This is a genomic window from Burkholderia sp. Bp9015 (assembly GCF_003853505.1).
Taxonomy (GTDB): domain Bacteria; phylum Pseudomonadota; class Gammaproteobacteria; order Burkholderiales; family Burkholderiaceae; genus Burkholderia.
The window spans coordinates 1-87,141 of sequence record NZ_QTPZ01000034.1 but is presented as its reverse complement, the minus strand read 5'-3'; the positions used below and the strand labels follow the sequence as shown (position 1 = coordinate 87,141).

The 87,141-nt window shown below is 65.0% G+C and carries 75 protein-coding genes, 2 tRNA genes and 3 pseudogenes; 54 read left to right on the top strand and 26 right to left on the bottom strand.

The annotated features are described in order from the left end of the window. The first annotated feature begins 278 nt into the window (after window positions 1-278). Window positions 279-1,055, top strand: coding sequence for an SDR family oxidoreductase (locus DIE12_RS29350; protein WP_044846058.1), 777 nt, complete (start codon window positions 279-281; stop codon window positions 1,053-1,055). Window positions 1,056-1,087: 32 nt separating this feature from the next. Next, window positions 1,088-1,519, top strand: coding sequence for a thioesterase family protein (locus tag DIE12_RS29345; RefSeq protein WP_044846057.1), 432 nt, complete (start codon window positions 1,088-1,090; stop codon window positions 1,517-1,519). 99 nt (window positions 1,520-1,618) lie between these two features. Here DIE12_RS29345 and DIE12_RS29340 read toward each other — a convergent pair whose 3' ends face one another. After that, window positions 1,619-2,164 carry a LuxR C-terminal-related transcriptional regulator gene (locus DIE12_RS29340; protein ID WP_044846056.1) on the bottom strand — a complete coding sequence of 182 codons (546 nt, stop codon included), beginning with the start codon at window positions 2,162-2,164 and terminating at the stop codon, window positions 1,619-1,621. 223 nt (window positions 2,165-2,387) lie between these two features. Here DIE12_RS29340 and DIE12_RS29335 point away from each other — a divergent pair, with 223 nt between their 5' ends. Together DIE12_RS29335 and DIE12_RS29330 are read left to right on the top strand one after the other, a co-directional pair. After that, the gene (locus tag DIE12_RS29335) at window positions 2,388-3,092 is read left to right on the top strand and encodes a CoA transferase subunit A (protein ID WP_044846055.1); all 705 of its coding nucleotides are present in this window, start codon (window positions 2,388-2,390) and stop codon (window positions 3,090-3,092) included. Between the two features lies 1 nt (window position 3,093). After that, window positions 3,094-3,735 (top strand): CoA transferase subunit B, encoded by a 642-nt coding sequence (locus tag DIE12_RS29330; RefSeq protein ID WP_124488883.1) that lies wholly within the window; start codon window positions 3,094-3,096, stop codon window positions 3,733-3,735. A gap of 96 nt (window positions 3,736-3,831) precedes the next feature. On the opposite strand, the gene DIE12_RS29325 is transcribed toward DIE12_RS29330, so the two are convergent. The 3 genes from DIE12_RS29325 to DIE12_RS29315 are packed head-to-tail and all read right to left on the bottom strand — an operon-like array spanning window position 3,832 to window position 6,171. After that, the gene (locus DIE12_RS29325; protein WP_124522521.1) at window positions 3,832-4,545 is read right to left on the bottom strand and encodes an SDR family oxidoreductase; all 714 of its coding nucleotides are present in this window, start codon (window positions 4,543-4,545) and stop codon (window positions 3,832-3,834) included. Window positions 4,546-4,591: 46 nt separating this feature from the next. Beyond that, window positions 4,592-5,605: a polysaccharide deacetylase family protein gene (locus DIE12_RS29320; RefSeq protein ID WP_124522523.1), complete on the bottom strand. Its 1,014-nt coding sequence runs from the start codon at window positions 5,603-5,605 to the stop codon at window positions 4,592-4,594. 11 nt (window positions 5,606-5,616) lie between these two features. After that, window positions 5,617-6,171 (bottom strand): ester cyclase, encoded by a 555-nt coding sequence (locus tag DIE12_RS29315; RefSeq protein ID WP_124522525.1) that lies wholly within the window; start codon window positions 6,169-6,171, stop codon window positions 5,617-5,619. 138 nt (window positions 6,172-6,309) lie between these two features. On the opposite strand from DIE12_RS29315, the gene DIE12_RS29310 reads away from it, so the two are divergent. The 13 genes from DIE12_RS29310 (at window position 6,310) to DIE12_RS29245 (ending at window position 19,281) form a co-directional block, all read left to right on the top strand. Next, window positions 6,310-7,215 carry a LysR family transcriptional regulator gene (locus DIE12_RS29310; protein ID WP_124488887.1) on the top strand — a complete coding sequence of 302 codons (906 nt, stop codon included), beginning with the start codon at window positions 6,310-6,312 and terminating at the stop codon, window positions 7,213-7,215. Window positions 7,216-7,347: 132 nt separating this feature from the next. Then, a complete protein-coding gene (locus DIE12_RS29305; protein ID WP_124488888.1) occupies window positions 7,348-8,244 on the top strand; it encodes an alpha/beta fold hydrolase in 897 nt (298 codons plus the stop codon). A gap of 81 nt (window positions 8,245-8,325) precedes the next feature. Further along, complete coding sequence (locus DIE12_RS29300; protein WP_006758848.1) at window positions 8,326-8,679, top strand: RidA family protein; 354 nt, start codon at window positions 8,326-8,328, stop codon at window positions 8,677-8,679. 39 nt (window positions 8,680-8,718) lie between these two features. Next, window positions 8,719-10,953, top strand: coding sequence for a bifunctional (p)ppGpp synthetase/guanosine-3',5'-bis(diphosphate) 3'-pyrophosphohydrolase (locus DIE12_RS29295; RefSeq protein ID WP_044846048.1), 2,235 nt, complete (start codon window positions 8,719-8,721; stop codon window positions 10,951-10,953). A 96-nt stretch (window positions 10,954-11,049) separates the two neighbouring features. Next, window positions 11,050-11,126, top strand: a tRNA-Val gene (locus DIE12_RS29290). 272 nt (window positions 11,127-11,398) lie between these two features. Further along, complete coding sequence (gene thrS / locus DIE12_RS29280) at window positions 11,399-13,306, top strand: threonine--tRNA ligase (protein WP_124522527.1); 1,908 nt, start codon at window positions 11,399-11,401, stop codon at window positions 13,304-13,306. A 49-nt stretch (window positions 13,307-13,355) separates the two neighbouring features. Continuing rightward, window positions 13,356-13,880, top strand: a complete 525-nt coding sequence (infC, locus tag DIE12_RS29275; RefSeq protein ID WP_071734130.1) for a translation initiation factor IF-3 — start codon at window positions 13,356-13,358, stop codon at window positions 13,878-13,880. Window positions 13,881-14,070: 190 nt separating this feature from the next. Next, window positions 14,071-14,268: a 50S ribosomal protein L35 gene (gene rpmI / locus DIE12_RS29270; RefSeq protein WP_004191477.1), complete on the top strand. Its 198-nt coding sequence runs from the start codon at window positions 14,071-14,073 to the stop codon at window positions 14,266-14,268. 30 nt (window positions 14,269-14,298) lie between these two features. Next, on the top strand, window positions 14,299-14,658 hold the full coding sequence (gene rplT / locus DIE12_RS29265; RefSeq protein WP_004192938.1) for a 50S ribosomal protein L20: 360 nt from the start codon (window positions 14,299-14,301) through the stop codon (window positions 14,656-14,658). A gap of 149 nt (window positions 14,659-14,807) precedes the next feature. Continuing rightward, entirely contained in the window at window positions 14,808-15,821 is a 1,014-nt protein-coding gene (pheS, locus tag DIE12_RS29260; RefSeq protein WP_006753318.1) for a phenylalanine--tRNA ligase subunit alpha, read from the top strand. 96 nt (window positions 15,822-15,917) lie between these two features. After that, window positions 15,918-18,347 (top strand): phenylalanine--tRNA ligase subunit beta, encoded by a 2,430-nt coding sequence (pheT, locus tag DIE12_RS29255; RefSeq protein WP_124551440.1) that lies wholly within the window; start codon window positions 15,918-15,920, stop codon window positions 18,345-18,347. Between the two features lie 72 nt (window positions 18,348-18,419). Then, the gene (locus tag DIE12_RS29250; RefSeq protein WP_006486093.1) at window positions 18,420-18,806 is read left to right on the top strand and encodes an integration host factor subunit alpha; all 387 of its coding nucleotides are present in this window, start codon (window positions 18,420-18,422) and stop codon (window positions 18,804-18,806) included. Between the two features lie 61 nt (window positions 18,807-18,867). After that, window positions 18,868-19,281 carry a MerR family transcriptional regulator gene (locus DIE12_RS29245; protein WP_124488891.1) on the top strand — a complete coding sequence of 138 codons (414 nt, stop codon included), beginning with the start codon at window positions 18,868-18,870 and terminating at the stop codon, window positions 19,279-19,281. Window positions 19,282-19,363: 82 nt separating this feature from the next. On the opposite strand, the gene DIE12_RS29240 is transcribed toward DIE12_RS29245, so the two are convergent. Further along, window positions 19,364-21,574 (bottom strand): hypothetical protein, encoded by a 2,211-nt coding sequence (locus DIE12_RS29240; protein ID WP_124522529.1) that lies wholly within the window; start codon window positions 21,572-21,574, stop codon window positions 19,364-19,366. A 355-nt stretch (window positions 21,575-21,929) separates the two neighbouring features. Further along, a complete protein-coding gene (locus DIE12_RS29235) occupies window positions 21,930-22,691 on the bottom strand; it encodes a tyrosine-protein phosphatase (protein WP_260427341.1) in 762 nt (253 codons plus the stop codon). Between the two features lie 446 nt (window positions 22,692-23,137). Here DIE12_RS29235 and DIE12_RS29230 point away from each other — a divergent pair, with 446 nt between their 5' ends. The 3 genes from DIE12_RS29230 to bamC all read left to right on the top strand — a co-directional run bounded on the left by DIE12_RS29230 (window position 23,138) and on the right by bamC (window position 25,450). Continuing rightward, window positions 23,138-23,851, top strand: coding sequence for a methyltransferase domain-containing protein (locus tag DIE12_RS29230; protein ID WP_124488894.1), 714 nt, complete (start codon window positions 23,138-23,140; stop codon window positions 23,849-23,851). Window positions 23,852-24,024: 173 nt separating this feature from the next. Continuing rightward, window positions 24,025-24,101 (top strand) — tRNA-Pro (locus DIE12_RS29225). Window positions 24,102-24,241: 140 nt separating this feature from the next. Further along, window positions 24,242-25,450: an outer membrane protein assembly factor BamC gene (bamC, locus tag DIE12_RS29220; RefSeq protein WP_124522548.1), complete on the top strand. Its 1,209-nt coding sequence runs from the start codon at window positions 24,242-24,244 to the stop codon at window positions 25,448-25,450. Between the two features lie 712 nt (window positions 25,451-26,162). On the opposite strand, the gene DIE12_RS29215 is transcribed toward bamC, so the two are convergent. The 3 genes from DIE12_RS29215 to DIE12_RS29205 all read right to left on the bottom strand — a co-directional run bounded on the left by DIE12_RS29215 (window position 26,163) and on the right by DIE12_RS29205 (window position 27,775). Continuing rightward, on the bottom strand, window positions 26,163-26,420 hold the full coding sequence (locus DIE12_RS29215; RefSeq protein WP_006486090.1) for a hypothetical protein: 258 nt from the start codon (window positions 26,418-26,420) through the stop codon (window positions 26,163-26,165). Window positions 26,421-26,556: 136 nt separating this feature from the next. Further along, on the bottom strand, window positions 26,557-26,835 hold the full coding sequence (locus DIE12_RS29210; RefSeq protein WP_059608570.1) for a hypothetical protein: 279 nt from the start codon (window positions 26,833-26,835) through the stop codon (window positions 26,557-26,559). Between the two features lie 223 nt (window positions 26,836-27,058). Beyond that, complete coding sequence (locus DIE12_RS29205) at window positions 27,059-27,775, bottom strand: YdcF family protein (RefSeq protein WP_124522596.1); 717 nt, start codon at window positions 27,773-27,775, stop codon at window positions 27,059-27,061. A gap of 157 nt (window positions 27,776-27,932) precedes the next feature. Here DIE12_RS29205 and DIE12_RS29200 point away from each other — a divergent pair, with 157 nt between their 5' ends. Further along, window positions 27,933-28,250: a hypothetical protein gene (locus DIE12_RS29200; RefSeq protein ID WP_044846039.1), complete on the top strand. Its 318-nt coding sequence runs from the start codon at window positions 27,933-27,935 to the stop codon at window positions 28,248-28,250. A gap of 181 nt (window positions 28,251-28,431) precedes the next feature. Here the strand turns inward: DIE12_RS29200 and DIE12_RS29195 are convergent, their stop codons facing one another. Together DIE12_RS29195 and DIE12_RS29190 are read right to left on the bottom strand one after the other, a co-directional pair. Then, window positions 28,432-28,683, bottom strand: a complete 252-nt coding sequence (locus tag DIE12_RS29195; RefSeq protein WP_124522550.1) for a hypothetical protein — start codon at window positions 28,681-28,683, stop codon at window positions 28,432-28,434. A 202-nt stretch (window positions 28,684-28,885) separates the two neighbouring features. Continuing rightward, window positions 28,886-29,281: pseudogene (locus DIE12_RS29190) on the bottom strand (transposase); the annotation flags it as partial. Between the two features lie 431 nt (window positions 29,282-29,712). Between DIE12_RS29190 and DIE12_RS29185 the strand changes: the two are divergent. The 9 genes from DIE12_RS29185 (at window position 29,713) to truB (ending at window position 41,772) form a co-directional block, all read left to right on the top strand. Continuing rightward, window positions 29,713-30,615, top strand: coding sequence for a LysR family transcriptional regulator (locus DIE12_RS29185; protein ID WP_124488898.1), 903 nt, complete (start codon window positions 29,713-29,715; stop codon window positions 30,613-30,615). Between the two features lie 66 nt (window positions 30,616-30,681). Continuing rightward, complete coding sequence (locus tag DIE12_RS29180) at window positions 30,682-31,884, top strand: pyridoxal phosphate-dependent aminotransferase (RefSeq protein ID WP_124522552.1); 1,203 nt, start codon at window positions 30,682-30,684, stop codon at window positions 31,882-31,884. Between the two features lie 272 nt (window positions 31,885-32,156). Then, window positions 32,157-33,179 carry an SMC-Scp complex subunit ScpB gene (gene scpB, locus DIE12_RS29175; RefSeq protein ID WP_124488900.1) on the top strand — a complete coding sequence of 341 codons (1,023 nt, stop codon included), beginning with the start codon at window positions 32,157-32,159 and terminating at the stop codon, window positions 33,177-33,179. Between the two features lie 60 nt (window positions 33,180-33,239). Further along, window positions 33,240-34,949: a 23S rRNA pseudouridine(2605) synthase RluB gene (rluB, locus tag DIE12_RS29170; protein WP_124522554.1), complete on the top strand. Its 1,710-nt coding sequence runs from the start codon at window positions 33,240-33,242 to the stop codon at window positions 34,947-34,949. Window positions 34,950-35,367: 418 nt separating this feature from the next. Beyond that, the gene (rimP, locus tag DIE12_RS29165; protein WP_014897219.1) at window positions 35,368-35,826 is read left to right on the top strand and encodes a ribosome maturation factor RimP; all 459 of its coding nucleotides are present in this window, start codon (window positions 35,368-35,370) and stop codon (window positions 35,824-35,826) included. After that, the gene (gene nusA / locus DIE12_RS29160; protein WP_044846033.1) at window positions 35,826-37,301 is read left to right on the top strand and encodes a transcription termination factor NusA; all 1,476 of its coding nucleotides are present in this window, start codon (window positions 35,826-35,828) and stop codon (window positions 37,299-37,301) included. Before rimP ends, nusA begins: the two co-directional genes overlap by 1 nt. A gap of 91 nt (window positions 37,302-37,392) precedes the next feature. Further along, window positions 37,393-40,314: a translation initiation factor IF-2 gene (gene infB, locus DIE12_RS29155; protein ID WP_124522556.1), complete on the top strand. Its 2,922-nt coding sequence runs from the start codon at window positions 37,393-37,395 to the stop codon at window positions 40,312-40,314. 113 nt (window positions 40,315-40,427) lie between these two features. Continuing rightward, window positions 40,428-40,826: a 30S ribosome-binding factor RbfA gene (gene rbfA, locus DIE12_RS29150; protein ID WP_006495346.1), complete on the top strand. Its 399-nt coding sequence runs from the start codon at window positions 40,428-40,430 to the stop codon at window positions 40,824-40,826. A gap of 13 nt (window positions 40,827-40,839) precedes the next feature. Further along, window positions 40,840-41,772, top strand: coding sequence for a tRNA pseudouridine(55) synthase TruB (truB, locus tag DIE12_RS29145; RefSeq protein ID WP_124522558.1), 933 nt, complete (start codon window positions 40,840-40,842; stop codon window positions 41,770-41,772). A 92-nt stretch (window positions 41,773-41,864) separates the two neighbouring features. Here truB and DIE12_RS29140 read toward each other — a convergent pair whose 3' ends face one another. The 4 genes from DIE12_RS29140 to DIE12_RS29125 all read right to left on the bottom strand — a co-directional run bounded on the left by DIE12_RS29140 (window position 41,865) and on the right by DIE12_RS29125 (window position 46,797). After that, window positions 41,865-43,424 (bottom strand): DHA2 family efflux MFS transporter permease subunit, encoded by a 1,560-nt coding sequence (locus DIE12_RS29140; protein WP_124488903.1) that lies wholly within the window; start codon window positions 43,422-43,424, stop codon window positions 41,865-41,867. 27 nt (window positions 43,425-43,451) lie between these two features. Beyond that, window positions 43,452-44,669 carry an efflux RND transporter periplasmic adaptor subunit gene (locus DIE12_RS29135; protein ID WP_044846029.1) on the bottom strand — a complete coding sequence of 406 codons (1,218 nt, stop codon included), beginning with the start codon at window positions 44,667-44,669 and terminating at the stop codon, window positions 43,452-43,454. Window positions 44,670-44,721: 52 nt separating this feature from the next. Then, window positions 44,722-46,218, bottom strand: a complete 1,497-nt coding sequence (locus tag DIE12_RS29130; RefSeq protein ID WP_124522560.1) for an efflux transporter outer membrane subunit — start codon at window positions 46,216-46,218, stop codon at window positions 44,722-44,724. 87 nt (window positions 46,219-46,305) lie between these two features. Continuing rightward, window positions 46,306-46,797: a MarR family winged helix-turn-helix transcriptional regulator gene (locus DIE12_RS29125; protein WP_014897211.1), complete on the bottom strand. Its 492-nt coding sequence runs from the start codon at window positions 46,795-46,797 to the stop codon at window positions 46,306-46,308. Window positions 46,798-47,131: 334 nt separating this feature from the next. Between DIE12_RS29125 and typA the strand changes: the two genes are divergently transcribed. From typA to DIE12_RS29095, 6 genes are all read left to right on the top strand, one after another. Then, a complete protein-coding gene (gene typA, locus DIE12_RS29120) occupies window positions 47,132-48,958 on the top strand; it encodes a translational GTPase TypA (protein ID WP_044846027.1) in 1,827 nt (608 codons plus the stop codon). Window positions 48,959-49,274: 316 nt separating this feature from the next. Next, window positions 49,275-52,139, top strand: coding sequence for a 2-oxoglutarate dehydrogenase E1 component (locus DIE12_RS29115; protein ID WP_044846026.1), 2,865 nt, complete (start codon window positions 49,275-49,277; stop codon window positions 52,137-52,139). A gap of 136 nt (window positions 52,140-52,275) precedes the next feature. Continuing rightward, window positions 52,276-53,553: a 2-oxoglutarate dehydrogenase complex dihydrolipoyllysine-residue succinyltransferase gene (gene odhB, locus DIE12_RS29110; protein ID WP_044846025.1), complete on the top strand. Its 1,278-nt coding sequence runs from the start codon at window positions 52,276-52,278 to the stop codon at window positions 53,551-53,553. A gap of 81 nt (window positions 53,554-53,634) precedes the next feature. Further along, window positions 53,635-55,065 (top strand): dihydrolipoyl dehydrogenase, encoded by a 1,431-nt coding sequence (gene lpdA / locus DIE12_RS29105; protein WP_124551439.1) that lies wholly within the window; start codon window positions 53,635-53,637, stop codon window positions 55,063-55,065. 98 nt (window positions 55,066-55,163) lie between these two features. Beyond that, complete coding sequence (gene zapE, locus DIE12_RS29100) at window positions 55,164-56,261, top strand: cell division protein ZapE (protein WP_124488906.1); 1,098 nt, start codon at window positions 55,164-55,166, stop codon at window positions 56,259-56,261. 114 nt (window positions 56,262-56,375) lie between these two features. Further along, a complete protein-coding gene (locus DIE12_RS29095; RefSeq protein WP_124522562.1) occupies window positions 56,376-56,816 on the top strand; it encodes a transposase in 441 nt (146 codons plus the stop codon). 103 nt (window positions 56,817-56,919) lie between these two features. On the opposite strand, the gene DIE12_RS29090 is transcribed toward DIE12_RS29095, so the two are convergent. The 4 genes from DIE12_RS29090 to DIE12_RS29075 all read right to left on the bottom strand — a co-directional run bounded on the left by DIE12_RS29090 (window position 56,920) and on the right by DIE12_RS29075 (window position 62,372). Then, complete coding sequence (locus DIE12_RS29090; RefSeq protein ID WP_124488928.1) at window positions 56,920-57,381, bottom strand: DUF2147 domain-containing protein; 462 nt, start codon at window positions 57,379-57,381, stop codon at window positions 56,920-56,922. Window positions 57,382-57,547: 166 nt separating this feature from the next. Then, on the bottom strand, window positions 57,548-59,233 hold the full coding sequence (locus DIE12_RS29085) for a ShlB/FhaC/HecB family hemolysin secretion/activation protein (RefSeq protein ID WP_044846020.1): 1,686 nt from the start codon (window positions 59,231-59,233) through the stop codon (window positions 57,548-57,550). 144 nt (window positions 59,234-59,377) lie between these two features. Further along, window positions 59,378-60,718: a collagen-like triple helix repeat-containing protein gene (locus DIE12_RS29080; protein WP_124522564.1), complete on the bottom strand. Its 1,341-nt coding sequence runs from the start codon at window positions 60,716-60,718 to the stop codon at window positions 59,378-59,380. A gap of 40 nt (window positions 60,719-60,758) precedes the next feature. After that, window positions 60,759-62,372 (bottom strand): collagen-like triple helix repeat-containing protein, encoded by a 1,614-nt coding sequence (locus DIE12_RS29075; RefSeq protein WP_124551438.1) that lies wholly within the window; start codon window positions 62,370-62,372, stop codon window positions 60,759-60,761. 669 nt (window positions 62,373-63,041) lie between these two features. Between DIE12_RS29075 and DIE12_RS29065 the strand changes: the two genes are divergently transcribed. From DIE12_RS29065 to DIE12_RS29000, 14 genes are all read left to right on the top strand, one after another. Next, window positions 63,042-63,269, top strand: coding sequence for a Flp family type IVb pilin (locus tag DIE12_RS29065; protein ID WP_124522568.1), 228 nt, complete (start codon window positions 63,042-63,044; stop codon window positions 63,267-63,269). Between the two features lie 100 nt (window positions 63,270-63,369). Further along, complete coding sequence (locus tag DIE12_RS29060; RefSeq protein WP_124522598.1) at window positions 63,370-63,870, top strand: prepilin peptidase; 501 nt, start codon at window positions 63,370-63,372, stop codon at window positions 63,868-63,870. After that, entirely contained in the window at window positions 63,867-64,361 is a 495-nt protein-coding gene (locus tag DIE12_RS29055) for a TadE/TadG family type IV pilus assembly protein (RefSeq protein ID WP_124522571.1), read from the top strand. The genes DIE12_RS29060 and DIE12_RS29055 overlap by 4 nt, the downstream gene beginning before the upstream one ends. Window positions 64,362-64,431: 70 nt before the next feature. Next, the gene (cpaB, locus tag DIE12_RS29050) at window positions 64,432-65,367 is read left to right on the top strand and encodes a Flp pilus assembly protein CpaB (RefSeq protein WP_124522573.1); all 936 of its coding nucleotides are present in this window, start codon (window positions 64,432-64,434) and stop codon (window positions 65,365-65,367) included. Between the two features lie 64 nt (window positions 65,368-65,431). Beyond that, window positions 65,432-66,763: a type II and III secretion system protein family protein gene (locus DIE12_RS29045; protein ID WP_124522575.1), complete on the top strand. Its 1,332-nt coding sequence runs from the start codon at window positions 65,432-65,434 to the stop codon at window positions 66,761-66,763. Between the two features lie 60 nt (window positions 66,764-66,823). Continuing rightward, window positions 66,824-68,095 (top strand): fimbrial protein, encoded by a 1,272-nt coding sequence (locus DIE12_RS29040; RefSeq protein WP_124488913.1) that lies wholly within the window; start codon window positions 66,824-66,826, stop codon window positions 68,093-68,095. A 3-nt stretch (window positions 68,096-68,098) separates the two neighbouring features. Continuing rightward, entirely contained in the window at window positions 68,099-69,460 is a 1,362-nt protein-coding gene (locus DIE12_RS29035) for a CpaF family protein (protein WP_124522577.1), read from the top strand. Continuing rightward, on the top strand, window positions 69,453-70,445 hold the full coding sequence (locus tag DIE12_RS29030) for a type II secretion system F family protein (RefSeq protein WP_124522579.1): 993 nt from the start codon (window positions 69,453-69,455) through the stop codon (window positions 70,443-70,445). Before DIE12_RS29035 ends, DIE12_RS29030 begins: the two co-directional genes overlap by 8 nt. Before the next feature lie 4 nt (window positions 70,446-70,449). Beyond that, on the top strand, window positions 70,450-71,442 hold the full coding sequence (locus DIE12_RS29025) for a type II secretion system F family protein (RefSeq protein ID WP_124522581.1): 993 nt from the start codon (window positions 70,450-70,452) through the stop codon (window positions 71,440-71,442). A gap of 17 nt (window positions 71,443-71,459) precedes the next feature. After that, a complete protein-coding gene (locus DIE12_RS29020) occupies window positions 71,460-72,302 on the top strand; it encodes a pilus assembly protein (protein ID WP_124522583.1) in 843 nt (280 codons plus the stop codon). 20 nt (window positions 72,303-72,322) lie between these two features. Continuing rightward, entirely contained in the window at window positions 72,323-72,649 is a 327-nt protein-coding gene (locus DIE12_RS29015; RefSeq protein WP_124522585.1) for a DUF3613 domain-containing protein, read from the top strand. A 5-nt stretch (window positions 72,650-72,654) separates the two neighbouring features. Then, the gene (locus tag DIE12_RS29010; protein WP_124522587.1) at window positions 72,655-74,607 is read left to right on the top strand and encodes a pilus assembly protein TadG-related protein; all 1,953 of its coding nucleotides are present in this window, start codon (window positions 72,655-72,657) and stop codon (window positions 74,605-74,607) included. Window positions 74,608-74,619: 12 nt separating this feature from the next. Then, window positions 74,620-76,011, top strand: coding sequence for a sigma 54-interacting transcriptional regulator (locus DIE12_RS29005; RefSeq protein ID WP_044846007.1), 1,392 nt, complete (start codon window positions 74,620-74,622; stop codon window positions 76,009-76,011). Between the two features lie 54 nt (window positions 76,012-76,065). After that, a complete protein-coding gene (locus DIE12_RS29000) occupies window positions 76,066-76,773 on the top strand; it encodes a DUF2968 domain-containing protein (protein WP_124488921.1) in 708 nt (235 codons plus the stop codon). A gap of 83 nt (window positions 76,774-76,856) precedes the next feature. Here the strand turns inward: DIE12_RS29000 and hfq are convergent, their stop codons facing one another. Next, window positions 76,857-77,423: an RNA chaperone Hfq gene (gene hfq / locus DIE12_RS28995; RefSeq protein ID WP_044846005.1), complete on the bottom strand. Its 567-nt coding sequence runs from the start codon at window positions 77,421-77,423 to the stop codon at window positions 76,857-76,859. Window positions 77,424-77,718: 295 nt separating this feature from the next. On the opposite strand from hfq, the gene DIE12_RS28990 reads away from it, so the two are divergent. Further along, a complete protein-coding gene (locus tag DIE12_RS28990; protein ID WP_044846004.1) occupies window positions 77,719-78,003 on the top strand; it encodes a PXPV repeat protein in 285 nt (94 codons plus the stop codon). Between the two features lie 33 nt (window positions 78,004-78,036). On the opposite strand, the gene DIE12_RS28985 is transcribed toward DIE12_RS28990, so the two are convergent. From DIE12_RS28985 to DIE12_RS28970, 4 genes are all read right to left on the bottom strand, one after another. After that, complete coding sequence (locus DIE12_RS28985; RefSeq protein ID WP_124522589.1) at window positions 78,037-78,951, bottom strand: DUF1571 domain-containing protein; 915 nt, start codon at window positions 78,949-78,951, stop codon at window positions 78,037-78,039. Window positions 78,952-78,980: 29 nt separating this feature from the next. Further along, entirely contained in the window at window positions 78,981-80,735 is a 1,755-nt protein-coding gene (locus DIE12_RS28980) for an AMP-binding protein (protein WP_124522591.1), read from the bottom strand. A 380-nt stretch (window positions 80,736-81,115) separates the two neighbouring features. After that, window positions 81,116-81,934, bottom strand: a complete 819-nt coding sequence (locus DIE12_RS28975) for a TetR/AcrR family transcriptional regulator (protein ID WP_044849270.1) — start codon at window positions 81,932-81,934, stop codon at window positions 81,116-81,118. A gap of 216 nt (window positions 81,935-82,150) precedes the next feature. After that, a complete protein-coding gene (locus DIE12_RS28970) occupies window positions 82,151-83,371 on the bottom strand; it encodes an MFS transporter (protein ID WP_124488924.1) in 1,221 nt (406 codons plus the stop codon). Between the two features lie 279 nt (window positions 83,372-83,650). On the opposite strand from DIE12_RS28970, the gene DIE12_RS28965 reads away from it, so the two are divergent. From DIE12_RS28965 to DIE12_RS28955, 3 genes are all read left to right on the top strand, one after another. Beyond that, on the top strand, window positions 83,651-84,193 hold the full coding sequence (locus DIE12_RS28965) for a GNAT family N-acetyltransferase (protein ID WP_124488925.1): 543 nt from the start codon (window positions 83,651-83,653) through the stop codon (window positions 84,191-84,193). Window positions 84,194-84,318: 125 nt separating this feature from the next. Then, window positions 84,319-84,945 (top strand): ParB-like protein, encoded by a 627-nt coding sequence (locus DIE12_RS28960; protein ID WP_124488926.1) that lies wholly within the window; start codon window positions 84,319-84,321, stop codon window positions 84,943-84,945. 25 nt (window positions 84,946-84,970) lie between these two features. Further along, window positions 84,971-86,689 carry a SulP family inorganic anion transporter gene (locus DIE12_RS28955; RefSeq protein ID WP_124522593.1) on the top strand — a complete coding sequence of 573 codons (1,719 nt, stop codon included), beginning with the start codon at window positions 84,971-84,973 and terminating at the stop codon, window positions 86,687-86,689. Between the two features lie 47 nt (window positions 86,690-86,736). On the opposite strand, the pseudogene DIE12_RS38775 reads toward DIE12_RS28955, so the two are convergent. After that, window positions 86,737-86,856, bottom strand: a pseudogene (locus tag DIE12_RS38775) (carbohydrate kinase); the annotation flags it as partial. A 165-nt stretch (window positions 86,857-87,021) separates the two neighbouring features. Beyond that, window positions 87,022-87,141 (bottom strand): annotated as a pseudogene (locus DIE12_RS28945) (ABC transporter); the annotation flags it as partial.

Genomic DNA, 87,141 nt, shown 5'->3' with positions numbered 1-87,141 from the left:
TCGCGGCCGACAGCCCGGCCGGGCCGCCGCCGACGATCACGACGTCGTATTCCATCGATTCGCGCGGGCCGTATTGCTCGATGAGGCTTGCGGGGGTCATTGGCGTTCCTCTAACCGTTAGAATGCTTTTATTCGGGAGCGTATTGTCTGCGAAACGAAACGCTTGCCGCAACAGCATGCGGATACATTAGCACGATCGTTCTATTTTATGTGCTGGGGTTATGCTGCGTGGGACAGGGCGCCCGCGGCGGCGAAACGACATCGAAAGGGGATGTGCAATGGGTCGATCGATCAATCTGGAAGGCAAGGTCGCGTTGGTCACGGGCGCATCGAGCGGCCTCGGGCAACGCTTTGCGCAGGTGCTGTCGCAGGCCGGCGCGAAGGTCGTGCTCGCGAGCCGCCGCGTCGAGCGCCTGAAGGAACTGCGCGCGGAGATCGAGGCGGCGGGCGGTGCCGCGCACGTGGTGTCGCTCGATGTCACCGACGTGCAGAGCATCAAGGCGGCCATCGCGCACGCGGAGACGGAAGCCGGCACGATCGACATCCTCGTGAACAATTCGGGCGTCTCGACGATGCAGAAGCTCGTCGACGTCACGCCGTCCGATTTCGAGTTCGTGTTCGACACCAATACGCGCGGCGCGTTTTTCGTCGCGCAGGAAGTCGCGAAGCGGATGATCATGCGCGCGAACGGCAACGGCAAACCGCCTTACCGGATCATCAACATCGCGTCGGTGGCGGGGCTGCGCGTGTTTCCGCAGATCGGGCTGTATGCGATGAGCAAGTCGGCGGTCGTGCAGATGACGCGCGCGATGGCGCTCGAATGGGGCCGCCACGGGATCAACGTCAACGCGATCTGTCCGGGCTATATCGATACCGAAATCAATCATTACCTGTGGGAAACCGAGCAGGGCCAGAAGCTGCAGTCGATGCTGCCGCGCCGGCGCGTCGGCAAGCCGCAGGATCTCGACGGGCTGTTGTTGTTGCTCGCGGCCGACGAGTCGCAGTTCATCAATGGCTCGATTATCTCCGCCGACGATGGCTTCGGCCTCGCCTGACTGGATGACATTCAGCAACAAAGAAGACTGCAATGAGCGAATATTCCCCCGTATTTGAAATGTCGATGCCGATCCGCTGGGGCGACATGGATGCGTTCGGCCACGTGAACAACACGGTCTATTTCCGCTACATGGAACAGGCGCGGATCTCGTGGTTCGAGGAACTCGGCATCGCGGGCGGCAACGGCGAGGGGCAGGGGCCCGTGATCGTCACGGCGTCGATGGAGTTCCTGAAGCAACTGCACTATCCGGGCGACGTGATCGCGAAGATGTCGGCCGCGAAGCCGGGCCGCAGCAGCTTCGACACCGGTTTCGAGCTGACGCGCGCGGACGATCCGCAGCACGTGTATGCGCGCGGCAACGCGCGCTGCGTGTGGGTCGACTACGCGCTCGGCAAGTCGGTGCCGCTGCCGCAACTGCTGCGCGATACGATCGAGCGCGCGCTCGCGGCGCAGGTCGGCTGAGCGCGACGGCGCCGAAGCCGGCGCCCGGTGTGTCGCCATTTCCCGATGATCTCCCGAATCGGCCGCTTCACGCGGCCGATTGCCATTCCGGGGCGCGTCTTACTGGCCGAGCAGGCGCTGCAGCAGCTCCGGCGTATTGTTCGTGCCGTACTTGCGCATCAGCCGCGCCCGATAGATGTCGACCGTGCGCGAACTGATGTCGAGCACGCGCCCGATCTGCTTGCTGGTCTTGCCGGTCGCGAGCTGCGCGGCGATCTCGCGTTCGCGCGGCGTCAGCTCGACGGCGACCCGGCGCGTCGCGCTCAAGTCCTCGAAGGTCCAGACGCCCGCCGCGAGCGGCGCGGTGCGGTCGAGCGCGCGGCCCGTCACGTGGCACCAGAACAGCTCGCCGTCGGCCCGTTTCATGATTCTGTCATCGGCGTAGGTGCCGTTCGCGATCATCACGCGCGAGATGCGCTCGCCGATGCGCTGGAATTCGTCCGGCGACGGATACAGCACCTCGTACGACTTGCCGATCAGATCGGCCCGCGCGCAGCGGAAGATCGCCGCGAGCGCGTCGTTGCAGTCCTCGATCACGCGGTCGCGCGACATCACGAGGCCGAGCGGCGCGAGGTGAAAGGCAGTCTGGTAATCGAGAGCGGGCATGGCGCGGGCAAGCGGAGGCAAATGCTTATGTATTTTTGCGTATTGTGCCGTATCGGCGTCACATCGTACCCTTTCAGGCATCTCGCGGCGGTTTGCCGCGATATAAAAACAGCGCGCCTCGACGCAGGTATCGCCGTGCATGCATAGAATGATGCGGCGGGCTTGCGGCCCAGTGGGCGCGTGAACCGGTTTTGCTGGTTTCCATAGAGGAAGGGACATACAGATGAACAAAGTCTATCCAAGCGCGGCCGCCGCGCTGGAAGGGATCGTCCGCGACGGACAGACCTTCGCGGTGGGCGGCTTCGGCCTGTGCGGGATTCCCGAGGCGCTGATCGCGGCGCTGCGCGATTCCGGCGTCAAGGGCATCACCTGCATCAGCAACAACGCAGGCGTCGACGGCTTCGGTCTCGGCCTGTTGCTGGAAACGCGCCAGATCCGGAAGATGATCTCGTCGTACGTCGGCGAGAACAAGGAGTTCGAGCGCCAGTACCTGGCCGGCGAACTCGAGCTCGAATTCACGCCGCAGGGCACGCTCGCCGAGAAGCTGCGCGCGGGCGGCGCCGGCATCCCCGCCTTTTTCACGAACACCGGCTACGGCACCGTGATCGCGGAAGGCAAGGAAACGCGCCAGTTCGGCGATCGCCACTACGTGCTCGAGCCGTCGCTGACGGCCGACGTCGCGCTGGTGAAGGCATGGAAGGCCGACAAGTCCGGCAACCTGATCTATCGCCGCACCGCGCGCAACTTCAACCCGATGTGCGCGATGGCGGGCAAGATCACCGTGGCGGAAGTCGAGGAGATCGTCGAGAACGGCGAACTCGATCCGGACCATGTCCACACGCCGGGGATCTTCGTGCAGCGCATCGTGCTGAACGCGACGCCCGAAAAACGCATCGAACAACGCGTCGTACGCGCGAAAGGAGACTGACATGGCCTGGAATCGTGACCAGATGGCCGCGCGCGCGGCGAAGGAACTGCAGGACGGCTTCTATGTGAACCTCGGCATCGGCCTGCCGACGCTCGTCGCGAACCACGTGCCGGAAGGCGTCGAAGTGTGGCTGCAGTCGGAGAACGGGCTGCTCGGCATCGGCCCGTCGCCGACCGAGGACGAGGTCGACGCCGACCTGATCAACGCCGGCAAGCAGACCGTCACGACGTTGCCGGGCTCGTCGATCTTCTCGTCGGCCGATTCGTTCGCGATGATTCGCGGCGGCCACATCAACCTCGCGATCCTCGGCGCGATGCAGGTCAGCAAGAAGGGCGACCTCGCGAACTGGATGATCCCGGGCAAGATGATCAAGGGGATGGGCGGCGCGATGGACCTCGTCGCGGGCGTGAAGCGCGTCGTCGTGCTGATGGAGCATGTCGCGAAGGGCGACCAGCACAAGATCCTCGACGAATGCAACCTGCCGCTGACGGGTGTCGGCGTGGTCGACCTGATCATCACCGATCTCGGCGTGATCGAAGTGACGCCGGCCGGCCTGAAGGTGCTCGAACTCGCCGACGGCGTAAGCGCGGAAGAGATCCAGGCAAAGACGGGCGCGCCGCTCGACGTGAGCGCGGTCGCGTAAGCGCCGGCCTTTCGTCTCGACGCTCGACGCCCCGCGTTCCCCTGTGGAACGCGGGGCGTTTTGTCATGACCGCATACGTCACCCGAATCACGCTAATCACGCGATCGCGCCGCCGCCGTCGATCAGCACCGTCGAGCCGGTTGCATAAGGCGTTGCCGCCAGATACACGATCGCATTCGCGACGTCCTCCGGCTGGCCCACGCGGCGTGCCGGGAGGCGCTGCGCGGCGCCCGCGTACATCGCGTCGCGCGCATCGGGGGCGAGCTTGTCCCACAGCGGCGTCGCGATCAGGCCCGGTGATACGGTATTCACCCGCACGGGCGACAGCTCGAGCGCAAGGCCGCGGGCGAGCGCCTCGAGTGCCGCGTTGATGGCCCCCTGCAGTACCGACGACGCGTTCGGTCGCACGCTTAGGTAGCCCGACACGAACGTCAGCGAACCGCCGGGTGCGATATCGATCGAGCGTGCGACGCGGTATGCGCCCCAGAACTTGCTGTCCATCGCGGCCTGCGCGTCGGCAAGCGGCAGCGCGCGGATCGGGCCTGTCGCTGTCTTCGCGGCCGAAATCACGACGTGGTCGAACTGGCCGGCGCGCGCGCAGAACGCATCGACGGCCGCCGTATCCGTGATGTCGAGCGCTTCGGTGCGTACTTGCGCGCCCGGCGCGGCATCTGCATCGACCCTGTCCGGGTTGCGCGATGCGATCGTCACGACAGCGCCGAGTCGTGCGAATGCGGTCGCGGCGGCGGCACCGATGCCGGAGCTGCCGCCGACGACGAGTACCTTCTTTCCGTGGAGTGAATCGTTCATGGTGGTCCTTCCGAGGTGAGGAGGTGAGCAGGTGAGCGCAATCCGGTCAGATCGTTTCGGCTTCGCGCAACGTCGACGGGCTGCGCAGGGCAAAGCGGGCGATGTCGTCCTTGCGCATGAAGGCAACGCCCGGATGCGATCGAGCGTAGTGCAGGAACGCGTCCCAGGCGCGGACCATCTGCGGCGTGCCGCTGATCCGGTCGTGCGCGCTGATCGACATCAATCGTCGCCGCTGGCCGGCTTCCGCGTACAACTGGTCGAAATCGAGCTTGATCTGCTCGAGAAACATCGTCGGCGAGTAATTGCGGCCTTCGATCAGCAGGATGTCGTTGTTGCGCAACGTGTATGGAACGACCGCGAAATCGCGGCCGTCGACGGTTTCGATGAAGGGCTCGTCGCGGCTGACGTCGTCGATGTGATACACGTAGCCGAGTTCCTGCAGCAGCGGCAGCGTGTGCGGTCCGCGCCGCAGCCAGTTGCAGTTGTAGCCGATCGGGCGCCGTCCCGTCGCCGCTTCGACCATGTCGCGGGCTTCGGTGAGGAAGCGGCGCTCGTCGTCGCGGCTCATCGCGAATTGCGACCGCCAGGTCGGGCCGTGCGCGGCCGCTTCGTGGCCGCGCGACACGATCTCGCGTGCCAGTTCGGGATGCCGGCGCACGGCTTCCCCGATCATGTGCGACGTGACCTTCACGCCATGCCGGTCCCACAGGTCGAGAAGACGCGGGATCCCTTCACGGTAGCCATATGCGAACCACGTGGCCGACGCGAGGTCGACCGGGACCGACGGTGGAAACTCGACGGACGGGAACGGGCTGTCCGCGCCCTTGGGCGGTTGTCCGCCGGCCTCGAACTGCATCGAGATCGAGATGGCGAGCCGCGTGTTGTCCGGCCAGAACCCGCTGGCGTTCGTCCCGGCAGCATCCGATATCGGCGCGGCAGTTGCCGACCGGGAGGCGCCCGCGGCCATCGCGATGCCGGCGGCCGCCCCGGCGCCTGCTTGTGCAAGAAACTTGCGGCGCGCCGGACGCATCGCCGAAGAATCGTAGTCGCTGTCAGTCATCGTCCCCTCCGTCAGCCGACGAGCCCGAGCTGACGCATCAGCGTCAGGTTGTCCTCGATGTGCCAGTTTTCCGCTATCCGACCTTGGACGATGCGGTAGATGTCGGTCGCGATGAAGTCGATCGCCTGTCCGCTTCCGGTCGTTCCGTTGAACGTGCCGGTGAAATGGCCGCGAAAGTGCAGGTGCACGACGACACGGTCGCCCGCCACGATCATCTGTTCGATGTCGCAATGCAGGTCCGGGATGGCCGTGCGCATCGTCCTGGACGCCGCGAGTGGCCCCGCTACGCCTTGTTCACGGCCGGCCGGCAACGTCCGGTCGACGAAATCGGCCGCGAGTGCAGCGCGGGCGAGGGTCGCATCACCGGTATCCCAGAACGTGCCGTAGCGACGCGCGGCGAGGATCTGCGCGCGCGCCTGCGTAGCCGGCACGTCGGTCGCGACGGTCAGGCCGTGTGGGTCGAGAAGGTCGGCGGCGCGGGCCGCGACAGGCGACAGCGCGGCGACGCAGGCCGCCGCGGCGATGACGCGGGTGATCGGGCGCACGTTCGAAGGAAGGATCGACATGGTTTCGGATGTCCTGTGAATGGCGTCGCGGGACGACGCGGAACAGGTATGGTAGGTTTCCGTTCTGAACACAAATACGGTCTAAAAGCGAATGGATTATTCGAAAAAAAGAAAGGGCGAGGCGAAGCGGGTGCCGCGATGCTGATCGACGATCTCCCGGCGCTCGATACCTTCGCGAGAATCGTGTCGGCCGGTAGCCTGTCCGCGGCGGCGCGCGAGCTGGACTTGTCGCTGTCCGTCGTCAGCAAGCGGCTCGCGCATCTCGAGTCGCAGCTCGGCGTGCGTCTGCTGCACCGGACGACGCGACAGCAGACGCTGACCGACGACGGTGCGCAGTTCCATGCGCAGGTGCTGCGCATCCTGGCCGAGGTCGATCGCGCCGAAACGCTGATGAGCGATCGTCGCGGCACGGTCAGCGGCGTGCTGCGCCTGACGGCGCCCGGCGAACTCGGCCGGCTGCGGATCGCGCCGCTCGTCGCCGCGTTTCAACGGCAACATCCGGAGTTGACCGTGCACCTGATGCTGACCGACGCGATCGTGGATCTGCTCGCGCAGGACATCGACGTTGCCGTGCGGATCGGCAGCCTCGCCGATTCGACGATGATCGCGCGCGAGCTGGCGCCGAATCATCGCGTGCTGTGCGCGTCGTCGAGCTATCTCGCCGTGCACGGGCTGCCGGCCCATCCCGCCGAGCTTCGCATGCACCGATGCATCGTGATGGGCGACCAGCCGCGTGCGGAGTGGCGGTTCGACGGTGTACAGGGCGCGGTTGCGGTCGAAGTGACGGCCGCGCTGCTGACGAACGACGGCGGTGCGGCTCGTACGTTGGCGCTGGAGGGCGCGGGCATCGCGCTGAAGTCGATCTGGGATGTCGGTGCCGACCTCGACGCGGGCCGGCTCGTCCGCGTGCTGCCGGCATTCGCCGCACCCGCGGCGCCGCTTCATGCAGTCTATCCCGGCGGGCGTCACGTGCCGTTGCGCGTGCGGGCGTTCATCGACTTCCTGCGCGAGCAGTTGCGCGCCTCGTGGCGCCGCGGCGCGTGAGCCGGTGCGAACGATGCGCCGGATGACCGCAGGCGCGTGACGACCCGCCGTTAAGAAGCGGTTTACAATCGTTTGCATCGGGTGGTGCAAGCATTGCCCGCCGCACCGTCCACGTTCGACAGGATGCCAACGATGCCAACAACCTCAGCGAATCCTCCGGTTCCCCGTCAGCGACGGGTGCAGTGTGCGAGCGCCGCAGGCCTTCACCACGTCGCCTATACCGAATGGGGCGACCCCGCCAATCCGCGCGTGCTGCTCTGCGTGCACGGCCTGACCCGTTCGGGGCGCGACTTCGACCGGCTCGCCGCCGCGCTGTCCGATACGTATCGCGTCGTCTGCCCCGACGTCGTCGGGCGCGGGCGCTCCGACTGGCTCGCCGATCCGCGGCTTTATGCGATTCCGCAGTACGTGGCCGACATGGTGACGCTGATCGCGCGGCTCGACGTCGAGTCGGTCGACTGGTTCGGCACGTCGATGGGCGGGCTGATCGGCATGGCGCTCGCGGGGCTGCCCGGTTCGCCGCTGCGCCGGATGATCGTCAACGACGTCGGCCCGCGCATCGAACCCGATTCGCTGACGCGCATCGGCGAATACCTCGGCGTGCAGCCGCGCTTCGCGACGGAGCAGGAGGGCATCGACTATCTGACGTCGCTGTCGCTGCCGTTCGGCGCATTGAGCGGCGACGAGTGGCGCGAGATCAACGGGCCGTTGCTGCGCGAGTTGCCCGACGGCGGCTGGACGATGCGCTACGATCCGCGCATCGCGGAGCCGTTCAAGGCGACGACGCCCGAACTGGCCGCGCTCGGCGAGGCCGCGCTGTGGCGCGCGATCGAGACCACCGATGCGTCGCTGCTGGTCGTGCGCGGCGAGCGTTCCGACCTGCTGTCGCGCGACACGGCGGCCGAGATGGTGCGGCGCGGCCGGCACGTGACGCAAGCCGAGATCCAGGACGCGGGCCATGCGCCGGCGTTCATCAGTGCCGACCAGATTGCGCTCGCCCGCCGGTTTTTCGTCGAAGGCGGCGCATAAACGCGTCATAATATGCGGTTCGGCGGCACGCGGGCCGTGTCGTCGCCGATACTTCACCTACTCACACGACCGGAACATTCCATGGCAGTCATTCGTCACCACGTCGGGGCCCGTCTCTCCGAAACCGCGATCCACAACGGTACCGTGTATCTGGCCGGCCAGATTGCCGAAGACACCACCCAGGACATCAAGGGCCAGACGCGCGAAGTGCTCGGCCACATCGACCGCCTGCTCGCCGAAGCGAACAGCGACAAGGCGCATCTGCTGTCGGTGCAGATCTACATTTCGGATCTCGCGAACTTCGAAGGCATGAATGCGGAGTGGGACGCGTGGGTCGCGCCCGGCAATACGCCGCCGCGCGCGACCGTCGAGGCGAAGCTCGCGGATCCGGCGCTGCTCGTCGAGATCGTTGTCGTCGCCGCGCAGCGGAGCTGAGCGAAGCATCACGATGACCGCAATACGCCAGGCCGTGCAATGACCGAGTCCGTTTCCGCTTCTTCCGTCGCGGCGCCGTCGTTCGACGACGTGCTCGCGTTCGTGCGCGAGCGGGCCGGCGACGCGCGCCTGTCGACGGGCGAGTTGCTCGCCGATCATTCGGCGGGCACGGCGTCGATCATGCGCACGCTGAACGTCGACCCGCACGCGATGCAGGCGGCTGCGCTGTTCGTGCTGACGCCGCACCTGAACGACCCGGAGCGGGAGTTGACCGAACGCTTCGGCGAAGAGGTTGCGCGGCTCGTATCCGACGTGCGCAAGCTGCTGCGGCTCGGCACCGTGAGCCTGCGCGCCGCGCAGAACGCGATGCCCGACGCCGGGCGCGACGCCGCGGAAGAGCGGCGCACGCAGATCGAGGCGCTGCGCAAGATGCTGCTCGCGTTCGCGCAGGACATCCGCGTGGTGCTGATCCGGCTGGCGTCGCGGCTGCAGTCGCTGCGCTACTACGCGGCGGCGAAGATCGACCCGCCCCCCGACGTCGCGCGCGAGACGCTCGAGATCTATGCGCCGCTCGCGAACCGTCTCGGTATCTGGCAACTGAAGTGGGAGCTCGAGGACCTCGCGTTCCGCTTCGAGGATCCGGTCACCTACAAGCGCATCGCCAAGCTGCTCGACGAAAAGCGCATCGAACGCGAGGCGTACGTCGCGCAGGCGATCGAGCGGCTGCAGCACGAACTGGCGGAAGCGCACATCCCGGCCGACGTGAGCGGTCGGCCGAAGCACATCTACAGCATCTGGCGCAAGATGCGCGGCAAGGAGCTCGACTTCTCCGAGCTGTACGACGTGCGCGCATTCCGCGTGATCGTGCCGGACATCAAGGATTGCTACGCGGTGCTCGGCATCGTGCATCACCTGTGGCAGCCGGTGCCGAAGGAATTCGACGATTACATCTCGCGTCCCAAGCCGAACGGCTACAAGTCGCTGCATACGGTCGTGATCGGCGACGACGGTCGCGCGTTCGAAGTACAGATCCGCACGCAGGAAATGCACCGCTTCGCGGAGTACGGCGTCGCCGCGCACTGGCGCTACAAGGAAGCGGGCGCGCGCGGCTATGGCGGCCAGTTCTCGGCGAGCGACAAGTACGACGAGAAGATCGCGTGGCTGCGCCAGCTGCTCGCATGGAAGGACGACGTCGAGGACGGCACCGAAGTCTCGGGCGACAAGGCGTGGGCGCAACTGCGCGAGACATCGCTCGACGACGACCATATCTACGTGCTGACGCCGCAGGCGCGCGTGATCGCGCTGCCGCAGGGCGCGACGCCGGTCGATTTCGCGTATCACCTGCACAGCGAGCTTGGCCATCGCTGCCGCGGCGCGCGCGTCGACGGCGTGATGGTGCCGCTGAACACGTCGCTCGCCAACGGCCAGACGGTCGAGATCGTCGCGGTGAAGGAGGGCGGGCCGTCGCGCGACTGGCTGAACCTGCAGCTCGGCTACCTGAAGAGCCCGCGCGCGCGACAGAAGGTGCGTGCGTGGTTCAACTCGATCGAGCAGGAAGAGAACATCGCGCATGGTCGCGCGCTCGTCGAAAAGACGCTGCAGCGCGAGGGCAAGACGTCGGTCAACCTCGACAATTTGGCCGCGAAGCTCGGCTTCAAGTCGCCCGATGAGTTGTTCTCGGTCGTCGGCAAGGAGGAATTCAGCCTGCGCAACGTCGAGCACGCGCTGTCCGATGCGCCGCCGCCCGACCATGCGCCCGAGGCGCCCGCCGATTTCGAGAAGCGCAGCAGCGGGGCGAGCGTCGCGCACGGCGCGTCGACCGGCGTGCTGGTGGTCGGTGTCGATGCGTTGCTGACGCAGCTTGCGCGCTGCTGCCGTCCGGCGCCGCCCGACCCGATCAGTGGTTTCGTGACGCGCGGCAAGGGGATGTCGATCCACCGCAGCGACTGCCCGACGTTCCGGCGGATGGCCGAGCGGGCGCCGGAGCGCGTACTGCAGACGACCTGGTCGGCCGACGTGCTGGGCGGCCGTGGTGTGTCCGTCTATCCGGTCGACCTGATGATCGAGGCGAGCGACAGGCAAGGCCTGCTGCGCGATATCTCTGAAGTGTTCGCGCGCGAGAAGATGAACGTGGTGGGCGTGAAGACGCAGAGCCGCCGCAACGCGGCATTCATGCAGTTCACGGTCGAGGTGTCGAATTCCGCGCAGGTGCAGCGGGCGTGCACGCTGCTCGGCGAAGTGCCGGGCGTCGTGCGGGCGGGGCGCAAGGCTTGATGTCCCTGTAATGGGGTTGGAGCCCGATCATTTTGCTGCGGCCGCATAAAAACGCTTGCCAAGTCTGCGTTGGCTCCATATAATCTTAGCTTCTCTAGGCTCGTAGCTCAGCTGGTTAGAGCACCACCTTGACATGGTGGGGGTCGTTGGTTCGAGTCCAATCGAGCCTACCAACGAATTGAGAATGCCCGGTTTTTCGGGTGTTCGATGAAGTAAATAACTCAACGCGAACAAGGCGAATACGGTTATGACACCGCGAACGTTGACCGAAACCTTTTCGGAGCGACGCTAGTCGAGGAACGTTTTCGCCCTTTCAGTTTGAGTGAAGTATCGAATGCGGCCCCTCGAAAGCGGGGCCGCATTTTTTTTGTCGCGAAATTTTCGCGCGTGACTTTGATATCGCGTGCTTGGTTTGCCGCCCACTGTCGGCATCACGGAGATTGCTATGGTTTCGATACGCTTGCCTGACGGCTCAGTTCGACAATACGAGCATCCGGTGACAGTTGCCGAGGTTGCGGCCTCGATCGGTCCCGGCCTTGCGAAGGCTGCGCTTGGTGGCAAGCTCGATGGCGAGCTGGTCGATACGTCCACGGTCATCGATCGCGACGCATCGCTCGCGATCGTCACGGACAAGGATGCCGACGGTCTCGACATCATTCGTCACTCGACCGCGCACTTGCTCGCCTATGCGGTGAAGGATCTGTATCCGGATGCGCAGGTGACGATCGGTCCGGTGATCGACAACGGCTTCTATTACGACTTCTCGTACAACCGCCCGTTTACGCCTGAAGATCTGGAAAAGATCGAAAAGCGCATGCAGGAACTCGCGAAGAAGGACGAGCCGGTGACGCGCCGCGTCGTATCGCGCGACGAGGCGGCCGGCTATTTCCGCAGCCTCGGCGAGAAGTACAAGGCCGAGATCATCGAATCGATTCCGCAAAGTGACGAAATCAAGCTGTACTCGCACGGCGGCTTCACCGACCTCTGCCGCGGCCCGCACGTGCCGTCGACCGGCAAGCTGAAGGTCTTCAAGCTGATGAAGGTCGCGGGCGCGTACTGGCGCGGCGACTCGAAGAACGAGCAGCTGCAGCGCATCTACGGGACGGCCTGGACGAAGAAGGAAGACCAGGATCAATACCTGCACATGCTCGAGGAAGCGGAAAAGCGCGACCACCGCAAGCTCGGCAAGCAACTCGACCTGTTCCACATGCAGGAAGAGTCGCCGGGCATGGTGTTCTGGCATCCGAAGGGCTGGGCGCTGTGGCAGCAGGTCGAGCAGTACATGCGCCGCCGCGTGAACGAAGCCGGCTACCTCGAGATCAAGACGCCGATGATCATGGACCGCTCGCTGTGGGAAGCGTCGGGCCACTGGCAGAACTACCGCGAGAACATGTTCACGACGGAGTCGGAGAAGCGCGACTACGCGATCAAGCCGATGAACTGTCCGGGGCACGTCCAGGTGTTCAAGCACGGCCTGCGCTCGTACCGCGACCTGCCGCTGCGCTACGCGGAATTCGGTTCGTGCCATCGCAACGAGGCGTCGGGCGCGCTGCATGGCCTGATGCGCGTGCGCGGCTTCGTGCAGGACGATGCGCACATCTTCTGTACGGAAGACCAGTTCATTTCGGAATCGATCGCGTTCAACACGCTGGCCATGAGCGTGTACAAGGACTTCGGTTTCGATCACATCGACATCAAGCTGTCGCTGCGTCCCGAGCAGCGTGCGGGCACGGACGAGACGTGGGATCGCGCGGAGCAGGGCCTGCGCGACGCGCTGACGGCCTGCGGCCTCACGTGGGAAGAGTTGCCGGGTGAAGGCGCGTTCTACGGCCCGAAGATCGAGTACCACATCAAGGATGCACTCGGCCGTTCGTGGCAGTGCGGCACGCTGCAGCTCGACATGGTCCTGCCGGAGCGCCTCGGCGCCGAGTACGTTGCGGAAGACAACAGCCGCCGCCGGCCGGTGATGTTGCACCGCGCGATCGTCGGTTCGATGGAGCGTTTCCTCGGCATTTTGATCGAGCACCATGCTGGTGCAATGCCCGTCTGGCTCGCGCCGTTCCAGGCAATTGTGCTCAATATCGCCGAAAGTCAGGCCGAATATGCGCAGTCCCTGGCCCAATCGTTGCAAAAACAAGGGGTTAGAGTGGCGGCCGATTTGCGCAACGAGAAGATTAGCTATAAAATACGCGAGCACACGCTGGAAAAGGTGCCTTATCTCCTCGTCGTGGGCGATAAGGAGCGTGATGCGCAAACGGTAGCCGTGCGTGCCCGTGGCGGCGTCGATCTTGGCGTTATGCCGATCGAAGCCTTCGTTGAGCGTCTGCAGGAAGACCTGCGCTCGTTCAAGTAACCGCCCTGGCAGCGCGGCTCGTTTTTTTAATTTTTAGAGGAAACGTAACATCGCTACTGATAAGTCGTCGCACCGCATCAACGGTGAAATCACTGCGCCGGAAGTGCGTCTGGTCGGGATCGAGAACGAACCGCTCGGTATCGTAAAACTCGCTGATGCTTTCCGTAAATCGGAAGAACTGGATGTTGACCTGGTCGAAATCGCGCCGCAAGCGGTTCCGCCGGTTTGCCGTCTGATGGATTACGGCAAGTTCAAGTACCAGGAATCGAAGAAGCAGCACGAAGCGAAGCTGAAGCAAAAGGTCATCCAGGTGAAGGAAGTCAAATTCCGCCCGGGTACCGATGACGGTGACTACAACGTCAAGCTTCGCAATCTCGTGCGCTTCCTCGAAGAGGGCGACAAGACGAAGATCACGTTGCGTTTCCGCGGCCGCGAAATGGCTCACCAGGAGATCGGCATGCGGATGCTTGAGCGTCTGCGCACGGATCTCGAGGAAGTCGGCCAGGTCGAGCAGATGCCGAAGATGGAAGGGCGCCAGATGATCATGGTGCTCTCGCCGAAGAAAAAGAAGTAACGGGCCTGCGCGCCACGCGCGCAGGTTCGAAAGTGGTTCGGTGCGTGGCCCGGTCAGGGCGGCGCACCAACAATGACGGCGGCTGCGCAAGCGGTTCGCCGTACACAAGTGGACTGGGTTTCGAAGGGCGGGTCAAGGGCGCAAGCCAACCGCACACCCATCGCCATCAAATAAACTGGAGTTGTTCGTCATGCCTAAGATGAAGACCAAGAAGAGTGCTGCAAAGCGCTTCGTGGTGCGTCCGGGCGGTACCGTCAAGCGCGGTCAAGCCTTCAAGCGTCACATCCTGACCAAGAAAACCACGAAGAACAAGCGTCACCTGCGCGGCGCAACGGCAGTTCATGATTCCGATCTGAACTCCGTCCGCGCAATGCTGCCGTTCGCGTAACCCCTCAACTGATACTCCAAGGAGAGAAACATGCCTCGAGTCAAACGTGGGGTAACCGCACGGGCCCGCCACAAGAAGATCATCAACCTGGCCAAGGGTTATCGCGGCCGTCGCAATAACGTCTACCGCATCGCCAAGCAGGCGGTGATGCGCGCTGGTCAGTACGCGTACCGCGATCGCCGCAACAAGAAGCGTGTGTTCCGCGCACTGTGGATCACGCGTATCAACGCGGCAGTTCGCCAGCACGACATGACCTACAGCGTGTTCATCAACGGCCTGAAGAAGGCGTCGATCGAACTCGACCGTAAGGTTCTGGCCGACATGGCGGTGTTCGACAAGGCTGCTTTTGCTGCGATCGTCAAGCAGGTGAAAGCCGCCGTTGCAGCCTAATTGCGAAATTAGCACTGCGTGGTTAGTTGCAGCGACGTTCCGGTAGTCTCGGCCGCTGCAGCGAAAACGGGGCTCTTCCGAGCCCCTTTTTTGTTTGGTGGAGCAGTTTCGCTCGCCAAGACCGAATGACGTTGGAAATGATGGGATCTATGGATCTGGACCAGATTGTCGCCGACGCGCAGCAGTCCTTCGAACAGGCTGCCGACATCACCACGCTCGAAAACGAGAAAGCACGCTTTCTCGGCAAGTCGGGTGCGCTGACCGAGTTGCTCAAGGGCCTCGGCAAGCTCGATCCCGAAGCACGCAAGACCGAAGGCGCACGCATCAACGTCGCGAAGCAGCAGGTTGAAGCCGCGCTGACCGCACGCCGCCAGGCGCTCGCCGACGCGCTGTTGAACCAGCGCCTCGCCGCCGAGGCGATCGACGTGACGCTGCCGGGCCGCGGCGCCGGCGCAGGCAGCCTGCACCCCGTGATGCGCACGTGGGAGCGCGTCGAACAGATTTTCCGCTCGATCGGCTTCGACGTGGCCGACGGTCCCGAAATCGAGACCGACTGGTACAACTTCACGTCGCTGAACAGCCCGGAGAACCATCCGGCGCGTTCGATGCAGGACACCTTCTACGTCGAAGGCAAGGATGCCGACGGCCGCCAGCTGCTGCTGCGCACGCACACGAGCCCGATGCAGGTGCGTTACGCGCGCATGAACCGCCCGCCGATCAAGGTGATCGCGCCGGGCCGCACGTATCGCGTCGACAGCGATGCGACCCACTCGCCGATGTTCAATCAGGTCGAGGGGCTGTGGATCGACGAGAACATCAGCTTCGCCGACCTCAAGGGCGTCTATACCGACTTCCTGAAGAAATTCTTCGAGCGCGACGACATCCTCGTGCGCTTCCGCCCGTCGTATTTCCCGTTTACGGAACCGTCGGCCGAGATCGACATGATGTTCGAGCACGGCAAGAACGCCGGCAAATGGCTCGAGATCTCGGGCTCGGGGCAGGTGCATCCGACCGTGATCCGCAACATGGGCCTCGATCCCGAGCGCTACATCGGCTTTGCGTTCGGCAGCGGCCTCGAGCGCCTGACGATGCTGCGCTACGGCGTGCAGGATCTCCGGCTGTTCTTCGAGAACGACCTGCGTTTCCTGCGCCAGTTCGCATAACGCACGCGCCGCGCCGACATGTGCCCGCGCATGCCCCGCCGGACGTTTCCGATGGGGGCCGGGCGCCGATCTAACCTGTTTCGAATGTAGACATCCATGCAATTCCCTGAATCCTGGTTGAGAACCTTTGTCGACCCGCAGCTGACGACCGACGAACTGTCGCACGCGCTGACGATGGCGGGGCTCGAAGTCGAATCGCTGAGCAAGGCTGCGCCGCCGACATCGAAGATCGTCGTCGGCCGCGTGCTCGAAGTCGTCAAGCATCCGGATGCGGACAAGCTCAATGTCTGCCAGGTCGACGCCGGCACCGGCGCGACGCTGAATATCGTGTGCGGCGCACCGAACGTGGCGCCCGGCATCAAGGTGCCGGTCGCGCTGGTCGGCGCGGAACTGCCGCCGGCAGAAGAGGGCGGCAAGCCGTTCGCGATCAAGCTGTCGAAGCTGCGCGGCGTGGAGAGCCAGGGGATGCTGTGCTCGGCGCGCGAGCTGAAGCTGTCCGAGGACCACAGCGGCCTGCTGATCCTGCCGGAAGACACGCCGGTCGGCCAGGACATCCGCGATACGCTCAATCTCGACGACACGATCTTCGAAATCAAGCTGACGCCGAACAAGGCCGATTGCCTGTCGGTGTTCGGCATCGCGCGCGAGACGGCCGCGATCACCGGCGCGCCGCTGACGCCGGTCGATATCCGTCCGGTGCGCGTCGAGCTCGACGAAACGCTGCCCGTGCGCATCGCTGCGCCCGATCTGTGCGGCCGCTTCTCGGGTCGCGTGATCCGCGGCGTGAACGCGCATGCGAAGACGCCGCAATGGATGGTCGAGCGCCTCGAGCGTTCGGGCCAGCGCAGCGTGTCGGCGCTCGTCGACATCTCGAACTACGTGATGTTCGAGCTCGGCCGTCCGTCGCACGTGTTCGATCTGGACAAGATCCACGGCGGCATCGAAGTGCGCTGGGGCAAGCGCGGCGAGTCGCTGAAGCTGCTGAACGGCAACACGGTCGAGCTCGACGAAACGGTCGGCGTGATTGCGGACGACCGTCAGGTCGAAAGCCTCGCGGGCATCATGGGCGGCGACAGCACGGCCGTCACGCTCGATACGACCAACATCTACCTGGAAGCCGCGTTCTGGTGGCCGGACAGCATCCGTGGCCGCGCGCGCAAGTACAACTTCTCGACCGATGCGGCCCATCGGTTCGAGCGCGGCGTCGACTACGCGACGACCGTCGAACACGTCGAGCGCATCACGCAGCTGATTCTCGAGATCTGCGGCGGCAAGGCCGGCCCGGTCGACGACCAGGCAGTGAACCTGCCGCAGCGTGCGCCGGTGAAGATGCGCGTATCGCGCGCGAACCGCATCATCGGCGTGAAGATCGACGCCGACGAGATCGCGAACATCTTCACGCGCCTGCGCCTGCCGTTCGAGCGTGACGACGACGCGTTCCTGGTCACGCCGCCGTCGCACCGCTTCGACATCGAGATCGAGGAAGACCTGATCGAGGAAGTGGCGCGCATTTACGGTTTCGAGAAGATTCCCGCGCGTCCGCCGGTCGCGACGAGCGAGATGCGCGCGACCAACGAGACGCGGCGCTCGATCCACGATATCCGTCACGCGCTCGCGGCGCGCGACTATGCGGAAACGGTCAACTTCAGCTTCGTCGATGCGGAGTGGGAGCACGACTTCGCCGGCAACGACAATCCGATCCGCCTGCTGAACCCGATCGCGAGCCAGCTGTCGGTGATGCGCACGACGCTGTTCGGCAGCCTGATCTCCGTGCTGCGCCACAACCTGAACCGTCGCGCGGATCGCGTGCGCGTGTTCGAGACGGGGCGCGTGTTCCTCGCGGATTCGTCGGTGAAGGCCGGCGAGTTGACCGTCGAAGGCTACACGCAACCGAAGCGTGTCGGCGCGCTCGCGTACGGCCCGGCAGTCGACGAGCAGTGGGGCGTCGCGACCCGCGCGGTCGATTTCTTCGACGTGAAGGGTGACCTCGAGGCACTGCTCGCGCCGGCCGCCGCGCGCTTCGTGAAGGCCGAGCATCCGGCCCTCCATCCGGGCCGCAGCGCACGCATCGAAGTGGATGGCCGCGCGGTCGGCTGGATCGGCGAGCTGCATCCGCGCCTGATGCAGAAGTACGAGCTGCCGCACGCGCCGGTGATGTTCGAAATCGACGCGGATGCGCTGATCGCGCGTGCACTGCCGGCGCCGACCGACGTGTCGAAATTCCCGCCGGTACGGCGCGATATCGCCGTTGTCGTCGATCAGGCGGTCGAGGTTCAGGCACTTTTCGATGAAATGAAGAAGGCGCTGGCCGAAGACGCCTGCCGATTCGTTCAGAAGGTTGTACTCTTCGACGAATTTCGTGCAAAATCAAATACTTCCGGTGGTCTTGCCGCGAACGGGAAGAGCCTTGCCTTCCGCGTGACGCTGCAGGATGCGGCTGGCACGCTACAGGACGAGGTCGTCGATCAGGCGATCCAGACGCTGGTCGAGCGGATGGCTCGTGCGGGTGCCCGCCTGCGCGGCTAAGGAGAGGAGCCGCCCGTTCGCGGGTGGCGCTTCCCCATCGTGAGTTTTGGTTTAACGCGCTGTATGGCAGATATGAACGACATGACCTCGAGTGAATTCGAAGCCCTCCTGACGGCGCAACGCAGCGCCATGAACCGCGACGCTTCGGCGCCGGCGTCCACCGAGACGCCGACGCTGACGAAAGCGGAGCTGGCGGAGCTGCTGTTCGACAGCGTCGGGCTGAACAAGCGTGAAGCGAAGGACATGGTCGAGGCGTTTTTCGAAGTGATCCGCGACGCGCTCGAAAACGGCGAAAGCGTCAAGCTGTCGGGGTTCGGCAACTTCCAGCTGCGCGACAAGCCGCAGCGTCCGGGCCGCAACCCGAAGACGGGCGAGGCGATTCCGATCGCGGCCCGCCGGGTGGTAACCTTCCACGCGAGCCAGAAGCTGAAGGCGCTGGTCGAAAACGGCGCGGAGTAACGCCCGCGCGCCGAAGTCTCCGCGCGGCCGCCGCGCATTCTTTACCGACGGTTAACCGACGATGACCACTACGGTTGAGAAAGTCGTCTTGCCTCCGATTCCCGCGAAGCGCTATTTCACGATCGGTGAAGTCAGCGAACTGTGCGGGGTCAAGCCGCACGTGCTGCGTTATTGGGAACAGGAATTCACGCAGTTGCGGCCGGTGAAGCGGCGTGGCAATCGCCGATACTATCAGCACCACGAAGTGCTGCTGATCCGGCGGATTCGCGAGTTGCTGTACGAACAGGGATTCACGATCAACGGGGCGCGCAACCGGCTCGATTCGCCGGGCGGCGAGCGCGCTGCCGCGGCGCCGGCCGAGCCCGATGTGCCGGCCGGCGACGTGCGAGTATCGGGCAAGCCGGGTGCAACGGTCGACGTGATCGCGTTGCGGCAGGCGCTCCTCGATGTGATCGACGGACTCAAACACGACTGAGCGCAACGCTCGAATCAACAGGAAACCCGGTCGGCGATGCGCCGCCGGGTTTTTTCATGCACGCGGGCTCGTGCTCGGCGGGTCAGCGCGATGCGAGCGGGTTCGGCTTGCCCATGTCGACGACCAGCGTGCCGTCCGGCAGCATCCGCACCGAGCCCTGCGCGACCTGGCTGCGGTAGCCGTACAGGTCGAAACGCATCGGGCCGGCCTCGGCCGAGTTCCGGATCAGCGCGCGCACGTTCAGTTCGAGCACGTTGAACATCTTCATGTCGCCGCCTTCCATCCACATGTAGCTCGGCGCGTCGATCTGCGGCCGCTTCGTCGCGGGCGCGTCGGCGGCACGCCGGAACGTGAGGCGCAGCCCGTCGCGTTCGACCGTCGCCTGGCCGAGTTTGCCGTTCAGCACCGGCGGCGGAAACACGGTGTACTGGTCGAGCACGAGCGTGTCGCCGCGCAGCTCCGCGCCGCGGCGCTGCAGCGGCGTCAGCGACGCGAGCTCGATGCCGAGCGAGCGCAGCAGCTTCGCCTGCGGGATGCCGAGCACCGATACCTGCGCCGGCTTGAACGCGAGGTGCCGGTCGTCGAGCACTGACAGCGTGCCCTTCATGTCGGTCGGCAGCCACACGCCGGGCACGTGATTCCAGAGCTTGATGCCGCCCTGGACGCGCAGGTCCTGGCCATCTGCGCTCAACTGCAGGTCGTTCAGCGAGCGCGGCGAGTAGTCGAGCAGGTAGTTGTTGAAGAGCGCCGACATCGCCTTCCACGATTCGACGACCGTTCCGCCGAGAATGCGGATGTCGTACTGGTTCGGATCGTCGAGATCGACCGGTTCGCCCGGGCGTTTCGCGATCAGCTGCACGTCGAGATCCTCGACATGGAAGCCGATGTCGCCGGACAGGTTGAAGTCGACGTTGTGCAGGTGGATCGTCGGGTTGCGGTTCGACACGTGCCGTTCGTTGAACGGAGCGATCGACGAGCGCCGCATCGCGACTTTCTGCATGCCGGGTTGCGGTGCGCTGGCCGCGAGTGCAAACGCTTCCCAGTGCTGGCGCGAGTCGCGCAACGCGTTCTGCTGCGCGGCGAGGAAGCTGTCGTTCAGGCGAGCGGCTGCATTGCCGAGCGCGGCGCCGCTCGCGGGGCCCGCGTACGACGGCATCCGGATCGCCATCGCGCCGCTTTCGTCGAAATTGAAATAGCCGGCCGAAACCTGGTCGCGATAGTGGTACAGGTCGAACACGAAGTGCTGGTCGCGCTTCGTCGGATCGACCGGGCCGATCAGGATGTCGGCGTTCATCGGCATCGAGCGCATGAATTTCACGTCGCCGCCGCGGATGTACATCGCCTGTTGCGGCGCGTTCGCGGGGAGCGCGAAGCCGGCGTGCGAGCCGTCGTCGAGCGTCAGGTCGAGGCCGGCCGGTGTAACGCGCAGCGCGGTGATCCGGATCTTCAGCCGTGGCGGCGGCATCAGCTTGTCGACCGACATCACGAGGTCGTCGCCGGCGAGCCGCGCGATCGGTGTTTCCACCTTCAGCAGATCGGCCATCTTCACGTTGGCCGCGCGCATGACCGGCTGCGCGTTGATGCCCGACACGCGCACGCCGGTCGGGTGGAATACGAGCTGGCTGCCGTCGCGGATCGCGAGCGTGCCGGTCAGCGAGAACGGCACCCAGCCGTCGCGCTGCATCTCGCCTTGAAGATGGATCACGCTGTCGCCGGCCGATACGGCGAGCTTGCGCAGCGGCGCGTTGCGGTAACCGAAGATGTAAGTGTCGAAGAGCGCGGTCAGCTTTGCGTTGTCGAGCGTGACCGCGCCTTCGTGTACGTCGATCTCGAAGCTCGTCGGGTCGTCGAACACGATGGGGGCGCCGGCCTGCGTCGGCACGAGCGTCGCGGACAGTTGATGGATGAAGAAGCCGAGGTTGTTGACGATGCGGAAATCGACGTCGCGCAGGAACGTCATCGCGCCGTTCTGGCCCGAGTCGCGCAGCGTGAACGGGCGCGGCTGCGTGAGGTTGATCGACGCGAGCGACGGCACCGTGCGGGCGATCTGCTGTTCGTGAGCGAGGCGTTCGGCTTTGGCGCGCTCGATCTTCGTCGATGCGACCGACGCGTTGCCGTCGCGCTGCGCGGCCGGTTCCGCGCAGCCGGTGCAGAGCAGCGCGAGCGCAAGCGCACCGCAGCCGAATGCGCGAGCGGTGCCGTGTGAAACCGGGGCGGCCGCGCGTCGCAGGCCGGCCATCCAGTCGAAACTTGCCAAGGGCGTGCGATGGCCGCGCCGGACCGAATTCCGCATCGTCTGTCTCCATGTCTTGTCGTGACCGGCGAGGGCGCGCGATCGATGCGCGGCGCAGTCGTCGATGCCGTGCAGTGTGGCATAGCGCGCTAGAGCGGCGTTACCAAACAGCGGGCGTGCGGGCAACACCGGTCGGCGCACGACAGGGCAAAGGATTCGCGGCGTCGGGGCGGCAATATCAAACGGTCGTTTGGTTTTGCGGTCGAGGGGCGGGCGGCGCGCATTGCGCCGGATCGGCAAACCCGGCGGCGTGGGTTGACGCCGGGTTTCGTGCCGGATGAAGGCCGTGTCCGGTCCGGGCGCGGCGGCAGTGCGATGACAGCCGCGCTGTCGCCAGCGCCGCCTGCGTGATCGGTCAGACCAGCATGCGCTGCCGGATCGCATTCTGCGTCGACGCGTCGAGCTGCAGGCCGTTCTCGATGTACGACGTCATCGAGCCATACGACGCGACGACCTGATCGAACGCCGCCTGCAGATAGGCGGCTTGCGCGCCTTGCAGCGCGGCCATCATGTCGGCCGCATCCTGCCCGCCGCGCTTCTGCGCCTGCGCGACATAGGCGGCGATTTCCGACGCGCTGTAGACGTTGGTCAGCAAATAGTCGGCGAGAATCGTCTGCGGGCGGACACCGAGGATCGTGTGCAGGATGGCCGTCGCCCAGCCGGTGCGATCCTTGCCGGCCGTGCAGTGGAAGACCAGATTGCCGCCGGACGACGCGAAGCCGGCAAACAACGCGTGGTAGCTCGTGCGTGCGGTTTCCGACGTCACGAACGCCCGATACATGCTCATCATGAAGGCCGTGGCCGTCGCGCCGCTGGTCGGCAGCGGGCCGAGATTGGCGGCGCCGAGCACGTTGAGGTTCTGCCAAATGGCGCCAGCCAACGGTACATCCGGCTGCGCTTGGATCTCGGAGGTCGTGCGCAGGTCGCACACCTGCGTGATGCCGAGCGTATCGACCGTTGCGACGTCGGCCGCGGAAAACGTGAGCGCGGACGACCGGTAGATCACGCCTTTTTTCATCGCTGCGCCGCTCGGGGTGGCATAGCCCGTTCCGTCCGGTCCTGCGGTATCGCGAAAATTCGCTACCGAGGCGAGCCTGGGCGTCGTGACGGGGGCGATCGCGATCGAATCGCCGCCGCACGCGGACAGAAACGACGCGCTTCCCAGCGCGATGCCGAACGTGCCGGCGCCCAGCCGGAGAAAGTGTCGTCGGGAAATTTCGTTTTTCTGATGCATTCACTGACCTTTGTCGGAGACTGTCACGGGAAGTTGCGACCGCCGTTGCGATCGAAGTCGCTGCCGGCCCGGCGCGCCGCGCGGCAACGCGCAGATCTGCGATCTCGATCGGCCTGCAGTCGGACGATGCGCCGGGCGCGTCGATCTCTCGCCGGGTAAGCGCACGGTAGCGATTCGCGGCGAAACGGCCATCGTCCTTTTCGACTAGGACGCGATGCGGGCGCGGTGCAATTCGCGCAACTTGCGATGCGTGCGACGGCTGCGGCGCGGTAAGATCGGCGTCAGTAGCTTGATGATCGAAGCATGGTGGCCGACACGGGGGAGGCGTCATGGATCTGAAGGAACTCGACGTATTGGGAGCGGACGTCGGCGATCACTGGTACTACGCGTCGAAGGCGAGCGCGATTCGCCGGTTCCTGGGCGCGGCGGATGCAAACCGGATACTCGATGTCGGCGCGGGCTCGGGTTTCTTTTCGAAACATTTGCTCGAGCGCACGCAGGCGACGGAAGCGTGGTGTGTCGACACGAGCTACGCCGACGATACCGACGGCGAGGCGGCAGGCAAGCCCGTCCATTTTCGCCGCGCCGTCAATCGGCTCGATGCCGATCTCGTGTTGCTGATGGACGTGCTCGAGCACGTCGACGACGATGTCGGGCTGCTTGCACAATATGTGGCCGGCGTGCCGAAGGGCAGCCGCTTCCTGATCACCGTTCCCGCGTTTCAGTTCCTCTGGAGCGCGCACGACGACTTTCTCGAACACAAGCGCAGGTATACGCTCGACGGCCTCGAAGACGTCGTGCGCCGTGCGGGGCTCGAGGTCGAGCGCGGCGCTTACTACTTCGGCTTCACGTTTCCGCTCGCGGCGGCATTGCGACTGAGCGAGCGAGCGCGTCGCCAGCCACGCGAACCCGCGTCGCAACTGCGTCGACACAATCCGGTAGTCAATGGTTTGCTCAAGCTGATCTGCCGCGCCGAGTTGCCGATGTTCCGGTTCAACCGGTTGGCGGGGCTCACGGTGATCTGTGTCGCGCGCAGCGCGTGAGCGTCAGGCGGATCGCGTGGACGGACGACGGACCGGCGGGGCGTCATGTGCGTCGCCGTTCGTGTCGGATCCGTCATGCCACGGTGCGCCACAAAAAATTTCGGCAGGGACATGCACAAAATGCATGCGACCCGTTCTAAACCGGCCAACTCTCTGTTATAATTTTTTTCTTTCGGGGCGTAGCGCAGCCTGGTAGCGTACCTGCATGGGGTGCAGGTGGTCGGAGGTTCAAATCCTCTCGCCCCGACCAGATAAGAACCCGCGTCAGTTCAGGCTGACGCGGGTTTTTTCTTGCCCGTCGCTTTTTTGCACATCCCGGCGCGGCCCCGGTAAAATGCAAGGTTGATCCACGGAAAGCGCCGTGATTTAGCGGAAGAGGATTCCCCGAACATGACTGATCTTCGTCTTACCATGCGGTTCGCTGCAGTGCTCGCCACTGGCGCGCTCGTCGCCGGTTGCGGTACGTCGTCGCCCACGAAAGTGGACTACAAGAGCGATTCGAAATCGAAGGAAGCGTCGCTCGCAGTGCCGCCCAACATGCTCGACGAGACGGCCGATCAGCGTTCGCTGCCGCCGCAGGGCGGCGCGACTTCCCTGTCCGCGCTTCAGCAGGTCCAGCACACGGCGCCCGCGACGGATACCGTCGCGCCCGCCGTGGCCGGCATGCATATCCAGCGCGACGGCACCGAGAGCTGGCTCGTGATCGACGGCAAGAAGCCCGGCGACATCTGGCCGCAAGTGCGCCGCTTCTGGCAGGAGCAGGGCTTCCTGCTCGTCGTCGACCAGCGCGACAAGGGCGTGATGGAAACCGACTGGAACGAGACCCATCCGCAGATCAACGACGGCCTGATCCGCAGTGTGATCTCGAAAGCGATGGGCAATTCGTACGTGACGGCCGAGCGCAACAAGTACCGCACGCGCCTCGATTCGGCGCCGAACGGCGGCACCTATGTGTTCGTCAGCCAGAAGGGCATGCGCGAGGCGATCACCGGCGCGAACAACGATTCGAGCAAGTGGGAAGCGAAGCCGAACGATCCGGCGCTCGAGACGGAATACCTGAAGCGGTTGATGGCGGTGCTTGCGCAGAACGAGCAGCGTGCGAAGAACGGCGAGCCGCCGGTCGCGAACATCAACGACAACACGGTGCAGAAGGACAAGAAGGCCGATACCGACGCATCGAAGGCGGCTGCCGCGGCGATTGCTGCGCAGAACGTCGCGCGTACGTCGTCGCAAGCGAACGACGTCGACACGAGTGCAGTGCCGTCCGAAGTCACGCTCGGCGAGCCGTACGACCGGTCGTGGCTGCACGTCGGCCTCGCACTCGATCGCGCGAACTTCACGGTCGACGATCGCGATCGCACGAAGGGTCTGTATTTCGTGCGTTATGTCGATCCGAAGGATCTGAGCGCGGCCGAGCAGGGCTTCTGGAGCCAACTGTTCCACGGCAAGAAGGAAAAGCAGGCGAAGCAGTATCGCGTCAACGTGAAGGCGCTGACGGCCGACCAGACGCGTGTGGCAGTCGTCGACGATTCGGGTGCGATCGATTCGTCGTCGCCGGCCCGGCAGATCATGGGGCTGCTCGTGAATCAGCTGCGCTGATCGCGACGATCCCGCTCGTCGAACAAGCCCGCCGCCCGGCGGGCTTTTTTTATGGTCGCGCGCCGTGACGTCGGCGTGTGCGGGACGTTCGGCTGCTCCGCCTTGTGACGTTACGTAACATCCGCGCGTTACGGCGGCGGAACGGGTGTTACATCGTCATGGTCCCGGAAAATATCCTTATGGATCAATGACGTGCTTTCGAAAATGCACCTGGCACGCAAACTGCTTTATTAGTTCGAATCGTTAGGACAGGGAGGGTGGTGCCAGAGACCGGGCAGGCGTCGCGAACGCCCGACCAACGGTTTCGACGTCCCCAGATGCCGGCGCTGCGAGCGCGGGCACAACCGATGATGATCCGCGCCGCGCGCGGGTCTCGATGGCCCCGTCGCCTATCCTCGTAGGGCGACGGTTTCGCCCGCGCTTCGTATGAAGCGCGGGCAATTTTTTTTGGTGGGGCCGCAATGCGAGGGCGCCGATCCGGCCTGTGCGGGATTCGGTGATTCGCAATCAATTGGAGTGGGGGCGGCGCGGTTCGCATCCGGCGAGCGCCGGTAGGGCGAGGTCGCGTTGGCGGTGTGTGAGCGTTCCACTCACACGCCGCTCAATCGCGAAACGGACGCGGACCGGCTCGATCGGCCCGGGGTTCGCGTGCAGTCGCAGCGCGTGCGAGCAGGGCGGTGCGGCCGGACGCGTTGCCGGCCGCCGCGACGCGTCAGTGCGACGCGCTGGGTACGTCAAGGATCAGGATGATCGTCCAGTCGGCATCGCCGTCGTGGTGATACTGGCGTTCGGCGACGATGAACGGTTGCTGCTTGCCTTGCGGGCCGAGGAAAAGCACGTCGCCCTCCATCGGCAGGCACTCGATCGGCGGCAGCGCGAGAAAGGCGTCGTCCGAGCCGCGCGGCATCAGTTGCTTGATCTTGCGAGTGGCTGCTTCGGTCCACTCGATGTCGAGTTGAATGTTGCTCATGCTGTCCTCCGCACCGGGGTGCGCACGGGTGGAAAATTTCGGTGCGCGACTTTAGCACAGCGCGCAGGCGCCGCAACCAAAAAAGCCGAACCCGGTTGCCCGGATTCGGCTTTTCGCTTGTGCGGTGCCGCCGAACTTACTGGCTGGCAGCGTCTGCCGGAGCGGCCTTGGCGGCCTTCTTGCCAGCCTTCTTCGCTGCCTTGTGGTGAGCAGCCTTCTTGCCGTGGTGCTCTTCCTGCGCCGCCGGCTGTGCAGCCTCGGCTGCTTGCTGCTGTTGCAGTGCCTGTGCGCGCTGCTCGATCTCGGCGATCTTCGCCGGGTCGGTGATGGTCTGGATTTGCGTGCTCTCTTGCGCATACGCTGCGCCAGTCAGCGCCGACATCGCGACCAGAATAGCCAGGGACGTCTTCTTCATTGCTTTACCTCCGCTAAGTGGTGATGAACCCGAATGTTGCCGTTTTGTCTGGCGACTGCAATCGAGTGCGTGTCGAGTGTAACAAAAGTGACGGATCAATGTGCACCGGATCGAGGCACAGCGCAAGGCCCCGTTGAAGTCGCGCAACACTTCGTGCATTCCGTCATGCGCATGCCATCCCGGGGCGGCACCGTCGCATTCGCCGCCGGTGCAAGCGTCGCCATCAAAACCAGCCGAGCCATCGGTAGACGTGGAATTGTGCGATGCCGATCAGTTCGTGCAATGCCTGATTCGCGTCTTCCAGGTTGTGCCAGCGGGGCAGCCAGCCCGTTTGCGCGCGCCGGCGGTTCGCATAAACGGGTTGCGGATCGATGTCGAAGCGGCGGAAATCGAGCAATGCGCGGCGCATCTGATAGGACGACGTGACGAGAATGCGCGTGTCGTCATGTTGTGAGCGTAGTATAGATGTAGTGAATTTCGCATTTTCGTAGGTGGTACGGCTGTTCGGCTCGAGGACGAGGTCGCTGGAAGCGACACCCGCCGCGACCAGCAGGCGCCCGTAGACGGCCGCCTCGGTTTCGCCGTGACGTTGCGGGTCGCCGCCCGACATCACCACGGTGCAGCGGGTGGCCTGCTGCCGGCACGTGCGGTAGAGCGCCGCGGTCGCGCGGATGCGTGCTTCCCCGTCGGGAGGCGGTCGCAGGCCGGTGTCGCTGCGCCGCGTGCCGGCGCCGATGATGATCAGCGTGGTCCGGCCATGCATGTCGGGGCGCTCGACCGGCGTCACGCCCGCCTCGGTCCACGCGATGAGCGGCGCGGCGAGCCAGCCTGTCGCGAGCAGCCAGAATAGCGCGACGCTCGCGATCGCGATGAGTCGCCGCCGCTTGCGGCAGAGCATGAAACCGATGAAGAGAAGTACAAATGAATCGAACAGAATCAATTTGATTGGGGTATGGTGTCTTTTTATGGACGGCTGACGATCCGGCCCTGACGCGACGCCGAACGTCGGCCCCCAGAATCGGTGGCGGTATCGGCGGGCGGAGCTCCCGCCCGGCGCGCCGCTTCGCATTGTCGCTGCACTTTAAGAAAGAATCGAGATGACCACGTATTCCAACGAAGCGGTGCTCGACGCATTGAGACGAGTGCAGTACCGCCAGGTACCGTGGGCGCGCCGCCCGGGCGTGTTCGAGTATCTCCGGTCGCTGGGGCTGATGGACACGGTCAGGCAGAAGACCGTTGCTCCCGCACCGGGTTTCCATGCGCCGGTCGACATCGCGGTGCTGACCGACAACGGTCGTGCCGAATGCGCGCGCCTCGAGCGTGACGAGAAACTGCTTTCCTGGACCGATCGCCGTATGGACGACTACGCATTGAGCGAAGCGAGCGCCGTGGCGATTCTCGAAAGCCGCCTGTAGCGGCGCACTCCTGTTCTCGCGCGCCGGCCACCGACGACGCAAAAAAAAGCCCGTATCGCGAGGATACGGGCGTACCGGATACTTTTGCTGTTGCCACGCTGTGCTCATGGCAACGAATGTGACTCGTCGCATGTCGGGCAGTTCCCGAATCCGGTAATTTTCTTTGACGAAATCCCGCGGACTACGGATGACGCGGCAGGTCGGTCGGCTGCGAGCCAGTGCGCGCGCGCGCGTTGCTGGCGATGTCGCCGCGCAAATCGCCACGCGGCACGGTCAGCCGATTGGGCGGCGCGGCGGGCGGTTGCTGGCGAAGGGTGTTCCGATGATCCTGCTGGTGGTGAGGCGGCTTCGCGCGATCGTCCGCGCGAGCGGGGGCGGTCAGCGCCAGCGAAATGACAATGCCGCATGCGACGAGCAGTGACATTGGTTTCATGGCGGGGCTCCCTTCAAGCCACCGGCGCGGCCTGTTGATATTTCGCTAAGGTAAGCGTGGGAGTGCAGGCTTGCTGTAAATAATCGTAAATAGATGTATCGCCGCACGACAGGCGCAATCGACGACGACGCGAGCGCCGCGCAAAAGCGCGTGGCACTGAAAGAAACCGGGCGGCCGAAGCCGCCCGATCGAGCATGCGTTACGCCATCTTCACGGGGGCGCGCCAGGATTCCGGGTTGGTCCAGAAGGCGCCGCGCAGCCGGTCGCGGCTCGGCGGTGCTGGCGGCTTCGTCGCGCTCGCCCCGATGCGCCCGCGCAGCGAGATCTGGCGGCCGCTCGTGCCGAGTCGCTTGACGATTTCGGCGAGCGTGCCGTCTGCCTGCCATTCGTCGAAGCGACGGCGGCAGGTCGGCGGCGACGGATAGCGGCCCGGCAGCTTCGACCAGCCTTCACCCGTCGACAGTACCCACAGCACGGCGTTTACCACCGAACGGGCCTCCACGCGGGGACGGCCGCGCCGTTCACTGCGTGCGGGTTCCGAGCAAAACAGACCTTCGACCAGCGCCCACTCGTTATCTCTCAAATCGTCGAACAGCATCATGTCCTCACCTCAGCGAAGCTAACTCCGGTGCGCTGCCCTGCGCCGCGCACTCTTCAAGCACTCGAGCGTCGAGTGCCGGGTGGGGGCTTCCGGTTGGCCGGCAGCGGCGTTTCTGCCCTCTGTCCCGACTCGACCTGCGCCCTGTACGTCAGATAAAGCACGATGTGTGCCATGTCTGAGGCGATTCCCGTGAGAGCCGCTTGGCAGCGGGCTGACGGCTAAGTCAGCTAGGGGCGTATAAGACGCCAAAATAACCCGCCAGCAAATCAGGACAATCACCAATCTTGTGCAAGTCGCCCGTGCTACGTGCGTTTGCGTCGATATTGCACCGCAGCGAAACATGTGCTGCCGGTGCCGGATTCGCACATCGAAGACGATGGCGCGCATTAAAATCGCGCATCGGTATCGACGATTGATGAGGAGAGGGGATGAACGTTACGCTGCGCCAGCTTCGCGTATTCATCGAGGTTGCGCGGCTCCGGAGCTTCAGTCGCGCGGGCGACGAGATCGGGCTCACGCAGTCCGCGGTCAGCCGTTGCGTGCGCGAACTCGAGACCGAGCTCGGACTGAAGCTGATCGACCGGACGACGCGCGACGTGCAGTTGACCGACGTCGGGACGAACCTGATCGCGAGCGTGTCCCGCCTGATCGCCGATCTCGACGACACGCTGCGCGAGATTCGCGAGATCGGCGAGCAGCGGCGGGGGCGCGTGATCGTCGCAGCGAGCCCGACGATCGCGTGCCGGCTGATGCCGCGCGTCGTCGCGTCGTGCGAGCGCCAGTTCCCGTTCGTCACGCTCGGCCTGCGTGACGACGTGCAGAGCGACGTCCTGCGCAAGGTGAAGTCGAGCGAAGTCGATTTCGGCGTCGTCATCGGGCCGCTCGCCGTTGCCGATCTCGTATGCGAACCGTTGATGACCGACTCGTTCTGCCTGGTCGCGCGCGCCGATCATCCGCTCGCGGCGCGGGCCGAGGTGCCGTGGACGGCGCTCGACGGCGAGCGTCTCGTGCTGCTCGACCATGCGTCCGGAAGCCGGCCGCTGATCGACGCCGCGCTGGCCGCCCATCGGGTCAATGCGACGGTCATGCAGGAGCTCGGGCATTCGGCGACGGTGTTCGGGCTCGTTGAGGCCGGCGTCGGGGTGAGCGTGCAGCCGTGGCTGTCGCTGCCGCTGCCGGCCGGATCGACACTGGTCGCGCGGCCGCTGACGCCGCGTACCGAGCGCACCGTCGAGCTGGTGCGCCGCCGCGACCGCTCGCTGTCGCCGGCCGCGCAGGCGATCTGGGAACTCGTGCGCCAGATGCCGGCGCGGGCGGAGGATCTCGACTGAAAGGGTGCGGATCGGGCGCGCACGCCGGTACACTACGCGGATCGTGTTCCTCGGTGGCGGTTCTCGATGACGCATTCCGCAGATGTCGGCCCGGCGACGGGCGAGCCGGCGGCGCGCAGCGCAGTTCAGGCGCTGCGTCCGTCGCTGATCCGGGAAGTGGCGAACGCCGGCTTCGGCGTACCCGACGTGCTGCCGTTCTGGTTCGGCGAATCCGATCGCGTGACGCCCGAATTCATTCGCGACGCGGCTGCCGCGGCACTGCGCGACGGTGCGACCTTCTACACGCACAACCTCGGCACCGTGTCGCTGCGCAACGCGATTGCGACCTATGTCGGTGCGCGTCACGGTGCGACGGCGGCCGATACGATCGCCGTGACGAGTTCGGGCGTGAGCGCGCTGATGCTGGCCGCGCAATTGCTGGTCGGCCCGGGCGACCGCGTCGTCGCCGTCACGCCGCTCTGGCCGAACCTCGTCGAGATCCCGAAGATCCTCGGTGCACAGGTCGAGTGCGTGTCGCTCCGCCATGGCGATGCGGGCTGGCGGCTCGACGTCGACCGGCTGATCGCGGCGCTGACGCCCGGCACGCGGATGCTGTTCGTCAACTCGCCGAACAATCCGACCGGCTGGGTGATGTCCCGCGACGACCAGCAGGTCGTGCTCGCGCATTGCCGGCGCCACGGCATCTGGGTGGTCGCCGACGAGGTATACGAGCGGCTCGTGTTCGGCACGGACGGCGCGCCGTCGTTCCTGGACATCGCATCGCGCGACGAGCGGGTGATCGTCGTGAATTCGTTCTCGAAGGCCTGGGCGATGACGGGCTGGCGGCTCGGATGGCTGGTCGCGCCGGCGTCGGTGATGGGCGATCTGTCGAAGCTGGTCGAGTACAACACATCGTGCGCGCCGGGTTTCATCCAGGCCGCGGGAGAAGTCGCGCTGCGTGACGGCGAGCCGTTCGTGCAGTCGTTCGTCGCGGCGCTGCGCGGTGCGCGTGACCACCTGGTCGCCGCGCTGCGCACGTTGCCGGGCGTCGACGTGCCGCCTCCGCCGGGTGCGATGTACCTGTTCCTGCGGTTGCCGGGCGCGGACGACAGTCTTGCGTTCTGCAAGTCGCTGGTGCGCGAGGCGGGGCTCGGGCTGGCGCCCGGCCGCGCGTTCGGCCCGGAGGGGGAAGGGTTCGTGCGCTGGTGCTACGCGTGCGATCCGGTGCGGCTCGAGGCAGGCGTCGAGCGCTTGCGGGCGTTCCTCGCGCGCGGCGCAGGCCTGCGTTGAAGCGGGGGCGGAGCGGGTGCGGCATGCGGGCGGCGGGCCTTTCGGCTCATCTTTACGCACCGGGCAATTTTGCGTAAGATGGCGCTCAGTCACGCGGTTCCGTCGTTGAACCGTGCTGTTCCGTCCGGTTTGGGCCTGGCTTGAAGTTGGTTCGCCGCCCCCGGTTCGTGCTCCCATCAATATGACCGATCAGAATCGGGCGAGCGCGTCTTCCGTTCCTTTCGTCTGTTTGTTGATCCGGTTCGTTTGACCACAGGGTCTGGCCTAGCTGCATGAATACCCAAGAGGCGAAGATCGTCCTCGAGACTGCTTTGATCTGCGCGCAGGAACCGCTGAAGCTCGGCGATTTGCGCAAGCTCTTTGCCGACGGCGTGTCGGCTGACACGGTCCGCACGTTGCTCGAAGATCTGAAACAGGATTGGTCCGGCCGCGGTGTCGAACTGGTGGCGCTGGCAACCGGATGGCGCTTCCAGAGCAAGCCGGCGATGCGCCATTACCTGGACCGACTGCATCCCGAGAAGCCGCCGAAATATTCGCGTGCGGTGCTCGAGACGCTCGCGATCATTGCGTATCGGCAACCCGTCACGCGTGGCGACATCGAAGAGATTCGCGGCGTCACGGTCAATACGCAGGTGGTCAAGCAGCTCGAGGATCGCGGCTGGATCGAGGTGATCGGGCATCGCGACGTGCCGGGCCGCCCGGCGCTGTACGCGACGACCAAGCAGTTCCTCGACGATCTCGGCCTGAAGGCGCTCGACGACCTGCCGGCGCTCGAGGAGCCGGCGGCGAACATCGAAGCCGCGCTGCTCGCGCAGCAGGCGATGGACTTCGACGGCGATGCGCCGGCGGCGGACGCGGTGCCGGAAGCCGGCGAGGCGGCGGCGGACGAGTCGCACGTTCGGCCGGACGAATTGCCGGGCGACGCCGCAACGGAAGGCGCGCCGACGCAGGAAATGCCGAACCGCGATACGCTGGAAGCGGATCGCGTTCAGAGCGAACAGGGCGGCGCCGAAGCAGCGCCGGCCGGCGAGCAGCCCGAGCCGCTGCACGCGGTGTGGAACGAGGAAGATCGCAAGCCGGCTGCCGACGCGGTTGCCGGAGACGGAGCGGAAGCGGCCGGCGACATGCCGGGCGAGGCTGGCCAGGCCGACGCCTCACGCTCCCGTCCCGCGGACGGCGAGTTGCTGGACGATACGTCCGACAGCCTCGCCGACGCCGTACGCAGTGCCAGCGCGCCCATCGGCGCCGACGCGCTGCCGGACGACGAAGCAGAACCCGAACAGCGCCGCGCCTGATCGCGGCCGACTTCTTGCCGCGCCCGAGTCGGGCGCGAGACCTGACATTTTGAGGTTGTTTTGACTGATATCCACGATATTGAATCGTCCGCGCCTGCCGTGCAGGCCGCGCGTGCCGACGATGCGCCGGAGCAGGACGCTCCGGCCGCGGGTGGTGACGAGCGTCCCCGCCGCGGCCTGCGGCGCGGCCCGCGCAGCCTGATCGCGCGTCGCCGCGCGGCAGCCAAGTCGAAGGGCGATGGCGAGTCGCAGGGCGGCGAGGGCGCGGAAGCGCAGCCGGCCGACGCGGCGGAAGCGCAGCCCGCACGCGCGCCGCGCAAGGAAGGTGCGGCCAAGGGTGGCCGCAAGCCGGCCGGCAAGCGCGAAGGCGCAGCCAAGGGCGCCCAGGGCGGGCAAGGCGGCCAGGGGCGACGCGGCGGTTCGGCGAAGGCCGAGGGCGGCGCGGCGAAGGCCGAAGGCGACGCAGCGTCGCAGGACGATCTGTTCGCCTATGTGACGTCGCCGGCATTCGACGCGGACAATTCGGCGGGCGGCAGCGGCGTACGTGCGCCGATGCTGCGTCGCGGCCGCAGCCAGCCGGCGAACAAGCGCGTGCTGTCGCCGGACGACGACGCGCCGAAGCTCCACAAGGTGCTCGCGGAAGCCGGTATGGGTTCGCGCCGCGAAATGGAAGAGCTGATCGTCGCCGGCCGCGTGTCGGTGAACGGTGAGCCCGCGCATATCGGCCAGCGCATCATGCCGACCGATCAGGTTCGCATCAACGGCAAGCCGGTCAAGCGCAAGCTGCCGAACAAGCCGCCGCGCGTGCTGCTGTACCACAAGCCGACCGGCGAGATCGTCAGCCACGCGGACCCGGAAGGTCGTCCGTCGGTGTTCGACCGCCTGCCGCCGATGAAGACGGCGAAATGGCTCGCGGTGGGCCGTCTCGACTTCAACACCGAAGGCCTGCTGATGCTGACGACGTCGGGCGATCTCGCGAACCGCTTCATGCATCCGCGCTACAGCGTCGAACGCGAGTACGCGGTGCGCGTCGTCGGCGAACTGTCCGAAGGGATGCGGCAGAAACTGCTGCATGGCGTCGAGCTCGATGACGGCCCGGCGAACTTCCTGCGCATCCGCGACGGCGGCGGCGAAGGCACGAACCACTGGTATCACGTTGCGCTGGCCGAAGGCCGCAACCGCGAAGTGCGCCGGATGTTCGAGGCGGCCGGCCTGATGGTGAGCCGCCTGATCCGTACGCGTCACGGTCCGATCCCGCTGCCGCGCGGCCTGAAGCGCGGCCGCTGGGAAGAGCTCGACGAGGCGCAGGTGCGCAAGCTGATGGCGACCGTCGGCCTGAAGGCGCCGTCCGAGGAAAAGGGCAAGCGCGGTGGTGCAGGGCAGGCCGAGCGCCGCCAGCCGGATCCGATGCAGACGTCGATGGGCTTCATCGGCCGCGAGCCGGTGCTGACGACGCATGGTCAGCTCGACCAGCCGCGTCGCGGTGGCGGCCGGCGCGGCGCTCCGGGCCTGCCCGGCCTGAGCGGTTACGGCAGCTTGCCGGTTTCGCCGTCAGGCTATGGCAACCGCTCGGGTGGCGGTCGCGATGTCGATGGCAATCGCGCGTCGTATGGCGCGGGCCCCAAGCGTGAAGGCGCTGGCGGCAAGCGCGGCGGCGGCAAGGGCGGCAACCGCAATCCCAACGGCAATCGCGCCGAAGGCGCCGGCAACGGCGGTGGCGGTGCGCGCGGCGGTCAGCGTCCGCAGCGCAATCGCTCGCGGGGCCGCTGAGCGTTTGTGGCGTCCGGCGGCATGAAGCCGCCGGTGTGCCGGCGATATCGGCATGAGTCCGATTGGGTCGGCACCTCGCCCCGCGTGGTTTGCTTTTGACTGTATATATATCGCGCTGCCGGACTATGCCGCCTGGTCGGACAGTCCGGTTTCGCATTTTTGGTCGGTAAAGGCGGGCTGGACGCTGCTTTTACCGGCTGGCTTGGCGTTTGCGCCAAAAATCGCTATAATCGCGGAGTCGCTGGGCGTACGGATTCAATGTGCGGCTCAGGTGCGACCACCAGTAAGAAGATGGGCGTTCCGCCCATTTTTTTTTGCTGAAACGGTTAGGCATCTCGGGTAGCGCTTCCTGCGCCGGCTAAGGCGCGCGCCCGCGGGTGAATCGCGAGCGGCGGGCGCGAACACCTGAGAGGACACTGTGCAACTGACGGAACTGATAGAAACCACGGTCACCGGGCTCGGCTACGAGCTGGTGGATCTCGAGCGCACCGGGCGCGGCATGCTTTGCATCTACATCGATCAGCCTGCCGGCATCTCGCTCGAAGATTGCGAAAAGGTCACGCGTCAGCTCCAGCACGTCTTGACGGTCGAAAACATCGATTACGAACGGCTCGAAGTCTCGTCCCCGGGGCTCGACCGCCCGTTGAAGAAGCTGGCCGACTTCGAGCGCTTCGCCGGCAGCGAAGTTTCCGTGACCTTGAAAAAGCCGCTGGACGGGCGCAAGACGTACCGGGGCATTCTGCACGCGCCGAATGGCGAAACGATCGGTTTGGAATTTGAGAGGAAGAAGGGCGAGGCAGCCATGCTGGATTTCACGCTGGCCGATATCGACAAAGCCCGCCTGATTCCGCAAGTTGACTTTAGGAGCCGCAAATAATGAGTCGCGAAGTGTTGATGCTGGTGGATGCGCTGGCGCGCGAGAAAAACGTCGACAAGGATGTGGTGCTGGGCGCCCTCGAGGCCGCGCTCGCTTCCGCTTCCAAGAAGCTGTTCGACGAAGGCGCCGAAATCCGCGTCCATATCGATCGCGAAAGCGGCGAGCACGAAACCTTCCGTCGCTGGCTCGTCGTGCCCGACGAGGCAGGCTTGCAGGAGCCGGATCGCGAGATCCTGCTGTTCGAAGCACGTGAGCAGAAGCCCGACGTCGAAGTCGGCGAATTCATCGAGGAGCCGGTGCCGTCGATCGAGTTCGGCCGTATCGGCGCGCAGGCCGCGAAGCAGGTGATCCTGCAGAAGGTGCGCGATGCCGAACGCGAGCAGATTCTGAACGACTACCTCGAGCGCGGCGAAAAGATCATGACCGGCACGGTGAAGCGCCTCGACAAGGGCAACTTCATCGTCGAATCGGGCCGTGTCGAAGCGCTGCTGCGCCGCGACCAGCTGATCCCGAAGGAAAACCTGCGCGTGGGCGACCGCGTGCGTGCCTACATCGCGAAGGTCGACCGCACCGCGCGCGGCCCGCAGATCGAACTCTCGCGCACGGCGCCCGAGTTCCTGATGAAGCTGTTCGAGATGGAAGTGCCGGAAATCGAGCAGGGCCTGCTCGAGATCAAGGCAGCCGCTCGCGATCCGGGCGTGCGCGCGAAGATCGGCGTGATCGCCTACGACAAGCGGATCGATCCGATCGGCACCTGCGTCGGCATCCGCGGTTCCCGCGTGCAGGCCGTGCGCAACGAGCTCGGTGGCGAAAACATCGACATCGTGCTATGGTCCGAGGATCCCGCCCAGTTCGTGATCGGCGCGCTCGCGCCGGCAGCCGTCCAGTCGATCGTCGTCGATGAAGAAAAGCACTCGATGGACGTCGTCGTCGACGAGAACGAGCTGGCTGTCGCGATCGGCCGCAGCGGTCAGAACGTTCGCCTTGCCAGCGAACTGACCGGCTGGCAGATCAACATCATGACGCCGGACGAATCCGCCCTGAAGCAGGGTGAAGAGCGCGACCGACTGCGTTCGCTGTTCATGGCGCGTCTCGACGTCGACGAAGAAGTTGCCGACATCCTGATCGACGAAGGCTTCACGAGCCTCGAAGAGATCGCGTACGTGCCGCTCAACGAAATGCTCGAAATCGAGGCGTTCGACGAGGACACCGTGCACGAACTGCGCAACCGCGCACGCGACGCACTGTTGACGATGGCGATCGCGAACGAAGAAAAGGTTGAAAATGCAGCGCTGGATTTGAAGGGCCTCGACGGCATCACGCCGGAGTTGCTCGCGAAGCTGGCCGAACACGGCATGCAGACGCGCGACGATGTCGCCGAGCTGGCCGTGGATGAACTGGTCGATATGACCGGGATGGAAGAGGATGCCGCTAAGGCGTTGATCATGAAAGCACGTGAACACTGGTTCCAGTGAGAAATGACCATGGCGCACTGATTTGATGGCGGCCGTATGGCCTGACCCGATGCTAACCGCAAGGAATCGGTCCTTGCACTAAGAGGAATGAATGGCGAGTAACAACGTAGCCCAATTTGCCGCGGAACTGAAAATGCCTGCTGGTGTGCTGCTCGAACAGCTGCAGGCAGCGGGCGTCCAGAAAGCGAGTGAAGACGATGCGCTGTCCGAAGCGGACAAGGCGCGTCTGCTCGATCATTTGCGCAAGTCACACGGCGCAACCGACGGCGACAAGCGCAAGATCACGCTGACCCGCAAGCATACGTCGGAGATCAAGCAATCTGACGCGACGGGCAAGGCTCGCACCATTCAGGTCGAGGTCCGCAAGAAGCGTACGTTCGTCAAGCGCGACGACGTGGCCGAGGGTGCGGAACAGGGTCAGGCGCAGGTCGCCGAAGCGGACGACGATGCGGAACTGAAGCGTCGCGAGGAGGAAGCGCGCCGCGAGGCCGAGCTGCTCGAGAAGCAGGCGCAGGAACTGCGCGAGCGTCAGGAGCGCCTCGAGCGCGAGGAAGCCGAGCGCCGTGCCCGTGAGGAAGCGGCCGAAGCCGAGCGCCGCCGTGCCGAGGAAGAAGCGGCGGCGAAGCGTGCCGCGGCCGAAGCCGCAGCGGCACAGCAGGCGGCTGCCCAGCAGGCCGCCGAGGCTCAGCAGGAAGCAGCCGGTGCGCAGTCCGCGCAGGATGAAGCACGCGCGGCCGCCGAACGTGCGGCCCAGCGCGAAGCGGCGAAGAAGGCCGAGGATGCTGCCCGCGAGGCGGCGGACAAGGCGCGCGCCGAGCAGGAAGAGATCAGCAAGCGTCGCGCGGCGGCAGAAGCCGAAGCACGCGCGATCCGCGAAATGATGAACACGCCGCGCAAGGCCGTGGTCAAGGCAGTCGAGCCGCCGAAGCCGGTGGAACCGCCGAAGCCGGCCGAAGCGAAGGGCACGCTGCACAAGCCGGCAAAGCCGGCGGGCGCAGGCGCGCAGGGACGTCCGGCCGTGAAGAAGCCGGCCGGTGCAGCGCCGGCGGCCACGACGGCACCGGCAGGCGCGGGCGACCGCAACAAGAAGCCGGGCGGCGGCAAGGGCGGCTGGCAGGACGACGCAGCGAAGCGCCGCGGCATCAAGACGCGCGGCGATTCGAGCGGCGGCGTCGACCGCGGCTGGCGCGGCGGCCCGAAGGGTCGCGGCCGTCACCAGGACAGCGCATCGACGTTCCAGGCACCGACCGAACCGATCGTGCGTGAAGTGCACGTGCCGGAAACCATCTCGGTTGCCGATCTCGCGCACAAGATGTCGATCAAGGCCTCCGAAGTCATCAAGGTGATGATGAAGATGGGCCAGATGGTCACGATCAACCAGGTGCTGGACCAGGAAACGGCGATGATCGTCGTCGAGGAACTGGGCCACCGCGCGGTTGCCGCGAAGCTGGACGATCCGGAAGCACTGCTGGTCGAAGGCGAGACCGGTACCGATGCGGAACAGCTGCCGCGCCCGCCGGTCGTCACCGTGATGGGTCACGTCGACCACGGCAAGACCTCGCTGCTCGACCACATCCGCCGCGCGAAGGTTGCAGCGGGCGAAGCGGGCGGCATTACGCAGCACATCGGCGCATACCACGTCGAAACGCCGCGCGGCGTCATCACGTTCCTCGATACGCCGGGTCACGAAGCGTTCACGGCAATGCGTGCACGCGGCGCGAAGGCGACCGACATCGTGGTGCTGGTGGTGGCTGCCGACGACGGCGTGATGCCGCAGACGAAGGAAGCCATCGCGCACGCGAAGGCGGGTGGCGTGCCGATCGTCGTGGCGATCAACAAGATCGACAAGCCGGAAGCGAACCCGGACCGCGTCAAGCAGGAGCTGGTCGCGGAAGGCGTCGTGCCGGAAGAATACGGTGGCGATTCGCCGTTCGTGCCGGTGTCGGCCAAGACGGGCGCCGGTATCGACGACCTGCTCGAGAACGTGCTGCTGCAGGCCGAAGTGCTGGAACTGAAGGCACCGGTCGAGGCGCCGGCGAAGGGCATCGTGATCGAAGCGAAGCTGGACAAGGGCAAGGGCCCGGTCGCGACGATCCTGGTGCAGTCGGGTACGCTGAATCGCGGCGACATCGTGCTCGCAGGCACGGCTTACGGCCGCGTGCGTGCGATGCTCGACGAGAACGGCAAGCCGACGAAGGAAGCCGGCCCGTCGATCCCGGTCGAAATCCAGGGTCTGTCGGAAGTGCCGGGTGCGGGCGAGGAAGTGATCGTGCTGCCGGACGAGCGCAAGGCGCGCGAAATCGCGCTGTTCCGTCAGGGCAAGTTCCGCGACGTCAAGCTGGCGAAGCAGCAGGCCGCGAAGCTGGAAAGCATGCTCGAGCAGATGGGCGAAGGCGAAGTGCAGAACCTGCCGCTCATCATCAAGGCAGACGTGCAGGGCTCGCAGGAAGCGCTCGTGCAGTCGCTGCTCAAGCTGTCGACCGACGAAGTGCGCGTGCAGATCGTGCACAGCGCGGTGGGCGGCATCAGCGAGAACGACGTCAACCTGGCAACGGCATCGAAGGCGGTCATCATCGGCTTCAACACGCGTGCGGATGCACAGGCGCGGAAGCTGGCCGAAGCGAACGGTATCGACATCCGCTACTACAACATCATCTACGACGCAGTGGATGAGGTGAAGGCCGCGATGTCGGGCATGCTGGCGCCGGAGAAGCGCGAAGTCGTGACCGGCATGGTCGAGGTGCGCCAGGTGTTCAAGGTGCCGAAGGTCGGTACGGTTGCCGGCTGTATGGTCACCGACGGTATCGTCAAGCGCTCGTCGTCGGTTCGCGTGCTGCGCAACAACGTCGTGATCTTCACGGGCGAACTCGAATCGCTGAAGCGCTTCAAGGACGACGTGAAGGAAGTCAAGCAAGGCTTCGAGTGCGGTATGTCGGTGAAGAACTTCAACGACATCATCGAAGGCGACCAGTTCGAAGTCTTCGAAGTGACCGAAGTCGCACGGACGCTGTAATCGTCGCGTATCGGCTCATGGGGCGGGGCAGGCTTGGGCCTGTCCCGCCCATTTTCATGGTGGCGTGCCAACGGCGCGCCGCTTTATCCTGATAAACGGATCACGGATCGATCATGTCCAGGAAACGTACTTCCCCCAATCGCAACGTTCAGATCGCCGACCAGATTCAGCGCGATCTGTCCGAACTCATCATGCGCGAGGTCAAAGACCCGCGCATCGGTATCGTGACCATCCAGAGCGTCGAGCTTACGCCGGACTACGCGCATGCCAAGGTCTATTTCACGGCGCTGACCGGCGATCCGGACAAGACGCAGGAAGCGCTGAACCACGCGTCGGGCCACCTGCACAACCTGCTGTTCAAGCGCCTGCACATCCATACGGTGCCGACGCTGCACTTCCATTACGACCAGACGATCGAGAAGGCGGTGGAAATGTCGCGCCTGATCAAGGAAGCCAACTCGACGCGCGCGAAGGACGACGACGAAGCCGACGCGCCCGCGAAGGACGATTGAGCGCGCACGCCCCATGACGACTGCAGCTCCCCAGCGTCCACGCGTGCCGCGGCGCGCGCTGGATGGCGTCCTTCTGCTCGACAAGCCGGTCGGCCTGTCGAGCAACGACGCCCTGATTCGCGCGAAGCGCCTGCTTCTCGCGAAGAAAGCCGGCCATACCGGCACGCTCGATCCGCTGGCCTCGGGCCTGTTGCCGCTGTGCTTCGGCGAAGCGACGAAGTTCTCGCAGGACTTGCTGGAAGCGGACAAGACCTACGAAGCGACGATGCGTCTCGGCGTGCGCACGACCACCGGCGACACGGAAGGCGACGTGCTCGACACGCGCGCCGTCGAATGCGACCGTGCGGCGGTCGAAGCGGCGCTCGCGCGCTTTACCGGCGAGATCGTGCAGGTGCCCCCGATGTATTCGGCGCTCAAGCGCGATGGCAAGCCGCTGTACGAATACGCGCGTGCGGGCCAGACCGTCGAGCGGGAAGGCCGCAACGTGACGATCCATGCGCTCGATCTGCTGGCCTGTGAATTGCCGGACGTGACGTTCCGCGTGACCTGCAGCAAGGGCACGTATGTGCGCACGCTGGCCGAAGACATCGGCGAAGCGCTCGGCTGCGGTGCGCATCTGACGATGCTGCGTCGCACGGGTGTCGGCGCGCTGACGCTCGAACATGCGGTGACGCTCGACGCGCTGTCCGACGCTGCCGAAGCGGCGCGCGACGCCTGGCTTCAGCCGGTCGACGCGTTGCTGTCGACGTTTCCGCTGGTGCGCCTCGACGAAACGAGTGCGAAGCGATTCCTGCACGGCCAGCGCTTGCCGCTGTCGGCGCTCGATTCGATCGATGCGGCCGAGGGCGAGCGTGTGCGCGTGTACGACGCGCAGCGACTGCTCGGCGTGGCGCGCAAGGCCAACGGCGTGCTCGCGCCCGAACGCCTCGTCGTGACGGCTGCGTAACGCGCGACGCGCAAGCGCCGTCGTCGGAACGAAAAAAACCCGGTCGAAATCGACCGGGTTTTTTGTTGGGCGCGCTCGTTCGAGCGCGGTGCTCAGTGTGCAGCCGACGCCGCCGCACCCGCATCGCCGCCGCCCGCGCGCTCCGGCTTCGTGATCCAGATCAGTCCGATCAGCAGCACGAAGATCGCCGCCGAGATGTAGAACAGGTCGTTCACGCCGAGTTGCGCGGCCTGCTGCGTGGCCATGTTGTTGATGAGGCCGTGCGCCTGGTCCTGCGTCAGCCCGAGGCTGCGCATCTGTGTGACGGCCTGGTTGAACGTCGGGTTGTACGGGTTCGCCTGCTCGGCCAACTGCGCGTGATGGAAGTTGTTGCGGTGGTCCCACGCGGTCTGGAAGATCGATGTGCCGATGCCGCCGCACATGATCCGCACGAAGTTCGACAGGCCGGACGCCGCGGGAATGCGGTTGCCGGGCAGGCCGGACAGCGTGATCGACACGAGCGGGATGAAGAAGCCCGCCATCGCGATACCCTGCACGAGCGTCGGCAGCGTCAGCGACCATTCGTCGACGCCCGTCGTGTATCGCGAACGCATCCAGAAGCACAGCGCAAACGTCAGGAACGACGCCGTCGAGATGAAGCGCGGATCGGTACGCGGCAGATACTTCCCGGTGAGTGGCGACAACAGGATCGCGAACAACCCGACCGGCGCCATCACGAGGCCGGCGTCGGTCGCGGTGTAGCCGATTTGCGTCTGCAGCCACAGCGGCAACAGCACGAGATTGCCGAAGTACAGGCCGTACCCGATCGACAGTGCGACTGTGCCGCCGGTGAAGTTCCGCATGCGGAACAGCGACAGGTCGACGACCGGGTGCTCGGCGGTCAGCTCCCAGATCACGAAGAACGCGAACGCAATGACAGCGGTCAGCGCGAGCACGATAATGGTCGTCGACGCGAACCAGTCGAGATCCTTGCCCTTGTCGAGCATGATCTGCAGCGAGCCGACCCAGATGACCAGCAGCGCGAGGCCCACGCCGTCGATCGGCGCGCGGCGCACGGCCGACTCCCGATTGCGATAGATCGCCCACGTCGCGGCGGCGGCGGCGATGCCGACCGGGATGTTGACGTAGAAGATCCACGGCCACGAATAGTTGTCCGAGATCCAGCCGCCGAGAATCGGGCCTGCGACGGGCGCGATCAGCGTCGTCATCGCCCATAGTGCGAGCGCCATCGGTGCCTTCGCGCGCGGATAGCTCGACAGCAGGAGCGCTTGCGACAGCGGAATCATCGGGCCTGCGACCGCGCCTTGCAGCACGCGCGAGCCGAGCAGGAACGGCAGGTTCGGCGACAGCCCGCACATCCACGACGAGATGACGAACAGGATGATCGACGCGAGGAACAGGCGGACCTGACCGAAGCGGTCGGTCAGCCAGCCCGTCAGCGGCACGGAGATCGCGTTCGCGACGGCGAACGACGTGATGACCCACGTACCCTGGTCGGACGACACGCCGAGGTCGCCCGAGATGGTCGGGATCGCGACGTTCGCGATGGACGTGTCGAGCACGTTCATGAACACCGCGAGCGATACCGCGATCGTCCCGAGCACGAGTTGCCCGCCCTGCAGCGGCGGGTGGGAGACAGGAGCCTGTGCCATGTCGATAGTTTTCCGGAGTCGGAACCGTTACATCATCTTGGCGGCGGCGTTCGACTTCGCCGCGGCCGGTGCGGGCGCGTTGCCGCCGGCGTTCTCGGCGATGATGCGCGCGATCTCGGCGTCGGCTTCGTCGCCGTACTTCGCGAACACGTTCGTTTCGTAGACCGTGTTCTGCGCGTTGGCGAGCTGGTCGCCGCGCTCGTCCTTGATGTCGACGTCGACCTGCATCGACAGGCCGATGCGCAGCGGATGCTTCTCGAGTTCCTTCGGATCGATCTCGATACGCACCGGCAGGCGCTGCACGACCTTGATCCAGTTGCCCGTCGCGTTCTGCGCCGGCAGCAGCGAGAACGCCGAACCCGTGCCGGCCGAGAAGCCGACGACCTTGCCGTGGTAGACGGCCGACGAGCCGTAGATGTCGGCGGTCAATTCGACCGGCTGGCCGATGCGCATGTGCTTGAGCTGGACTTCCTTGAAGTTCGCGTCGACCCACACCGCGTTCAGCGGCACGACCGACATCAGCGGGTTGCCCGGCGACACGCGCTGGCCGACCTGAACCGAGCGCTTCGCGACATAGCCGGTGACCGGTGCGGGCAACACGTTGCGCGCGTTCGCGAGGTACGCGTCGCGAACCTTCGCTGCCGCGGCCATCACGTTCGGGTGCGACGCGATCGTCGTGTTCGCGGTCAGTGCGCGGTTCGATGCGAGCTGCTGTTGCGCGGCGTCGACCGACGCCTGCGCGGCGCGCACCGCGTCGCGTGCATGGGAGATTTCTTCCTGCGACACGGCGCCCGTCTGTGCGACGGCCATCCGGCGGCGCAGGTCGTCCTGCGCCTTCGACAGGTCGGACTGGCGCAGCGCGACTTGCGCGCGGTACTGGTCGTCGTTGACGAACAGGCCGCGCACCTGGCGCACCGTCTGCGCTAGGTTGGCCTCGGCCTGCTGCAGCGCGACCTGCGAGTCGGCCGGGTCGAGCACGACCAGCGGATCGCCGGCCTTGACCGTCTGCGTATCGTCGGCCTTCACGGCGATCACGGTACCCGTGACCTGCGGCGTGATCTGCACGACGTTGCCGTTCACGTATGCGTCGTCCGTCTCTTCATGGAAGCGCGCGACGAGGAAGTAGTACAGACCGTACGCGATGGCCGCGATCACGATGACCGCGATCAGCAGCGTCATCATCCGTTTGCGCTTCCCGTTGTTCTGCGGCTGTGCGCTGGCGGCGTTTTGTTGAGGGTCGCTCATGGCGATTTTCTCCGTCCGTTATTTCGAGTGTCTGCGTAGTGGTGGCGCCGGATCAGTTGGCGGCCTGTCTTGTCTGCTTGTCGGCGTCGGGCGCGGCGAGCCGCGTGCCGGTCGCGTCGAACCCGCCGCCGAGCGCCTTGATCAACGCGAGCTGCATGTCGCGCCGGCGCATCTTCAGGTTGGTCACCGTCTGTTCCGATGCGAGGCGGTTGGTGTCCGCGGTCAGCACCTGGAGCTGCGGCGACAGGCCCGCCTTGTAGCGGATCACGGCGAGGTCGTACGCCCGCGTCGACGCATCGAGCGCACGCTGCGCGTCATCCATCTGGCGATCGACCGCACGGATCGACGCGACCTGCGTCGCGACGTCGTTCAGCGCGCTGATCAGCGTCTGGTTGTAGTTCGCGACCGACAGGTCGAAGTCCGCGTAGCGGCCCTTGAGCTGCGCGCGCAACGCACCGGCATCGAAGATCGGCAGGTGGATGGCCGGCCCGAACTGCGCCTGGCGGCTCGCGAAATTCAGGAATTTGCCCCAGCCGAACGCATCGAAGCCGAAGCCGGCCGCGAGGTTCACGTCGGGGAAGAATTCGGCCTTCGCTTCCTTCACGTCGTGCATCGCGGCCTCGACCTGCCAGCGCGCGGCGACGATGTCGGGACGGCGCGACACGAGGTCGGCCGGCAGGTTGCCGGGCAGTGCGACTTCGCCGGTCGGGTTCATCACCGGCGCGGCGATCTGCAGCCCGCGATCCGGCCCCTTGCCGAGCAGTGCGGCGAGCTGGTAGCGCACGGTCGTGATCTGGCCGTCGAGGTCGGACAGCGATGCCTGGGTCGTCGCGATGTTGCCGCGCGCAGTCTGGCGTTCCACGTTGGTGTCGAGACCGGCCGACACGCGGCCGTCGGTGATCCTGCCGACCGTCTGGCGGTTGGCGATCTCGCGCTGCGCGATGTCGCGCAGCGCATACAGCTGGGCGAGCGAGTTGTAGGTGCGGGCCACCGACGACGCGAGCGTGATGCGCGCCTGTTGCATGTCGGCCTCGGCGGCCTTTTCCTGCGACACGGCGGTGTGCAGGCGCTCGCGGTTCTTGCCCCACAGGTCGAGATCCCACGACGCGCTCGCGAGCGCGTTGTTCTCGCTGTACCACTGGCCGCCGTACGGGGGCGGGAACAGCGCGTTCGACGAATACAGCTCGCGTGTCCACGAGTAGCTGGCTTCGGCTTTCGGCATCAGGTTCGAGCGCGACGACTCGATGTACGACGACGCCTTCGCGATGCGCGCCTGTGCCTGCGCGATCGACGGGTTGCCCTGGAGCGCCTCGTCGATCAGCTTCGGCAACTGCGGATCGCCGAACTGGTTGGCCCAGTCAAGCGCCGGCCACTGGCCGCCCTGGGCCGGCAGGCTCTGGGCGGTTTCGAATTGCGATGCGGGTGCGATCTGCTTGTCGCTCTTGATGCCGATGTAGTTTGCGCAGCCCGCCAGCGCCAGCGCGGCAACCGCGGCGGCGACGGCGGCGCGGCACGACCCGGCGCACACGGACAACGGGGAGGATTTCATCGCGCTGTTCCCTGACTCGGAATGAATGATGGACACTGCAAGGATTTCCTTACATTAATCTGTCAAAAGTAATTGTTATGGCAACTATTACGTGATGCTGCCGCCCGCGGTTTCGCAGTAGTTGCTGAGAATGCGGCGCAGCATGCTCTTCAGGAACCCGACTTCTTCCGGCGTAAATCCGTCCAGCAGCTCGTCGAGCACGCTGCGGAACACCGGCGGCAAACGCTCGGCAAGCGCGCGGCCTTCATCGGTCAGCTCAAGGCGTACGACCCGCCGATCCTCGATGCTGCGCACGCGGGACAGCAGGCCGCGTTTCTCGACGCGATCGAGCAGGCGCGTGACCGCGCTCGCGTCGATCCCGTATTCCCGAGCGAGTTCGGCGGCCGTCGAGCACTTTCCGACGGCGATCATGAACAGCATGCTCGCCTGCGTGCCCGTAATGCCGAGCTCTTCCTGCGTGCGCTGCGTGACGAGGTTGGTCATCACCGACTTCACACGCGACATCAGATAACCGACGCTGTCGTTCATCTGATACGAGGACAGCGGTGAAACGGGCGGTTGGGAAGGAGAATCCGACATAAAACCCTGAAGCTGCAATAGTTGACTAGGCAGCAGTATAGGCGCTATTTGCTTGCCGCGGCAAATATTAATCGAACGGGCGGGCGGGCGCTGCGCGGCCCGAAATTCCCTTGCGGGCGTCAGGGTCTTCGTTCGTGGGCGGTGTGTCGGCAGGCGAAATCGCCCTCTGCGAGGCGAGGGCGGGGCGCATCATCTTTCGCGTTGCAACACACGGTCCGGCTCTCGACATTCTCACGTGCTATAATTTCAGGCTTTCCAAGCTGCAACGCGCGCGCACGTGTCCCGGTGACTGACGAGCGTGCGCGTTTGCGCGTTCAACGATTTCCAGGTTTCTATGACCCGCGCCCTTCGCAATATCGCCATCATCGCTCACGTCGACCACGGCAAGACCACGCTCGTCGACCAACTGCTCCGCCAGTCCGGCACCTTCCGCGAGAACCAGCAGATTGCCGAGCGAGTGATGGACTCGAACGACATCGAAAAAGAGCGCGGGATCACGATTCTCGCGAAGAACTGCGCGGTCGAATACGAAGGCACGCACATCAACATCGTCGACACGCCGGGGCACGCGGACTTCGGTGGCGAGGTGGAGCGTGTGCTGTCGATGGTCGACTCGGTGCTGCTGCTCGTCGACGCGGTCGAGGGCCCGATGCCGCAAACGCGCTTCGTCACGAAGAAGGCGCTGGCGCTCGGCCTGAAGCCGATCGTGGTCGTCAACAAGATCGACCGTCCGGGCGCGCGGATCGACTGGGTCATAAACCAGACCTTCGACCTGTTCGACAAGCTCGGCGCGACCGAAGAGCAGCTCGACTTCCCGATCGTCTACGCATCGGGCCTGAACGGCTATGCGTCGCTCGATCCGGCGACCCGCGAAGGCGACATGCGCCCGCTGTTCGAGGCGATCCTCGCGCACGTGCCGGTTCGCCCGGCCGATCCGGAAGCGCCGCTGCAGCTCCAGATCACGTCGCTCGACTACTCGACGTACGTCGGCCGGATCGGCGTCGGCCGCATCACGCGCGGCCGCATCAAGCCGGGCCAGCCGGTCGTGATGCGCTTCGGTCCGGAAGGCGACGTGCTGAACCGCAAGATCAACCAGGTGCTGTCGTTCAAGGGCCTCGAGCGCGTGCAGGTCGAGTCGGCTGAAGCCGGCGACATCGTGCTGATCAACGGTATTGAAGACGTCGGCATCGGCGCGACGATCTGCGCGGTCGACACGCCGGAAGCGCTGCCGATGATCACGGTCGACGAACCGACGCTGACGATGAACTTCCTCGTCAACTCGTCGCCGCTGGCAGGCCGCGAAGGCAAGTTCGTGACGAGCCGCCAGATCCGCGACCGCCTGATGAAGGAACTGAACCACAACGTCGCGCTGCGCGTGAAGGACACGGGCGACGAAACGGTGTTCGAAGTGTCGGGCCGCGGCGAACTGCACCTGACGATTCTCGTCGAGAACATGCGCCGTGAAGGGTATGAGCTGGCCGTGTCGCGTCCGCGCGTCGTGATGCAGGAAATCGACGGTGTGCGCCACGAGCCGTACGAGCTGCTGACGGTCGACGTCGAAGACGAACACCAGGGCGGCGTGATGGAAGAGCTCGGTCGCCGCAAGGGCGAAATGCTCGACATGGCATCGGACGGCCGTGGCCGCACGCGCCTGGAATACAAGATCTCGGCACGTGGCCTGATCGGCTTCCAGAGCGAATTCCTGACGCTCACGCGCGGCACGGGCCTGATGAGCCACATCTTCGACTCGTACGCACCGGTCAAGGACGGCTCGGTCTTCGAGCGCCGCAACGGCGTGCTGATCTCGCAGGATGACGGCGCCGCGGTCGCCTACGCACTGTGGAAGCTGCAGGATCGCGGCCGCATGTTCGTGAAGCCGGGCGACGCGCTGTATGAGGGCATGATCATCGGCATCCACAGCCGCGACAACGACCTCGTCGTGAACCCGATCAAGGGCAAGCAGCTGACCAACGTGCGCGCGTCGGGCACCGACGAAGCCGTGCGCCTCGTGCCGCCGGTCCAGATGTCGCTCGAATACGCGGTCGAATTCATCGACGACGACGAACTCGTGGAAGTGACGCCGCAGTCGATCCGCCTGCGCAAGCGCTTCCTGAAGGAGCACGAGCGTCGCCGCGCGAGCCGCGAAGGCGCGGTCGACTAAGTTCGATCGTTCCCTTGCGTGATGAAAAAGGCTGTCTTCGGGCGGCCTTTTTTGCATCTGCGCGATGCGCAATCGGGCGGGCTGCAAAACACTGTTCCCGCGGGTCGTGGCAATCCGGCAAAACCCCGTCGCGCGGTGCTTTCGGGCACATTTCGTCGTGAACTTCGGTAACGGTTCTGTGATATGCTGCGCGCACGCAAGTTTTAGGTCCTTCCAAGCAAGACTTGATTCGCAATCCGCTAAACGGTCAGGCCGTGTCGCGGAAGGTTGAGTAACCCGCTATTTCTCGAGAAGCTCGAAGAAAGGTGAGCGTAAAATGTCAGATGTAATGAAGCAGTTTCAGCTGAACTCCTATCTGTTCGGCGGCAATGCTTCGTACGTTGAAGAACTGTACGATGCATACCTCAACAATCCGGCATCGGTGCCGGAGAACTGGCGAGAGTATTTCGACGCGCTGCAGAACGTGCCTGCAACCGACGGCTCGAATGCCAATGACGTCGCTCATTTTCCGATCGTCGAATCGTTCGCCGAGCGCGCGAAGGCCAATGCCTTCATCCCGCGCGAAAGCACCAGCAATCTGGCGACCGCGCGCAAGCAGGTCCACGTCCAGTCCCTCATCAGCGCATATCGCTTCCTCGGCTCGCAATGGGCCAATCTGGATCCGCTGAAGCGTCGCGAACGTCCCGCCATTCCCGAACTCGAACCCGCGTTCTACGACTTCTCCGAAGGCGACCTCGACCAGACGTACAGCGCAAGCAACCTGTATTTCGGCTTCGACCAGGCTTCGCTGCGCGACATCGTCAAGGGCCTGCGTGACACGTATTGCGGCACGATCGGCGCCGAATACATGTACATCAGCGATCCGGAGCAGAAGCGCTGGTGGCAGGAGCGCCTGGAATCGACCCGCGCGACGCCGTCCTTCTCGATCGACAAGAAGAAGCACATCCTGAATCGCCTGACGGCAGCGGAAGGCCTCGAGCGCTATCTGCACACCAAGTACGTCGGCCAGAAGCGCTTCTCGCTCGAAGGCGGCGAAAGCTTCATCGCGGCGATGGACGAAGTCGTCCAGCACGCGGGCAAGCGCGGCGTGCAGGAAATCATCATCGGCATGGCCCACCGCGGCCGTCTGAACGTGCTGGTCAACACGCTGGGCAAGATGCCGGCCGACCTGTTCGCCGAATTCGAAGGCAAGCACGTCGACGACCTGCCGGCCGGTGACGTGAAGTACCACAAGGGCTTCTCGTCGGACGTGTCGACCGAAGGCGGTCCGGTCCACCTGTCGCTCGCGTTCAACCCGTCGCACCTCGAAATCGTGAACCCGGTGGTCGAAGGTTCCGCGAAGGCGCGGATGGACCGTCGCGGCGACGAAGACGGCCTGCAAGTGCTGCCGGTGCAGATCCACGGCGACGCGGCCTTCGCCGGCCAGGGCGTCGTGATGGAAACGCTGAACCTCGCGCAGACGCGCGGTTACGGCACGCACGGCACGCTGCACATCGTCATCAACAACCAGATCGGCTTCACGACGTCGGACCCGCGTGATGCGCGCTCGACGCTGTACTGTACCGACGTGGTCAAGATGATCGAAGCGCCGGTGCTGCACGTGAACGGTGACGATCCGGAAGCCGTCGTGCTCGCGATCCAGATCGCGATCGACTACCGGATGCAGTTCCACAAGGATGTCGTGATCGACATCGTCTGCTTCCGCAAGCTGGGTCACAACGAGCAGGACACGCCGGCGGTCACGCAGCCGCTGATGTACAAGAAGATCGCGCAGCACCCGGGCACCCGTGCGCTGTATGCCGAGAAGCTCGTGCAGCAGGGCGTGATCACCGCGGAAGACGCCGACAACTACGTGAAGGCGTACCGCAAGGCGATGGACGACGGCCACCACACCGTCGATCCGGTCCTGTCGAACTACAAGAGCAAGTACGCGGTCGACTGGGTTCCGTTCCTGAACCGCAAGTGGACGGACGCAGCCGACACGGCCGTGCCGCTCGCCGAACTGAAGCGCCTGGGCGAACGCATCACGACGGTCCCGGAAAACTTCAAGGTTCACCCGCTCGTCGAGCGCGTGATCAACGACCGCCGCAACATGGCGCGCGGCGACCAGCCGCTTGACTGGGGCATGGGCGAACACCTCGCGTTCGCGTCGCTCGTCGCATCGGGCTACTCGGTGCGCCTGACGGGCCAGGACTCGGGCCGCGGCACGTTCACGCACCGTCACGCGGTGCTGCACGACCAGAACCGCGAGCGCTGGAACGACGGCACGTACGTGCCGCTGCAGAACATCGCCGACGGTCAGGCGAAGTTCACGGTGATCGACTCGGTGCTGTCCGAAGAAGCTGTGCTGGGCTTCGAATACGGTTACTCGACCGCCGAGCCGAACACGCTCGTGCTGTGGGAAGCGCAGTTCGGCGACTTCGTCAACGGCGCGCAGGTCGTGATCGACCAGTTCATCTCGTCGGGCGAAGTGAAGTGGGGCCGCGTGTCGGGTCTCACGATGCTGCTGCCGCACGGCTACGAAGGCCAGGGTCCGGAACACTCGTCGACGCGTATCGAGCGTTTCCTGCAACTGTGTGCCGATCACAACATGCAGGTCGTCCAGCCGACGACGCCGGCGCAGATTTTCCACCTGCTGCGTCGCCAGATGATCCGCCTGTTCCGCAAGCCGCTGATCGTCGCCACGCCGAAGTCGCTGCTGCGCCACAAGGAAGCGGTGTCGGACCTGTCGGAACTCGCGAAGGGTTCGTTCCAGCCGGTGCTGGGCGAAACCGACGGCGGCATCGACGCGAAGAAGGTCAAGCGCGTGCTGGCTTGCTCGGGCCGCGTGTACTACGACCTCGTCGCGCATCGCCGCGAAGCGAAGGCGAACGACGTCGCGATCATCCGTATCGAGCAGCTGTATCCGTTCGCGCACAAGCAGTTCGAAGCCGAAATGAAGAAGTACGAGAACGCGACTGAAGTGGTCTGGGTGCAGGACGAGCCGCAGAACCAGGGTCCCTGGTTCTACGTCGAGCACCACCTGAAGGAAGGCATGAAGGAAGGGCAGAAGCTGGCATACAGCGGCCGTCCGGCTTCGGCCTCGCCGGCGGTTGGCTACTACGCGAAGCACTACGAGCAGCAGAAGGCCCTCATCGAAGGTGCATTCGGCCGCCTGAAGAGCGCATCGATCGCGAAATAACCGACGTCAAGCGAAACGGGAAGGCGCACTGCGCTTTCCCGTCTCTTTTGGCCTGCCGGGCGCGTCGCGCGCCGCACCGGCCGAAGGAATCGCACGAACCTCGTCATACCCCAGATTAAGCATCCAGGAAAATCACATGGCTATCGTAGAAGTCAAAGTCCCCCAGCTTTCGGAGTCGGTTTCGGAAGCCACCATGCTGCAGTGGAAGAAGAAGCCGGGCGAAGCAGTCGCGCAGGACGAAATCCTGATCGAACTCGAGACCGACAAGGTCGTGCTCGAAGTGCCGGCACCGGCCGCGGGCGTGCTCGCGCAAGTGCTGCAGAACGACGGTGACACCGTGGTCGCCGACCAGATCATCGCGACGATCGACACCGAAGCGAAGGCAGGTGCTGCCGAAGCAGCGGCAGGCGCCGCCGAAGTGAAGCCGGCGGCAGCCCCTGCTGCAGCCGCACCGGCAGCACAGCCGGCCGTCGCGACCGCGTCGAGTTCGGCCGCCGCATCGCCGGCCGCAGCGAAGCTGCTGGCCGAGAAGGGCCTGTCGGCAGGCGACGTCGCAGGTTCGGGCCGTGACGGCCGTGTCACGAAGGGCGACGCGCTGGCCGCAGGCAGCGCACCGAAGGCTGCTCCGGCCGCCGCACCGGCGAAGGCCGCTGCTGCGAAGCCGGCGCTGCCGGAAGTGAAGGTGCCGGCATCGGCAGCGACGTGGCTGAACGATCGTCCGGAACAGCGCGTGCCGATGTCGCGCCTGCGTGCGCGTATCGCCGAGCGTCTGCTCGAGTCGCAGCAGACCAACGCGATCCTGACGACGTTCAACGAAGTGAACATGGCTCCGGTCATGGAACTGCGCAACAAGTACAAGGACAAGTTCGAGAAGGAACATGGCGTGAAGCTCGGCTTCATGTCGTTCTTCGTGAAGGCGGCCGTGCACGCGCTGAAGAAGTTCCCGCTGGTGAACGCGTCGATCGACGGTAACGACATCGTCTACCACGGCTACTTCGACATCGGTATCGCGGTCGGTTCGCCGCGCGGCCTGGTCGTGCCGATCCTGCGCAACGCCGATCAGCTGAGCCTCGCCGAGATCGAGAAGAAGATCGCCGAATTCGGCCAGAAGGCGAAGGACGGCAAGCTGTCGATCGAGGAAATGACGGGCGGTACGTTCTCGATCTCGAACGGCGGCGTGTTCGGGTCGATGCTGTCGACCCCGATCATCAACCCGCCGCAATCGGCCATCCTCGGCGTGCACGCGACGAAGGAACGCCCGGTTGTCGAAAACGGCCAGATCGTGATCCGTCCGATCAACTACCTGGCCCTGTCGTACGACCACCGCATCATCGACGGCCGCGAAGCAGTCCTGTCGCTCGTCGCGATGAAGGATGCGCTGGAAGATCCGGCACGCCTGCTGCTCGACCTGTAAGCCGAGTCTCACTGCATTGACCCGCCCCGCACGCTCGCGCACTTGCGCGAGCGTGCGGGCGTACAAGTAGAAAGGATTGTCATGTCCAAGGAATTTGACGTCGTCGTGATCGGCGCCGGCCCCGGCGGCTACATCGCCGCGATTCGCGCCGCGCAGCTCGGCAAGACCGTTGCCTGTATCGAGAAATGGAAGAACCCGGCCGGCGCGCTGAAGCTCGGCGGTACCTGCCTGAACGTCGGCTGCATCCCGTCGAAGGCACTGCTCGCCTCGTCGGAAGAGTTCGAGAACACGTCGCATCACTTGGCCGACCACGGCATCACGGTCGACGGCGTGAAGATCGACGTCGCGAAGATGCTCGGCCGCAAGGATGCGATCGTCGAGAAGATGACGAGCGGGATCGAGTTCCTGTTCAAGAAGAACAAGATCACCTGGCTGAAGGGCCATGGCAAGTTCACCGGCAAGACCGATGCCGGCGTGCAGATCGAAGTGAGCGGCGAGGGTGAAACCGAAGTCGTCACCGCGAAGAACGTGATCATCGCGACGGGCTCGAAGGCGCGTCACCTGCCGGGTATCCCGGTCGACAACAAGATCGTGTCGGACAACGAAGGTGCGCTGACGTTCGACTCGGTGCCGAAGAAGCTCGCCGTGATCGGCGCAGGCGTGATCGGCCTCGAGCTCGGCTCGGTGTGGTGTCGCCTGGGTGCCGAAGTGACGGTGCTCGAAGCGCTGCCGGCATTCCTCGGTGCAGCCGACGAAGCGCTCGCGAAGGAAGCGGCCAAGCTGTTCAAGAAGCAGGGCCTCGACATCCATCTCGGCGTGAAGATCGGCGAAGTGAAGACGACCGCCGACGGCGTGTCGATCGCTTACACGGACAAGGACGGCAACGCGCAGACGCTCGACGCCGACCGCCTGATCGTGTCGGTCGGCCGTGTGCCGAACACCGACAACCTCGGCCTCGAGGCAATCGGCCTGAAGGCGAACGAGCGTGGCTTCATCGACGTGGACGACCACTGCCGTACCGCGGTGCCGAACGTCTACGCGATCGGCGACGTGGTGCGCGGCCCGATGCTCGCGCACAAGGCGGAAGACGAAGGCGTGCTGGTCGCGGAAGTGATCGACGGCCAGAAGCCGCACATCGACTACAACTGCATTCCGTGGGTGATCTACACGTACCCGGAAATCGCATGGGTCGGCAAGACGGAACAGCAGCTGAAGGCCGAAGGCCGCGAGATCAAGTCGGGCAAGTTCCCGTTCTCGATCAACGGCCGCGCGCTCGGCATGAACGCGCCGGACGGTTTCGTGAAGATGATCGCGGACGCGAAGACCGACGAACTGCTCGGCGTGCACGTGATCGCCGCGAACGCGTCGGACCTGATTGCGGAAGCCGTGGTGGCGATGGAGTTCAAGGCGGCGTCGGAAGACATCGCCCGCATCTGCCATCCGCACCCGTCGATGTCGGAAGTGATGCGCGAAGCGGCGCTCGCCGTCGACAAGCGCTCGCTGAACAGCTGAGCGCGGTATAGCGCCGGCCGGCCATTGGCCGGTGCAGCCGTCTCATGACGAAGGCGGGCGGGGTTTCCCGCTCGCCTTCGTTCTTTCCGGTTTGCCCGATGAACGTCACCGAATACTACACGCGCGAACTGACCACGCGCGGCTATCAGTCCGATCCCGCCCAGCGCGCGGCCGTCGATCGCCTGCAGCGCTGTTTCGACGAGTGGGTCGAGTACAAGGCGCGTCGCTCGAACGCGTTCAAGAAGCTCATCAATCATCCGGACCTCCCGCGCGGCGTCTACATGTGGGGCGGCGTCGGCCGCGGCAAGAGCTTCCTGATGGACAGCTTCTATGCGGTGGTGCCCGTGCAGCGCAAGACGCGCCTGCATTTCCACGAATTCATGCGTGAAGTCCACCGCGAACTCGAGGAGCTGAAAGGGCAGGCCGATCCGCTCGACGAACTCGCGCGGCGCATCGCGAAGCGCTACCGGCTGATCTGTTTCGACGAATTCCACGTGTCGGACATCGCGGACGCGATGATCCTGTACCGGCTGCTCGATCGCCTCTTCAACAACGGCGTGCAGTTCGTGATGACATCCAACTACGATCCCGACGATCTGTATCCCGATGGCCTGCATCGCGACCGCATGCTGCCGGCGATCGCGCTGATCAAGCAAAAGCTCGACGTGTTGAACGTCGACGCGGGCGTCGACTATCGTCAGCGCACGCTGGCGCAGGTGCAGATGTACCACACGCCGCTCGGCGCGGACGCCGATCGCGAACTGCGTCATGCGTTCGCGAAGCTCGCCGCGGTGCCGGACGAAAGCCCGCTCCTGCATATCGAGAAGCGCGAGTTGAAGGCGCTGCGCAAGGCCGACGGGGTCGTCTGGTTCGACTTCGCGACGCTGTGCGGCGGCCCGCGTTCACAGAACGACTATCTCGAGCTTGCCAGCCGCTTCCATGCGATCGTGCTGTCGGAAGTGCCGCAGATGTCGCCGCGGATGGCGTCCGAGGCGCGACGCTTCACCTGGCTCATCGACGTGCTGTACGACCACAAGGTCAAGCTGCTGATGTCCGCGGCGGTGCCGGCGGAGCAGTTGTACGTCGAAGGGCCGATGGCGAACGAGTTCACGCGCACGGTGTCGCGGATCGTCGAGATGCAGTCGAAGGAATACCTCGAAACGCCGCGTCGCATCGTCGATACTTCGCTGACCTGATCGCGGTTGCCGGCGAGCGGCGGGCTTCAAAGGTCAATTCCGGTCAAATTCCCGCAATCTCCGGGTATTTTCGGACTTGTCTTATGTTCACGGTCGAGGTCAGCCGATATCGTTGTGTCATGGTTCCCAAGGCTGGAGATATCCATGACACCGTACCGCGATCTGACCGACCATGAGTGGCGCTGCGTCGCGCCGTTTTTTCCCGAAATGCAGCCGCGCACCGAGTTGCGCGGCCGACCACTGGCCAATACACGCGCCGTCCTAAACGGCGTGCTGTGGGTCATTTATAGCGGCGCGACCTGGTCCGCGATGCCGCGTCGTTACCCCTCGTACCAAACCTGCCACCGCCGTTTCAAGGTCTGGCACGAGACCGGCACGCTGCGGCAGGTGATGCATGCGTTATATGGCGACGCAGGCGCGAATCTGTGCGACCAGCTGGCCACGCGGATGCGCAAGCACGCGCAATCGAAGGCGGCAGCTGTGCGCAGTGCCGTGGCGCCGGTCTATCGCGCACCGCGCAGCTACACGGCGGATGCGCTGAAGCGCGCAGCGTGATGTCGATCGGTTTCATGCACGTCGGCGTCAAAACAAAATCGGCCTGACGACGTCGTCGCAGGCCGATTTTTTTATCGCGTCGAGCGTGTCGACGCGCGTTGCGTCATTGTGCGCGAACCCAGGTCTGCGACCGGCCGAGCAGCGATACGCCGATATAGCCGCGCACGACGAGCTTCTGGCCGCCGTCTTCGAGCGACATCTTGCACTTGTAGACCTTGCCGTTCTCCGGGTCGAGAATGTTGCCGCCGTCCCAGTGATCGCCGTCCTTCTTCATCGCCTTGATGATCGTCATGCCCTTGATGAGCTGATCTTTGCGCTCGTCCGTGCATGCGGTGCAGCGGCGATCGGGCGTGTCATTGGCGCCGAGGCCCTTGACGACTTTGCCCGACAGCGAGCCTTCGCCGTCGTCGGCGATCTGTACGAGCGCCTTCGGCTGATGCGTGTTGTCGTCGATCGTCTGCCACATGCCGACGGGGCTGTCGGCCTGGGCGAAGGTTGGGGCGGCGCAAGCGAGCAGGGCGCTTGCGACGGCCAGCGCGCGCAACGGGCGGGTCAGTTGAATCATCGTCTTCCTCCTTGTTTCATGTCGTGTTCGATGTGCCCGCACGACCGTCTGCATGGGGCGGTGGCATGTTGCGAGCTTTGCCAGAATACGTGAAACCGCACGCCGCGTTTGATAGAGGGGGTTCTAATCCAAACGGCCCGCGAGACGCAGGCTGTTTGGTGACCGATCAGTTGAGCTGATACGAGAACGCGGCATTCACGCGCGGGCTGCGCGATGCGCTTTCAACCGGTGCATCGCCGACCGGCTTCGCGATGTTCAGGTCGAGACTGTAGTAGCGGCTGTCGGTAAACCGCACGCCGATACCGACCGACGACAGGCGGCTCGGCGACGGCGTGCCGGTATGCAGATACACGCGCGCCATGTCGTACGCGATGTACGGCGTGATCGATTTCATGTACGTCCAGCCCGGCGTGAACCCACGGTTGACCTCCAGCGACATTCCCCAGCCCGAATCGCCCGACGTTTCGCCGGGCTGGTAGCCGAGGGCATAGCGTGTCGAACCGAACGAGATCTGCTCCGACGTCGGCAGCGAGTCGGGGCTGTACTGGCCGGTCAGCGAGACCGACGTGCCGATCTTGAACGGCCATTCGTTGGTCTGCGTGAAGGTCGCGCCGGTGCGCACGAACGTCAGCGAGATCGGGCTGTCCACCGACGTCGTGTTCGAGCCGATCGTGATGTCCTGCGATTTCGACGCGCCGAGAATGTTGAAGCCCTTCGCGACGTTCACGCTCAGCTTCTGTACCTGCTTGGCCGATACGCTCGTATAGTCGAGCTGCATCTGCAGCACGCGGACCTGCGAGCGTGTATCGATGCTGTTGCCGCTGATCTTGTTCTGGTAGCGGTCTTCGTTGTGCGACGCATAGCCCGACACGGTGCCGAGCAGGCTGCGCTGGTTGTTCAGCAGCAACGGATAGGATGCCGAAAGACCGAGCTTCTCGTTCTTGACGGTGCGCTCGACGGTCGACGGCAGGCCCGGGTTGTCGGTCGGCTTGCCGCGATACGTGCTGGCGTCGAGGCGCGTGACCAGGCCGCTGCTGCCGACCGGCACGGCACCGCTGAATGCGACGTAGGTCTGCTTGTCGCGTCCGGGTGGCACCAGCGCGGAAATGCTCAATTGCTCGCCGAACGACGTGAGGCCGTTCTCCGTTGCGGTGATGAGCCCCTGCACGCCCGGGTGATTGAAATCGATGCCGGTGCTGATGTTGAATGCCTTGCGGTCGACGGCCAGTTCGAGCGTCGTTGCGCCGTCGGTCGTCTGCGGCGGCGGCACATTGGCCTTCACCGACACGCCGGGCAGGAGACCGAACGTGTTCACGTAGCGTTCGAACGTCGCGCGGCGCAGCGGGCGATCGGCCGTGATGTGCGCGGCGATCGCGCGGATCTTCGATTCCATCGCGCCGGGCTTGCCGGTCACCTTGACGTCCGACACATAGCCTTCGACGACCGTGACGCGCACGACGCCGTTCTCGAACGTCTGCGCGGGAATGAACGCGAACGACAGCGCATAGCCGCGATCCTGGTACAGCTTGGTCACGCCGTTGGCGGTTTCGATCAGCTCGCCGATCGTGATGTCCTTGCCGACGAGGGGCGTGAAGCGACGTGAGATCTCGTCGAACGGTACCGACTTCACGCCTTCGACCTGGAACGTCGTCGGCGTCAGGTGCCGCGACAGCAGTTCCTGCAGTTGCGGTGCCTGCGGCGCGACCTGCACGGTGACGCTCGGGCCTTTCTGTGGTGCGTTGATCTGGGGGAGGGAATCGAGCGGGTTACCTGCCGCGCGCGTTTGTGCATGCGCCGTGCCTGCTGCCGCGATAGCGAGCAGCATCATCCATCTGTCGAGTCTGGATTTCATTGTTCTTCCTCGTAGGCCTTGCTTTTCATCTTCTTTCTAATGCGGGCGCGCGACACCAGGGTGTCGCGCGCCGCGTGCCGCATTGCCGGTTGTATTGGTACGGCCGCGCCTCCTGCTCCGGCTGCAAAGGCGCGATCGTCCTCCTTACTTGCCGACGCTACCCAGCGTGCCCAGCAGCCCCGTGACCGGTGCCAGCAGACCCGTCGAACTGCCCGACGATGCCGCACCCGTCACGCTGCCGACCAGCGACGTGACTGGTGCGAGCGGGCTCGACGAACCCCCGGTTCCCGCTGCACCGCCGACTGTTCCGGTGACAGTATTCAGCAAACCGGTGACTGGCGCGAGAGGGTTTGCCCCGCCTGCACCACCCGTTGCGCCGCCCAGCGTGCCCGTGACCGTCGACACGAGGCCCGTGACGGGCGCGAGCGGATTGCTGCCCGAGCTGCCCGTTGCGCCGCCGACCGCACCCGTGAGCGAACCGAGCGGCGTCGAGCCGAGGCCGGACAGCAGGCCGCCGAGCGGGTTCGTCGAGCCGGAACCCGACGACGTGCCGTTCTGGACCGTAGCCGTCGAGCCGCCGACGAGGCTGGTGAGCAGGCCGGGGATCGGTGCCGCGCCGTTCGGACCGTTCGGGTTCACGAGGCCGCCCGCGTTGGTCACGGTGTTGCCGACCGCGGTGACGAGCTGGCCGACGTCGCCGACGAGCGGCTGGTTAGACGTGCTTGCGACCTTCGTGCCCGCCGAGCTGATTGCACCGCCGACCTGACCGAGCAGGCCCGACACGGGCTGCCCGAGGCCGGTGGTCGTGCCGACCTGTTGCGTGACCTGGCCTGCGGTGATCACCAGCGGCGTGATCGCCGAGCTGAGCGGTTGCGTAACCTGCTGCACGGCACCCGACGACAGCGTCGAACCGATCGTCGTGCCGGCTGCCGACAGGCCGTTGGCAACCGTGTCGAGCACGGTTCCGACCGGCGTCGTGACAGGGGCGAGCGGCGCGAGCGGACCCGTGCCGAGCGCCTTGACCGTCGAACTCAGTCCGGACACGGTGTTGCTCGTCGCGCCCACGACGTTCCCGAGGCCGGCGACCGTCGTGCCGACGGGATCCTTGATCGAGCCGGTCTGTCCCAGCCCGTTGCTCAACGCATCGGCAGCCGCGTTGATGATCGTGCCGGTGCTCGAGACGGTGCTGCCGACACCCTTCGTCACGCCGTCGCCGAGGCCGGGCACGCTGATGTTGCCGACCGTGCTGCCGAGGTCGGTTGCCGTCTGGCCTATCGTGCTGACAGCGCCCTTGGTGCCGGTGGACGAGCCGCTGGTGCCGCTCGTACCACTGGTGCCGCTGCTGCTGCCGGCATTGCTGCTCGTCGGCGGCGTGCTGACGCTGTTGCCGCCGCAGGCGGCCAGCAGGCACGCTGCGGCGAAAGCGGTGAGGGGCGCGCGCCATTGGCGCAGGGCGGCCGTCGTGATGGAACGTTGCTGGGACATGATGGACTCCTCGCTGTCTTGTCGATGAATGGATGTTCGATTACTTGCCGTGCGTGCCGCCGAGCAGGCCGCCGAGCAGCGACGTGACAGGCGCGAGCGGGTTCGAGCCCGAGCCCGAATTCGTGACGGCGCCCGTGGTGCCGCTCAGTGCCGGGGCACCGACCGTGCTGGTGACCGCGGACACGGCGCCCGTCACGGGAGCGAGCGGGTTGCTGCCGCCCGCGCCGCCCGTTGCGCCGCCGAGCGCGCCGGTAACCGTGGAGACGAGGCCGGTGACCGGAGCGAGCGGACCGCCGCTCGTGCCACCCGTTGCGCCGCCGAGCGCGCCGGTGACGGTGGAGACGAGGCCGGTGACCGGAGCGAGCGGACCGCCGCTCGTGCCACCCGTTGCGCCGCCGAGTGCGCCGGTGACGGTGGAGACGAGGCCGGTGACCGGAGCGAGCGGACCGCCGCTCGTGCCACCCGTTGCGCCGCCGAGTGCGCCGGTGACGGTGGAGACGAGGCCGGTGACCGGAGCGAGCGGGCCGCCGCTCGTACCGCCCGTTGCGCCGCCGAGCGTGCCGGTGACGGTCGTGAGCAGGCCCGTGAGCGGCGCGAGCGGGTTGGTCGCGCCGCCGGTGGCGCCCGTGAGCAGGCCGCCGACGGCCTTCACGGTATTGCCGGTCGACGAGACAGTGCTGCCGAGGCCGGTCGTGACGGGATTGCCGCCCGTCGACGCAATCACCGCGCCGGCCTGGTTCAGGCCGTTGCCGATCGTGCCGAGCAGCGTGTTGACCGGGGCGCCGAGGCCGGTGGCCGTCCCGATCGTCTGCGTCGTCTGACCGACCATCGTCGTGATCGGCGTGATCGCCGAGCTGACCGTCTGCGTGACCTGCTGGATCGGGCCGGTCGACAGCACGTTGGACAGCGTGGTGCCACCGTTCGAAACCGCGTTGCCGACCTGCGTCACGAGGCCGCCGACGGCGCCGGTGACGGGAGCGAGTGGCGACAACGGGCCACTGCCGAGGCTCGTGACCAGGTTGCCGGTCTGCGTGACTGCGCCGCCGAGCTGGTTCACCACGCCGCCGGTGCTGGCGACCGTGACGCCGACCGGGTCTTTCGTTGCGCCGAGCTGGCCGAGGCCGTTGCCGAGGCCATTACCGAGTGCAGTGACCGCGCCGCCGACGTTCTGGATGATGCCGCCCGCCGCTTGCGTCGTGGCCGGGTTGACGCCGGGCAACGACTGGCCGGCGACGACGCCGCCGAGGTTTGACACGGTGCCACCGAGATTGGTGACGAGATTGCTGCCGCTTGCGAGGACCTGACCCACTGCGTTCGACGACACACCGGAGGTGCCGCTCGTTCCGCTGGACGTTCCGCTCGTCGTGCCGCTCGTCGTGCCGCTGGTGCTGCCGCTCGTCGAGCCGCTCGTGCTGCCACTGGTCGAGCCACTGGTGCCGCCCGACGTGCTGCCGCTCGTCGAACCGGACGTGCCGCCCGAGGTGCCGCCGCCCGACGTCGAGACGGAGTCGCCACCGCCCGAGCTGGAGCCGCCGCTGAGCCCCTTGCTGATGGAACCGGAGCCGCCGCACGCGGAGAGGGAAAGCATGGCTGCCACGGTGGCCGCGATCATAGTCGTCCGGAGCGTGCCATGAGGGATAACCTTAATGTCCATTTCGTCCTCGCATTGAAGCTGATGTTGTGTTGAGTGATGCGGGGATTACTCTGCAACTGTCGTGCCATTTCGATGGCCGACGGTTCGACGATTGGTTTTAAACGGGGCAATTCCTTGTCGGAAAAGGGATTTAGGCAAACTGAAAGATTGTTGAATCTGTTTAAGAACGGTCGAATGAGAACGGTTTCGGCCGTTTCGTAACGTAACGTCACAACATTGGCGTTACGCGTGCGGCGTAACGTGGGCGGGCGTGCAGGCCTGGCGGGCGCTCCGGCTGTTTTACTGGTGGATTAGGTGTGCACATCTAACCTATCGTAAGTCCTATGTGTAAGGCGTACCGAAACGCCGTACAAATACGGCTGTGCTCCCGGAAAGTTTTTTCGATCCGGTCTTAAAAGAGGTTGGAAGTTAAATGCGATCGGATATAGAATCCGGAGCAGGTGTAAGGAAATGTACAGCTCGGTACACGACGTTCGAGGAGGGTCACTATCGCGAATGTTAACTTGCATCAAATTGTGATACATACCCCTCGGGGTGACATATAAAGAAAGCGCATCCGGTTGTCGTTACTTAGTTGTAGCGAACGACGCGGGGCAAGGGCCCGATATGCGAGGATGTACAACGTATAAAAGGCCAAAAAACGTACATACAGGCACGAGGAATTAAAAAATGAAAGCACTCATCAAGCGCTTCCTCAAGGAAGAAGACGGGGTTACCGCGATCGAGTATGGGCTGATTGCGGGTCTGATTGCTGTTGCCATCGTTGCAGGAGTTTCGTCGATCGGGGGCAGTCTTGGTACCATGTTCTCCAATCTCGGGACCTGCATCACCAATCCTACGACAACCAGCGGCGGCACCACTACAGCCAACGCTGCCTGCACGTCCCCCTGGAAATAAGTCGATCTCATCACTGCTATAAGAGTGTCGTAGTGTCGTGACAGACGAATCGCTCGGGGGCAATTCGTCTGTTGCGGCATGTTCGTCCGATCGTGATGCGATGGCACATTTTATTTTTATCGGGGTATTCCTGGTCTGGACGTTGTTTGTCGCGGCGAGTGATATCCGTTTCCGGCGTATTTCAAACTCGCTGGTCCTGATTGGACTGGCGGCCGGACTCTTGGGCGCGTTTCTAAATGCGAATCCATTTGGAATCCTTCCAGTTCAGGCGATGGTTGGCATGCTCGCCGGGCTGATCGTTCTTTTTCCTCTTTTCTTGCTGCGTGTCATGGGCGCGGCGGACGTGAAAATTTTCACCGTCCTCGGGGCTTGGTGTGGTGCGGGCACGCTGCTCGGGTTCTGGATTGCAGCCAGTCTTGCGGCCGGTGTTCACGTACTTGCGTTGATGCTGTTATCGCGGACGCCAATCCGGGCATTGTGGCCGCATCGCGAGCCCATGCTAATGCTGGACGGATATCGGGCGACGCCCTATGCGGCGTGTCTCGTGGTGCCAGCGGCCGGATGGCTTGTCTACCTCGTCGCGACAGGGGGGGGGCGATGAAACGACGAAGCAGGGCATGCCGATGGCGGCATCATCAGCGAGGCGCGACGGCCGTCGAATTCGCGATCGTGTTTCCGCTGTTCTTCATGATCTTCTATGCGATCGTCAGCTTCGGAATGGTTTTTGTCATTCAGCAGAGCTTGACATTCGCGGTCAGTGAAGGGGCGCGTGCCGGGTTGAATTATGCGCCGAGCCTCGGCTCCGACCAGAATCACTGTACGTCCCTGCCTAATTCCCTCACGCGTACGCAGAACGCGTGCAATACCGCCTTGGGTGCGCTGGGTTGGTTGAACGGCAATCCGCAACCGGTGTCGGTAACGGTAAAGACGAATACGTGCAGCGCCGGCTCGTCGAGTTTGACGAACTGTCTTACGGTCACCGTGAGCTATTCGCCTCTGCAGTGGCTGACGACGATGCCGTTTTTGGGGCAAGTGCTGAGCGGGCCGCTTACGAGCTCGGCAGTAGTGCAAATCCCGCAGTCCATGCTGTGACATACGCATCGCGAGTCGCGCGACATAAGAACTTTCGGGCCTTCATTCCGGCATTCACACTTCTTTCAACATGACCAACAATTTGACGAAGATCATCGCCGGGCTGCTGATCGCGATCGCCGTACTGCTCGGAATCTATGCATGGATGCTCGGACGCAGTACGCCAGGCTCCGCTCCGGCACCGCAGGTCGTTGCCGGGAATCCGGTACCGGTCGTGGTCGCAACACGGACTTTGCCGGTAGGTCAGCCGATTGTCGCCGATGCGTTGAAGGTTCAACCGACTGTTTCCGCGCCGACAGGTGCGATTGCCGATCCGGCAAGCGTGGTTGGTCGCGTTCCTGTGAGGGACATCCCGGCGTCGGCCCCGGTCGTATCGGACGCATTGGTGTCGGGGCTTGCCGAGGACGTCCAGCCGGGCGAGCGGGCGATCGCGGTTCGCGTCGACGAGACCAATGCGGTCGGCAACCGGTTGCGGCCGGGCAACTTCGTCGACGTGTTCCTGAACCTGAAGCGCGAAGGTAGCGGCACGATGTTCGATAGCGAAGTCTCGCAGACGCAAGCGCGGCTCCTGATGTCGAAGGTGCGGGTGCTGTCGTTTGGCGACGCGACGTCGGAGCGCGACAGCGGCAGCAGCACGAACGGCAATAACGGTCAGCCGAGCAACACGCGTATCGCGATACTCGCGATACCGACCGCACAGGTCGATGCGCTGACGCTCGGAGAGGCGAGCGGCCGGCTGACGCTCGCACTGCGCAATCCGCGCGACGACGAGCTTGCGATGCAGACGGTGGCGGTGCGTACGGACAACAAGTTGTCGCCGTCGGCGCTTGCCGCGGCCGGCGTATCGCTGCAACAGTTGTCCGGTACGTCGAGGACCGCGGTGGCCAACGTGAACGTGCCGCCATTGCCGTCGCGCTTGCCGCCGGTGACGCGACCGGGCGGCGGCGGAGGTGGCGGCAGCATCGAGCTGATCCGCGGCGGCCGGTCGGAAACGGTTGCATATTGAACAACATCGGTGGCCATCGATATCTGCGACGACAAGTAAAGGCCGTGCGACGGCCCAACAAACAATGAAAAATATACTGACTGCATTCGCGATTGCTCTCTGGACCTTGACGTTCGCATCCACTGCAAGCGCGAGCGGCACGATTGAACTCGCGGTCGGCGCGCAGCGACAGATTTCTGCAGGTCGTGCGCTGCAGCGTGTCGCAGTCGGCGATCCTGCGATCGCCGACGTGTTGATCATGAAGGGCAGTGGTTCCGGGTCCGTGCTGCTGACCGCGAAAGCGCCGGGCGCAACGAACGTGATGTTGTGGGAACGCGGTCACGACGAGCCGACGGCCTGGAATGTGGAAGTCGTCGACGCGTCTGCGCACGCGGTGCTCGACGGTTCGATGCCGCAGGTGAAAGCGTACGGTGGGACGTCGGTGTTGCGGGGAACGTCCGCTTCGCTCGATGCTCACGAACGAGCAGCGGCAGTCGCCAAAAACATGAACACGAAGGGCACGCTGATCGATCGCTCGACACTGGCTGGCAAGAATGTCGTGCAGGTCGACGTACGCGTGGTCGAGTTCAGCCGCACCGTGCTCAAGCAAGTGGGGTTCAACTTCTTCAAGCAGAGCAACGGATTCTCGTTTGGCTCGTTTTCACCGGGCGGCGTGCAATCGTATAGCGGCGGCTCCGGGCCCGGGTCGGCCGGATATCTTCCGACGCTCGGCGCCCCCGTCGCATCCGCGTTCAACCTGGTCGCGAACGCAGCCGGGCACGGCATCTTCGCCGACCTGTCGCTGCTCGAAGCGAACAATCTGGCGCGCGTGCTCGCCGAGCCGACGCTCGTCGCGCTGTCCGGCCAGAGCGCCAGCTTCCTCGCCGGCGGCGAGATCCCGGTTCCGTCGCCGCAGGGGCTTGGCTCGACCGCGATCCAGTGGAAACAATACGGTGTGGGACTGTCGCTGACTCCGACGGTGCTGAGCCCAAGCCGGATCGCGCTGAAGGTCGCGCCGGAATCGAGCCAGCTCGATTTCGTGAACAGCGTGACGATCAGCGGTGTCGCCGTGCCGGGCATCACGACGCGTCGCGCCGACACGACGGTCGAACTCGGCGATGGCGAGAGTTTCGTGATCGGCGGCCTGATCGATCGCCAGACGATGTCGAACGTGAGCAAGGTGCCGCTGCTCGGCGACCTGCCGATCATCGGCACGTTCTTCAAGAACCTGAACTACCAGCAGAACGACAAGGAATTGCTGATCATCGTGACACCGCATCTCGTCGCACCGATTGCGAAGGGGGCGGTGCTGCCTGCGACGCCCGGCGAATTGTCCGAGCAGCGCGACGGGCCGGTATGGCGATCCTACCTGGGCGGTGCGGCATCGCCGGATGCGGCACCGGGGTTTTCGAAATGAATCTGAGGCATTGCGCGTCGTGGCACATTGCTACGCCTTGCGTAATCGGGGGTGTTCGACATGAATGCACGAACCCAATCGTTGTGTGAACCCGCCGTGACCGACTACTTCGTTTGCGCATCGACAAAGGAAGCGCATGTGCGCTGGCTGGCCGATACGCTGGTGTCGGCCGGTGCGGTCGAGGCCGCGTCGCTGGAGCCGGGCGTGCTTGCGCAGCGCATCACGGGGCTCAATCCGGCGCTCGTGTTCATCGATTTCTCCGAACGCAGCGAAGCGGCGAGCGTCGCTGCGGCCACGGTACGCGCGGCACATCCGGGGTTGCCGATCGTCGCACTTGGCTCGCTCACCCAGCCGGAGAGCACGCTTGCCGCACTGCGCGCGGGCGTGCGCGATTTCATCGACGTGTCGGCATCGGCCGAGGACGCACTGCGGACGACGCGTGGATTGCTATCCCACGTCGGCGAGCCGACGAGCCGTCACGGCAAGGTCGTCACGTTGCTCGGCGCGCGCGCGGGCATGGGGGTCAGCACGCTCGCAGCGAATCTCGCGGTCTGGCTTCAGAAGCGGGCACTCGGGCCGGGTGCGGCGGGCACGGACGGCGGTGCGCCGGCCGGCCGCCAGACCGCGCTGATCGACCTGGGGTTGCCGGCCGGCGACGGCGCGCTGTTTCTGAACACGCGTTGCGAATTTCATTTCATCGATGCGGTGCAGAACCTGCGCCGCATCGACCGCACGTTCGTGAACACCGCACTCACGAGGCATCAGAGCGGTGTCGCGCTGACGACGCTGCCGCCGGACCTCGGCGCGTTGCGCGATGTGTCCTATGCGTCATGCATCGGTTTGCTGAACCGCCTTCGCGCGTTCTTCGACCAGCAGGTCGTCGATCTCGGCGGGTTCTCGAATCGCGAGTTCGTCACGCAGATCGCCGCGTCGGCCGACGAGGCGTGGCTGGTCTGCGATCAAGGCGTCGCATCGATCGTTTCGGCCGTCGACCTGATCACCGGGTTGCGCGATGGGGGCGTCGATACGGATCGCGTCAAGCTCGTGGTCAACCAGTACGATCCCGCGCTGGGCCTGATGCCCGGACAGATCGCCGAGCGTCTCGGGTTGTCGCTGGTCGGCAGCTTGCCCGCGCGCCGCGTCGCGATCGGCCATGCGGCGAACCAGGGGCGGCTCATCGTCGATGCGGCAGAGCGTGATCCTTACGTGCGCGCACTCGAATCCCTCGCCGCGCGGTTGCCCGGCGTATCGGGCATGGCGGGCGCGTCGCGCGCGGCGCCCGGCCTGTCCGCGCTCAAACGTTTCATTCAACCTTCGTCCAAGCGGTCGTAACCGATGGCACACGACATTCAATTCGCCGACGGCGCAGCGCCGTTCTCCCAGACGCAGCAATTCCACGACATCAAGAATGCCGCGCACGAGCACCTGCTGACGCGTATCGAGGAGCTGGGCGCCGAGTTCGGCCGATGGTCGCGCCAGGCGATCAATCAGTTCGTCGATCTCGAGATCGACAGCTTCGTGCGCCTGCGCCGCATTCCGCTCAACGAGAACGAGGTGCGTGCGATTGCGGAAGCGCTGACGAAGGAACTCGCGGGCTTCGGGCCGATCGAGGATCTGCTCGCGGATCCGGCGGTCGAGGACATCCTGATCAACGGCTACAACGACGTGTACGTGTCGCGTCACGGGATACTAGCGAAGCTGCCGGTGCGCTTCACCGACAACGCGCATTTGTTGCGAATCGTGCGCCGGATCCTCGCGCCGATCGGGCGCCGTCTCGATGAATCGAACCCGATGGTCGACGCGCGACTGCCCGACGGCGGCCGCGTGAACGTCGTGATCGAGCCGCTGTCGATCGACGGCCCGATCGTGTCGATCCGGAAATTCCGCAAGGACCCGCTCAAGCCCTCGGACCTGCTCGGCAACGGCACGTACAACGAAGAGATCGGTGCATTGCTCGAGGCGGCGGTCGAGGCCCGCTGCAACGTGCTCGTGTCGGGCGGCACGAGCTCGGGCAAGACGTCGCTGCTCAATGCGCTCGCGTTCCACATTCCGGAGGCCGAGCGTGTCGTGACGATCGAGGATACGGCGGAACTGTCGCTGAACCACCCGCACGTCGTGCGCCTCGAAAGCCGGCCGGGCGGGTTCGACGGTAGTGGCGTCGTGACGATTCGCGATCTGTTGCGCAATACGCTGCGGATGCGTCCGGACCGGATCATCGTCGGCGAAGTGCGCGGCGGTGAAGTGCTCGAAATGCTTCAGGCCATGAACACGGGCCACGACGGCTCGATGGGCACCGTGCACGCGAGTTCGCCGCGCGAGTGCCTGTACCGTCTCGAGATGCTCGCCGGCTTCGCGGGCTTCCAGGGGACCGAATCGAGCCTGCGTCGCCAGATCGCGAACGCGATCGACTTCATCGTGCAGATCGGACGCCTGTCGAATGGGCGCCGCCGGATTCTGTCGATCACCGAAGTGACTGGGCTGTCCGACAACATCATCGCGACGCAGGAACTGTATCGCTACGAAGCGCGCGTCACGCCGGAGGGCGAGGAAGTCGATCACTGGGAGTCGCTGGGCATTCATCCGCATTCGCCGAAGCTCGCGCGTTTCCGCCAGACGCTGACGAACAGCGGCCTGGGCAGTTTCGGCGGCGGCTTTGGCGGCGGCGGTTTCGGTCGCGGCGGGGGCTTCAATGTATAGCGCAACGATCTGGATGCTCGCGGTCGCGATGCTGTGCGTGGCATCGGCACTGATGCTGTGGCGACATGCGGAAACCCGGCGCGTGCGCACCGATGCGAAGCGCTTCATCGACAGTCGGCTGGAGCCCGGCGCACGCGCGGCGGCACCGGCTGCAAGACCGGCAGCATCCGCGGCGCCGCGTGCCGTGTCGTCATCCAGTGGCGCGCGCAATGCGGCATCCGGTGCTTTCTGGGTGCACTGGCTTGCGATGGCGACGGAGTATCTGACCGACCTCGTGAACCGTGCCGGGATCGAAGGGGCACGCGGCAAGGCGATCGTCGCGCTGGCGGCTCTCGTGACGGTTGCGGCAATCGCGGGCAGCCGCGGCGGCGTGCTCGCGTGTTTCGCTGCGCTTGTCTGCGGGAGCGCGATTTTCGGCATCTGGCTCACATCGCGCATCCAGCGGCGTCGACTGAAGATCGTCCGGCAGATTCCATCGTTTCTCGACGGGATCGTGCGACTGGTGACGCTCGGCAACAGCGTGCCGGCCGCATTCCAGGCAGCGCTGCTGACGACGGAGGAGCCGCTGCGGGGGTGTCTCGACCACGTGTCCCGGATGTTGCGCACAGGTGTCGAGATCGATCGCGCGATGCTTCATATCGCGAAGATCTACCGGACGAAGGAATTCGAACTTCTCGGATCCGTGCTGCGATTGTCGGTCAAATATGGCGGCCGTGCGGACGTGATGCTCGAGCGCATGGCCGTGTTCATGCGCGACCTCGAGCAGGCGGAGCGCGAACTGGCGGCGATGTCGGCGGAGACACGGTTGTCGGCGTTCGTGCTCATGATGCTGCCGATCGCGATCGGCAGTTTTGTCGTGATGACCAATCCGAAGTATCTGGAAGGCATGTGGATTGATCCGGGCGGACGAGTGCTCCTCATACTCGCATTTCTGATGCAGATGGCGGGTAGCGTGTGGTTGTACCGAATGGCTCGACTCAGGTGATGCGATGACGGCAACTCAGATTGGATCAATCGCTCTCGCGCTCGGCGCGCTCGGCGTGCTGCTGCTCGGAATGATCGCATTGCTGCGAGCGAGCGCCGCGTCGCGTGTCGAACGCGCGCTGGCCGATGCGCTCGATCAGCGTATGGCTGCACACGAAGCGGCCAAGCTAGGGGGCGTAGCCGATGCGGATGTCGCTCCGAAATCCGACACGCACGGTCGGCAGTGCGTCGAGCGTTTGCTTGCACGGCTTTCGGCGACAGGGATGCGCTTGCTTGAAACCGGGTTCGGCAAGCACATCGTAGCGGATGAGGATCGTCGTCTACTCGAGCAATGCGGTTACGTCGACGCGCGTACACGCGGGCTGTTTCTGATCGCACGGATCGCTTGTGGGATCGCGGTGCCGGTGCTTTTCGCGGTAGTCGCGAGTGGGCGAATGAAAGGCGGACACTGGACGATAGGCATGTTCGCCGCATTCGGGTTTGGCTTCATGCTGCCGAAACTCTATGTGCGCCGTCGTGCAGCGGCACGGCGCCAGAGCGTCGTCGATGAACTGCCTTTACTCGTCGACATGCTGCGCCTGTTGCAGGGCGTGGGATTGTCGCTGGATCAAAGCCTGCAGGTCGTGACGAACGATTTCAGGGGGATGATGCCGGTTCTGTCGTCGGAAGTCGGGATCGCGCAGCGTCAATTCGCAACGGGCCGCACGCGTGAGCAGTCGATGCAGCGGTTGTCGAGCGGGTTCGATAACGAGGACTTGCGCGCGATTGCACGGCTGATGGTGCAGGTCGACAAGCACGGCGGCGCGGTTCAGGAGCCGCTCAGGCAGTTCGGTGACAGGCTGCGCGAGACGCGCCGCGCAATGCTTCGCGAGCGGATCGGTCGATTGACTGTGAAGATGACGGGCGTGATGGTCCTGACGCTGTTGCCCGCGCTTCTGATCGTGACGGCCGGCCCCGGGTTTCTGGCGGTGATGCATGCGCTGTCAGCGCATCATTGATGGTGGAAGGAAAGACCATGAAGCGGATCATCAGGATGGCGATGCACACGAGTATGGCGGCGGCAGTTTTGCTGCTTGGTGCATGCGCGGCCAAGGAAAGCGGGTATGGCGTCGGCGGACAGACCGAGCGGGCAGCGCTGATTCAGGCGGCTGACCAGAAACATGCGGTGCCCGATACACCCGGGATGTATCTCGGACTGATCCAGCGGATGCAGGCCCAGGGCCTCTATTACGCGTCACTTGCACACATCGATGCGTACGACAAGGCGTACGGAGTATCGCCAGACACGATTCTGCTGCGCGCGGACGCGCTGCGGATGACCGACCAGCCAGCCGCTAGCGCAGCCGCGTATATGCAGTTGCTGAAGACGCCACTCGCAGCGCGCGGTTACCGGGGGCTCGGGTTGATCGCCGGTGCCGCCGGCGATTTTGGCCGGTCGGTGCAAGCGTTGACGCAGGCATCCGAACTGGCACCGACCGATGCGTTGCTGCTGTCCGATCTGGCCTATGCGAAATTGCGCAACGGCGATATCGTTGGTGCGCGAGTACCCTTGATGAAGGCGGCCGAGCTGGATCAACGCAACCCGAAGATCGTCAGCAATCTCACTTTGTATCTGCTCGCGACAGGGCGCGCGCAGGATGCGCAGCGGTTGATGAACCAGCAGCATTTGCAGGCAGATATCCGTAAGGAAATCAGCAGCGATGCCGCAAGAATTGCGGCAGCGGCGCGTGCTCAGCAACGCGCGGTAGCGACGCCGTCGGTGGTGTCTCGGCAGGCCGCAGCTGCGCCGGTCACGCCGATGGCAAACAATTTCGGCTATGACCAGACCGTGCCGCTGCTGCAACGGTTTGCACAATGAACGGACGTGCGGGGAACGACATGAACAATAAACATTATCGAAACATGCGTGTGGGTCGAATCATGGTGCTGGGCATGATCGCGAGCATGGCATTCGGCAGCGTCGCCGCCTATGCGCAGCAGGGTACGATGCCGGCCGCGTCGGACGTGGGCCGCTCGACCCGCGACTGGCTGGTGATGCAGGGCGAGAACCGCGCGGCAGCATCGACGCAACCGTTGCTCGGGGATGTTGCATCACTCGTCTACCAGCGCTATCTCGATTCGTTCAAGAACAAGATTCCGGAGTCGATGAGCACGCAACTCGGGGCGTCCGGCGGCATGCAGGGCGGCGGGCAGGGGGCGCAGTAGGCCAGATGACGATGCGTGCAGATCAATCACATGGAACTCGGTGGCGCGGCGCTGGTTGGCCGGCGGCGCGACGTCAGCACGGCTCCATTGCGGTCATGGCTGCGGTTTGGGTAATGGTCGCGATGGTCGTGTTGGGTGCCGTTGACATCGGGAATCTGTATTTCCAGAAGCGGGATTTGCAGCGGATCGCGGATCTGGCTGCGTTGGCGGCGGCCCAGTCGGTCGATCCTATTGATGTCAAATGCGCGAGTGCTATTCAGGCAGCACAGAATAATGCTGGCCAGAATGACGCGTATCCGGTTGGCACAAAATCCCCGGTTGCCGGGACAGATCAGATCGTAACGAGTTGCGGACGCTGGGATCCGCCAGCGGGAAGCAATGCGTCTTACCAAGAGGCGGCTGCGAGTCTTACGCAGTTCAATGCCGCACGGGTCACGTTAAATCGCCGTGTGAATTACTCGTTTCTCGGATTGTTGTCCGCGGCCGGCCGTGGATCGCCGACGGTAACCGCCAGTTCTACCGCGAGGGCAACCGCAATCGATTCGTTCTCCGTCAGTGCGACGATCGCGAGCGTAAATCCAGTATGGCTAAATGCCATTCTGACTTCGTTGCTGGGGACGAGCATCAACCTGCAGGTTGGCGACTATCAAGCGATTGCTAATGCCAACATCCGGCTTGTCGATATCGCGACAGCTGTTGGCGTCGGTACGGTAAGTGGACTCACCACGACGTCGATCGGCATGTCAACGATGCTGGGTAAACTGGCCAACCTTGACCTTAATACTTTACAGACTGGTCAGAACAACAATCCTGGATATGTCGCGCAGTTGCAGGCAGGGCTCGCCGCCCTGGGTCGGATACCGATCGTTTACATCCCGAACACGACGATTAAGCTGGCGAATCAGGCAAATGCGCTCCTGCAGTTGGGCCTCGGCAATCCCGATTCCGCCGCTGACGCCACGGTCAACCTGCTGGATTTATTGACAACGACGGCACAAGTCGCGAATGCCGGGAAGGCGGTTTCGTTGAATGCTACGTTGCCGCTTGGCGCGAATACCGCTACGAATGTGCAACTGCAGATTCTGAGCCCGCCGTCGCTGGCCGTCGGCGAGGCCGGTCAATTGAACGGGGTTTGGCGGACACAGGCATCGTCTGCTCAGATCGGGTTGTTCCTGGATGTGCAGACCCCGCCACTCAGTGTTTCGATTCCTGGTCTTCCATCGCTTCTTAGTGCACAGCTGAGCGGTCTCAAGTTGCCACTCTATCTGGTCGTGGGTGGGCCGGCCACGGCATGGCTGGCGGCCACCAAATGCGGGCCGACTATCGACACGTCGACGGTCACGATCGGTGCGAAGCCCGGTATCGCTCGTCTGTGCGTGAGTACGCCCCCGGGCGGCATGCTTAATCTGAATAATTCGGGTAGCTGCCCCGCCGCGACCGGGACACTGCAAATCGTGAACCTGAACGTCATCCTTGCGGGCGTGACGGTGCTGTCACTGCCGGTCACGGCGAATGTCGGCAATCCGGTGCTTCAGGTCGCGGGAGATGAATCATATAGTGCGCCGTATGGCAGCAACAGTGGCAACACGCCGCCGCAGTTCTGTGCCGACACGGCCAACTATTCGGCATCGTCGCCGACATGTTCGAACGGCTGGTCGAGGAATCCGAACTGGACCACTTATTCGAATCAGCTCGGTTCGCAACTGGCGACAGCCCTTGCGAACCTGAACCTCCAATCGCTGGACATTGCCTTGACGCTTCCCCTCATTGGAACGATCAATGTCCCGGTACCAGTTAGCACACTATCGTCGCTGCTCGGCACACTCCTCGGCCCGATATTGACATCGCTTGATACCTTGATCGTACCGTTGCTAAATCTGCTGGGCGTTCAGGTTGGCCAAGCGAACGTTCATCAGATTTCGCTGACATGCAATGCCGCACAACTTGTCGGTCAGTAACAGGCTTTTATTATGAGAACCCCCTCCGCAATCGCAGAACTCGACCTGTACGTCTGGGAAGGCAAGGCGGACATTGTCGACCGCGTTGCCCGCTGCATGGCGAGCTTCGACGTCGAGGTGATCCGCGCCGACAATGCGGAAATCTCGCCGGAGCGCGCCGCCTTGCGGCCATCGCTCGCGATCATCAGCGTGACGATGATCGAGACCGGTGCGGCGTTCCTGCGCGACTGGCAGGCCAACATCGGCATGCCGGTCGTCTGGGTCGGCGCGGCGCGCGACCACGACGCGTCGCAGTATCCGCCCGACTATTCGCACATCCTGCCGCTCGACTTCACGTGCGCCGAGCTGCGCGGGATGATCGGCAAGCTCGTCACGCAGCTGCGCGCGCATGCGGCCGATACGCTGCGGCCGTCCGAACTCGTCGCGCACTCGGAGTCGATGCAGGCGCTGCTGCACGAGGTCGATATGTTCGCCGACTGCGACACCAACGTGCTGTTGCACGGCGAAACCGGCGTCGGCAAGGAACGCATCGCGCAATTACTCCACGAAAAGCATTCGCGCTACCGCGACGGCGAATTCGTGCCGGTCAACTGCGGTGCGATTCCGGACGGCCTGTTCGAATCGCTGTTCTTCGGGCACGCAAAAGGCTCGTTTACCGGCGCGGTTGTTGCGCATAAAGGCTATTTCGAGCAGGCGGCGGGCGGCACGCTGTTCCTCGACGAAGTCGGCGATCTGCCGTTGTATCAGCAGGTCAAGCTGTTGCGCGTGCTCGAGGACGGCGCCGTGCTGCGGGTCGGCGCGACGACGCCGATCAAGGTCGATTTCCGTCTCGTCGCGGCCAGCAACAAGAAGCTGCCGCAGCTCGTGAAGGAAGGCCTGTTCCGCGCGGATCTTTATTACCGGCTCGCGGTGATCGAACTGAGCATTCCGTCGCTGGAAGAGCGGGGCGCGGTCGACAAGATTGCGCTGTTCAAGTCGTTCGTCGCGGAGGTGGTGGGCGACGAACGGCTCGCGCAACTGTCCGACCTGCCTTACTGGCTCGCGGATGCGGTGGCGGACAGCTATTTCCCCGGCAATGTGCGCGAGCTGCGCAACCTTGCGGAGCGCGTCGGCGTGACGGTGCGGCAAACGGGCGGCTGGGACGCCGCGCGACTCCAGCGGCTGGTCGCGCATGCGCGCAATGCGGCGCAGCCGGTGCCGGCGGAGAGCGTGGCGGAGGTCTTCGTCGACCGCAGCAAGTGGGACATGAACGAGCGCAGCCGCGTGATCGCGGCCCTCGACGCAAACGGCTGGCGACGCCAGGATACGGCGCAGCAGCTCGGCATCAGCCGGAAGGTGCTGTGGGAAAAGATGCGCAAATATCAGATCTTCGACGAAGAGCCCGAGACCCGCGAAAGCGAATAATTAATGCGATAAAATCGCGCTGAATTACAACGACACGGGCAGGAATCAAAATTCATGAGCCATATGACGGGGTTGGGGCGGGCGTGGGTGTTGCTCGCGATGATGGGAGGCATGCAGGGCGCGTTCGCGCAGGGATTGGCGGGCAATGCATCGCCGGCGGTACAGCAGGCGTCGGCACCGGTGGCGGCGATTCCGGTGATCGATCAACAGGTTCAAACCTCGATACAGCCGCAGGCAGGCGAGACGACGGGGCAGAGCACGGTTGACGAACTGCAGCGCCAGATCCAGGCGCATTCGCTGACGGAAATGCGCACCAGCTATAACGGCAGCTACGGCGCGAGCCAGTTGTTCAGCGTGAAGGACGGTTCCTATTTCGTCGCGCTGTTCCAGCAGAAGGCGTTCTGGCGCGTGATCAAGACTTACGACGAAGCGCGCGCGGAAGCGATCTATCGCGATTTCTCGCGTCAGGCGGAACGGCTGTCCGTCAACGAGCTGCGTGCGGCGAAGCTGGAGTCGCAGAAGGTGCAGACGGACCGGCAGATCGAAGTCGCGCAGGAGCGGGCGCGGCGTCTGCAGGCCGATATCTCGATCGCCCGCGAGCAGCAGGCGGCGGTCGCGGATCGCCAGAAGAGCGTCCGCAACGAAACGGCGGCGCTGCAGGCGCAACAGGCGGCGCTTCAGTCGCAACTGCGCGCGTTGCAGCAGCAGGTGCGTTCGCTGCAGCGGGAGGCCGACGCAGGTTTGCCGACGACGGCACACTGAGCGATCACGGCACGGCCGGTGCGGCGACATGCCGCGCCGATCCGCCAGAAAAAAGGGCAAGCCGCCTGGCTTGCCCTTTTGTTTTACTGGCCGTCCGGCACGATTCGCCGGCGGCGCGTGACGATCACCGGCCCGTTGCCGCCGCGTGCGTCGGACGGCGACGTGTTGCCCGATGCGTCGCCGGCATCGCGCGGTGCGCCGTAGCTTTCGCGCGGGGCGCCATAGCCTTCGCGGGGCTCGCGCGGCGCGCCATAACCCTCGCGCGGTTCACGGGAACCGTAACCTTCACGCGGCTCGCGCGAGCCGTAGCCGCCGCCGTCGCCACGCGATTCGCGGGAGCCGCCATGCGAGCCGTACGGGCTGTGGCCGCCGCCTTCGCGGCCGCCCGGCCGACCGCCGGGCCGCGGGCCGCGGGGACCGCCGCCGCCCGGGCGCGAGCCGCCCGTGTCGAGCTGGATCGTGGAAATCGCACGCTTGTAGATGCCTTGCAGACCCACGGGGGTGCGCAGCATCACCAGATACTGGTCGAACGACTCGATACATCCCGTCAGACGAATGCCGTTGACGAGATAGATTTCAACGCGCTTACGTTCCTTGCGCGCCGAATTGATGAAGTCGTTTTGCGGATGGGATTCTGCGGGATTGGCCATTGAGGTGCGGCAGGAGCCTGCGTCAGAGAATATGTTGTGCGTGTGTGTGGCGTGGTTGCCCACCAAGTGTTTGGCGGGATTTTACCCTGTTCGTTCCACCAGCGCGCAGTCGTGATTGTGTCGAACCGTAACCCACTATAGACGTTCCCGTGCATTTTCGCGATTCGGTCGAATGGCTAGTGCCGTTTCGTTACGTCGCGTTACGAATCTCGCAATGGCGTAGCACCTGGCGGCGCGCGGCGGGATTACATTCCACGCGCATGCCGGGCAGGCCGGCGGATCCGGGAAGGGGAACATGAACAAGAGGGGATTGGCGGTGTGGATCGGGAGTGTGGCGTTGCTCGCTTCCGGCAGTGCAATGGCGGGGCGCGTCGACCTGTCGGTGGGCATCGGCGTGCCGGTCGCACCGGTCTATGTCGAGCCGGCACCGGTCTATGTGGCGCCCCAGCCTGCGGTAGTCGCTTATCCGGGTTACGGATACGGCTACTACGGCGACGAGGACGACGACGGCTACCGGAAATGGCGCAAGCACTATTACAAGCATTGGCACAAGCATCACCACGACGACGATGATGATTGAGCGCGACCTGCGTGGCGCCGGCGCCGGTGACGATCAGAACGCATAGTCCGGGTTCTTCGGGTCGAACGCGGATTCGTCGAGCGTCGCCGGCGCGATTTTCTCGATGACGATCCGTTCGAAGATCCTGCCGTCGTTGTCATAGGATTCGATGGTCCTGAAGTAGGGCGCGTGCAGGTCGAGCCCGAGGATTTCCTTTTTCGCGTAGAACTGCGGCCGGCCGGTCGGCGTCTCGTAGGTGAGCGCGACGACGCGCACACCGCCGATCGTCTTCGCCTCCACCTGGGTCGGCCGCTGCACGCCGGCTTCCTGGTATTTCCTTCCTTCGGTCAGGTACAGGTTCGTGATGAACTCGGTGCCGAGATCCTTCACCTGGTGATTCGACTGCGCACGCGCGAGTGCGCCGTCGAGCGCCGTCCACAACGGAATCTTGCCGAGCAGGCCGCCGAGATGGCCGTACATCTCGTCCTTGCGCCGCGTCGTGTCGTAGATCGTCTCCTGTCCCGCATGCGCGCCGCCCGGCAGCCATTTCGCATAAACGCGCAACGGTTCGCGGGTCGTCTTCACGAGCATGCGGTCGGGCGTGTCGGACCATTTCCCGCTGATGCGTTCCTGGCGCACCATCGTGAACTGGTACGACGGATAGCCGTTGGGACCATTGCGGATATAGAGCGGCACGGCGAGCGGATCGAGGGCCTTGAACAGCGCCGTGAGCGTCGCGTCGTCGAGTTGCGCGAGCACGCCGCGCTGGGCGGCCGTGCGCAGCCAGCGCGCCTGCTGCGCGACCGGCTCGCGCGTGACCTTCGCCAGCTCCGCCGGCAGTGCGGCCTCCTGTACCGCGCTCGCGGCATCGGCGGTTTCCTCGGCGTGCAGGCCGGCTTGCGCGAGCGACAGCACGCACGCGAGTGCCGCGGCGGCGTACCGCGCGCGGCGCTTCGTTCCTTCGTTCATCGACAGCGTCTCCGGGCGCGTTGGATCGTTCAGCCTTGCTTCGCGGCCTTGATCCTGGCGAGTTCCTCGTCGCGCAGCGCGCGGCGCAGGATCTTGCCGACGTTGGTCTGCGGCAGCGCATCGCGGAACTCGACGAATTTCGGCATCTTGTAGCCGGTCAGGTTCTTGCGGCAGTGCGCGAGCACGTCGTCGACCGTCAGCGTCGGGTCGCGGCGCACGACGAAGACCTTGATCCGTTCGCCCTGTACTTCGTCCGGGATGCCGATCGCAGCGGCTTCGCTGATGCCCGGATGCATGACCAGCACTTCCTCGATCTCGTTCGGATACACGTTGAAACCCGACACGAGGATCATGTCCTTCTTGCGGTCGATGAGGCGGATGAAGCCGCGCTCGTCCATCACGCCGATGTCGCCGGTGCCGAGCCAGCCGTCGGCGTCGATCACCTTCGCGGTCTCGTCGGGCCGCTGCCAGTAGCCGCGCATCACCTGCGGGCCGTGCACGCACAGCTCGCCCGGCTCGCCGACGGCGGCCCAGGTGCCGTCTTCGCGGCGAAAGCGCACGAGTGTCGACGGGGCGGGCAGGCCGATCGAGCCGCTGAACCCGGCCATGTCGCTCAGGTTCACCGGATTCATCGTGACGATCGGCGAGCATTCGGTGAGCCCGTAGCCCTCGACGATCGGCCGGCCCGTGACTTGCTGAAAGCGTTCCGCGACCGCGCGCTGCATCGCCATGCCGCCCGCCATCGCGAGCTTGAGCTTCGAGAAGTCGCGCTTGCGGAATTCGTCGTTGTCGAGGAACGCGTTGTACAGCGTGTTGATCCCGGTGATCCCGGTAAACGTTTCGTTGCGGATGATCTTCATCACCATGTTCATGTCGCGCGGGTTCGCGATCAGGATGTTGCGCCCGCCGAGCCCCATGAAGATGAACGCGTTCACCGTCAGCGAATAGATGTGATAGAGCGGCAGTGGCGTGAGCACGGTCTCGACGTCGCCCGACACCTGGTCGGCGATCCACGCCTTCGCTTGCAGCAGGTTCGCGATCAGGTTGCCGTGCGTGAGCATCGCGCCTTTCGCGACGCCGGTCGTGCCGCCGGTGTACTGCAGGAACGCGAGATCGTCGCGGGTCGTCTGCACCGGCTGCGGTTTGCCGCGTGCGCCGAGTGCGAGGGCGGAGCGCAGCCGGATCGCCTGCGGGAGGTTGTAGGCCGGCACGAGCTTCTTCACGTGCTTCAGCACGAAATTGATCAGGCGTCCCTTCGCATTGAAACCGTCGGCGAGCAGGTCGCCGAGCGCGGTGACGATGATGTTCTTCACCTGCGTTTCCGGCAGCGCGTCCTGCAGCGTGCGCGCGAAGTTCTCGAACGCGACGATCGTCTGCGCGCCGCTGTCCTTCAACTGGTGCGCGAGTTCGCGCGCGGTGTAGAGCGGATTGACGTTGACGACGATCGCGCCGGCCTTCAGCGTGCCGAACAGTGCGACCGGGTACTGGAACGTGTTCGGCAGCATGATCGCGACGCGGTCGCCCGGTTTTACGCCGGTGCTTTGCAGATACGACGCGAACGCGTCGACTTTCTGCGCGAGCGTGCGGTAGGTCATCGATGCGCCGGCGCTCACGTAGGCGACCCGCTCGGCGAAGCGCGTCGTGCATTCGTCGAAGAACTGCACGAGCGATGCGTATTGCGTGACGTCGATCTCGTGCGGCACGCCGGGCGGATACGACGCGTACCAGATGCCGTCGCTGTTCGGCGGGAGCTGGGCCGCTGCGGTTGCTGGGGATGAGGCCATGATGTGTCTCCGGTGTCGGTACGAGTTAGCGCTTTAGCGCTTACTCGTACCCCATGCTTCGCGGTCGGTGAGAGTTGGCGCTTCAGCGCTTACTCTCGCCCCATGCTTTGCGGTCGGTGAGAGTTGGCGCTTCAGCGCTTACGCTCACCCGTGCTTTGCGGTCGGTGAGAGTTGGCACTTCAGCGCTTACTCCCGGCCCATGCTTCGCAGTCAGTGAGAGTCAGCACTCCAGCGCTTACTCGTACCCCATGCTTTTCGGCGACGAAAGCAAGCCTGCCTTGGCTCTCCCGCCGCATGACATTCGTTCGGCCCGGGCCGGCGCATCAACGCCGGCCCGGGCCGCCCAAATCGTGAAACGCCGCCTGCGCGGCCTGGTGCGATCAGCTCGCCGAAGGCGCCGTCGCCGTATCGGCAGCAGCCGTGCTCGACGACAGCCCGAACGCTTCGCTCGCGCCCGCATCGTCGAGCACGGCCGCGAAGATCGACAACTGCGCGCTGTCGGGCATCGGTGCCTTCAGCGCGGCGACGATCAGCGAGGACAGCCGCGCGATCATCTGCACGTCGTTCATCGTGCGGCCTTGCGAGAATTCGTCGATCAGGCTTTCGGTTTCGGCACCGGCCAGCGCGCCGGACAGCGCGCCGATCGCGAAGTGCAGCCGCCAGCCGAGCTCGGTGCGCGGCAGATGCGGCAGCGCGCGCTGGAACGCATCGAAGAAGCGGCCGGCGACGCTCGCGTAGTGCGCGGTCAGGAAGTTGCGCACGAACGGCGACGGATCGGTGTACGCGCGGCCGATCAGCCGCAGGAACGCGGGGCCGCCGCGCTCGGGGTCGCGCGACGCCTTCAGCGCGGGAATGAACATCGCGCCGAGTACGTGTTCGCAGGTGATGTGCGCACCGAGCTGCGCATCGAAGCGGTCGAGGATGCCGAGGCGTTCCAGGTTGAGCTGGTCGAGCCGGCGCGACAGCATCGCGTGGATCAGCGCTTCCTTGCTGCCGAAGTGGTAGTTGACCGCGGCGAGGTTCACCGTCGCACGCGACGTGATCTGCCGCATCGACATCGCTTCGAAGCCATGTTCGATGAACAGGTCCTCGGCCGCATCGAGAATGCGCGCCTTCGTCCCGCCGGTCTGCCGATTGCCGGATGACCGCGTCCCGGACGGTCGTCCCGCGGACGCTCGCCCCTCCTGACTGACTGCCATGTCCCGCCTCCCAATGCCGGTTGCCCGGCCGCGAACAGGTGATTTGATTATCTGATTCAAACAGCCGTTTTTATTAAGATAAAAAAACGCGTACGGCGCGGGCAAGCGCGGAATCTGGACAAATTCCTCTAGTTCGATGTGCGGATGCGGAAAGTCTGTCGCGCGGCCCCGGCGGGACGGGGCACGCGCGATGGTGCGTCGCGGCAATGCGCGGCTTCAGCCGGCGGTGGTACGCGTATTGACCGATTGCGTCATGTCGACGCCGCGCCGTTCGCGGCTGAACAGGATCAGCACGGCGATCACGACGGCGACGATACCGGCCACGAGCGCCAGCGCGAAACTGTAGTTGTTGCCCTGGGAGACCGCGAGCGATGCCTGCATCGTCGCGTTGCCCGACGCGAGCAGGTTGCCGAGCTGGTAGACGACGCCGGGGAAGGTCGCGCGGATCTCGTCGGGCGAGATCTCGTTCAGGTGGACGGGGATCACGCCCCACGCACCCTGTACCGAGATCTGCATCAGGAACGCGCCGGCGGCGAGCGCGAGCTGGCCGCTCGAGAACGCCCACAGCGGCAGCACCGGCAGCGCGATCAGCGCGGCGATGAAGATCGCGCGGCGGCGGCCGATCCGCTCCGAGATCGCGCCGAACGACAGGCCGCCGACGATCGCACCGATGTTCAGCACGATCGTGATCCACGACACGGTGTGCGGATCGAAGTGATGCTGTTCGCGCAGGAAGGTCGGGTAGAGATCCTGCGTGCCGTGCGAGAAGAAGTTGAACGCGGTCATCAGCACGATCGCGTAGATCGTGAGCTTCCAGTTCTGCTGCAGCGTGGCGCCGAGGCTCGGGCGCGGGCGCTTTTCCATCTGCTTCCAGGCCGGCGATTCGGGCACGTGCGTGCGCACGTACAGCACGAGCAGCGCAGGCAGCACGCCGACCATGAACATCCCGCGCCAACCGATGGTCTGGTAGAGCAGGCCGAACACGACGGACGCGAGCAGGTAGCCGCTCGGATAGCCGGCCTGCAGCAGGCCCGACACGAAGCCGCGCGCATGGGTCGGCACGGTTTCCATCGTCAGCGCGGAGCCGACGCCCCATTCGCCGCCCATCGCGATGCCGAACAGCGCGCGCAGCACGAGCAGCGCGGTGAGGCTCGGCGCGAAGCCCGACGCGAGCTCGAGCAGCGAATAGCATGCGATGTTGACCATCAGCGTCGGGCGGCGGCCGAAACGATCGGCGAGCCGCCCGAAGATCAGCGCGCCGATCGGGCGCATCGCGAGCGTGAGCGTAAGCGCAAACGCGACGGCGGGGATCGTCGACGCGAATTCGGCGGCGATGTCCTTCAGCACGAAGACCATCAGGAAAAAATCGAACGCGTCGAGTGTCCAGCCCAGGTAGGCGGCGATCGTGACGTTGCGTTGTTCGCGGGTCCAGCTCATGTCCGAGGTCTCCTCGTTGGCTTGTGCGCACACTCTGCCGGCGGATGCCGGCCCGGCCGGCGCGCGGCGCGGGGGCATGGATCGAGTGTAGGCCGCGGCGCCGTGCGATGCGGGGCGCGATAACCGCGCATCGGGAATAATCCCTACGAAATGAACTGTTGAGAAAACGGAAATGAGCGTGTGCGTGACGAGCGACAGTCGTCTGTATCATTCCGGAAGGTTTTTTGTATCAGATACGTAATGCACGCGATGCGCATCGCCACCGAATCAGGAGCCCCGATGACCGAACCGTCCGTTGCCGCGCTGCCCGCCCTGGAGACCGCGCGACTGTGGCTGCGCCCGCGCGTGCTGGCCGACCTCGACGCGAGCATCGCGATGGATCGCGATCCGGAGGTCACGCGCTACATCGCGGGGCCGTGGCACGACCCCGACGAACATCGCCGCTTCGTCACGCACCGGATCACACGCGCCTATCCGCCGGGCCTCGGTTACTGGTCGATCTTCGAGAAGGCCGCGCCCGACGCGTTCATCGGCTGGATCCTGCTGATTCCCGACTATGCGGGCGGCGCGCGCGACGTCGAGATCGGCTGGCGGCTCGTGCGCGTGGCGTGGGGGCGCGGCATCGCGTGCGAGGCCGCCGCGGCCGTCGTGCGACACGCGTTCGACACCGTGCGGCTGCCGCGCGTGATCGCCGATATCGCGGAGGCGAACTCGGGTTCGCTGAACGTCGCGCGCAAGCTCGGGATGCGGCGCGTGAGCGTCGTTCACGACGGCATTCCTTACGTTCGCCATCGTCTCGAGCGCGACGACCTGCGTGCATAGCGTCGCGTGCGGGCGCGACCGGTTGTCAGAGATGGTCAAGCGCACGCGTATCGAGGTCGCGACGTATTAACGGCTCGCACGATCAGGAGTATCGTTGCCGGAAATTCGCAACATGGGGTACGACCATGGCACTCGGCAACGACGTTCATCTCATTCCCGTCCGCCTTGACGCGCTGCGTCCGACGCAAATGACGGTCGGCTATCGCGAAGTGAAAGCGAAGCGCAAGCACTGGAAGACGCTCGACAAGCGTGCCCGCAAGGCGGCGATCGAGTCGCACTGGTTTCCGGCCGTCCTCGGCCCCGGCGGGGTGCACTACATCACCGACCATCACCATCTCGGCCTGGCGCTGATCGAGGAAGGGGAGGCGCGCGTGAATGCGATGCTGCTGAAGGATCTGTCCTGGCTCGACGACACGATCTTCTGGCGGATGATGGAACACAACCAGTGGGTGCATCCGTTCGGCGTGGACGGCTCGCGTCGCGACTACGCACAACTGCCGAAGGCGCTGACGGGGCTCGAGGACGATCCGTATCGAAGCCTCGCGGGCGAGCTGCGCACGGCCGGCGGCTACGCGAAGGATGCGACGCCGTTCAGCGAATTCCTGTGGGCCGACTACCTGCGCCAGCACGTGACGCTCGATCAGATCCGCAAGAACTTCGCGAAGGCGCTCGACATCTCGCTGCGCCGCGCACACGAGCAGGACGCGCGCTATCTGCCCGGCTGGTCGGGTGTCATCGCCGTCAAACCCTGACCCGCACCCCGGCGCCTACCGCCTCATGACGACTGCCCCGACCCGTCCGGATGCCGGCTTGCAGCATCCCGAGCATTTTGCTGCACTCGATGCGGCGCCGCCGCCACCCACGCAGCGCATCGGCCTCGATGCGCTGGCTGGCCTGTCGATCGCCGGGTTGCTGATTCCCGAGGCGGTCGCATACGCGGGTCTCGCCAACCTGCCGCCGCAGGCCGGTCTGATCGCGCTGCTGTCGGGGCTCGTCGTCTATGCGCTGACCGGCAGCAGTCGCTTTGCGATCGTGTCGTCGACGTCGTCGTCGGCGGCCGTGCTCGCCGCGACCGTGCTGGCCGAGTCGGGGATGGCGCTTGCCGCGCAGCTCGCGCTCGCGGCCGCGCTCGTCGCGATGACCGGCGTGCTGTTCATCCTGGCGGGCGTCGCGCGGCTCGGGGGCATGTCGGATTTCGTCGCGCGACCGGTCCTGCGCGGTTTCACGTTCGGCCTGGCGCTGACGATCGTCATCAAGCAGCTGCCGAAGATTCTCGCGATCTCCGTGCAGCACAGCGATGCGCCGCGCGTCGCACTCGACCTCCTCACCGGCGCACCGCATGCAAACCTCGCGAGCGTCGCGCTCGGCGCGACCGCGCTCGCACTGCTGTTCGTGCTCGGGCGGCGCTCGCGCGTGCCCGCGACGCTCGTCGTGATCGTGCTGTCGATCGCGGCCGGCTATGTGTTCGACTGGCAGCACTACGGGATCGCGATCGTCGGACACATCGATTTCCGGCATCTCGAATTCGGGCTGCCGCATCTCGACCGGAACGCATGGATGCAGACGGTCGAGCTCGCGTTCGCGCTGATGCTGATCCTGTATGCGGAGTCGTACGGTTCGATTCGCAACTTCGCGCTGAAGCACGGCGACAGCGTGTCGGCGAACCGCGACCTGGTCGCGATCGGCTGCGCGAACCTCGTGTCGGGGCTGCTGCACGGAATGCCGGTCGGCGCGGGCTATTCGGCGACGTCCGCGAACGAGGCGGCAGGCGCGCAGTCGCGTTTCGCGGGCTTGTGGGCGGCCGGCGTGGTCGCGCTGATCGTGTGGCTGCTGCTGCCGCAACTCGCGCGCACGCCGGAGCCCGTGCTCGCTGCGATCGTGATCTTCGCGGTCAGCCATTCGCTGCATCCGTCGGTGTTCCGGCCGTATTGGGTCTGGCATCGCGACCGGCTCGTCGTGATCGCCGCGCTGCTCGCGGTGCTCGTGCTCGGCGTGCTGCACGGGCTGCTCGCGGCCATCGGCGTGAACCTGCTGCTGACGCTGCGCAAGTTGTCGGAGCCGAACGTGAGCGTACTCGGCCGGCTGCGCGACGGGCACGACTTCGTCGACGTCGCGAATCACGCTGATGCGAAGCCGGTCCCCGGTGTGCTGATCGTGCGGCCCGAGGCGCAGCTGTTCTTCGCGAACGCCGACCGGATGCTCAATCGCGTGCGCGCGCTGATGAAGGCCGCGCCCGACACGCATACCGTGATGCTGAGTCTCGAGGAAACGCCGGACGTCGACGGCACGACGATCGAGTCGTTGCGCACGTTCGCCGCCGAATGCGCGGCACGCGGGCTACAGTTCGCGATCGTGCGGCTCAAGGAGCACGCGTTGCATGCGCTGCGCCGTGCGACCGACGATACGCTGCGCGACGATGCGATGTCCGAACTGAGTGTCGACGAGAGCCTGCAACTGCTGCAGGCACGCGGTAACGGCGCGAAGCGTGGTGCGTGACCGGGCGGCGCGCATGCTCCGTCTGGCGTTTTCACGTGCCGCCAAGTTAGCGCGGCTGACCGTGCCGGCGAGGGCGATCGGCACGCCGAGCCGCGCGCCACGTTCCAGCATGAACCGCCGGCGACGCTGCGCCAATGCCGCGCGTCATCGCGGATGAAGTCGGTCAGTGCTTCGCCGAATACGGCCCGGCGGGGGAATGTCGTCGTTGTGTCGAGACGATGTGCCGCGGCGTGTCGCGCGGCGGTACGGCGGTTGGTAAACGGACGGGCAGGGCCGGTGTCCGCGCCCGACACCGACCGGCACCGCCAGGAATCGCGGGTCGCGTCGCGCGATCAGCGCGGGCTGCTCCAGCCTTTGTAAGCCTTCACGTTGTCACGCGTGACGAGCGTCGGCTCGATCAGGATCATCGGGTTGGCCGGCTTCTGGCCGTTCATGATCCCGTAGCCGACGTT

Excerpts from the sequence above, each read along its gene's own strand:
- DIE12_RS29230 (WP_124488894.1), top strand. The coding sequence starts at position 23,138 with ATGGATCTGAAGGAACTCGACGTATTGGGAGCGGACGTCGGCGATCAC.
- DIE12_RS29085 (WP_044846020.1), bottom strand. The coding sequence starts at position 59,233 with ATGAAATCCAGACTCGACAGATGGATGATGCTGCTCGCTATCGCGGCA.
- DIE12_RS29300 (WP_006758848.1), top strand. The coding sequence starts at position 8,326 with ATGGCAGTCATTCGTCACCACGTCGGGGCCCGTCTCTCCGAAACCGCG.
- DIE12_RS29090 (WP_124488928.1), bottom strand. The coding sequence starts at position 57,381 with ATGATTCAACTGACCCGCCCGTTGCGCGCGCTGGCCGTCGCAAGCGCC.
- DIE12_RS29025 (WP_124522581.1), top strand. The coding sequence starts at position 70,450 with ATGACGGCAACTCAGATTGGATCAATCGCTCTCGCGCTCGGCGCGCTC.
- DIE12_RS29350 (WP_044846058.1), top strand. The coding sequence starts at position 279 with ATGGGTCGATCGATCAATCTGGAAGGCAAGGTCGCGTTGGTCACGGGC.
- zapE (WP_124488906.1), top strand. The coding sequence starts at position 55,164 with ATGAACGTCACCGAATACTACACGCGCGAACTGACCACGCGCGGCTAT.
- DIE12_RS29015 (WP_124522585.1), top strand. The coding sequence starts at position 72,323 with ATGAACAATAAACATTATCGAAACATGCGTGTGGGTCGAATCATGGTG.
- rpmI (WP_004191477.1), top strand. The coding sequence starts at position 14,071 with ATGCCTAAGATGAAGACCAAGAAGAGTGCTGCAAAGCGCTTCGTGGTG.
- DIE12_RS29310 (WP_124488887.1), top strand. The coding sequence starts at position 6,310 with ATGCTGATCGACGATCTCCCGGCGCTCGATACCTTCGCGAGAATCGTG.
- DIE12_RS29245 (WP_124488891.1), top strand. The coding sequence starts at position 18,868 with ATGACCACTACGGTTGAGAAAGTCGTCTTGCCTCCGATTCCCGCGAAG.
- DIE12_RS29320 (WP_124522523.1), bottom strand. The coding sequence starts at position 5,605 with ATGACTGACAGCGACTACGATTCTTCGGCGATGCGTCCGGCGCGCCGC.
- typA (WP_044846027.1), top strand. The coding sequence starts at position 47,132 with ATGACCCGCGCCCTTCGCAATATCGCCATCATCGCTCACGTCGACCAC.
- DIE12_RS29115 (WP_044846026.1), top strand. The coding sequence starts at position 49,275 with ATGTCAGATGTAATGAAGCAGTTTCAGCTGAACTCCTATCTGTTCGGC.
- DIE12_RS29195 (WP_124522550.1), bottom strand. The coding sequence starts at position 28,683 with ATGAAACCAATGTCACTGCTCGTCGCATGCGGCATTGTCATTTCGCTG.
- bamC (WP_124522548.1), top strand. The coding sequence starts at position 24,242 with ATGACTGATCTTCGTCTTACCATGCGGTTCGCTGCAGTGCTCGCCACT.
- DIE12_RS29180 (WP_124522552.1), top strand. The coding sequence starts at position 30,682 with ATGACGCATTCCGCAGATGTCGGCCCGGCGACGGGCGAGCCGGCGGCG.
- DIE12_RS28970 (WP_124488924.1), bottom strand. The coding sequence starts at position 83,371 with ATGAGCTGGACCCGCGAACAACGCAACGTCACGATCGCCGCCTACCTG.
- DIE12_RS29200 (WP_044846039.1), top strand. The coding sequence starts at position 27,933 with ATGACCACGTATTCCAACGAAGCGGTGCTCGACGCATTGAGACGAGTG.
- DIE12_RS29055 (WP_124522571.1), top strand. The coding sequence starts at position 63,867 with ATGAAACGACGAAGCAGGGCATGCCGATGGCGGCATCATCAGCGAGGC.
- DIE12_RS29065 (WP_124522568.1), top strand. The coding sequence starts at position 63,042 with ATGAAAGCACTCATCAAGCGCTTCCTCAAGGAAGAAGACGGGGTTACC.
- DIE12_RS29040 (WP_124488913.1), top strand. The coding sequence starts at position 66,824 with ATGAATGCACGAACCCAATCGTTGTGTGAACCCGCCGTGACCGACTAC.
- DIE12_RS29210 (WP_059608570.1), bottom strand. The coding sequence starts at position 26,835 with ATGAAGAAGACGTCCCTGGCTATTCTGGTCGCGATGTCGGCGCTGACT.
- DIE12_RS29005 (WP_044846007.1), top strand. The coding sequence starts at position 74,620 with ATGAGAACCCCCTCCGCAATCGCAGAACTCGACCTGTACGTCTGGGAA.
- DIE12_RS29340 (WP_044846056.1), bottom strand. The coding sequence starts at position 2,164 with ATGCCCGCTCTCGATTACCAGACTGCCTTTCACCTCGCGCCGCTCGGC.
- DIE12_RS29030 (WP_124522579.1), top strand. The coding sequence starts at position 69,453 with ATGTATAGCGCAACGATCTGGATGCTCGCGGTCGCGATGCTGTGCGTG.
- DIE12_RS29075 (WP_124551438.1), bottom strand. The coding sequence starts at position 62,372 with ATGGACATTAAGGTTATCCCTCATGGCACGCTCCGGACGACTATGATC.
- DIE12_RS29010 (WP_124522587.1), top strand. The coding sequence starts at position 72,655 with ATGACGATGCGTGCAGATCAATCACATGGAACTCGGTGGCGCGGCGCT.
- scpB (WP_124488900.1), top strand. The coding sequence starts at position 32,157 with ATGAATACCCAAGAGGCGAAGATCGTCCTCGAGACTGCTTTGATCTGC.
- DIE12_RS29000 (WP_124488921.1), top strand. The coding sequence starts at position 76,066 with ATGAGCCATATGACGGGGTTGGGGCGGGCGTGGGTGTTGCTCGCGATG.
- DIE12_RS29035 (WP_124522577.1), top strand. The coding sequence starts at position 68,099 with ATGGCACACGACATTCAATTCGCCGACGGCGCAGCGCCGTTCTCCCAG.
- DIE12_RS28980 (WP_124522591.1), bottom strand. The coding sequence starts at position 80,735 with ATGGCCTCATCCCCAGCAACCGCAGCGGCCCAGCTCCCGCCGAACAGC.
- DIE12_RS29060 (WP_124522598.1), top strand. The coding sequence starts at position 63,370 with ATGGCACATTTTATTTTTATCGGGGTATTCCTGGTCTGGACGTTGTTT.
- truB (WP_124522558.1), top strand. The coding sequence starts at position 40,840 with ATGACGACTGCAGCTCCCCAGCGTCCACGCGTGCCGCGGCGCGCGCTG.
- DIE12_RS29130 (WP_124522560.1), bottom strand. The coding sequence starts at position 46,218 with ATGAAATCCTCCCCGTTGTCCGTGTGCGCCGGGTCGTGCCGCGCCGCC.
- thrS (WP_124522527.1), top strand. The coding sequence starts at position 11,399 with ATGGTTTCGATACGCTTGCCTGACGGCTCAGTTCGACAATACGAGCAT.
- infB (WP_124522556.1), top strand. The coding sequence starts at position 37,393 with ATGGCGAGTAACAACGTAGCCCAATTTGCCGCGGAACTGAAAATGCCT.
- DIE12_RS29215 (WP_006486090.1), bottom strand. The coding sequence starts at position 26,420 with ATGAGCAACATTCAACTCGACATCGAGTGGACCGAAGCAGCCACTCGC.
- DIE12_RS28960 (WP_124488926.1), top strand. The coding sequence starts at position 84,319 with ATGGCACTCGGCAACGACGTTCATCTCATTCCCGTCCGCCTTGACGCG.
- DIE12_RS29020 (WP_124522583.1), top strand. The coding sequence starts at position 71,460 with ATGAAGCGGATCATCAGGATGGCGATGCACACGAGTATGGCGGCGGCA.
- DIE12_RS29325 (WP_124522521.1), bottom strand. The coding sequence starts at position 4,545 with ATGAACGATTCACTCCACGGAAAGAAGGTACTCGTCGTCGGCGGCAGC.
- DIE12_RS29135 (WP_044846029.1), bottom strand. The coding sequence starts at position 44,669 with ATGAGCGACCCTCAACAAAACGCCGCCAGCGCACAGCCGCAGAACAAC.
- DIE12_RS28955 (WP_124522593.1), top strand. The coding sequence starts at position 84,971 with ATGACGACTGCCCCGACCCGTCCGGATGCCGGCTTGCAGCATCCCGAG.
- DIE12_RS29330 (WP_124488883.1), top strand. The coding sequence starts at position 3,094 with ATGGCCTGGAATCGTGACCAGATGGCCGCGCGCGCGGCGAAGGAACTG.
- pheT (WP_124551440.1), top strand. The coding sequence starts at position 15,918 with ATGCAATTCCCTGAATCCTGGTTGAGAACCTTTGTCGACCCGCAGCTG.
- DIE12_RS29185 (WP_124488898.1), top strand. The coding sequence starts at position 29,713 with ATGAACGTTACGCTGCGCCAGCTTCGCGTATTCATCGAGGTTGCGCGG.
- DIE12_RS29045 (WP_124522575.1), top strand. The coding sequence starts at position 65,432 with ATGAAAAATATACTGACTGCATTCGCGATTGCTCTCTGGACCTTGACG.
- DIE12_RS29140 (WP_124488903.1), bottom strand. The coding sequence starts at position 43,424 with ATGGCACAGGCTCCTGTCTCCCACCCGCCGCTGCAGGGCGGGCAACTC.
- cpaB (WP_124522573.1), top strand. The coding sequence starts at position 64,432 with ATGACCAACAATTTGACGAAGATCATCGCCGGGCTGCTGATCGCGATC.
- lpdA (WP_124551439.1), top strand. The coding sequence starts at position 53,635 with ATGTCCAAGGAATTTGACGTCGTCGTGATCGGCGCCGGCCCCGGCGGC.
- rplT (WP_004192938.1), top strand. The coding sequence starts at position 14,299 with ATGCCTCGAGTCAAACGTGGGGTAACCGCACGGGCCCGCCACAAGAAG.
- nusA (WP_044846033.1), top strand. The coding sequence starts at position 35,826 with ATGAGTCGCGAAGTGTTGATGCTGGTGGATGCGCTGGCGCGCGAGAAA.
- DIE12_RS28990 (WP_044846004.1), top strand. The coding sequence starts at position 77,719 with ATGAACAAGAGGGGATTGGCGGTGTGGATCGGGAGTGTGGCGTTGCTC.
- DIE12_RS29125 (WP_014897211.1), bottom strand. The coding sequence starts at position 46,797 with ATGTCGGATTCTCCTTCCCAACCGCCCGTTTCACCGCTGTCCTCGTAT.
- DIE12_RS28965 (WP_124488925.1), top strand. The coding sequence starts at position 83,651 with ATGACCGAACCGTCCGTTGCCGCGCTGCCCGCCCTGGAGACCGCGCGA.
- DIE12_RS29305 (WP_124488888.1), top strand. The coding sequence starts at position 7,348 with ATGCCAACAACCTCAGCGAATCCTCCGGTTCCCCGTCAGCGACGGGTG.
- DIE12_RS29295 (WP_044846048.1), top strand. The coding sequence starts at position 8,719 with ATGACCGAGTCCGTTTCCGCTTCTTCCGTCGCGGCGCCGTCGTTCGAC.
- DIE12_RS29335 (WP_044846055.1), top strand. The coding sequence starts at position 2,388 with ATGAACAAAGTCTATCCAAGCGCGGCCGCCGCGCTGGAAGGGATCGTC.
- hfq (WP_044846005.1), bottom strand. The coding sequence starts at position 77,423 with ATGGCCAATCCCGCAGAATCCCATCCGCAAAACGACTTCATCAATTCG.
- pheS (WP_006753318.1), top strand. The coding sequence starts at position 14,808 with ATGGATCTGGACCAGATTGTCGCCGACGCGCAGCAGTCCTTCGAACAG.
- odhB (WP_044846025.1), top strand. The coding sequence starts at position 52,276 with ATGGCTATCGTAGAAGTCAAAGTCCCCCAGCTTTCGGAGTCGGTTTCG.
- DIE12_RS29240 (WP_124522529.1), bottom strand. The coding sequence starts at position 21,574 with ATGCGGAATTCGGTCCGGCGCGGCCATCGCACGCCCTTGGCAAGTTTC.
- DIE12_RS28985 (WP_124522589.1), bottom strand. The coding sequence starts at position 78,951 with ATGAACGAAGGAACGAAGCGCCGCGCGCGGTACGCCGCCGCGGCACTC.
- DIE12_RS29345 (WP_044846057.1), top strand. The coding sequence starts at position 1,088 with ATGAGCGAATATTCCCCCGTATTTGAAATGTCGATGCCGATCCGCTGG.
- DIE12_RS29250 (WP_006486093.1), top strand. The coding sequence starts at position 18,420 with ATGAACGACATGACCTCGAGTGAATTCGAAGCCCTCCTGACGGCGCAA.
- DIE12_RS29080 (WP_124522564.1), bottom strand. The coding sequence starts at position 60,718 with ATGTCCCAGCAACGTTCCATCACGACGGCCGCCCTGCGCCAATGGCGC.
- rbfA (WP_006495346.1), top strand. The coding sequence starts at position 40,428 with ATGTCCAGGAAACGTACTTCCCCCAATCGCAACGTTCAGATCGCCGAC.
- DIE12_RS28975 (WP_044849270.1), bottom strand. The coding sequence starts at position 81,934 with ATGGCAGTCAGTCAGGAGGGGCGAGCGTCCGCGGGACGACCGTCCGGG.
- DIE12_RS29315 (WP_124522525.1), bottom strand. The coding sequence starts at position 6,171 with ATGTCGATCCTTCCTTCGAACGTGCGCCCGATCACCCGCGTCATCGCC.